Origin of the sequence: Azospirillum oryzae, assembly GCF_900177515.1 — a bacterium.
Classification (GTDB): domain Bacteria; phylum Pseudomonadota; class Alphaproteobacteria; order Azospirillales; family Azospirillaceae; genus Azospirillum; species Azospirillum oryzae_A.
Genome location: NZ_FXAK01000007.1, coordinates 542501 through 655211, shown reverse-complemented (window position 1 = coordinate 655211; position 112711 = coordinate 542501). Strand labels below are relative to the sequence as shown.

99 protein-coding genes, 5 tRNA genes, 2 rRNA genes, 1 pseudogene and 1 riboswitch (2 of these 108 cut by a window edge) are annotated in these 112711 nt (G+C 67.8%); of the genes and pseudogenes, 37 read left to right on the top strand and 70 right to left on the bottom strand.

What is annotated here, in order from left to right:
* The 21 genes from rplB to B9N97_RS15450 all read right to left on the bottom strand — a co-directional run.
* Nucleotides 1–705, bottom strand: partial view of a 50S ribosomal protein L2 gene (rplB, locus tag B9N97_RS15550; protein WP_012973208.1) — the 5' portion only. The gene continues 123 nt to the left of window position 1, outside the view; only the first 705 of its 828 coding nucleotides appear in the window; its start codon is at nt 703–705; the stop codon falls past the left edge of the window.
* 16 nt (nt 706–721) lie between these two features.
* The gene (locus B9N97_RS15545; protein WP_012973207.1) at nt 722–1039 is read right to left on the bottom strand and encodes a 50S ribosomal protein L23; all 318 of its coding nucleotides are present in this window, start codon (nt 1037–1039) and stop codon (nt 722–724) included.
* Nucleotides 1036–1656 carry a 50S ribosomal protein L4 gene (rplD, locus tag B9N97_RS15540; protein WP_063633868.1) on the bottom strand — a complete coding sequence of 207 codons (621 nt, stop codon included), beginning with the start codon at nt 1654–1656 and terminating at the stop codon, nt 1036–1038. The genes B9N97_RS15545 and rplD overlap by 4 nt, the downstream gene beginning before the upstream one ends.
* A 5-nt stretch (nt 1657–1661) precedes the next feature.
* A complete protein-coding gene (gene rplC, locus B9N97_RS15535; protein ID WP_044549480.1) occupies nt 1662–2372 on the bottom strand; it encodes a 50S ribosomal protein L3 in 711 nt (236 codons plus the stop codon).
* A gap of 60 nt (nt 2373–2432) precedes the next feature.
* Nucleotides 2433–2741 (bottom strand): 30S ribosomal protein S10, encoded by a 309-nt coding sequence (gene rpsJ / locus B9N97_RS15530; RefSeq protein ID WP_012973204.1) that lies wholly within the window; start codon nt 2739–2741, stop codon nt 2433–2435.
* Nucleotides 2742–3276: 535 nt separating this feature from the next.
* Nucleotides 3277–4467 (bottom strand): elongation factor Tu, encoded by a 1191-nt coding sequence (tuf, locus tag B9N97_RS15525; protein WP_085088099.1) that lies wholly within the window; start codon nt 4465–4467, stop codon nt 3277–3279.
* A 38-nt stretch (nt 4468–4505) separates the two neighbouring features.
* Nucleotides 4506–6578 carry an elongation factor G gene (fusA, locus tag B9N97_RS15520; protein WP_085088116.1) on the bottom strand — a complete coding sequence of 691 codons (2073 nt, stop codon included), beginning with the start codon at nt 6576–6578 and terminating at the stop codon, nt 4506–4508.
* 27 nt (nt 6579–6605) lie between these two features.
* Nucleotides 6606–7076: a 30S ribosomal protein S7 gene (rpsG, locus tag B9N97_RS15515; protein WP_012973202.1), complete on the bottom strand. Its 471-nt coding sequence runs from the start codon at nt 7074–7076 to the stop codon at nt 6606–6608.
* A 12-nt stretch (nt 7077–7088) separates the two neighbouring features.
* Nucleotides 7089–7460 carry a 30S ribosomal protein S12 gene (gene rpsL / locus B9N97_RS15510; RefSeq protein ID WP_012973201.1) on the bottom strand — a complete coding sequence of 124 codons (372 nt, stop codon included), beginning with the start codon at nt 7458–7460 and terminating at the stop codon, nt 7089–7091.
* 324 nt (nt 7461–7784) lie between these two features.
* Nucleotides 7785–11957: a DNA-directed RNA polymerase subunit beta' gene (gene rpoC / locus B9N97_RS15505; protein WP_085088113.1), complete on the bottom strand. Its 4173-nt coding sequence runs from the start codon at nt 11955–11957 to the stop codon at nt 7785–7787.
* A 100-nt stretch (nt 11958–12057) separates the two neighbouring features.
* Entirely contained in the window at nt 12058–16251 is a 4194-nt protein-coding gene (gene rpoB, locus B9N97_RS15500) for a DNA-directed RNA polymerase subunit beta (RefSeq protein ID WP_085088110.1), read from the bottom strand.
* Between the two features lie 248 nt (nt 16252–16499).
* Nucleotides 16500–16877, bottom strand: coding sequence for a 50S ribosomal protein L7/L12 (gene rplL, locus B9N97_RS15495; RefSeq protein ID WP_014246882.1), 378 nt, complete (start codon nt 16875–16877; stop codon nt 16500–16502).
* Between the two features lie 55 nt (nt 16878–16932).
* On the bottom strand, nt 16933–17451 hold the full coding sequence (rplJ, locus tag B9N97_RS15490) for a 50S ribosomal protein L10 (protein ID WP_085088107.1): 519 nt from the start codon (nt 17449–17451) through the stop codon (nt 16933–16935).
* A gap of 309 nt (nt 17452–17760) precedes the next feature.
* Nucleotides 17761–18468: a 50S ribosomal protein L1 gene (gene rplA, locus B9N97_RS15485; RefSeq protein WP_085088105.1), complete on the bottom strand. Its 708-nt coding sequence runs from the start codon at nt 18466–18468 to the stop codon at nt 17761–17763.
* Nucleotides 18469–18472: 4 nt separating this feature from the next.
* Complete coding sequence (rplK, locus tag B9N97_RS15480; RefSeq protein WP_085088102.1) at nt 18473–18907, bottom strand: 50S ribosomal protein L11; 435 nt, start codon at nt 18905–18907, stop codon at nt 18473–18475.
* Nucleotides 18908–19067: 160 nt separating this feature from the next.
* Entirely contained in the window at nt 19068–19598 is a 531-nt protein-coding gene (gene nusG, locus B9N97_RS15475) for a transcription termination/antitermination protein NusG (protein ID WP_014246877.1), read from the bottom strand.
* Nucleotides 19599–19601: 3 nt separating this feature from the next.
* On the bottom strand, nt 19602–19799 hold the full coding sequence (secE, locus tag B9N97_RS15470; RefSeq protein ID WP_014246876.1) for a preprotein translocase subunit SecE: 198 nt from the start codon (nt 19797–19799) through the stop codon (nt 19602–19604).
* A 72-nt stretch (nt 19800–19871) separates the two neighbouring features.
* Nucleotides 19872–19947, bottom strand: a tRNA-Trp gene (locus B9N97_RS15465).
* Nucleotides 19948–20139: 192 nt separating this feature from the next.
* Nucleotides 20140–21330, bottom strand: coding sequence for an elongation factor Tu (gene tuf / locus B9N97_RS15460; RefSeq protein WP_085088099.1), 1191 nt, complete (start codon nt 21328–21330; stop codon nt 20140–20142).
* An 80-nt stretch (nt 21331–21410) separates the two neighbouring features.
* Nucleotides 21411–21484 (bottom strand) — tRNA-Gly (locus B9N97_RS15455).
* 65 nt (nt 21485–21549) lie between these two features.
* Nucleotides 21550–21635 (bottom strand) — tRNA-Tyr (locus B9N97_RS15450).
* 141 nt (nt 21636–21776) lie between these two features.
* Here B9N97_RS15450 and rlmB point away from each other — a divergent pair.
* The 4 genes and pseudogenes from rlmB to B9N97_RS15435 all read left to right on the top strand — a co-directional run bounded on the left by rlmB (nt 21777) and on the right by B9N97_RS15435 (nt 23982).
* On the top strand, nt 21777–22676 hold the full coding sequence (gene rlmB / locus B9N97_RS15445) for a 23S rRNA (guanosine(2251)-2'-O)-methyltransferase RlmB (RefSeq protein WP_085088097.1): 900 nt from the start codon (nt 21777–21779) through the stop codon (nt 22674–22676).
* An 83-nt stretch (nt 22677–22759) separates the two neighbouring features.
* Nucleotides 22760–22835 (top strand) — tRNA-Thr (locus tag B9N97_RS15440).
* 446 nt (nt 22836–23281) lie between these two features.
* Nucleotides 23282–23618: pseudogene (locus B9N97_RS36310) on the top strand (integrase core domain-containing protein); the annotation flags it as partial.
* Between the two features lie 169 nt (nt 23619–23787).
* Nucleotides 23788–23982 carry a hypothetical protein gene (locus B9N97_RS15435; protein WP_167393295.1) on the top strand — a complete coding sequence of 65 codons (195 nt, stop codon included), beginning with the start codon at nt 23788–23790 and terminating at the stop codon, nt 23980–23982.
* Nucleotides 23983–24086: 104 nt separating this feature from the next.
* Here B9N97_RS15435 and B9N97_RS15430 read toward each other — a convergent pair whose 3' ends face one another.
* The gene (locus B9N97_RS15430; RefSeq protein ID WP_244560731.1) at nt 24087–24668 is read right to left on the bottom strand and encodes a polysaccharide biosynthesis/export family protein; all 582 of its coding nucleotides are present in this window, start codon (nt 24666–24668) and stop codon (nt 24087–24089) included.
* A 372-nt stretch (nt 24669–25040) separates the two neighbouring features.
* Nucleotides 25041–26309 (bottom strand): outer membrane beta-barrel protein, encoded by a 1269-nt coding sequence (locus B9N97_RS15425; protein ID WP_085088090.1) that lies wholly within the window; start codon nt 26307–26309, stop codon nt 25041–25043.
* Nucleotides 26310–26726: 417 nt separating this feature from the next.
* On the opposite strand from B9N97_RS15425, the gene B9N97_RS35650 reads away from it, so the two are divergent.
* The 6 genes from B9N97_RS35650 to B9N97_RS15400 all read left to right on the top strand — a co-directional run bounded on the left by B9N97_RS35650 (nt 26727) and on the right by B9N97_RS15400 (nt 32475).
* Nucleotides 26727–26900: a hypothetical protein gene (locus B9N97_RS35650; RefSeq protein ID WP_167393314.1), complete on the top strand. Its 174-nt coding sequence runs from the start codon at nt 26727–26729 to the stop codon at nt 26898–26900.
* 368 nt (nt 26901–27268) lie between these two features.
* Nucleotides 27269–27709, top strand: a complete 441-nt coding sequence (locus B9N97_RS15420; protein WP_085088087.1) for a MarR family winged helix-turn-helix transcriptional regulator — start codon at nt 27269–27271, stop codon at nt 27707–27709.
* Between the two features lie 169 nt (nt 27710–27878).
* Nucleotides 27879–29150 carry an ABC transporter substrate-binding protein gene (locus B9N97_RS15415; protein ID WP_085088084.1) on the top strand — a complete coding sequence of 424 codons (1272 nt, stop codon included), beginning with the start codon at nt 27879–27881 and terminating at the stop codon, nt 29148–29150.
* 27 nt (nt 29151–29177) lie between these two features.
* Nucleotides 29178–31010, top strand: a complete 1833-nt coding sequence (locus B9N97_RS15410; protein WP_085088081.1) for an ABC transporter permease — start codon at nt 29178–29180, stop codon at nt 31008–31010.
* A complete protein-coding gene (locus B9N97_RS15405; protein WP_432264192.1) occupies nt 31007–31765 on the top strand; it encodes an ABC transporter ATP-binding protein in 759 nt (252 codons plus the stop codon). Before B9N97_RS15410 ends, B9N97_RS15405 begins: the two co-directional genes overlap by 4 nt.
* Complete coding sequence (locus B9N97_RS15400; RefSeq protein WP_085088078.1) at nt 31762–32475, top strand: ABC transporter ATP-binding protein; 714 nt, start codon at nt 31762–31764, stop codon at nt 32473–32475. The genes B9N97_RS15405 and B9N97_RS15400 overlap by 4 nt, the downstream gene beginning before the upstream one ends.
* Nucleotides 32476–32495: 20 nt before the next feature.
* Here B9N97_RS15400 and B9N97_RS15395 read toward each other — a convergent pair whose 3' ends face one another.
* The 7 genes from B9N97_RS15395 to B9N97_RS15365 all read right to left on the bottom strand — a co-directional run bounded on the left by B9N97_RS15395 (nt 32496) and on the right by B9N97_RS15365 (nt 38514).
* Complete coding sequence (locus tag B9N97_RS15395; protein ID WP_085088075.1) at nt 32496–33521, bottom strand: ABC transporter substrate-binding protein; 1026 nt, start codon at nt 33519–33521, stop codon at nt 32496–32498.
* Nucleotides 33522–33572: 51 nt separating this feature from the next.
* Nucleotides 33573–34400 carry an ABC transporter permease gene (locus B9N97_RS15390; RefSeq protein WP_085088073.1) on the bottom strand — a complete coding sequence of 276 codons (828 nt, stop codon included), beginning with the start codon at nt 34398–34400 and terminating at the stop codon, nt 33573–33575.
* On the bottom strand, nt 34393–35166 hold the full coding sequence (locus B9N97_RS15385) for an ABC transporter ATP-binding protein (protein ID WP_085088069.1): 774 nt from the start codon (nt 35164–35166) through the stop codon (nt 34393–34395). Before B9N97_RS15385 ends, B9N97_RS15390 begins: the two co-directional genes overlap by 8 nt.
* Nucleotides 35167–35343: 177 nt before the next feature.
* On the bottom strand, nt 35344–35676 hold the full coding sequence (locus B9N97_RS15380) for a hypothetical protein (protein ID WP_085088066.1): 333 nt from the start codon (nt 35674–35676) through the stop codon (nt 35344–35346).
* Nucleotides 35677–35736: 60 nt separating this feature from the next.
* Nucleotides 35737–36885 (bottom strand): ABC transporter permease, encoded by a 1149-nt coding sequence (locus B9N97_RS15375; RefSeq protein ID WP_143266727.1) that lies wholly within the window; start codon nt 36883–36885, stop codon nt 35737–35739.
* Nucleotides 36882–37745 (bottom strand): ABC transporter permease, encoded by an 864-nt coding sequence (locus tag B9N97_RS15370; RefSeq protein ID WP_085088064.1) that lies wholly within the window; start codon nt 37743–37745, stop codon nt 36882–36884. Before B9N97_RS15370 ends, B9N97_RS15375 begins: the two co-directional genes overlap by 4 nt.
* Nucleotides 37738–38514, bottom strand: a complete 777-nt coding sequence (locus tag B9N97_RS15365; protein WP_208621225.1) for an ABC transporter ATP-binding protein — start codon at nt 38512–38514, stop codon at nt 37738–37740. The genes B9N97_RS15370 and B9N97_RS15365 overlap by 8 nt, the downstream gene beginning before the upstream one ends.
* 647 nt (nt 38515–39161) lie before the next feature.
* Between B9N97_RS15365 and B9N97_RS15360 the strand changes: the two genes are divergently transcribed.
* Nucleotides 39162–39791, top strand: coding sequence for a hypothetical protein (locus tag B9N97_RS15360; RefSeq protein WP_085088061.1), 630 nt, complete (start codon nt 39162–39164; stop codon nt 39789–39791).
* A gap of 24 nt (nt 39792–39815) precedes the next feature.
* Here B9N97_RS15360 and B9N97_RS15355 read toward each other — a convergent pair whose 3' ends face one another.
* A complete protein-coding gene (locus B9N97_RS15355) occupies nt 39816–40079 on the bottom strand; it encodes a DUF3126 family protein (protein WP_085088058.1) in 264 nt (87 codons plus the stop codon).
* A gap of 293 nt (nt 40080–40372) precedes the next feature.
* On the opposite strand from B9N97_RS15355, the gene B9N97_RS15350 reads away from it, so the two are divergent.
* A complete protein-coding gene (locus B9N97_RS15350) occupies nt 40373–42073 on the top strand; it encodes a caspase family protein (RefSeq protein WP_085088055.1) in 1701 nt (566 codons plus the stop codon).
* A gap of 29 nt (nt 42074–42102) precedes the next feature.
* Here B9N97_RS15350 and B9N97_RS15345 read toward each other — a convergent pair whose 3' ends face one another.
* Nucleotides 42103–44580, bottom strand: a complete 2478-nt coding sequence (locus B9N97_RS15345) for an ankyrin repeat domain-containing protein (protein WP_085090593.1) — start codon at nt 44578–44580, stop codon at nt 42103–42105.
* Between the two features lie 218 nt (nt 44581–44798).
* Between B9N97_RS15345 and B9N97_RS15340 the strand changes: the two genes are divergently transcribed.
* The 5 genes from B9N97_RS15340 (at nt 44799) to B9N97_RS15325 (ending at nt 48117) form a co-directional block, all read left to right on the top strand.
* Nucleotides 44799–45704 carry an ROK family protein gene (locus B9N97_RS15340; RefSeq protein ID WP_085088052.1) on the top strand — a complete coding sequence of 302 codons (906 nt, stop codon included), beginning with the start codon at nt 44799–44801 and terminating at the stop codon, nt 45702–45704.
* 94 nt (nt 45705–45798) lie between these two features.
* A complete protein-coding gene (locus B9N97_RS15335) occupies nt 45799–46122 on the top strand; it encodes a hypothetical protein (RefSeq protein WP_085088049.1) in 324 nt (107 codons plus the stop codon).
* A gap of 140 nt (nt 46123–46262) precedes the next feature.
* Complete coding sequence (locus B9N97_RS35010; protein ID WP_143266725.1) at nt 46263–46709, top strand: hypothetical protein; 447 nt, start codon at nt 46263–46265, stop codon at nt 46707–46709.
* A 282-nt stretch (nt 46710–46991) separates the two neighbouring features.
* The gene (otsB, locus tag B9N97_RS15330; protein ID WP_085088047.1) at nt 46992–47780 is read left to right on the top strand and encodes a trehalose-phosphatase; all 789 of its coding nucleotides are present in this window, start codon (nt 46992–46994) and stop codon (nt 47778–47780) included.
* Between the two features lie 100 nt (nt 47781–47880).
* Nucleotides 47881–48117 (top strand): hypothetical protein, encoded by a 237-nt coding sequence (locus tag B9N97_RS15325; protein WP_085088044.1) that lies wholly within the window; start codon nt 47881–47883, stop codon nt 48115–48117.
* 15 nt (nt 48118–48132) lie between these two features.
* Here the strand turns inward: B9N97_RS15325 and B9N97_RS15320 are convergent, their stop codons facing one another.
* Both B9N97_RS15320 and prfB read right to left on the bottom strand, forming a co-directional pair.
* Nucleotides 48133–48444, bottom strand: a complete 312-nt coding sequence (locus B9N97_RS15320; protein ID WP_244560730.1) for a peptidoglycan-binding domain-containing protein — start codon at nt 48442–48444, stop codon at nt 48133–48135.
* Between the two features lie 127 nt (nt 48445–48571).
* Nucleotides 48572–49703, bottom strand: a protein-coding gene (gene prfB / locus B9N97_RS15315; protein WP_143266723.1) for a peptide chain release factor 2 whose coding sequence is annotated in 2 segments (ribosomal slippage) — nt 48572–49633 and nt 49635–49703 — 1131 coding nt in all. Because the reading frame shifts where the segments join, the coding sequence is not laid out codon by codon here.
* A gap of 359 nt (nt 49704–50062) precedes the next feature.
* On the opposite strand from prfB, the gene B9N97_RS15310 reads away from it, so the two are divergent.
* Together B9N97_RS15310 and B9N97_RS15305 are read left to right on the top strand one after the other, a co-directional pair.
* Nucleotides 50063–51499 (top strand): MBOAT family O-acyltransferase, encoded by a 1437-nt coding sequence (locus B9N97_RS15310; RefSeq protein WP_085088039.1) that lies wholly within the window; start codon nt 50063–50065, stop codon nt 51497–51499.
* Nucleotides 51500–51518: 19 nt separating this feature from the next.
* Nucleotides 51519–52574: an SGNH/GDSL hydrolase family protein gene (locus tag B9N97_RS15305; protein ID WP_085088036.1), complete on the top strand. Its 1056-nt coding sequence runs from the start codon at nt 51519–51521 to the stop codon at nt 52572–52574.
* A gap of 71 nt (nt 52575–52645) precedes the next feature.
* Here the strand turns inward: B9N97_RS15305 and B9N97_RS15300 are convergent, their stop codons facing one another.
* Together B9N97_RS15300 and B9N97_RS15295 are read right to left on the bottom strand one after the other, a co-directional pair.
* The gene (locus B9N97_RS15300; RefSeq protein ID WP_085088034.1) at nt 52646–55183 is read right to left on the bottom strand and encodes a penicillin-binding protein 1A; all 2538 of its coding nucleotides are present in this window, start codon (nt 55181–55183) and stop codon (nt 52646–52648) included.
* Nucleotides 55184–55409: 226 nt separating this feature from the next.
* Nucleotides 55410–56897: an N-acetylmuramoyl-L-alanine amidase gene (locus B9N97_RS15295; protein WP_085088032.1), complete on the bottom strand. Its 1488-nt coding sequence runs from the start codon at nt 56895–56897 to the stop codon at nt 55410–55412.
* A 688-nt stretch (nt 56898–57585) separates the two neighbouring features.
* On the opposite strand from B9N97_RS15295, the gene B9N97_RS15290 reads away from it, so the two are divergent.
* Together B9N97_RS15290 and greB are read left to right on the top strand one after the other, a co-directional pair.
* Nucleotides 57586–60603, top strand: a complete 3018-nt coding sequence (locus tag B9N97_RS15290) for an Rne/Rng family ribonuclease (RefSeq protein WP_085088029.1) — start codon at nt 57586–57588, stop codon at nt 60601–60603.
* Between the two features lie 102 nt (nt 60604–60705).
* Entirely contained in the window at nt 60706–61257 is a 552-nt protein-coding gene (greB, locus tag B9N97_RS15285; RefSeq protein ID WP_085088026.1) for a transcription elongation factor GreB, read from the top strand.
* Nucleotides 61258–61424: 167 nt separating this feature from the next.
* Here greB and thiC read toward each other — a convergent pair whose 3' ends face one another.
* From thiC to ffh, 15 genes are all read right to left on the bottom strand, one after another.
* Complete coding sequence (gene thiC / locus B9N97_RS15280; RefSeq protein ID WP_085088023.1) at nt 61425–63152, bottom strand: phosphomethylpyrimidine synthase ThiC; 1728 nt, start codon at nt 63150–63152, stop codon at nt 61425–61427.
* A 120-nt stretch (nt 63153–63272) separates the two neighbouring features.
* A riboswitch (TPP riboswitch) is annotated at nt 63273–63406 on the bottom strand.
* 76 nt (nt 63407–63482) lie between these two features.
* Nucleotides 63483–64469: a magnesium transporter CorA family protein gene (locus tag B9N97_RS15275; RefSeq protein WP_085088021.1), complete on the bottom strand. Its 987-nt coding sequence runs from the start codon at nt 64467–64469 to the stop codon at nt 63483–63485.
* Nucleotides 64470–64500: 31 nt separating this feature from the next.
* Entirely contained in the window at nt 64501–64788 is a 288-nt protein-coding gene (locus B9N97_RS15270) for a hypothetical protein (RefSeq protein WP_085088018.1), read from the bottom strand.
* A 19-nt stretch (nt 64789–64807) separates the two neighbouring features.
* On the bottom strand, nt 64808–65707 hold the full coding sequence (argB, locus tag B9N97_RS15265; protein ID WP_085088015.1) for an acetylglutamate kinase: 900 nt from the start codon (nt 65705–65707) through the stop codon (nt 64808–64810).
* A gap of 75 nt (nt 65708–65782) precedes the next feature.
* A complete protein-coding gene (locus B9N97_RS15260) occupies nt 65783–67078 on the bottom strand; it encodes a cation:proton antiporter domain-containing protein (protein WP_085088013.1) in 1296 nt (431 codons plus the stop codon).
* A gap of 13 nt (nt 67079–67091) precedes the next feature.
* The gene (gene yihA / locus B9N97_RS15255) at nt 67092–67775 is read right to left on the bottom strand and encodes a ribosome biogenesis GTP-binding protein YihA/YsxC (RefSeq protein ID WP_208621224.1); all 684 of its coding nucleotides are present in this window, start codon (nt 67773–67775) and stop codon (nt 67092–67094) included.
* Between the two features lie 110 nt (nt 67776–67885).
* Entirely contained in the window at nt 67886–69613 is a 1728-nt protein-coding gene (gene yidC, locus B9N97_RS15250) for a membrane protein insertase YidC (protein WP_085088011.1), read from the bottom strand.
* A gap of 55 nt (nt 69614–69668) precedes the next feature.
* Nucleotides 69669–69998 carry a membrane protein insertion efficiency factor YidD gene (yidD, locus tag B9N97_RS15245; protein ID WP_085088008.1) on the bottom strand — a complete coding sequence of 110 codons (330 nt, stop codon included), beginning with the start codon at nt 69996–69998 and terminating at the stop codon, nt 69669–69671.
* A gap of 14 nt (nt 69999–70012) precedes the next feature.
* A complete protein-coding gene (rnpA, locus tag B9N97_RS15240) occupies nt 70013–70366 on the bottom strand; it encodes a ribonuclease P protein component (protein ID WP_348520094.1) in 354 nt (117 codons plus the stop codon).
* A gap of 41 nt (nt 70367–70407) precedes the next feature.
* The gene (gene rpmH, locus B9N97_RS15235) at nt 70408–70542 is read right to left on the bottom strand and encodes a 50S ribosomal protein L34 (RefSeq protein ID WP_012973146.1); all 135 of its coding nucleotides are present in this window, start codon (nt 70540–70542) and stop codon (nt 70408–70410) included.
* A gap of 101 nt (nt 70543–70643) precedes the next feature.
* The gene (gene rplS, locus B9N97_RS15230; protein WP_012973145.1) at nt 70644–71039 is read right to left on the bottom strand and encodes a 50S ribosomal protein L19; all 396 of its coding nucleotides are present in this window, start codon (nt 71037–71039) and stop codon (nt 70644–70646) included.
* Nucleotides 71040–71080: 41 nt separating this feature from the next.
* Nucleotides 71081–71827: a tRNA (guanosine(37)-N1)-methyltransferase TrmD gene (gene trmD / locus B9N97_RS15225; RefSeq protein WP_244560914.1), complete on the bottom strand. Its 747-nt coding sequence runs from the start codon at nt 71825–71827 to the stop codon at nt 71081–71083.
* A gap of 59 nt (nt 71828–71886) precedes the next feature.
* Nucleotides 71887–72465 (bottom strand): ribosome maturation factor RimM, encoded by a 579-nt coding sequence (rimM, locus tag B9N97_RS15220; RefSeq protein WP_085087999.1) that lies wholly within the window; start codon nt 72463–72465, stop codon nt 71887–71889.
* A 48-nt stretch (nt 72466–72513) separates the two neighbouring features.
* Nucleotides 72514–72867 carry a 30S ribosomal protein S16 gene (gene rpsP / locus B9N97_RS15215; RefSeq protein ID WP_085087996.1) on the bottom strand — a complete coding sequence of 118 codons (354 nt, stop codon included), beginning with the start codon at nt 72865–72867 and terminating at the stop codon, nt 72514–72516.
* 61 nt (nt 72868–72928) lie between these two features.
* Nucleotides 72929–74314 (bottom strand): signal recognition particle protein, encoded by a 1386-nt coding sequence (ffh, locus tag B9N97_RS15210; RefSeq protein ID WP_085087993.1) that lies wholly within the window; start codon nt 74312–74314, stop codon nt 72929–72931.
* 333 nt (nt 74315–74647) lie between these two features.
* On the opposite strand from ffh, the gene B9N97_RS36760 reads away from it, so the two are divergent.
* On the top strand, nt 74648–76000 hold the full coding sequence (locus B9N97_RS36760; RefSeq protein ID WP_085090590.1) for a pentapeptide repeat-containing protein: 1353 nt from the start codon (nt 74648–74650) through the stop codon (nt 75998–76000).
* Nucleotides 76001–76013: 13 nt separating this feature from the next.
* Here B9N97_RS36760 and B9N97_RS15200 read toward each other — a convergent pair whose 3' ends face one another.
* From B9N97_RS15200 to B9N97_RS15185, 4 genes are all read right to left on the bottom strand, one after another.
* Entirely contained in the window at nt 76014–76658 is a 645-nt protein-coding gene (locus tag B9N97_RS15200; RefSeq protein ID WP_085090589.1) for a hypothetical protein, read from the bottom strand.
* Nucleotides 76659–76777: 119 nt separating this feature from the next.
* Nucleotides 76778–77410 (bottom strand): hypothetical protein, encoded by a 633-nt coding sequence (locus tag B9N97_RS15195; protein ID WP_085087991.1) that lies wholly within the window; start codon nt 77408–77410, stop codon nt 76778–76780.
* Between the two features lie 31 nt (nt 77411–77441).
* Complete coding sequence (locus B9N97_RS15190) at nt 77442–78770, bottom strand: DUF2336 domain-containing protein (protein WP_085087988.1); 1329 nt, start codon at nt 78768–78770, stop codon at nt 77442–77444.
* Entirely contained in the window at nt 78767–80488 is a 1722-nt protein-coding gene (locus B9N97_RS15185) for a sensor domain-containing diguanylate cyclase (protein ID WP_085087985.1), read from the bottom strand. The genes B9N97_RS15190 and B9N97_RS15185 overlap by 4 nt, the downstream gene beginning before the upstream one ends.
* A gap of 268 nt (nt 80489–80756) precedes the next feature.
* Here B9N97_RS15185 and B9N97_RS15180 point away from each other — a divergent pair, with 268 nt between their 5' ends.
* The 6 genes from B9N97_RS15180 to B9N97_RS15155 all read left to right on the top strand — a co-directional run bounded on the left by B9N97_RS15180 (nt 80757) and on the right by B9N97_RS15155 (nt 84867).
* The gene (locus tag B9N97_RS15180) at nt 80757–81488 is read left to right on the top strand and encodes a pyrimidine 5'-nucleotidase (RefSeq protein WP_085087982.1); all 732 of its coding nucleotides are present in this window, start codon (nt 80757–80759) and stop codon (nt 81486–81488) included.
* A 108-nt stretch (nt 81489–81596) separates the two neighbouring features.
* Nucleotides 81597–82439 carry a 2,3,4,5-tetrahydropyridine-2,6-dicarboxylate N-succinyltransferase gene (dapD, locus tag B9N97_RS15175; RefSeq protein ID WP_085087980.1) on the top strand — a complete coding sequence of 281 codons (843 nt, stop codon included), beginning with the start codon at nt 81597–81599 and terminating at the stop codon, nt 82437–82439.
* A gap of 84 nt (nt 82440–82523) precedes the next feature.
* Nucleotides 82524–82778, top strand: coding sequence for a type II toxin-antitoxin system HicA family toxin (locus B9N97_RS15170; RefSeq protein WP_085087977.1), 255 nt, complete (start codon nt 82524–82526; stop codon nt 82776–82778).
* Complete coding sequence (locus B9N97_RS15165) at nt 82775–83101, top strand: type II toxin-antitoxin system HicB family antitoxin (RefSeq protein WP_244560729.1); 327 nt, start codon at nt 82775–82777, stop codon at nt 83099–83101. Before B9N97_RS15170 ends, B9N97_RS15165 begins: the two co-directional genes overlap by 4 nt.
* Nucleotides 83102–83126: 25 nt before the next feature.
* Nucleotides 83127–84275: a succinyl-diaminopimelate desuccinylase gene (dapE, locus tag B9N97_RS15160; RefSeq protein WP_085087971.1), complete on the top strand. Its 1149-nt coding sequence runs from the start codon at nt 83127–83129 to the stop codon at nt 84273–84275.
* Nucleotides 84276–84297: 22 nt separating this feature from the next.
* Nucleotides 84298–84867, top strand: a complete 570-nt coding sequence (locus tag B9N97_RS15155) for a hypothetical protein (protein ID WP_085090588.1) — start codon at nt 84298–84300, stop codon at nt 84865–84867.
* Nucleotides 84868–84917: 50 nt separating this feature from the next.
* Here B9N97_RS15155 and cobT read toward each other — a convergent pair whose 3' ends face one another.
* Nucleotides 84918–85943, bottom strand: a complete 1026-nt coding sequence (cobT, locus tag B9N97_RS15150) for a nicotinate-nucleotide--dimethylbenzimidazole phosphoribosyltransferase (RefSeq protein WP_085087968.1) — start codon at nt 85941–85943, stop codon at nt 84918–84920.
* Between the two features lie 91 nt (nt 85944–86034).
* A complete protein-coding gene (locus B9N97_RS15145; protein WP_085087965.1) occupies nt 86035–87081 on the bottom strand; it encodes a transglycosylase SLT domain-containing protein in 1047 nt (348 codons plus the stop codon).
* Between the two features lie 206 nt (nt 87082–87287).
* Here B9N97_RS15145 and B9N97_RS15140 point away from each other — a divergent pair, with 206 nt between their 5' ends.
* A complete protein-coding gene (locus B9N97_RS15140) occupies nt 87288–89084 on the top strand; it encodes an acyl-CoA dehydrogenase (RefSeq protein WP_085087963.1) in 1797 nt (598 codons plus the stop codon).
* 814 nt (nt 89085–89898) lie between these two features.
* Here B9N97_RS15140 and B9N97_RS15135 read toward each other — a convergent pair.
* The 9 genes from B9N97_RS15135 to ykgO all read right to left on the bottom strand — a co-directional run bounded on the left by B9N97_RS15135 (nt 89899) and on the right by ykgO (nt 101309).
* Nucleotides 89899–91215: a hydroxyacid-oxoacid transhydrogenase gene (locus tag B9N97_RS15135; protein ID WP_085087960.1), complete on the bottom strand. Its 1317-nt coding sequence runs from the start codon at nt 91213–91215 to the stop codon at nt 89899–89901.
* 82 nt (nt 91216–91297) lie between these two features.
* The gene (locus B9N97_RS15130) at nt 91298–94081 is read right to left on the bottom strand and encodes a DUF2339 domain-containing protein (protein ID WP_085087958.1); all 2784 of its coding nucleotides are present in this window, start codon (nt 94079–94081) and stop codon (nt 91298–91300) included.
* A gap of 138 nt (nt 94082–94219) precedes the next feature.
* Nucleotides 94220–94966 carry a DUF72 domain-containing protein gene (locus tag B9N97_RS15125; RefSeq protein ID WP_085087955.1) on the bottom strand — a complete coding sequence of 249 codons (747 nt, stop codon included), beginning with the start codon at nt 94964–94966 and terminating at the stop codon, nt 94220–94222.
* Complete coding sequence (locus tag B9N97_RS15120; RefSeq protein WP_085087953.1) at nt 94966–95943, bottom strand: cation diffusion facilitator family transporter; 978 nt, start codon at nt 95941–95943, stop codon at nt 94966–94968. The genes B9N97_RS15125 and B9N97_RS15120 overlap by 1 nt, the downstream gene beginning before the upstream one ends.
* A gap of 93 nt (nt 95944–96036) precedes the next feature.
* Nucleotides 96037–96744 (bottom strand): phosphatidylcholine synthase, encoded by a 708-nt coding sequence (gene pcsA, locus B9N97_RS15115; RefSeq protein ID WP_085087950.1) that lies wholly within the window; start codon nt 96742–96744, stop codon nt 96037–96039.
* Nucleotides 96745–96947: 203 nt separating this feature from the next.
* Nucleotides 96948–98273, bottom strand: a complete 1326-nt coding sequence (gene glcF, locus B9N97_RS15110) for a glycolate oxidase subunit GlcF (protein WP_085087947.1) — start codon at nt 98271–98273, stop codon at nt 96948–96950.
* A 17-nt stretch (nt 98274–98290) separates the two neighbouring features.
* Nucleotides 98291–99472 (bottom strand): glycolate oxidase subunit GlcE, encoded by a 1182-nt coding sequence (gene glcE, locus B9N97_RS15105; RefSeq protein ID WP_085087944.1) that lies wholly within the window; start codon nt 99470–99472, stop codon nt 98291–98293.
* 16 nt (nt 99473–99488) lie between these two features.
* Nucleotides 99489–100976 (bottom strand): FAD-linked oxidase C-terminal domain-containing protein, encoded by a 1488-nt coding sequence (locus B9N97_RS15100; protein WP_085087941.1) that lies wholly within the window; start codon nt 100974–100976, stop codon nt 99489–99491.
* Nucleotides 100977–101183: 207 nt separating this feature from the next.
* Nucleotides 101184–101309: a type B 50S ribosomal protein L36 gene (gene ykgO, locus B9N97_RS15095; protein ID WP_012973122.1), complete on the bottom strand. Its 126-nt coding sequence runs from the start codon at nt 101307–101309 to the stop codon at nt 101184–101186.
* 685 nt (nt 101310–101994) lie between these two features.
* On the opposite strand from ykgO, the gene B9N97_RS15090 reads away from it, so the two are divergent.
* The 8 genes from B9N97_RS15090 to tyrS all read left to right on the top strand — a co-directional run bounded on the left by B9N97_RS15090 (nt 101995) and on the right by tyrS (nt 109376).
* Nucleotides 101995–102963, top strand: coding sequence for a tripartite tricarboxylate transporter substrate binding protein (locus tag B9N97_RS15090; RefSeq protein ID WP_085087938.1), 969 nt, complete (start codon nt 101995–101997; stop codon nt 102961–102963).
* Nucleotides 102964–103060: 97 nt separating this feature from the next.
* The gene (locus B9N97_RS15085; protein WP_085087935.1) at nt 103061–103762 is read left to right on the top strand and encodes a response regulator transcription factor; all 702 of its coding nucleotides are present in this window, start codon (nt 103061–103063) and stop codon (nt 103760–103762) included.
* On the top strand, nt 103759–105183 hold the full coding sequence (locus B9N97_RS15080) for a sensor histidine kinase (RefSeq protein WP_085087932.1): 1425 nt from the start codon (nt 103759–103761) through the stop codon (nt 105181–105183). Before B9N97_RS15085 ends, B9N97_RS15080 begins: the two co-directional genes overlap by 4 nt.
* A 106-nt stretch (nt 105184–105289) precedes the next feature.
* Complete coding sequence (locus B9N97_RS15075) at nt 105290–105508, top strand: hypothetical protein (RefSeq protein WP_085087930.1); 219 nt, start codon at nt 105290–105292, stop codon at nt 105506–105508.
* 42 nt (nt 105509–105550) lie between these two features.
* Complete coding sequence (locus B9N97_RS15070) at nt 105551–106111, top strand: cytochrome b (RefSeq protein ID WP_085087927.1); 561 nt, start codon at nt 105551–105553, stop codon at nt 106109–106111.
* A gap of 105 nt (nt 106112–106216) precedes the next feature.
* Nucleotides 106217–107137: a RadC family protein gene (gene radC / locus B9N97_RS15065; RefSeq protein ID WP_085087925.1), complete on the top strand. Its 921-nt coding sequence runs from the start codon at nt 106217–106219 to the stop codon at nt 107135–107137.
* Nucleotides 107138–107253: 116 nt separating this feature from the next.
* The gene (locus B9N97_RS15060; RefSeq protein WP_085087922.1) at nt 107254–107913 is read left to right on the top strand and encodes a YcbK family protein; all 660 of its coding nucleotides are present in this window, start codon (nt 107254–107256) and stop codon (nt 107911–107913) included.
* A gap of 215 nt (nt 107914–108128) precedes the next feature.
* Complete coding sequence (gene tyrS / locus B9N97_RS15055; protein WP_085087919.1) at nt 108129–109376, top strand: tyrosine--tRNA ligase; 1248 nt, start codon at nt 108129–108131, stop codon at nt 109374–109376.
* 15 nt (nt 109377–109391) lie between these two features.
* Here tyrS and B9N97_RS15050 read toward each other — a convergent pair whose 3' ends face one another.
* The 4 genes from B9N97_RS15050 to B9N97_RS15035 form a co-directional block, all read right to left on the bottom strand.
* Nucleotides 109392–110342: an MBL fold metallo-hydrolase gene (locus tag B9N97_RS15050; protein WP_085087916.1), complete on the bottom strand. Its 951-nt coding sequence runs from the start codon at nt 110340–110342 to the stop codon at nt 109392–109394.
* A gap of 195 nt (nt 110343–110537) precedes the next feature.
* Nucleotides 110538–110614: transfer RNA gene (locus tag B9N97_RS15045), tRNA-Met, on the bottom strand.
* 77 nt (nt 110615–110691) lie between these two features.
* Nucleotides 110692–110807 (bottom strand): 5S ribosomal RNA (rrf, locus tag B9N97_RS15040).
* Between the two features lie 145 nt (nt 110808–110952).
* Nucleotides 110953–112711 (bottom strand): 23S ribosomal RNA (locus B9N97_RS15035); it runs 986 nt beyond the window's last position.

Below are 112711 nucleotides of genomic sequence, written 5' to 3'. Positions count from 1 at the left end.
ACCACCACCGTGCGGGTGGTCGATCGGGTTCATGGCGACGCCACGGACCGACGGACGCTTGCCCAGCCAGCGGTTGCGACCGGCCTTGCCAAGGTTGGTGTTCATCTGGTCCGGGTTGGACACGGCACCCAGGGTGGCCATGCACTCGCCACGAACCATGCGCAGTTCGCCAGACGGCAGCTTCAGCTGGGCGTAGCCACCGTCGCGGCCGACCAGCTGCAGGTAGGTGCCGGCGGAACGAGCCACCTGACCACCCTTGCCGGCCTTCAGCTCGACGTTGTGCACGATCGAACCGACCGGGATGTTCTTCAGCGGCATCGCGTTGCCGGGCTTCACGTCGACACGCTCGCCGGAGATCACGGTGTCGCCGACCTTCAGGCGCTGCGGCGCCAGGATGTAAGACAGCGTCCCATCCTGGTACTTGATCAGCGCGATGAAGGCCGTGCGGTTCGGATCATATTCCAGCCGCTCGACGGTGGCCGGAACGTCGAACTTGCGACGCTTGAAGTCCACCAGACGGTAGGTGCGCTTGTGTCCGCCACCCATCCGGCGCGCGGTGATGCGGCCGGTGTTGTTGCGTCCACCAGACTTGGTCAGGCCCTCGGTGAGGGTCTTGACCGGCTTGCCCTTCCACAGCTCCGAGCGGTCAACGATGACCAGCTGGCGGAGCGACGGCGTAATCGGGCGGTATTGCTTCAGAGCCATCGGATCACACTCCCGCTCAGATGCCCGTGGTCACGTCGATCTTGTTACCCTCGGCGAGGGTGACGACGGCCTTCTTGAAGTCCGAGCGACGGCCGATGGTGCCGCGGAACCGCTTGGTCTTGCCCTTGGAAACCAGGGTGTTGACCGCGGTCACCTTGACGTTGAAGAGACCTTCAACGGCGGCCTTGATCTCCGGCTTGGAGGCCGTGAGCGGCACGCGGAACGTGACCTGGTTGTGCTCCGACACCAACGTCGACTTCTCGGTGATGACGGGAGCGAGGATCAGGTCGTACATCCGCTCCTGGCTCACCGCAGGTTTCGACTGCTTGCTCATTTCAGGCGAGCCTCCAGTTGCTCGACCGCGTTGCGGGTCAGGACCAGCGTATCGCGGCGGAGAATGTCGTAGACGTTCGCACCCTGCTCCGGCAGCACGTCGATCAGCGGGATGTTGCGCGAAGCCTTGGCGAAGTTCTCGTCCAGGTTCGAGCCATCGATGATCAGCGCCGAAGTCAGGCCGAGGGTGGCGAGACGGGCCGCCAGTTCCTTGGTCTTGTGCGTCTCGGCGGCCGCAGCCTCCAGGACGATCAGCTTGCCCTCGGCGGCCTTGGCCGACAGGGCGGTCTTGAGCGCCAGCTTGCGGACCTTCTTGGTCAGCTCATGGGCGTGCGAGCGCACGACCGGGCCGAAGATGGTCGCACCGCCGCGGAACTGCGGCGAACGGATGGAGCCCTGACGAGCGCGACCGGTGCCCTTCTGCGAGTAGGGCTTCTTGGTCGTGCCGCTGATCTCGCTGATGCCCTTGGTCTTGTGGTTACCGGAGCGGCGCTTGGCCAGCTGCCAGTTGACCATGCGGGCCAGCAGGTCGGTGCGGGTCGGCAGGCCGAACACGGCGTCCGACAGCTCGATCTCGCCGACGGCTTCGTTGTTCAGGTTCTTGATCGTGGCCTTCATGGCGCTCACTCCTGCGTCTCGGCCGGGGCTTCCGCCGCCGGAGCAGACTTGATGCCGGCCGGGAAGGGCAGGCCTTCCGGAGCCTTCTTCTTGACGGCGTCACGGATGCGCAGCCAACCGCCCTCGGCGCCGGGGACGGCACCCTTGAGCATGATCAGACCACGGGCTTCGTCGACGGCGACGACCTGCAGGTTCAGCACCGTGACCCGCTCGTCACCGAGATGACCGGCCATCTTCTTGTTCTTGAAGACCTTGCCGGGGTCCTGACGGTTACCCGTCGAACCGTGCGAACGGTGCGACACCGACACGCCGTGCGTGGCGCGCAGACCACCGAAGTTCCAGCGCTTCATCGCACCGGCAAAGCCCTTGCCGATGGAGGTGCCGGTGACGTCGACGTACTGGCCGGCGACGAAGTGGGCGGCCGACAGCTCGGCACCGACCTCGATCAGGGCATCGGCATCGACGCGGAACTCGACCAGCTTGCGCTTCGGTTCCACGCGCGCCTTGGCGAAATGCCCACGCTCAGGCTTGTTGACGTTCTTGACCTTGATGGCGCCCGCGCCGAGCTGGACGGCGGTGTAGCCATCCTTTTCCTCGGTGCGAACGGCGACGACCTGGCAGCTGTCGACTTTCAGCACAGTGACCGGAACATGCTGGCCGTCGTCCGTGAAGACGCGGGTCATGCCGACCTTCTGCGCGATCAAACCGGATCGCATTGTTCTTTATCTCCTGACCAGGGACATCCGCTTACCGGAGAGGTCCCTTACCAACCAAAATCAGAGCTTGATCTCGACGTCGACGCCGGCGGCGAGGTCGAGCTTCATCAGGGCATCCACGGTCTGCGGCGTCGGATCGACGATGTCGAGCAGGCGCTTGTGGGTGCGGATCTCGAACTGCTCGCGCGACTTCTTGTCGATGTGCGGCGAGCGGTTCACGGTGAACTTTTCGATGTGCGTCGGCAGGGGGATCGGGCCCCGCACGCGCGCGCCGGTCCGCTTGGCGGTGTTGACGATCTCGCTGGTCGACTGGTCGAGCACGCGATGATCGAACGCCTTCAGACGGATGCGGATGTTCTGGCTGTCCATGTCCAAACGTCCCTTGCACCTTCTAGCGATGACGCGGACGCGTCACCGGAACTCCACGAGCTGCTTTGGGGCTTCGCCGACAGCGCAAGGCCGCGCGCCGAACCTCCTAAGCGGGGCCGGCGGGCGACACTGTGACCGATGCGACGAGCCGATACGAAAAAGAACATCCCCTGCGGCGGATGCCCGGAGGGGATGTTCCGTTCAGCAGACGGCGCGCCCCAGGGAGGCGCGCCGTGCCGTTCGTCTCGGGCTGCGTCTAGGCCGAAGCTGCCTACCACCAACCCAAAATCCAGAGGGCGTAATCTCTAGGCGTTCAGCGCCCGCGTGTCAATCCTGAATCTCCCCCCAAGCGGAGGAAGCTGGATCGACAGGCGGACGGACCCGAATGCCGACGCCCGATGGCTAGAACCGGGCGGGCCGCCCACCCTGCTTGCGCGGAGAAGAGGGCCCGTCTCTTACAACCGGCGACAGGATGGTTCCCCGCCGCCCTACCCTTCCCTCCGGCGATCCCCTTTCGGCGACCGCCGGATGGTCATCACTCGACGATCTTGGCAACGACGCCGGCGCCGACGGTGCGGCCGCCTTCGCGGATGGCGAAGCGCAGGCCTTCGTCCATGGCGATCGGGGCGATCAGGGCCACGTCCATGGCGACGTTGTCGCCCGGCATCACCATCTCGACGCCTTCCGGCAGCGAGACCATGCCCGTCACGTCCGTCGTACGGAAGTAGAACTGCGGACGGTAGTTGGTGAAGAACGGGGTGTGACGGCCGCCCTCTTCCTTCGTCAGGATGTAGGCTTCGGCCTTGAACTTGGTGTGCGGGGTGATCGAACCCGGCTTGGCCAGAACCTGGCCGCGCTCGACGTCCTCGCGCTTGGTGCCGCGCAGCAGCGCGCCGATGTTGTCGCCGGCCTCACCCGAGTCGAGCAGCTTGCGGAACATCTCGACGCCGGTCACCGTCGTCTTCACCGTCGCCTTCAGGCCGACGATCTCGACTTCGTCACCGACCTTCACGATGCCGCGCTCGACACGGCCGGTCACCACGGTGCCGCGGCCCGAGATCGAGAACACGTCTTCGATCGGCATCAGGAACGGACGGTCCTTCGGACGCTCCGGCTGCGGGATATACTCGTCCACCGTCTTCATCAGAGCCAGGACGGCGTCGCGGCCGATCTCCGGCTGACGGTCTTCCAGGGCGCACAGGGCCGAGCCCTTGGTGATCGGAATGTCGTCGCCCGGGAACTGGTAGGACGACAGCAGCTCGCGAACTTCCAGCTCGACCAGCTCCAGCAGTTCCGGATCGTCGACCATGTCGACCTTGTTCAGGAACACCACCAGCGCCGGAACGCCGACCTGGCGGGCCAGCAGGATGTGCTCGCGGGTCTGCGGCATCGGGCCGTCGGCGGCCGACACGACCAGGATCGCGCCGTCCATCTGGGCGGCGCCCGTGATCATGTTCTTCACGTAGTCGGCGTGGCCGGGGCAGTCGACGTGCGCATAGTGGCGGTTGGTCGTCTCGTACTCGACGTGGGCGGTCGAGATCGTGATGCCGCGCGCCTTCTCTTCCGGCGCCTTGTCGATCTGGTCGTAAGCGGTGAAGGTGGCGCCGCCGGACTCCGCCAGCACCTTCGTGATCGCCGCCGTCAGCGACGTCTTGCCGTGGTCGACGTGGCCGATCGTGCCAACGTTGCAGTGCGGCTTGTTCCGCTCGAACTTTGCCTTCGCCATGGGGTGGTCTCTCCGTTTCTCAATCGTTCCAGCGGTCTTCAGGCCACCTTGGCGCGGACACCGTCCGCGATGGCCTGTGGCACCGGCTCATAATGGTCGAACTGCATGCTGTACTGCGCGCGGCCCTGACTCATGGAGCGCAGGGAGTTCACATAGCCGAACATGGCCGCCAAGGGAACCAGTCCCGTGACGATTCGCGCGTTGCCGCGCTGGTCCATGCCGGTGATTTGTCCGCGGCGACCGTTCAGGTCACCGATGACGTCGCCCATATAGTCGTCCGGCGTGATGATTTCGACCCGCATCAGCGGTTCCAACAGCGCCGGAGCGGCTTTTGTCATTGCCTCGCGGAAGGCGGTCCGCGCCGCCAGTTCGAAGGCGAGCGGCGAGGAGTCGACGTCATGCGCCTCACCGCCGGTCAGGGTCGCCTTGACGTCCACCACCGGATAGCCGGCGACGACGCCGCTGTCCTTCGCTGCCTCCAGCCCCTTCTGCACACCGGCGACGAATTCGCGCGGCAAGCCGGCCGCCCGGTTCTCGAAGACGAAGCCGGCGCCACGGTCGAGCGCCTCGAGCTTCAGCGTCACACGCGCGAACTGGGCGCGGTCGCCGGTCTGCCGGGCATGGACATGGTCGATCTCGGCCGAGCGCAACACCGTCTCGCGGTAGGCGACCTTGGGGGCGCCGACACCGGCATCGACGCGGAACTCGCGCTTCATGCGGTCGACGATGATGTCGAGATGCAACTCGCCCATGCCGCGGATGACGGTCTGGCCGCTTTCGCGGTCGACCGAGACTTGCAGCGAGGGATCCTCGTGGCCCAACCGGTTCAGCGCCGCCGCCATCCTATCGTGGTCGGCGTCGCTGCGCGGCTCGACGACGATCTCGATCACTGGCTCCGGAACGTCCAGGCGCTCCAGCACGATGGGCTTGGCGGGGTCGCAGAGCGTGTCGCCGGTGGCGGTGTGTTCCAGACCGGCGAAAGCGACGATGTCGCCCGTGTGGGCGCGTTCGATGTCTTCGCGGCTGTTGGCGTGCATCAGCAGCATGCGGCCGATCTTCTCGCGCTCGCCCTTGACGGGATTCAGCAGCGAATCACCCACGCCGACGGTACCGGAATAGATGCGGCAGAAGGTGAGCGTCCCGACATAGGGATCGTTCATCACCTTGAAGGCGAGACCTGAGAAGGGCGCGCTGTCGTTGGCCGCGCGCTCCTCCGAACGGTCGCCGCCGACGGCATGACCCGTCACCGCGCCGATGTCGTTCGGCGCCGGCAGGTAATGGACGACCGCGTCGAGCATCGGCTGGATGCCCTTGTTGCGGAAGGCCGATCCGCAGAGCACCGGGACGACGGCGTTGGAAATCGTACCCTTGCGGATCAGCGCGCGCAGGGCTTCGGGCGCCGGCTCCTCGCCGCGCTCCAGATAGGCGGCCATCGCCGCCTCGTCGAGATCGAGCACGGCCTCAAGCAGCGCCTGACGGGCGCTTGCGGCGGATTCGGCAAGATCATCGGGAATGTCGGTATGTTCGAATTCGGCGCCGAGCGTCTCAGCCTTCCAGATCGTGGCGCGCATGGCGACCAGATCGACGATCCCGGAAAAGCCGGCCTCAACGCCGATGGGAAGCTGAAGGACCAGCGGCTTGACACCCAGCCGGTCGGCCATCATGGCGACGCAGCCGTCGAAGTCCGCGCCGACGCGGTCCATCTTGTTGACGAAGGCCATGCGCGGCACGCCGTACTTGTCGGCCTGCCGCCACACGGTTTCCGTCTGGGGCTCGACACCTGCAACCGCGTCGAAGATGGCAACGGCGCCATCCAGGACACGCAATGACCGCTCGACCTCGATGGTGAAATCCACGTGGCCGGGCGTGTCGATGATGTTGATGCGGTGATCGCGCCAGAAACAGGTCGTCGCCGCCGAGGTAATGGTGATGCCCCGTTCCTGCTCCTGCTCCATCCAGTCCATGACGGCGGTGCCGTCATTGACCTCGCCCATGCGATAGGACTTGCCGGTGTAGAACAGGATGCGCTCGGTCGTCGTCGTCTTGCCGGCATCGATGTGAGCCATGATGCCGATGTTGCGGTAACGATCGAGGGCGTGCGAACGGGGCATGCAAAATCACCAGGACAGGCGTGAACCTTACCAGCGGTAGTGCGAGAACGCCTTGTTGGCTTCCGCCATGCGGTGCGTGTCTTCGCGCTTCTTCACGGCGGTGCCGCGCTGGCTGGCAGCATCGAGCAGCTCACCCGACAGACGCTCGGTCATGGTGTTTTCCGAGCGGGCGCGGGCGGCGCTGATCAGCCAACGGATGGCGAGAGCCTGGGCGCGGTCCGAACGGACCTCGACCGGAACCTGGTAGGTCGCACCACCGACGCGGCGGCTGCGGACTTCCAGGTGCGGCTTCACGTTGGCGAGGGCGTCGTGGAAGACCTGAACGGGGTCGTTCTTGGTCTTGACCTCGATACGGCCCAGGGCGCCGTAGACGATGCCTTCGGCGGCCGACTTCTTGCCGTCCAGCATCAGGCAGTTCATGAACTTCGTCAGGACGCGGTCGCCGTACTTGGCGTCCGGCAGGACTTCACGCTTCTCGGCGCGATGACGACGGGACATCGTGAGTTCTCCTTACTTCGGACGCTTCGCGCCGTACTTCGAACGGCGCTGCTTACGATCCTTGACGCCCTGGGTATCCAGCGTGCCGCGAATGATGTGATAGCGAACGCCGGGAAGATCCTTCACACGACCGCCGCGGATCATGACCACCGAGTGTTCCTGGAGGTTGTGGCCCTCACCAGGGATGTAGCTCGTCACCTCGAAGCCGTTCGTCAGACGAACGCGGGCGACCTTACGGAGCGCCGAGTTCGGCTTCTTCGGGGTGGTGGTGTAGACGCGAGTGCAGACGCCACGCTTCTGCGGGCAGGCCTCCATCGCGGGAACCTTGTTGCGCGCGGCCAACGGCTCGCGCGGCTTACGGATCAACTGGTTGATCGTCGGCATATCTGCCCTTCATCCCTTCAAGATCACTCGGCCGGACGAGCCGGACGAAGCAAAAGCCCGCCTGCGAAACGTCGCCGTTCCGAGCGGGCTGAATGAGCGAAAGCCGATCGGAGGACTCCGATCGGCGGGATCGGTGGATTCAAGCGGACGCACGGAGAGCCCCGGCGTCCATTGAAGTTCGCGGACTTTAGGGAAAGGCCGCAGGAGAGTCAAGGACGGTCTTTCACCTTCGGGACCCACCTCCTGATGTGCGGAGGCGCCGAAAGAGAAAGGGCGCGTCCCTTGCGGAACGCGCCCCCTCCCCTACTCAAACGCCGTGAAGGATCAGGCCGCAGAGCTTTCCTCGCCCGGGGTCGGCAGGGCCGGAGTTTCCTCCGGAGCGCCGGCCTCCAGGGCCGCTTCGCGGTCACGCTCGGCGGCGATCAGCTTCAGGCGGTTCACCACGGAGCCCGTGCCGGCCGGGATCAGGCGGCCGACGATGACGTTCTCCTTCAGACCCTCCAGGTTGTCGACCTTGCCGCCGACGGCCGCTTCCGTGAGGACGCGGGTGGTTTCCTGGAACGACGCGGCCGAGATGAAGGAGCGCGTCTGCAGGCTGGCCTTGGTGATGCCCTGGAGAACCGGGTGGCCGTGGGCCGGCTGCAGGCCTTCCGCCACGGTCTTCTCGTTCTCCTCGTCGAACTCCTGACGGTCGACCTGCTCGCCCACCAGGAAGGTGGTCTCGCCGGCGTCGGTGATCTCGACCTTCTGCAGCATCTGGCGAACGATCACCTCGATGTGCTTGTCGTTGATCTTCACGCCCTGCAGTCGATAGACGTCCTGGATCTCGTTGATCAGGTAGTCGGCCAAGGCCTCCACACCCATTACCGCCAGAATGTCGTGCGGCACCGGGTTGCCGTCCATCAGCAGATCGCCGCGCTCGACATAGTCACCCTCCTGCACGGAGATGTGCTTGCCCTTCGGGATCAGATACTCCTTCTCGTCGCCGGTCTCGTCGTTGCGGACGACGATGCGGCGCTTGGTCTTGTAGTCCTTACCGAATTCGACGCGGCCGCTCATCTCCGAGATGATGGCGAAGTCCTTCGGACGACGCGCCTCGAACAGCTCGGCCACGCGCGGCAGACCACCGGTGATGTCGCGGGTCTTCGACGACTCGCGCGGAATACGCGCCAGCACGTCGCCGGCCCGGACCTCGGCTCCGTTCTCCACCGACAGGATGGCGTCCACCGACATGAAGTAGCGGGCTTCCAGACCGTTCGGCAGGGTGATTAGCTCGCCCCGCTCGTCCACCAGCGCAATGCGCGGCTTCAGATCGGCACCGCGCGGCTGCTGGCGCCAGTCGACCACCACCTTGGAGCTGATGCCCGTTGCCTCGTCCATCACCTCGCGCATGGAGATGCCTTCCACGAGGTCGATGTAGCGGGCGGTACCTGCACGCTCGGTGATGATCGGCAGGGTGTAGGGGTCCCACTCGGCCAGCTTGGCGCCGCGCTCGACCTTCACACCCTCGTCCGCCAGCAGCTTGGCACCGTACGGCACGCGGTGACGCGCCCGTTCGCGGCCCTGCTCGTCGAGCAGGACGACTTCGGTGCTGCGGCCCATGACGACCGGGATGTTGGCCGAGTTCATGACGACGTTGCGGTTGACGATCCGCACCGTCGCGTCGAACGCCGCCTCGATCTGGCTCTGCTCCGCACCGCGCTGCGCCGCGCCACCGATGTGGAAGGTGCGCATCGTCAGCTGGGTGCCCGGCTCGCCGATCGACTGCGCCGCGATGACGCCGACCGCCTCGCCGGTGTTGACCAGCGTGCCGCGGGCCAGATCACGGCCGTAGCACTTGGCGCAGACGCCGTCGCGGGTCTCGCAGGTCAGTACCGAACGGATCTTGACCGAGTCGATGCCCGAGCGTTCGATGCGGTCAACCGTCGGCTCGTCGATCAGGCCGCCGTCCTCGACGATCAGCTCGCCGTTCAGCGGGTCGATCACGTCGCCGACCACGGTGCGGCCGAGGATGCGGTCGCCCAGCGGGCTGATGACCTCGCCGCCGTCGATCACCGCCTTCACGGTGATGCCGCGTTCGGTGCCGCAATCATGCTCGACGATGATGGCGTCCTGCGCCACGTCGACCAGACGGCGGGTCAGGTAACCGGAGTTCGCCGTCTTCAAGGCGGTGTCGGCCAGACCCTTGCGGGCGCCGTGGGTGGAGTTGAAGTACTCCAGCACGGTCAGGCCTTCCTTGAAGTTCGAGATGATCGGCGTCTCGATGATCTCGCCCGACGGCTTGGCCATCAGGCCGCGCATGCCGGCCAGCTGACGGATCTGCGCGGCGGAACCACGCGCACCGGAGTGGGCCATCATGTACACCGAGTTGACCGGCTTGCCGGCTTCGGTGGTCGAGATCGCCTTCATCATCTCGGAGGCGACCTTTTCGGTGCATTCCGACCAGACGTCGACGACCTTGTTGTACTTCTCGCCCTGGGTGATCAGGCCGTCGAGATACTGCTGCTCGAACTCCTTCACCCGCTCCTTCGACTCGTTGACCAGCTTCTCCTTGGCGGCGGGGATGACCATGTCGTCCTTGCCGAAGGAGATGCCGGCGCGGCAGGCGTGGCCGAAGCCGAGCTTCATCAGGCGATCGGCGAAGATCACCGTCTCCTTCTGCCCGCAATGGCGGTAGACGGCGTCGATGACGTTGCCGACGTCCTTCTTGGTCAGGACGCGGTTGATCAGCGAGAACGGCACCTTCGGGTGACGCGGCAGCAGCTCCGACAGGAGCATGCGGCCCGGCGTCGTCTCGACGATGCTGATCAGCTCGTTGCCCTCGTCGTCCACACCGACGTAGCGCGCCTTGATCTTCGCATGGATCGACAGGACCTTGGCGTTCAGCGCCTGCTCGATTTCCGAGACGTTGGCGAACACCATGCCCTCGCCCTTCTCACCGGGGCGATCCATGGAGATGTAGTAGATGCCGAGGACGATGTCTTGGCTCGGCACGATGATCGGCTTGCCGTTGGCGGGCGACAGGATGTTGTTGGTCGACATCATCAGGACGCGCGCTTCCAACTGGGCCTCGAGGCTCAGCGGGACGTGCACGGCCATCTGGTCGCCGTCGAAGTCGGCATTGAAGGCGGTGCAGACCAGCGGGTGCAGCTGAATCGCCTTGCCTTCGATCAGCGTCGGCTCGAAGGCCTGGATGCCGAGACGGTGCAGCGTCGGTGCGCGGTTCAGCATCACCGGATGCTCGCGGATGACCTCTTCCAGGATGTCCCACACCTCGGGACGCTCCTTTTCCACCATCCGCTTGGCGGCCTTGATGGTGGAGGCGAGGCCGTACAGCTCCAGCTTGGCGTAGATGAAGGGCTTGAACAGCTCCAGCGCCATCTTCTTCGGCAGGCCGCACTGGTGCAGCTTCAGCTCCGGACCGACGACGATGACCGAACGGCCCGAGTAGTCGACGCGCTTGCCGAGCAGGTTCTGACGGAAGCGGCCCTGCTTGCCCTTCAGCATGTCGGACAGCGACTTCAGCGGACGCTTGTTGGCGCCGGTGATGACGCGGCCACGGCGGCCGTTGTCGAACAGAGCGTCGACGGCCTCCTGCAGCATGCGCTTCTCGTTGCGGACGATGATGTCCGGCGCCTTCAGCTCGATCAGCCGCTTCAGACGGTTGTTGCGGTTGATGACGCGGCGGTACAGGTCGTTCAGGTCGGACGTGGCGAAACGGCCGCCGTCCAGCGGGACCAGCGGACGCAGCTCGGGCGGGATCACCGGAATGACTTCCAGGATCATCCACTCCGGACGCGACTGCGAGGCCAGGAAGGCGTCGATCAGCTTCAGGCGCTTGACCAGCTTCTTGCGCTTGGCTTCGGAGTTGGTGTCGCGCAGATCCTCACGGCAGCGCTTCTTCTCCTCGTCGAGGTCGAGCGCGGACAGCATGATGCGCAGCGCTTCGGCACCGATCGACGCGGTGAAGGCGTCCTCGCCATACTCGTCCTGGGCGTTCAGGTACTCTTCCTCGTTCAGCAGCGAATGCAGCTTCAGCGGGGTGAGGCCCGGCTCGATGACGACGTAGTTTTCGAAATAGAGGATGCGCTCCAGATCCTTGAGCGTCATGTCGAGCAGCAGGCCGATGCGGCTCGGCAGCGACTTCAGGAACCAGATGTGCGCGACGGGGGACGCCAGTTCGATATGGCCCATGCGCTCGCGCCGGACCTTCGACAGCGTGACCTCGACGCCGCACTTCTCGCAGATGATGCCGCGATACTTCATGCGCTTGTACTTGCCGCACAAGCACTCGTAATCCTTGATCGGGCCGAAGATGCGGGCGCAGAACAGGCCGTCGCGCTCCGGCTTGAAGGTGCGGTAGTTGATGGTTTCCGGCTTCTTGATCTCGCCGTAGGACCAGGACCGGATCCGCTCGGGGCTCGCGATCTGGATGCGGATCTGATCGAAGCTCTGCGGCCCCTGGACCTGGCCGAAAATGTTCATCAACTCATTCATGACCGTCTCCCGCTGGCATCGCCGCGTTGTCGGTTAAGGGCAGTGCATGACCCCGGACCGGTGCTCGCACCGTTCCGGGGTTTGGTCACGTCAAATCGGCTCAGTAGGACCGCTGGTTCAGTTCGACGTTCAGGCCGAGCGAGCGAAGCTCCTTGACCAGCACGTTGAACGATTCCGGAATGCCAGCCTCGAAGTTGTCGTCGCCGCGGACGATGGCCTCGTAGACCTTGGTGCGGCCGGACACGTCGTCCGACTTCACCGTCAGCATTTCCTGCAGCGTGTAGGCGGCGCCGTAGGCTTCGAGCGCCCAGACCTCCATCTCACCGAAGCGCTGACCGCCGAACTGGGCCTTGCCGCCCAGCGGCTGCTGCGTGACCAGCGAGTAGGGGCCGATCGACCGGGCGTGGATCTTGTCGTCCACCAGGTGGTGCAGCTTCAGCATGTAGATGTAGCCGACGGTGACCTTGCGATCGAAGGTCTCGCCGGTGCGGCCGTCGATCAGCGTCGACTGGCCCGACCGGTCGAATCCGGCACGCTCCAGATGGACGCAGATGTCCTCCTCGCGGGCGCCGTCGAAGACCGGCGTCGCGAAGGGCACGCCCTTGCGCAGGTTGCCGCCCAGCTCCAGCAGCTCGCCGTCGGTCATGTCGGCGATGTCCTCGTTGTAGGTCACCTCGCCGTACGCCGACTTCAGCGTGCTGCGCAGGGCCTCCAGCTGGGGAGCGCCTTCCGCCTTCTGGCGGATCGCCAGACGGTACTGGTCGACCGCGCGGCCGATCTGCCGGCCGAGACCCGAAGCCGCCCAACCGAGGTGGGTTTCCAGGATCTGACCGACATTCATGCGCGACGGCACGCCGAGCGGGTTCAGCACCAGATCGACCGGGGTGCCGTCCTCGAGGTACGGCATGTCCTCCTGCGGGATGATCCGCGAGACGACACCCTTGTTGCCGTGACGGCCGGCCATCTTGTCGCCCGGCTGCAGCTTGCGCTTCACCGCGACGAAGACCTTGACCATCTTCATGACGCCCGGCGGCAGCTCGTCACCGCGCTGCAGCTTGTCGACCTTGTTCTCGAAGCGGTCCTGCAGGGCCTTGATCGAGTCGTCGAAGACCTTGCCCAGGTTCTCGACGGTCTCCATCACCTGCTCGTCGGCGATGGCGATCTGGCGCCACAGGCCCTTCGACAGGCCGGCCAGAACCTCCTCGGTCAGGACCGTGCCACCCTTCATGCCCTTCGGGCCGGACTGCGCGGTCTGGCCGAGCAGCACTTCCTTCAGGCGGGTGTAGAAGCTGCGCTCCAGGATGCCGCGCTCGTCGTCGCGGTCCTTGGCCAGCTTCTCGATCTCGGCGCGTTCGATCGCCAGGGCGCGCTCGTCCTTGTCGACGCCGCGGCGGCTGAACACGCGGACCTCGACGATGGTGCCGACGACGCCCGGCGGCAGGCGCAGCGAGGTGTCGCGGACGTCCGAAGCCTTCTCGCCGAAGATGGCGCGCAGCAGCTTCTCTTCCGGCGTCATCGGGCTTTCGCCCTTCGGCGTCACCTTGCCGACCAGGATGTCGCCCGGACGGACTTCGGCGCCGATATAGACGATGCCGGCCTCGTCGAGGTTCTTCAGAGCTTCCTCACCCACGTTCGGAATGTCGCGGGTGATTTCCTCCTGGCCCAGCTTGGTGTCGCGGGCCATGACCTCGAATTCCTCGATGTGGATCGAGGTGAAGACGTCGTCCTTGACGATGCGCTCGTTGATGAGGATCGAGTCCTCGAAGTTGTAGCCGTTCCACGGCATGAACGCGACGAGCACGTTGCGGCCGAGCGCCAGCTCGCCCAGGTCGGTCGACGGACCGTCGGCCACGATGTCACCGGCGTTGACCCGGTCGCCCACCTTCACCAGCGGACGCTGGGTGATGCAGGTGTTCTGGTTGGAACGCTGGAACTTCAGAAGGTTGTAGATGTCGACGCCCGGCGCCGTGCTGTCCGAGCTGTCGGTGGCGCGGACGACGATGCGGGTGGCGTCGACCTGGTCGACGACGCCCGAGCGCTTGGCGACGATGGTCACACCGCTGTCGCGGGCGACGGTCGCCTCCATGCCCGTGCCGACCAGCGGCGCATCCGCCTTCACCAGCGGCACCGCCTGGCGCTGCATGTTCGAGCCCATCAGCGCGCGGTTGGCGTCGTCGTTCTCCAGGAACGGGATCAGCGCCGCGGCGACGGACACCAGCTGCTTCGGCGACACGTCGATCAGGTCGATCGCTTCCGGCCGGAACATCAGGTATTCACCGCCCTGGCGGCAGGACACCAGATCGGCGGCGAAGCTGTTGTCGGGGTTCAGCTCGGCGTTGGCCTGGGCGACGACGTAGCGGCCCTCCTCCATCGCCGACAGATAGACCACCTCGTTGGTGACCTTGCCGTCGATGACCTTGCGGTAGGGGCTCTCGATGAAGCCGTACTGGTTCACGCGGGCGTAGGTCGCCAGCGAGTTGATCAGGCCGATGTTCGGGCCTTCCGGCGTCTCAATCGGGCAGATACGGCCATAGTGCGTCGGGTGCACGTCGCGCACCTCGAAGCCGGCGCGCTCGCGGGTCAGACCGCCCGGGCCGAGAGCCGAGAGACGACGCTTATGCGTGATCTCGGACAGCGGGTTGGTCTGGTCCATGAACTGCGACAGCTGCGACGAACCGAAGAACTCGCGCACGGCTGCCGCGGCCGGCTTGGCGTTGATCAGGTCGTGCGGCATCACCGTGTCGATCTCGACCGAGCTCATGCGCTCGCGGATCGCACGTTCCATGCGCAGCAGGCCGACGCGGTACTGGTTCTCCATCAGCTCGCCGACCGAGCGGACGCGGCGATTGCCGAGATGGTCGATGTCGTCGATCTCGCCGCGGCCGTCCTTCAGGTTCACCAGAACCTTCAGGATCTCCAGGATGTCCTCCTTGCGGAGAACGCGCATCTGGTCGTCGGTCTGGAAGTTCAGGCGTGCGTTCATCTTCACGCGGCCGACGGCCGACAGGTCGTAGCGCTCGCTGTCGAAGAACAGGCCCGAGAACAGCGCCTCGGCCGATTCCAGGGTCGGCGGCTCGCCCGGACGCATGACGCGGTAGATGTCGATCAGCGCGTCTTCACGGCTGGCGTTGCGGTCCGCATTCATGGTGTTGCGGATGTAGGCGCCGACATTCAGATGGTCGATCGCCAGCACCGGCAGTTCGTCGACGCCGGTCTTCTCCAGCTTGTCGAGGTCGCTCGCCGACAGCTCGTCACCGGCTTCGAACAGGACTTCGCCCGTGCGCTCGTTGATGATGTCGACGGCGAGGTAGCGGCCGGTCAGCTCCTCGGTGGAGACCTGCTGCTCGGTCAGGCCGGCCTCGACCAGCTTCTTGATGACGCGCGGGGTCATCTTGGTGCCGGCCTCGGCGACGACGGCGCCGGTGGCGGCATCGACCAGGTCGGACGCCAGCTTGACGCCCTTCATGCGCTCGGCGCTGAACGGGGTCTTCCAGCCGCCGGCGGAGCGGGTGTAGGTGATGGTGTCGTAGAAGTAGTTGAGGATCTCTTCTTTCGACATGCCCTGCGCCTCGTAGGGCAGCAGGTCCTTGCGGTTCGCCTTGCGCTCGGCGCGCAGCGCCTCGGTCTCCGCGCCGTCCAGAGCGAACAGCAGCGTGGTGGCCGGCAGCTTGCGGCGGCGGTCGATGCGGACGTAGACGAGATCCTTGGCGTCGAACTCGAAATCCAGCCAGGAACCGCGATAGGGGATGACGCGCGCGGCGAACAGATACTTGCCCGACGCGTGGGTCTTGCCCTTGTCATGGTCGAAGAAGACACCCGGGCTGCGGTGCATCTGGGAGACGATGACGCGCTCGGTGCCGTTGATGATGAAGGTGCCGTTGGCCGTCATCAGGGGCATGTCGCCCATGTAGACGTCCTGCTCCTTGATGTCGCGGATCGAACGGAGGCCGGTGTCCTCCTCGACGTCGAACACGGACAGTCGCAGGGTAACCTTCAGCGGAGCCGCGAAGGTCATGCCGCGCTGCTGGCATTCCTCGACGTCGTACTTCGGCTGCTCAAGCTCGTACTTGACGAAATCCAGCACCGCGCGGTCGGAGAAGTCCTTGATCGGGAAGACCGACTTGAAGACTTCCTGCAGGCCCAGGTTCGCCCGCTTTTCCGGGGCGATGTCCATTTGCAGGAAGTGATCGTAGGAGCTGCGCTGCACCTCGATGAGGTTGGGCATCTGGGTGACTTCCGGGATGCGCCCGAAGCTCTTCCGAACACGTTTACGACCCGTAAAGGATTTGGCCATGGATGTCCCCAAACGTCTGTACGTGATGCGCGTTATACCGACCGTTCAACCGACCGCAGGATCAAGCCGACTGGTATCGACCGGTCCCGTGGGCGCCCGCGCGGGCCATCCCCATGATGGGGACGGAAAGAGCCGGGCCGGGCAAGCCCGGTCCGGCGGAAGGCAGAAAACGCCGTGCGGCGGCAGGTTCCCTGGGGAACCGGCCGCCGTCCGGCGTGGAACTGTATGATCCGTAACGCAACAAGGTCTTACTTAATATCGACCTTGGCGCCGGCCTCTTCAAGCTGCTTCTTGATCTTGGCGGCCTCGTCCTTCGTGGCGCCTTCCTTGACCGGCTTCGGAGCGCCCTCGACCAGGTCCTTGGCTTCCTTCAGGCCCAGGCCGGTGATCGCGCGGACTTCCTTAATCACGTTGATCTTCTTGTCGCCGGCATCGGCGAGGATCACCGTGAACTCGGTCTGCTCTTCGGCCGGAGCGGCAGCGGCAGCGGCCGGGCCGGCGGCGGCAACGGCCACCGGAGCGGCGGCGGAGACGCCCCACTTCTCTTCGAGGAGCTTGGACAGCTCGGCGGCTTCCAGGACGGTCAGGGCCGACAGATCGTCGACGAGCTTCTGCAGATCAGCCATTTTACTACTCCAACGACTTGGATTCTGGGTTCAGATAAAACTGTGACAGAGCGGCTCAGGCCGCCTCGTCCTTCTTCGCGTAGGCCGCCAGCACGCGGGCGACCTGGCCGCCCGGAGCCTGGAGGACACCGGCGATGCGGGTCGCCGGGGTCTGGATCATGCCCACGAGCTTCGCGCGCAGTTCGTCCAGCGACGGCAGGGTCGCCAGGGCCTTGACGCCTTCGGCGTCGAGAACCTGGTTGCCGAGGCCGGCGCCGATGATCTGGAGCTTGTCGTTCGCCTTCGAGAACTCGGCAACGACCTTGGCGGCCGCAACCGGATCCTTCGAATAGGCGATCGCCGTCGGGCCCTTGAAGAGACCGTCCAGACCCTCGAACTGCGTGCCCTGAAGGGCGCGGCGGGCGAGCCGGTTCTTCGTCACCTTGAAGCCGGCACCCGCGGCCCGCACCTTCGCACGCAGATCGGTGACTTCCTTCACCGTCAGACCCAGATGATGGGTGACCACCACCAGGCCCGTCTCCGCGAGCTTCGACTGCAGGTCCGCGATCGTCGCTTCTTTTTGTGTACGATCCACGGATCGCCTCCTTGCACAGAGGTGTACATGGACCCACGACCCCGAAGGGCCGGAGGTCCGGCGAACCTGTCCCAGAAGTTCAAGCCGTTCCTGAACCGGATCGCGCTGCCGGAGGCGGCGGAGCCGGAGGGGTAAACGGGTTCAACTCCTGTCTGCGCGGGTGGATTTTAAGCCCTCCCCTTCCCTTGCGGTTCGGGTCGGACACCAGCGGTCTCGGACAGGGGTGGGCGGGTGCCCTTGGGGTTCCCCCCGCGGACGGTCCGCCCGGACGCCGCCACTGCCCGAGGACAGCGGCGGCGAAACGGGTCATCAGGCGGCGGCCGGAGCCGACACGCTGGTGAGGTCGAGCTTCAGGCCCGGGCCCATGGTCGACGACAGCGAGACCTTGAGCACATACTGGCCCTTGGCGCCGGTCGGCTTGGCACGGGTGATGGCATCGACGAAGGCGCGGATGTTCTGGACCAGCGCCTCTTCCGAGAAGCTGACCTTGCCGACGCCGGCGTGGACGATACCGGTCTTCTCCGCACGGAACTCCACCGCGCCGGCCTTGGCGGCCTTCACGGCGCCGGCGACGTCGGGGGTCACGGTGCCCAGCTTCGGGTTCGGCATCAGGCCGCGCGGGCCAAGGACCTTACCGAGCTTGCCGACCACGCCCATCATGTCGGGCGAGGCGATGCAGCGGTCGAAGTTGATGTTGCCGGCCAGGATCTGTTCGGCGAGGTCGTCGCCGCCGACCACGTCGGCGCCGGCGGCCAGAGCCTCATCGACCTTGGCGCCGCGGGCGAACACCGCCACGCGGACGGTCTTGCCGGTGCCGTTCGGCAGGTTCACGACGCCGCGGACCATCTGGTCGGCGTGGCGCGGATCGATGCCGAGGTTCATCGCGATTTCGATGGTCTCGTCGAACTTGGCCTTGGCGGCACCCTTCACCAGGGTGACGGCCTCTTCCAGCGAGTAGAAGTTGTCGCGGTTGACGCTCTTGTAGGCGTCGGTCAGACGCTTGCCCAGCTTCGCCATAGGATCAGCCCTCCACCACTTCGAGGCCCATCGAGCGGGCGGAACCGGCGATCATGGTCGCAGCGGCTTCGACGTCGTGCGCGTTCAGGTCGGCCATCTTCTTCTGGGCGATCTCGCGGATCTGCGAGGTCGTGACCTGGCCGACGAAACCGCCCTTGCCGGGGGTCGTCGAACCCTTGTCCTTGCCCGAAGCCTTCTTGAGGAAGTAGCTGACCGGCGGGGTCTTGGTCACGAAGGTGAAGGTGCGGTCGCCGTAGGCGGTGATGACCACGGGAATCGGCATGCCGACTTCCAGGTCCGCCGTCTTGGCGTTGAACGCCTTGCAGAACTCCATGATGTTCAGGCCGCGCTGACCGAGCGCCGGACCGATGGGCGGCGACGGGTTCGCCTTGCCGGCCGGAACCTGCAGCTTGATGTAACCGACGATTTTCTTCGCCATCTCACAACCTCCTGGGACGACGCCTCACGCCTGGGACCGGATGGTCCGGCGCGGCGTCGCGGGGTTTTGCGGTTCGGCCATGGCGAGCCTCCCGCAACAGAATGGAGCCACCGATGCAAGCACCGGCAGCTCCGACACGAAAAACTGTGGAACCTTGCGCTTAGATCTTTTCGACCTGCGTGTATTCCAGCTCGACCGGCGTGGAGCGACCGAAGATCGACACCGCCACCTTGAGGCGGGACTTCTCTTCGTCGACTTCCTCGACGACACCATTGAACGAGGTGAAGGGACCGTCGCTCACTCGCACCTGTTCGCCCACCTCGAAGGTGATCGACGGCTTGGGGCGCTCAAAGCCTTCCTGCACCTGATGGATGATCCGTTCGGCCTCGCGCTGGGAAATCGGCTGCGGCTTGCCGCCACCGCCCAGGAAGTCCGTGACCTTCGGTGTGTTCTTCACCAGCGACCAGGATTCGTCGGTCAGGTCCATCTTGACGAGGACGTAGCCGGGGAAGAACTTGCGTTCCGTGTTGATCTTGGAACCCCGGCGCACTTCGACCACTTCTTCGGTCGGGACCAGGATTTCCTCGAACTTGTCTTCCAGACCCTTCTGAGCCGCCTTTTCGCGGATGGCCTGGGCGACCTTCTTTTCGAAACCCGAATAAACGTGCACGACGTACCAGCGCGCGGCCATGTCTTAGCCTCCCAGCCCAAGGATCAAGCGAACGGCAACCGCCAGCACCTGATCGACGACGAGGAAGAACAGGGCGGCGAGCACGACCATGACGAAAACCATGGCGGTCGTGATGCCGGTTTCCTTGCGGGTCGGCCAGGTGACCCTGGCTACCTCGCGGCGGACCTCGCGCGCGAATTCTGCGGGATTGACTTTAGCCATCGTGCGAACCGTGCGAGCTCCGGAGCGACTATGAAGGGCGCCGCTTTTACCCTAACCGTTATTGGGACGGGATGGCAGGAGTGGAGGGGCTCGAACCCCCAACCCCCGGTTTTGGAGACCGGTGCTCTACCAATTGAGCTACACTCCTATCTCCGTCCGGCCACACCTTTCGGCGTGGGACGCCGCTTAAAGCATTCTTTCGGCGGCGGTGTCAAGGCCTTTCAGCCCGACTTTCGGAATAACTTTTTAGAACGGCTTTCCGGAAGCCCAACCGTACTCTGCAGCCAGATAAAACTCCCCCGCCGAACCGTGGCCCGGCGGGGGAGGCAGGCTTATAGCATCACTCGACGATCTTGGCAACGACACCGGCGCCGACGGTGCGGCCGCCTTCGCGGATGGCGAAGCGCAGGCCTTCGTCCATGGCGATCGGGGCGATCAGAGCCACGTCCATGGCGACGTTGTCGCCCGGCATCACCATCTCGACGCCTTCCGGCAGCGAGACCATGCCCGTCACGTCCGTCGTACGGAAGTAGAACTGCGGACGGTAGTTGGTGAAGAACGGGGTGTGACGGCCGCCCTCTTCCTTCGTCAGGATGTAGGCTTCGGCCTTGAACTTGGTGTGCGGGGTGATCGAACCCGGCTTGGCCAGAACCTGGCCGCGCTCGACGTCCTCGCGCTTGGTGCCGCGCAGCAGCGCGCCGATGTTGTCGCCGGCCTCACCCGAGTCGAGCAGCTTGCGGAACATCTCGACGCCGGTCACCGTCGTCTTCACCGTGGCCTTCAGGCCGACGATCTCGACTTCGTCACCGACCTTCACGATGCCGCGCTCGACACGGCCGGTCACCACGGTGCCGCGGCCCGAGATCGAGAACACGTCTTCGATCGGCATCAGGAACGGACGGTCCTTCGGACGCTCCGGCTGCGGGATGTACTCGTCCACCGTCTTCATCAGAGCCAGAACGGCGTCGCGGCCGATCTCCGGCTGACGGTCTTCCAGGGCGCACAGGGCCGAGCCCTTGGTGATCGGAATGTCGTCGCCCGGGAACTGGTAGGACGACAGCAGCTCGCGAACTTCCAGCTCGACCAGCTCCAGCAGCTCCGGATCGTCGACCATGTCGACCTTGTTCAGGAACACGACCAGAGCCGGAACGCCGACCTGGCGGGCCAGCAGGATGTGCTCGCGGGTCTGCGGCATCGGGCCGTCGGCGGCCGACACGACCAGGATCGCGCCGTCCATCTGGGCGGCGCCCGTGATCATGTTCTTCACGTAGTCGGCGTGGCCGGGGCAGTCGACGTGCGCGTAGTGGCGGTTGGTCGTCTCGTACTCGACGTGGGCGGTCGAGATCGTGATGCCGCGCGCCTTCTCTTCCGGCGCCTTGTCGATCTGGTCGTAAGCGGTGAAGGTGGCGCCGCCGGACTCCGCCAGCACCTTCGTGATCGCCGCCGTCAGCGACGTCTTGCCGTGGTCGACGTGGCCGATCGTGCCAACGTTGCAGTGCGGCTTGTTCCGCTCAAACTTTGCCTTCGCCATCGCTTTGGTCTTTCGTTCCCGACGTTCCGGACGCACACAATGGCCCGGCCGAGATCCGTTTTCCGTGGCGCACGCGGGATTGGAGCGGGTGAGGGGAATCGAACCCCCGTCGTAAGCTTGGAAGGCTTCTGCTCTACCATTGAGCTACACCCGCCTGAGCCATCCCGCCGGCGCGACCGTCCGGGGCAAACGCGATCACGGACAAGCCGTGGAATGTAGTGGTGGAAGGGGCTGGATTCGAACCAGCGTACGCTAACGCGGGCAGATTTACAGTCTGCTGCCTTTAACCACTCGGCCACCCTTCCAATCCGCGGCTTGGCTGTGCCCGCCGCGGAGTTCGGCAATATGCGAATTTTTCAGACCTTGTCAACACGGGTTAAGCGGTTCACACCAGAAAAAATTCGGCCGCAGTCCGCTGCGGCCCCCTCCCCTTCTTCGTGGGTATCATGACGCGCTCCAGACATCCCGGCTCCGCCCCCGCTTCCAGCCGCTCTTCCGACCGTGCCGCCGACCGCACCCCCGACCGGGGCGGCGAGCGTTCCGGTGCGAAGGCACAGCACGGGTCGTCACCGCGGCCGGCGAAGGGCGGTCGTCCGCCGGCCGCGCGCGGCGTCCTTCTCTATGGTCTGCACCCGGTCGCCGCCGCCTGGACCAACCCGGAGCGGCGCATTCACCGGCTGCTGGCGACCGATTCGGGCCGGGCGGCGTTGGAGCCGGCCTTCGCGGCGGCCCGCGCTCTGGGGCTGCAACGGCCGGAGGCCTCGCCGGTCGACCGGATGGAGCTCGAGCGGATGCTGCCGCCGGGCGCCGTCCACCAGGGCATCGTGGTCGACGCCTCTCCCTTGCCGGAACTGGGCATCGAGGATTTGTGCAACGAGCTGGAGCCGGAGAAATCGGCGGTCATCGTTGCCCTCGACCAGGTGACGGATCCGCACAATGTCGGCGCCATCCTGCGGTCCGCCGCCGCCTTCGGCGCCCGCGCCGTGGTGGTGACCGAACGCCACGCCCCGGAAACCACGGGCGTGCTGGCAAAGAGTGCATCGGGCGCGCTGGAGGCGGTGCCGCTGGTCCGCGTCACCAACCTTGCCCGCGCGCTGACCGACCTGCAGCAGAACGGCTTCTGGTCGGTCGGACTTGCCGAATCGGGGCAGTCAACTCTGGCCAAGCTGGACCTGACCGGCAAGACGGTTCTGGTGATGGGGGCGGAGGGCAGCGGCCTGCGCCGGCTGACCATGGAGCGCTGCGACGCCATCGCGCGCCTTCCCACCGGCGGTCCGGTGGGCAGCCTCAACGTTTCCAATGCCGCCGCGGTGGCTTTGTACGAGGTCGCCCGCCTGCGCGAGTGACGGGGAAGCGGTTCCGGTGCGGTCAAGTGCTTGTTTGCACGGAAAAGGGACGCTAAGGTGTGCCTCCGCCAAGCGACGGGCGCGCCGGATTAGCTCAGCTGGTAGAGCAGCTGATTTGTAATCAGAAGGTCACGGGTTCGATTCCTGTATCCGGCACCAGTTTCGTTAATCGACACAAGGGCTTAGCGACGGCGCACCTTGCAGCGCTAAGCCCTTCGTCTCTCCAGGTAACGTCGAGGTAACAGTCGCGTCAACGGCTGATCGGGGCATTAACAGCCCCCTGTCCGGGTGGACACGACCTTTCAAGGCGACGCAGAAGGTTCCGGACCTGGGCTGGTCCCCAAACAGCCGCCCATGGGCGTGGACACATGTCGCCGATCCAGTTCGCGGCCGATGGCGCGGAGGCTCCGCGATCCGGAAGCCATGATATCCGACACGAGGGCGCGCAGGTCGTCGGCCCGTTTGTCGGCCAACTCACGCATCCGTCGAGACCCGCAGGTTGGGGGCTGAGCGCGCAAGCTGGCTCCCCGGTTTGGACCAGCGAGCCTCACCCCCCTGTCTCGCGCGGCCCGCAGAGCGGCCTTGGTGCGCTCACTGATTGAACCGCCCAATACTGTTCGGATGAATACCAGAAGATGTTGCAGGAGAACGCAATATTGGTTTCGATGAGCGGGCGCGGGAACCGCTACGATAACGCGATGGTGGAGACTATCTTCAAGCCCTTGAAGTCAGAGCTGGTGTGGCGCACGATCTTTACTTCGCGGCGGCAGGCCTAAATCGCCATTGGCTGCTACATCGACGGCTTCTATAATCCAATCCGGCGACACTCCTCACTCGGCTTCAAAAGCCCCTGTGTCTTTGAGGTCGCTGCGTAGAATCGACACACTGGCTCTCCACTTGCTCCGGGCAAGTCCACGCACCAGGTCTCCCCTACGCCCGTAAGGATAAACCAACAGCAACTCACCACGGAACCCTTGGACGGCCGCACGGTTGGAGGAGGCATCACGATGCCCCCGATACCAGCTTGTGCGAAAGGCCGACCATGACCAAGCCCCAGCGTCCCGAGTCGGGCGGTGATACGCCCACCACTCCCAGCGCGGAGGCCCATCGGATGCGCGCGGACATTGACCGCGGGCTGACCGGCGACAAGGTTCCGGCCACCGATCCCGCCGCCGCTCCGCTCGGCACCGACGACGAGGCGGCCGGCACCACGCCGCCGCACGGCATGTCGCGCGATCCCATCGTCCCTAAAGATCAGCGCATCCCGCCGGGCCAGAAGAAGGGCGGCGATACGCTGGACACCTGACCGCCCGATGGCGGGCCGCCCGGAACAGCGAAAAGCCCGGCCGGGGATCCCGGTCGGGCTTTTCTCTGTCAGGCGTCCGGCAATCGGCCCTTGGAAGCCTGGGCTCAGAAATAGCGCTCCGGCACGCGGACCACGTCGTCCGGCATCACCGAGGTGGTGATCGGAGCCTTGCGGATTTCCTTCTTGGGATCGGCGCCGCGGGTGATCAGGACGTAATCCTCCTTGGCGCGGTAGGTATAGCCGCCGGCCATCGCCACGGCCGACAGGGCGGTCATGCCGTTGACATACTGGTACTGGCCGGGGTTGCGCACCTCACCCAGGATGAAGAAGGGCCGGTGGTTCAGCACCTCGACGCTGACCTTCGGGTCCTTCACATAGCCGGCGGCCAGACGGGTGGTGATTTCCTTTTCAAGGTCGCGGGTGCTGCGGTCCTTGGCCGAGACCTCGCCGATCAGCGGCATGGCGACCTTGCCGGTGCCGTCCACGCGGAACTCGCCGGACAGCTGTTCCTCACCGAACACGATGACGCGCAAGGCGTCGCCCGGGCCGAGATTGTATTCGCCGATCTGACCGGCGCCGGCGGTCTCCATCGGCGCGTCGTTGCCGGCACAGCCGACCATGGCAACGGCGAGCGCGGCCAACCCGATCCCCTGGCCCAGCGCACGGAACATATGACGTCGATTCATCCCTAAACCCTTTCCCTGGCTGGTGGATGCCTGCCGCAGCGCCGGCCCGGTCCTGATCGCCGGTCCGGTAGGCCCGGACGGATGGAACGGCTCCCTGGAACCACCCATTCGCCGGCCGCCTTGCAGCGGCGCCCTTTGGTCACGCACCTGAATTCGGGTGGAGACTAGCAACTCGCAAGCGCTTGGGAAAAAGTGGAGAGGAATTACCGCCTTCGGATCCCCCCAATACATCGCTGCCGGCCATAAAAGCAGGCATAAGAAAAGGGCGCCCGTCATAGGACGGACGCCCTGCCCTGTTCAGCAAAACCTTTAGGACCTTTGGCCGGGACTTTCCCGGACGGCCGATCCGGATTCGGCGGATTACAGGCTGGATTACATCTGGGCGCCGAGTCGCAGGTAGATCAGGTTGTCGCTGTACTCGGCCGCGCTCAGGTTGGAGTTGCGCTTTTCATAGGTGTAGCCGCTGGTCAGATACAGATAGCGGTTCATCTGATAGGTGCCGCCGATGCTGGCCGTATAGACCTTGTCGTTGCGGTCGTTGCCGTTGAAGTCGTCCTGGCGGTACTGCAGCCGGGCGTTCAGCACCAGCGAGCGCAGCAGCTCGTGGTCGACGCCCAGGGCGAACAGGGTGCGGGTGTAGCTGGAGGCGGTGCCGAAGCCAGGGCTGGCCGAGGTCTCGCGCACCTGCCGGCTGGCGGTGGCGCTGATGCCGGTCAGCTGGGTGACCGCCCAGTTCAGGCGTCCGCCGAAGGACAGGCCGCTGAAGTCCTCAAGCCGCGAGTCCTTGTAGTCGCGAACGAGGTAGCCGGCGAACAGCTCGCCGGTGATCAGGCCGGTCAGCTCGCTGGCGACGCCGCCCACCACCTCGTACCCGTCCGAATCGCGGTCGAGCCCGAAGGCGTCGCGGTTGTTCTTGTGGCGGGTCCAGGAATAGGTGCCCTGGACGAAGGCCTCGTAGCCCTCGATGAACTCATAGCCGACGCGGCCGACCGTCGCATATTCCCAGCGGTCGCGGTCACCCTGGCGGGCGACGCCGCCGCCGATCAGGTCGACGTCGTCATAGGAGATGTACTGGGCCGACCCCGACACGCGGGCACGCACACGGTTGAAGCGCTGGGTATAGCCGGCCTCGCCGCCGCTGGTAAAATACTTCACCGGCTCGGCATAGCCCTGCAGGCTGTTGATGTCGCCTCGGCCTTCGTGGTTGCGGCGGTGGAACAGCCGGGCGTCCAGCGCACCGCCCTTGTTCACGTCGTAACGGCCGTCGGCCTGCGCGGCATAGTCCGTGTAGTTCTCGCCGGAATGGTCGCTGTAGCGGCCGGTATCGGCGGAGGCGGAGAAGTTCAGCGCATGGGCCGCGAAGTCGGACTTGATGTCGATCCGCGGACGGACGGTCCAGATGACGTCGTCCTCGTGGTTGTCGCGGGTGGCGTAGACGTTGGTCTCATAGGTGGCGCCGGCTTCCACCCGCGGCAGGAACAGGAAGGAGCCGGCGCGGACGCCAAGCTGCTCCAGCTCCGGCCGGCGGCGCTCCAGCACGGTTTCGCCACGCTGCAGGTCGTCCTGGGCGGCGGCGGGAAGCGACGTCAGCCCGGTCGAGGCGAGAGCGAGGGCGAGGAGGGAAAGGGTGCTGGTCTTCATGGAGTCACCGCGCTTGGCTGGGTTCGGTCGGCTCTGGGTTCGGTCGGCTCGTCGGGCCGGGGGCCGGCCCCTTGGTGGGATACGGCCGGTCACCGCCTTCCGGCGGGAACCGATGCGGACGCATCCTCGGCAAAGACACAACAATCCGTGCTCCTTCCGCAACAGTGAAGCCCGGCCGCCGCCGCTTTTGCCGGGTCCTGTGGTGTGGCCGCAACAAAAGGTCGGCAATGGGACAAGGCCGGCGGCGGCAATGATTCGCTTGATTCCAGTCTCTTTTTCAAATGGTCCTAAGATGAAGGTCATAGCCAGGGGCCGGCAGAACTGGCGATGCTCCCCCGCCCCTGCCCTGCCCCTACTTGGAACCGTCCGCCCCGCACCGGGTTGTTCATGACGATTCCTGACCAGGAAAGGTGCCGCATGACACGCCGACTCGACACGCCGCCGCCTCCGCCCTCGACCAAGCGCCCGCCCGACGCCACCACCCCACCCTACACGCCGGGCGGGGTGACGCCCCCCGATGGCGAGGGCGCGGCCAGTCCTGCCGAGAAGACCGCTCCGCCCGACAGCTATCCGCCCAAGCGGAAACCCTGACGAAGAACAGGCGGTGAGAAGCGGCGGCGGCCGAAGCGTATCGTGACGACAGCATCATGATTCAGCGGTCTGGACAGCCCGAATTGCGGCAGAAGCGGCGCTTGCCTTGTTTTCGAACTTGCGCTGCTTCTTTTGTTGCGCCGCCGATGACGTTTGCATTCCTGTGGCTCTATGACGCATCTGCGAAGGTTGCACTGCGGCCATTGTGTTTTCTACCCTTTCCATGAGGAACGCATAATGGACGCAACAGGTGGCGACGGGCGGCAAACGCCGGGCCACCTCTGCCCACGCAGCCGGGAGCGGCGGTCCGTGCCCGCCCCAGCCTTCGCCCCGGATCGAAGGCGGGCGCGAACCACGGGCCCGTTGCCATGGACGACTTCGGACGACTGCCTCCCGACGACTACCAGTTGGCCGGCCAGGTTCACCACCGCCTCCGCCGCGCCCATCAGCGCGCGTCGGCGATCTTCATCGACCTGATCGGCGATTCGCTGCTGACCCCCACCCAATGGGCGGCGCTTGCCACCCTGCATGCCGAGGGTCCGCTGTCGCAGAACCAGCTCGGCCGGCTGACCTACATGGATCCGGCGACCACGCAAGGCGTGATCCTGCGGCTGGTGGAGCGCAATCTGGTCGAACGCCAGCCCGACCCGCAGGACCGCCGCCGCACCAGCGTCCGGCTGACGCGGATCGGCCAGGCGCTGGTCGTAGACCTGACGGCCAACGCCGCCGCCGCCCACGAACGCACGCTGGAACCGCTGTCGGAGGAAGAGCGGGTCCAGTTCATGGCCCTGCTGGCCCGCCTGATGTAGGCGGCATCGCCTGACGGTTTGGGAAAGGCCGGTTTGAGAAAGGCCGAACGGGAAAACCCCCCCGATCAGGCGGTGACTTTTGCGCGGGGTTTGCTATGAACGCGGTGTGTTGCGTCGCACCGCGACCCGGACACGCCGCTGGTCTCTCACGAACCGGGGTCCCCGCAGGATGAAGCACCGCCACCCGATCGCCTCGCCGACGGCGAAGTCCCGCCTTTCGGCCGCTCTGTTCGCTGCCATCTCCGTCGCAGCGCTCGCCACCGGTCCCGCCGCGGCCCAATCCGCGAAGGAGCCGGTGAAATTTTCCGGCGCGCCGGTTCGGGTGGGCGAGATCAACAGCTACACCGGGCTGCCCGCCTTCACCATCCCCTATCGCCAGGGCTGGCAATTGGCGCTGGAGGAGATCAACGCCCAGGGCGGCGTGATCGGCTGCTGCGAACTGCAGGTCGTCTCGCGAGACGACGCCGGCAAGCCCGACGACGCGGTGCGCGTCGCGCAGGAGCTGGTGACGAACGAGGCGGTGGACGTGCTGGCCGGCACCTATTTCTCCCACATCGGGCTGGCCGTCGCCGATTTCGCCGCGCGCAACAAGATGCCTTTCGTCGCGGCAGAACCGCTGACCGACGCGATCACCTGGGCCAAGGGCAACCGCTACACCTTCCGCCTGCGCCCCAGCACCTACATGCAGGCGGCCATGCTGGTGGAGGAGGCGGCGAAGCTGCCGGCCAAGCGCTGGGCCACCGTCGCGCCCAACTACGAATACGGCCAGTCGGCGGTGGCGTGGTTCAAGCAGCTGCTGAAGGAAAAGCGCCCGGACGTGGAGTTCGTGGCCGAGCAGTGGCCGGCACAGGGCAAGCTGGAGGCCGGCCCGACCGTTCAGGCTCTGGCCGCCGCCAAGCCCGACGCGATCTTCAACGTCACCTTCGGCGCCGATCTCGCCAAGTTCGTGCGCGAAGGCGAGGGGCGCGGCCTGTTCCGCAACCGCAAGGTCGTCAGCCTGCTGACCGGCGAGCCGGAATATCTGGAGCCGATGAAGGACGAGGCGCCGGAGGGCTGGATCGTCACCGGCTATCCCTGGGAGCAGATCGACACGCCCGCCCACAAGGCCTTCGTCGCCGCCTACACCGCGCGCTTCAAGGAATCGCCCAAGGCGGGTTCCATCGTCGGCTACACCACCATGAAGGCGGTCGCCGCCGCCATCACCAAGGCCAGATCCGCCAATGCGGAGCCGATCGTCGATGCGCTGGCCGGCCTGACCATCGACAGCCCGGTCGGCCCGGTGACCTTCCGCGCGTCCGACCATCAGGCCACCATGGGCACCTATGTCGGCACCACCACCGTCAAGGACGGCCGCGGCACCATGAAGGACTGGCACTACGCCGACGGCGCCAACTACCTGCCGCCCGACGACGTGGCGCGCAAGATGCGGCCGGCGGAGTAAGGCGCCGGGCTTCCGGCGCTCCACCCCATGTCCTTCCTCCTCGTCCAGGCCCTCAGCGGGCTCGCGACCGCGGCGACGCTGTTCCTGGTGTCGTCGGGGCTGACCATCGTGTTCGGCGTGACGCGGATCGTGAATTTCGCGCACGGGTCCTTCTACATGGTCGGCGCCTATGCCGGCTGGTCGCTGATCGAGCGGTTCGGCGGCACGCCGGCCGGCTTCTGGGGATCGGTCGCCGCCGCCGCGCTGGCGATGGGCGTTCTCGGCGCCGCGATGGAGATCGGGCTGCTGCGCCGGCTCTACCGCTCGCCGGAGCTGTTCCAGCTGCTGGGCACCTTCGGCGTCGTGCTGGTGGTGCAGGACCTGACCGCCTGGGCTTGGGGGCCGGAGGATCTCCTGGGTCGCCGGGCGCCGGGGCTGAAGGGCTCCATCGACATCCTCGACCAGCCCTTCCCGCTCTACGACCTCGTGCTGATCGGGCTTGGGCCGCTGGTGCTTGGATTGCTGTGGCTGCTGTTCAACCGCACCCGCTGGGGCACGCTGGTGCGGGCGGCGACGCAGGACCGCGAGATGACCAGCGCGCTGGGCGTCGATCCGACACGGCTGTTCACCGGCGTGCTGTTCCTGGGCTGCGCGCTGGCCGGGCTGGGCGGCGCCCTGCAGGTCCCGCGCGAGGCGGTGACCCTGCAGATGGACGTGGCCATCGTTGTGGAAGCCTTCGTCGTCGTCGTGGTCGGCGGCATGGGCAGCCTGACCGGCGCCTTCCTCGCCTCGCTGCTGATCGGGCAGCTGCAGGCCTTCGGCATCCTGGTCTTCCCGCAGATCACGCTGGTGATCGTCTTCCTGTTCATGGCGGTGGTGCTGGTGCTGCGCCCGCATGGCCTGCTCGGCCGGGCGGAGGAGGTGCCGCCGACCGCACCCGCCACGGTGACCGTGCCGCTGTCGGCCGGACGCCATGCCGGGGTTTGGGCGCTGGCCCTGCTGGCGGTGATGGCGGCGGCGCCGCTGGTCGCCGGCGATTACGCGCTGATCCTGCTGACCGAGGTGGTGATCCTCGCCCTGTTCGCCGCCAGTCTGCATCTGCTGATCGGGCTGGGCGGGCTGGTCTCCTTCGGCCATGCCGCGTGGTTCGGGATGGGCGCCTACGGCTCGGCCCTGCTGGTCAAGCATTTGGACGCGCCGATGCCGCTGGCGCTCGCCGGTGCACCGGTTCTGGCCGGGCTGGGGGCGCTGGTGGCGGGCTGGTTCTGCGTGCGGCGGTCGGGGCTGTATTTCGCCATGCTGACGCTGGCCTTCGCGCAGATCGTCTGGTCGATCGCCTTCCAATGGTATGCGGTGACCGGTGGCGACAACGGCATCCTCGGTGTCTGGCCGTCGGCCTGGGCCGCGGGCAAGGCAGCCTATTACTGGTTGACGCTGGCGCTGTGCGGCGGCGCGCTGTGGCTGCTGCGCCGGGCCGCTTTCGCCCCATTCGGCTATGCGTTGCGGGCCGGCCGCGACTCAGGGCTCCGTGCCGAGTCGGTGGGCATTGACGTGCGCCGCTTCCAGTGGATGGCCTTCGTACTGGCCGGCACGGCGGCCGGTCTGGCCGGCGGCCTCTACGCCTTCGCCAAGGGCAGCGTCTTCCCCACCCTGCTGGCGGTGCCGCAGTCGGTCGATGCGCTGGTGATGGTGCTGATGGGCGGCATCCAGACCATCGCCGGACCGCTGGCCGGTGCCGCGGTCTTCCACCTTCTCGAATCGGAGGTGATGAGCATGACCGACTGGTGGCGGCTGGTGCTGGGCCTGATCATCATCGCGCTGGTGCTGGTCTTCCCCAAGGGCATCGTCGGCTTCCTGTCCGGCTTCAGGAGGCGGGCATGAGCGAGTTGCCCATGAGTGAGTTGGTGGTGCGCGACCTGCAACGCTCTTTCGGCGGGGTGCAGGCGGTGGGCGGCGTGTCCTTCACCCTGCGATCCGGCGACCTGCTGGCGCTGATCGGCCCGAATGGCGCGGGCAAGAGCACCTGCTTCAACCTGCTGAACGGACAGCTGCGGCCCGACTCGGGCTCGGTCAGGCTGGACGGCACGGAACTGGTCGGCCTGCCGCCTCGGCGCATCTGGGCGCTGGGCGTCGGCCGCACCTTCCAGATCACCGCGACCTTCGCCTCGATGACGGTGGCGGAGAATGTGCAGATGGTGCTGCTGTCGCGTGCGCGCCGGCTGTTCGGCCTGTGGCGCCCGGCCGCCGCCCAGTTCCGCGAGCCGGCGCTGGCCCTGCTGGACCGCGTCGGCATGGCAGCGCAAGCCGACCGTCCCTGCGGGGTGCTGGCCTATGGCGACGTGAAGCGGGTCGAGCTGGCGATGGCACTGGCCAGCGAGCCGGCCGTGCTGCTGATGGACGAGCCGACTGCCGGCATGGCCCCGGCCGAACGGCTTGCCCTGATGGCGCTGACGGCGGAGCTGGTGCGCGAGCGCGGCCTCGCCGTGCTGTTCACAGAGCATGACATGGATGCCGTCTTCGGCCACGCCACCCGCGTGCTGGTGCTCGACCGTGGCCGGCTGATCGCGGAAGGCTCGCCGGAGCAGGTGCGTGCCGATCCCCGCGTGCAATCCGTCTATCTGGGAGGCGAGGCGTGAGCGAGGCTCTGCTGACGGTGGACGGTCTCCAGGCGTGGTATGGCCGCGCCCACATCCTCGACGGCATCGCCCTGACCGTCGGGCGTGGCGAGGTGGTGGCGCTGATGGGCCGCAACGGCGCCGGCAAGACCACCACGCTGAAGGCGATCATGGGGCTGGTGGAACGCCGCGCCGCGACCCTGCGCTTCGACGGCCGCGACCTGTCCGCCCTGCCCGCCCACCGCATCGCCCGGCTCGGCGTCGGCTATGTGCCGGAGGATCGCCGCATCTTCGCCGACCTGACGGTTGAGGAGAATCTGGAGGTCGGCCGCCAGCCACCCCGCCCGGGTGCCCCCGCCTGGACGCCGGAGAAGCTGTTCACCCTGTTCCCCAACCTTGCGGAGATGCGCGGCCGCCGCGGCACCCGGATGAGCGGCGGCGAGCAGCAGATGCTGACGCTGGCCCGCACGCTGATGGGCAACCCGTCGCTGCTTCTGCTTGACGAACCGTCGGAAGGGCTGGCGCCGCTGATCGTGAAGCAGATGGCCGACGCGGTGCGGCGCCTGAAGGCAGAGGGGCTGTCGGTGTTGCTGTCCGAACAGAGCCTGTCCTTCGCCTCGGCCGTTGCCGACCGCGCCTGCGTCATCGAAACCGGCCGCCTGCGCTGGACCGGTTCGATGGCGGAGCTGATGGCCGATGACGGGGTGAGGGCGGCGTACCTGGCGGTGTGACCGCCCCCTTCCCCTCATCCTCACTCCCCGGCGACGCTGAGATCCATCACCGACTTCGGGTCCAGCGACTTGTCGACCTGACCTTCCGACTGCCAGAACTTCACCTGATTGACCACGTCGTCCACCAGCAGGCGGGCCTGCGGGTCGACATAGGGCAGGCCGGCGGCGACGATCTCCGGCTTCTGCTTGGTGGCGTCGGCGATGATGCCCAGCAGCTCGTCATAGCCGGGGCCCTTCACCAGAGCGCCCGAAGCGTCCTTGCCGTTGAAGGCGGCATGGTATTCGGCCAGCGCCGTCTTGTAGGCGCGGACGAACTTCTCCACCAGCGGGCGGCGGTCCTTCATCGTCTTCGGCGCGGTAAACAGGGCGCCGAGCTGCCAGGGCGTCTCGTCGCCGACCCAGCCCAGGATCTTGCCGGCGCCGTCGCTCGCCAGTTGCCGCGACACGGTGGACGGCGCGATGATGGCGTCGACCTGCCCGCCCTTGAAAGCCGCGACCATCTTCGGCACGTCCTGCAGCGGCACCATGGTCACATCCTTGACCGTGAACCCATGCTTATGCGCCAGCAGCCCGATCATGTAGTGGAAGGTCGAACCGACGGTGGTGATGGCGATCCGCTTGCCCTTCAGGTCGGCCGGCGTCTTCAGCCCGGCGTCATAGGCGGCGTTGGTCGCCATATAGGCGCTCAAGGGGAAACCCGGCTCGTCGCGGCTCTGCGCGGCGATGATGGTGACGGCTCCCTTGGAGGCGAGGTTGTAGAAGCCGGCGGTCAGGCCGGTGACGCCGAAATCAACGTCACCAGAGGCCACCGCGACCGGCACCTGCTGGGCCGAGGTGAACATCTTCACATCGACGTCCAGCCCTTCCTTCTCGAAATAGCCCTTGGCCTTGGCGATGAAGATCGGACCGGAGGAGGACAGCGCCAGCGCACCGACCGTCGCCTTCTCCAGCGGCTGCGCCAGCGCGGCGGACATCAGGGTGCCGGCGGCGAAGGCAGCGCCGGCTGTGGCGATCAGGGCGCGCCGGGTGAGGCGGGCGAGAGTCATGGACGGAAATCCTCCCGATGGATGGTTCAGGTTTCTTGTGAAGAGGTCCGGTCAGCGCCAGTTCAGCAGGCGCCGTTCGAGCTGCGACAGCACCGTACCGATGGCGAGCCCCAGCAGCGACAGCACCAGCACGCCGGCCAGCAGCGTGTCGGTCTGCATCAGGTTGCCGGCCATCAGCACGAAGGCGCCGATGCCGTACTCCGCCCCGATCATCTCGGCCGCCACCACCAGGATCAGCGCGATCGACGCGGTGATGCGGAAGCCGGCCAGGATGCCGGGCAAAGCCCCCGGCAACACGATGGAACGCAGGATCGATCCCCAGGGCAGGCCGAAGCTCTGCGCCATGCGGATCAGGTTGCGCGGCACCTGGTCGATGGCGCTGTAGGTGGCGATGACGGTGGGGAAGAAGACGCCGAAGCCGATGGTGGCGAATTTCGACGGCTCGCCGATGCCGAACCACAGGATGAACAGCGGCAGCAGCGCGATCTTCGGGATCGGGAAGAAGGCCGACACCAGCGGCACCCCCACCGCACGGGCGGTGGAGAAGATGCCCATGGCGAAGCCGACCAGCATGCCGCCCGCCGTGCCCATCACCCAGCCGACGGCGATCCGCGCCAGCGACGCCTTCAGGTTCAGCCAGAGCGAGCCGTCCGTCACCATGCCGGCCAGCGCGTGGGCGACGGCGCTCGGCGGCGGCAGGAACAGCGGGCTGGCGAGGCCGAGGCGGCTCGCCCCCTCCCACAGCCCGATCAGCACGGCGAAGGCGCCGAGCGCCGCCCAGGGATGGCGTTTTACCGTAAAACCGCCGCCGCGGAAGCGGACGGGCTGGCCCGCGGTGGATGCGGTGGGCGTGACGGTCGGGTTCAGGCTGTCAGGCACGGGCGATCTCCCGGTCGGCCATCTGGGCTTCGGCCTTCATCAGGTGCCACAGCCTGCCGCGTACTTCGGCCAGATGGGCCTGGGCCGACGGCTCCTGCCGACGCTCCCGCGGCACCTCGATGGTGACCAGTTCGCGGATGCGGCCGGGGCGGCGGCTCAGCACACAGACACGGTCGGCCAGCCGCAGCGCCTCGTCCAGATTGTGGGTGACGTAGAGCGCGGTGGTCTTTTCCCGCCGCCACAGCTCCAGGAAATCGTCCATCAGCAGCTCTCGAGTCTGGGCGTCCAGCGCCGACAGCGGTTCGTCCAGCAACAGCATCGCCGGGCGTACCGCCAGCGCGCGGGCGATGCCGACGCGCTGGCGCATGCCGCCGGACAACTGCTTGGGCAGGGCGTTGCGGAACTCCGACAAACCCATCCGGCGCAGGCCGCTGTCGACGCGCTCGCGACGCTCGGCGGCGGAGAGCTTGTGATGCTCCAGCACCAGGGCGATGTTGTCTTCCACCGTGCGCCAGGGCAGCAGGGCGAAGTCCTGGAAGATGAAGGTGATCGGGTTCAGGCAGCCGTCCGGCACCTCCCCCTCCACCCGGATGCTGCCGGAGGTCGGGGCGACGATGCCGCCGGCGATGCCGAGCAGCGTCGATTTTCCGCAGCCGCTGGGGCCGATCACGGCCAGGATTTCGCCCTCCGCCAGCGTCAGGTCGATGCCGTCCAGGACGGTCAGATCGTCATAGCGGTGGGTCAGATCGGAAACGAGAAGCCTCATCGCGCCCTTATCAAGCCTGAACCTCTTGTCGGGTGGGTCCGACTGTTCGTTGGGCCTGCCACTATAGCGCGGCGTTCCGGCGACGGAGAGGGGAAAGGCTTCCCGCATTCCAGCCATACGGCAGTATGGCAGTGGCCGGAAGGCGTCAAGGCGCTGTCGGCTTCGCGACAGGATTCGTCAGGCGATGCCGCTGAGGGGACCGGAGCCGGCCGGCAGTTCCAATGCCCGCAAGGCGGCGGCACAACGGCCGACCGCAGCCTCCGCCAGACCATGGCGCTCGCTCAAACCCGCTTCGTCCAATTCGTCGGGGGTCATCGCCTGCAACAGGACGCGCAAAGTTCGGACGTAGGTGCGCAGAAGCGTGGCTTCCTCGGCATGGTTGCCCAGCAATCCCACCTGACCGGCGGCATGCAAGGCGGCAAGCTCGCCGTCCAGCGACACCGCGGCCATCTCGATGGCCTGCAGAGCCCGCGTCAGGCGGACATGCTTCAGAACGACGACGACGGCCATGTCCACCTCCCCTGCCCGCTGGAACAGCGAAGGTGAAAGCAACGGCCGTGCCAGAACTGCTCAGCGCCGCCGCATCGACGGGTGCCAAGCCGTCGTCGCCCGCTCCAGCAGTGCCAGCGCGCCATAGAGGCCGGAGCCGGTCAGCGCCGCCACCGCGATGGTCGCCCATACGATGTCCAGGTTCATCCGCGCCACTTCGGTGGAGATGCGGAAGCCCATGCCGACCACCGGCGTGCCGAAGAATTCGGCGACGATGGCGCCGATCAGCGCCAGGGTGGAGTTGATCTTCAACCCGTTGAACAGGAAGGGCAACGCGTTCGGCAGCCGCAGCTTCACCAGCGTCCGGCCATAGCCGGCGGCATAGCTGCGCATCAGGTCGAGTTGGATGCGCTCCGAATTGCCGAGGCCGGCCAGCGTGTTGATCAGCATCGGGAAGAAGGTCATGACGACGATGACCGCCGCCTTCGACTGCCAGTCGAAGCCGAACCACATCACCATGATCGGCGCGATGCCAACGACGGGAATGGCACTGGCGAGATTGCCGAGCGGCAGCAATCCGCGGGCAAGAAAGGGCACGCGGTCGGCAAGGATTGCCACGAGGAAGCCGGCGCCGCAGCCCATCACATAGCCGCGCAGCACGGAGGTCAGCACCGTCTGGCGGAAATCATCCCACAGCACCGGCGCGTTGGCCGCCAGCGCCGCGGCGATGCGGCTGGGCGGCGGCAGCAGGATGGCCGGCACCTGGAAACCGCGCACCAGCACCTCCCACCCCACCAGCAGGCCGAGCCCGAACAGACCGGGCACGACGACGGAGCGGATCCCGCCCGGCACCCCGGCCAGCACCCCCATCACCCGCCACAGCAGCAAGGTCGCCGCCACCAGGAACAGCCACAGCCCCCAGCCGGCCGACAGGTCCAATCCCTCTTTCAGCAGGTGGAACGGCAGGAGCCAGGCCAGCGCCACACCGGCCAGCTCGGCCCAGGCGCCCCAGACCCGCTTCGGCGCCGACCGGCCGGCAATCACCGCCAGCACCACGCCGATCAGGAACAGCGGCGCCATGGTTCCACCAAGCCAGCCGACAGGCGCGCCATTCAGCGAACCCAACGGCAGGACCAGCGCCACCAGCGCCGGCAGGGCCACGGCGACCAGCCCCCAATCGGCGGCGCTGCGCAGGCTGGTGCGGTAGGGGTTCGTCGCGGCCTCGCTCATCGCGCCCCCGCCCGGCCCAGCAGAACCAGTTCCAGCCCGCGCACCACGGCGATCAGCGCCACCGACAGGAGCGACGCCATGATCAGCGCCGCCCAGATCTGCACCGTCTGCCCATAATAGGACCCCGACAGCAGCCGCGCCCCCAACCCGGCCTGCCCGCCGGTCGGCAACTCGCCGACGATGGCGCCGACCACGCTGATAGCGACCGACACCTTCAGGCTGGCGAACAGGAAGGGCATGGAGGCCGGAAGCCGCAACGACCAGAAGGCACGCATCCCGCCCGCCGAATAGGTCCGCATCAGATCGAGCCACAGCGGATCGGCGGAGCGCAGTCCCTTCACCATGCCCACCGTGATCGGGAAAAAGCATAGATACATGCAGATCACCGCCTTCGGCAGCAGACCGGTCAGCCCGATGTTGCCGAGAATGACGACGATCATGGGGGCGATGGCCAGGATCGGGATGGTCTGCGACGCGATCACCCAGGGCAGCAGGCTGGCCTCCAGCGTGCGGGTGTAGACGATGCCGGCGGCCAGCAGGATACCCAGAACCAGCCCCATCGCCAGCCCGGTCAGTGCCGCCTCCGTCGTCACCCAGGTGTGGAACAGCAGGTTGCGCGGGCTGGTCGGCGCATAGCCGGTCAGGGAATTCCACAGCTCCACCACCACCTGACCGGGGGTGGGCAGGATCGGCCGCTTCATCGCATAGGCCTGGGCCAGCACGTCAGCGAAGGCCGTGGGCTTGCCGGCGCGGGCCAGCGTCTCCGCCGCCTGCGGCCAGTTCAGCCACGCCGCCCCGACATACCACGCCGCCAGCAGGAGCAGCGTCATCACCGTCACGGGAAGCGCACTCTTAGTCATCGTAGCTGTGCCCTTCCTTCAGCCCCTCGCGCACGCGGTGGGCGATGGCGGCGAATTCCGGCGACTCGCGGATGTCCAGCGTGCGCTCGCGCGGCAGCGAATCGCAGTCGATGACGTCGAGGATGCGTCCGGGACGCGGGCTCATCACCACGATGCGAGTGGAGAGGAACACCGCCTCGGCGATGGAATGGGTGACGAAGACGCAGGTCTTGCCGGTCGCCCGCCACAGCTGGGTCAGATGCAGGTTCAGATGGTCGCGGGTGATCTCGTCCAGCGCGCCGAACGGCTCGTCCATCAGCAGCAGGTCGGGCTGCAGGGCCAGCGCGCGGGCGATGGAGACGCGCTGCTGCATACCGCCGGAGAGCTGCCAAGGGAACTTGCGCTCGAACCCCGACAGACCGACGCGCTCCAGCTGTTCGCGGGCGCGCTGCCGACGTTCGGCCTTGGGGAGCCCCATGATCTCCAGCGGCAGCATGACGTTGCGCTCCACCGTCCGCCAGGGATAGAGCGCGGGAGCCTGGAAGACATAGCCGTAGAGCCGTTTCAGTCGCGCCTGTTCCGGCGTCATGCCTTCGATGGCGATATGGCCGGAGGTCGGGCGTTCCAGATCGGCGATCACCCGCAGCAACGTGGTCTTGCCGCAGCCGCTGGGACCGATCAGCGACACGAAATCGCCCCGGGCGATGGTCAGGTCGACCTCGCTGAGCGCCGTGACCGGCTTGTCCGCCGTGGGATAGACCAGCGAAAGCTTGCGCGCCTCGACAACCACCGGCGATGCGGCCGGTGATATAGCCGGGCCCGAGCCTTGCCGGGCAGCGGTCGCCTCCCGGACATCTTGCGGATTTGGGAAGGTCACGGGCGGCGGTTCCTCACAGCGGATCGGCCAGAAATCAACCTCTCTGCAAGCTATCACCGCCCCGGTTACGGCACCAGGGTTGCAGAAGCCCGATCATTCTGAGCGGGAGGCCAGAACACAGCCAAACGACAAATTTCAAAGGATGCGCAATTGGCATGCAGTCGCATGCTCTGTATTCTCGCGTCGCCGGACATGCATCGTGCGCGGACGGCAACCGAAAGGAGGTGACGCGAGTGAGAAAATTCCTGAAGTGGCTTGGCCGCTTCTGGTTCAAGCTGAAGTTCGAGTTCGAAGCGGGCTTCAACACGGACCAGGACAGGTAAAGCCAAACATGGTGGGGCCGGGAAACCGGTCCCGCCATTCAGGAAGCGGCTCGCGTCACCTCCTGACCCCGGAGATTACCACGCCCCCCGCCATTTTCAAGGCACGGGCGAAGGGCGCTCCCGCCCGACAAGCCCCACGGGTGCGGGCCGTCAACCGAAGGGGACTGGGCGAAAGAACTGGACGGGCGGCACCTTGCCGGAACAGGATCACCCCCCTTCCCCGCAAACCCTCAAGACATGCCCGCCACCAAGCCGCCACCCAGCCTAGAGATCACGCGCGAGGATGGCGCGGCCGGTGCCGTGTTCGTGGCGACGCCGGTTCTGACTCCGGTGATCCGCACGCGCTATCTGCTGATCGCGGGGCTTTTGGCGACCGGCTTCATCGCAGGAGCAGGGCTGGCGCCGGAGGAACTGGCCGGCATGCTGCAATGGCTGGCGGTCTTCTGCGCGGTTCCGGTGCTGCTGCTGTGGGTGGTGATGCTGACCGAGACGGTCCAGTGCCGTGCCGTGCGGCTGGGCGTGACCGCGCGCGGCCTGACGGTGGACGGTTCACGCATCCATCCGCACGAGTCGATCCGCGATCTGGCGCTCTACCCGATGGTGGGTGGAAAGCCGCTGTTCGTCGCCTGGATCGACCCGGCGCACGATTACGGCCACAAGGCCGAGATGACCCTCGTCGCCGGCAATGTCGCGCCGAACGATGCGGTGAAGGCGGAACTGAAGGCGGCGGGGAGCCGCAACGTGCGGCTGGTCATGCACCGGCGCGGCGGCCACAAGGCGATCGTGCTGGTGCGCGGACTGACCCTGTCGGGCGGGCAGACCCTGCTGGCCGCCCTGGCGGCGGAGCTTCGCGCTCACAGCCGCTAGGGCGTCGCAATACAAAACCAGGAATCAGCGGCGCGGGATAGCCGGCGGCTCCGGCAGGTCCTCTTCCAGGATGACGACGTTCAGGGCATAGGACACCTCGCCCTCGTCCTCGTCACGGTTCAGCGTGCCGAAGAACTCGCCATCCACCGTCACTTCGGCCGACTGGCCGGCCTTGGCCGGCGGCTCGATCACGATCTTCGGATTGCCCAGCGTCTTGCGCAGGTACATCTGCACGCGGGCGATTTCGGTGTCGGACATCCGGACGACGGACGGCTTGGCGGGCGGCATGGCGAACCTCGTTGTCTGCGAAGGAGCGTCATATAGGCGGCTTCGCCGCGAAGGGAAAGCGATACCTCGCCGGATCGGCCCCTTCCCGCCAGGGACACGGCGCCTGCTCCCGCTCCGCCCATCGTCCACGCGGGGTAACGCCGGCACAGTCAGCCGCCCCGAATGAGCGGGGTTACCGAATGGTGGAAAAGGCTATGCTCCCGGCGGCGGTACGCAACCCGGCAACGGGCGGCGCATAGGATCATGCCCGTGCCGGAGGCTGCCGCGCAGACGAAGGATGGAACGCCGTGACGATGACCGCGACCCCGACCGCAAGCCATGCCACCCGCCACAGAACAGGAGGGTGGAGGCGCCGCCTTGAGGCGACCGTCCTCACGGCTGCGCTGCTGGCCGCCCTGCCCTTCGGCGGCGCGCTGGCGGACACCGGAAAGCGCGTGGCGCTGGTCATCGACAATGGCCGCTATACGGCGCTCGACAGCCGGTCGGACCAGGCCGCCGCCAACGCCTCGACCATGGCGTCGGCCTTGCGCAATGCCGGTTTTTCGGTGACGCGGGCGGACAATGTCGGTCGGGTCGCCATGGAATCGGCGCTGGAGCGCTTCCGCGAGGCGCTGTCCGGTGCCGACCTCGGCTTCGTCTATTACACCGGCCTCGCCGTCGGGCTGGGGGAGCGGGAGTTCCTGCTGCCGGCCGACGCCGCGCCCACGGGTGCGGAGGACCTGCCGCGCACCGCCCTCGACCTCGACACCCTGTTGAGCGACCTGCGCGACAGCGGACGCAAGGCGGTGGTGGTGATCGACCCCAGCGTCGCCGAGGCACTCGCCCAGCGGGTCGGCGGCGGCGCGCTGGGCACGCCGATGGAGGCGGACGGCCTGTTCGTCGTCTATGCTCACCGTCCGGGCGTGCCGCCGGTCCCGCCCAAGTCGGGCAAGGGGGCCGATCCCTTCACCGCCGCGCTGGCACGCGAGATGGTCAAGCCCGGCGTGCCCTTCCGCGATTCGCTTGCCGAGGTGGCGCGGGCTGTCGCCGAACGCAGCGACGGCCGGCAACTGCCCTGGCTGCAGGACCGGCTGGGCAGCAATCTGGTGCTGGTGCCGGCCGTGGCATCGGCGCCCGCCAAGCCGCCGGCCACCCCGCCGGCCGCATCCGCCACATCTCCGGCAAAGGAACCGCCGGTCAAGGAACCGCCCGCGGTGACCACCCCCAGCCTTCCGCCCGGCGAATACGAGATGGCGAAGTCGAGCACCCTGTTCGACAGGCCGGCCGTCGGTGCGCGCGGCGTCGCTCAACTGTCGGCCGGCAGCGTGGTGACGGTGTTGGAGGCCGTCCCGGAAGGAAGCTGGCTGCGGGTGCGCGATCCGGCCGGGCGGACCGGCTACCTCACCGCCGGCGTGCTGGCCGCCCGCTGGACCGACCCGACACCGTTCGCCGCCCGCGCCCGCGGCCCGGTGGAGGCCGGCCCCTCCTTCGGCGATCCCGGCATGGAGCAAGGGGTGGAGCCGCCCGCCGCCGGCAGCTCCGACCCGATCCGGACGGAGCAGCAGCGCAGCTTCCCGACCGCCCCGCCCGGCACCGGCTTCACCGTTCCGGACAGCCCGGCGGTCGAGGCGGAGCAGCAGGCGATGCGCGCGCTCGGCGATGCCCGCACCGCGGCGGAACGGGCGCGCAGCCGTCCCGACAGCCGATACTGGAGCTACGGCTTTTCCGGCGGCGACCGTTACGAAGGAAGCTGGGCGCAGCCGTCCTCCGGTTCGGGGCTCGGCCGGCCGATCCGCCAGGGGGCGGGTGTCTACCACTTCGCCAACGGCCAGACCTATGAAGGAGAATGGTCGGGCGACCTGATGTCAGGCTTTGGGGTGATGACCTTCACCGACGGCAGCCGGTTCTCCGGGCGCTTCCGCGACGGCCAGCCGGACGGGCCGGGCGTCTTCCACTACGCCAACGGCGGACAGAGCGCCGGCCTGTGGCGCGGCTCCGTCCGCCTCGACCAGTAAGACCCGGTAAGACCGCAGCCGGGCGGCGATCAGCGCGGCTTCAGCGCCTCCACCACCTGCACATGGCCCTGCAGCGCGCCCAGCGTCAGGGCGGAGTTGCCGTTGGCGTCCATGCGGTAGGGGTTGGCGCCGCTGTCGAGCAGCAGCTTGGCCACCGCCTCGTGCCCGTTGTTGGCGGCGTACATCAGCGCCGACCAGCCATAGGCGGTGGTGCGGTCGACCATCACCCCGTGCTGGATCAGCGTGCGCGCCACATCCTGATGGCCGCGGGCGGCGGCGGCCATCAGCGCGGTCTTGCCGTCGCTGTTGGTGGTGTCGAGATCGGCGCCGCCGTCGGCCAGCGCGCGGACCACCGCATCATGCCCGCCCCAGGCGGCGTACATCACCGCGGTGGCACCATCGGAGGTGCGCAGATCGGTGCGGGCGTGACGGTCCAGCAGCACCCGCACCGCGTCGGTCAGCCCCTGTTCGGCGGCGATCATCAGCAGGGTCTTGCCATTCTCCAGCCGGGTATCCGGGCTGGCCCCGGCCTGCAGCGTGCGCGACAGCTCCGCCGGGTTGCGCAGCAGGGCCAGCACCGACTCGCGGTCGCCCAGACCCGGAGTCGCCTTCACCGGTGCCGCGGAGCTTCCGCCGCCGGTTCCGGATGCGGTGCCGGTGGAAGGGCCGTTGGAGGGACCGGTATAGGCACGCTGCTCGGCCGCCGCGCGGATGCGCTCGGCCAGATCGGGGCTGGCGGGCGCGATCATCTGCGCCCGCTCGTAGAAGCGCTTGGTCTCCGACCAGTCGCCGTCGCGCTCCGCCAGCATCGCCCAGCGGCGATAGGTATCCTCCATCGTGGTCAGCAGTTCCGCCACCTCGGGCGCCGACGGCGCGATCTGGCGGATGCGCTGCACCGTCTCGAAGGCGTTGTCGCCGGGCGGGGTGGTCAGGCGCTTGCCGGCGATCTGGCGGCGGGCCTGATCGACCATGCTGCGCACGCGCTGGGCGGTGTCGGCGTCGGGAAAGGCGGCCTGCGGCACGGCAGGAACGGCGGGCGTGGCCGACGGGTCCTCCAGCGGCGGCAGCGACGCCACACCCGGCGCGGCTTCCGCATTGCCCGTCGAGGCGGAGGGCCTGGCGGCGGCAGATGGCTGTGACTGGGCCGGCGGCAGCGCTGCGGTCTCGACCGGTGCAGCCGCAGTGGCGGTCGCGGCGGGCGCCGCCGACTTCGTCACCGTCTGAGTGCCGCTCGCAGGCGGCGGCGCGCTCTGGGCCGTCTGGGCCGCCGTCTTCTGAGCATCGGTCGTGGCGGCGGGGCGTGGAGCGGGGGCCGTCGCGGCGGGTGGTGTCGGCGCCGGGGATGTTGCGGCGGGCGTCACAGGAACGGAAGCTGCCGGAACGGACGGAGCGGCGCCGGGCGCGGCGGTGCCGGTATCGGCGGCGGCATGCCGGCCGGCAGCCGGAGCCTCGCCGCCGGGCAGGCCCAGCACCGTCCGCTCGACAGCATCGCGCGCCCGGGTCCACCCCTCCTCCACCAACGCCAGCGCCCGGTCGGGGAAGGTGCCCGGCATCGCGGTGGCGATGGCGGCACCGGCGGCGCCCAGCAGCACCAGCGTGGTCAGCGCCGCTCCGGCATAGAGCCCGGTCCGCCGCGGCGCCCGCATCGCATGAGCTTGGCCGAAACCCGGATAGCTTCGGTCACGGTGGTCGGCGACCGGCCCCTCCGCACCGGCCATCGCGATGGGATCGCGGTCGCTCCATTCCTGATCGCCCGACCAGCGGTGATCCTGCGTCCGGTCTTCCGGCCGCTGCCCCACCGACCAGTCGTTCGCGGGCGGAACCGCCGCCGACTGGGGCGGCGGCGCCAGGATCGGCACCGGACGCGGCGCCGGCGATGGGGCGACATCCTGCGAGTCGTCGGCGAAGCCCCCGCCGGGCGACATCCGGTAGATCACGCCCATGTCGCGCAGCACATCCGTCAGCCCGGCCCGCGCCAAGGTGCCTTCCAACTCGGGCGTGCCGCAGAGAAGCACCTGCATGAAGCGGCCGGACGGCGTTTCCGCCCGCGTCAGCTCGACCAGATCGGTCAGCACCGGCGGCGCCAGCACGGCGGCGTTGTCCACCGCCAGCAGCCCGGACCCGGCAAGTTCCAGCCTTTCCTCCAGCGCGGCGATCAGGGCGTCGAAATCGACCTCGCCACCGTCCTGTCCGGCGGCCAGATCGGGCAGCGCGCCGGTACCGGCGGCGGAGACCAGATCCTCCAGCTCCGCGCCCAGTGACGCCGCGACCGGCAGCGCCATGGCGCCGTCGGCCTCGACATGCTCGACCAGTTGGCGGAACAGCGCGGGACGGCCCGACCCGGCATCGCCCACCAGCACCAGCAGCCTCTTGCGGGCCAGAAAGGCGAGAACCAGTCCATCACGAATCTCGGCCGCCGTGGCGCCGGCGGTTCCGGAAACGGGATCGTGGTGGCCCGGAGCGGCGCGCCGGGCGCGCGAGGAATGTTTCGGGGCAGAACGGTCCATGGACATCTCAAGACGCCGATCAGTAAAGGATGCGCTCATGAGACTCTAGTGATGCCCCCCGCAAGCCCCGACGGGGCAAAGGGCGGTTACCCCCTCTCTTCCGGGGTGGGTGGATTGACCCTTCCGGCACGAAAGCATCCCTGGCCCGCCGATCGGGGGAGCGGTATAGGGTTGCCCCCGAAAATCGGTCATCTTCCACCATCCGGACGGCGGCAGGCATGCGACTCGGAATCGATTTGGGCGGCACCAAGATCGCCGCCGTGGCGCTGGATCGCGACGGAACGGAACTCGCCCGCCACCGCCGCCCCACCCCGCGCGGTTACGACGCCACGCTGGATGCACTGGCCGAGACGGTGGCCGTTCTCAACCCGGCTGGAACGCGGGGTGTCGGCATCAGCCTTCCCGGCGTGGTCGATTCCGCCGCCGGACGCGTGCGCGCGGTGAACCTGCCCTGGCTGGAGGGCCGTCCCTTCGCCGACGACGCGGCCCGGCGGATCGGCCGGCCGGTGCGGATCGCCAACGATGCCAACTGCTTCACCCTGTCCGAGGCGACGGATGGGGCGGCGGCCAAGGGAAGGGGAACGGCCGATGCGCCGGTGGTGTTCGGCATCATTCTCGGCACCGGGGTTGGCGGCGGCATCGTCATCGACGGCCGCATCCTGCCCGGCGCCAACGGGCTGGCCGGCGAATGGGGCCATGCCCCGCTTCCCTGGCGCGAGGAGGCCGACGGCCCTCCGGTTCCCTGCGGCTGCGGCAAGTTGGGTTGCCTTGAGACCATGCTGTGCGGTGCCGGGCTGACGCGCCTGCACCGTCACCTGACCGGGGAGACGCTGGACCCGCCGGAGATCGCCACCCGCGCCCTGGCCGGCGATGCCGCCGCGGCCGGAACGCTGGCCCGCCATGCCGATGCGCTCGCCCGGGCGCTGGCCCCGGTGCTGAACCTGCTGGATCCGGACATGGTGGTCGTAGGCGGCGGCCTGTCCGCCCTGCCCGGCCTGTGCGAAGCGGTGACGCGGCGCTGGGGCGCCTGGACCCTGGCGTCCCAACCGCGCACCCGGATGGCGGTCGCCCGCCATGGCGCCGAAAGCGGGATGCGCGGCGCCGCCCGCCTGTGGCCGGACTGACCGTCACCATTTTCGCGACGGCTGCCGCAACCCACGGTCACGGAGTGGCACGGGACTTGCGCATTCTCCGGTCAGACCGAACGGGGGTACGCCCATGATGCGGAAAAAAGTGGGGACGCGGGCTGCGGGCAACAGCGTCCATTTGCATTTTGCAAACCGGAACGCGACGCGGGCCGGAAAACCGGCAGCACGTTTGCATTCTGCAAATGATCCTGGCGCAATTCAGGGCACCGGACGCCATCTGGAGCATGCCTGCGTCAGCCTGCAGAACGCGGCTGTCGAGTTGGAGACGGTTCTGGCAAGGCTGCCCGGCGACGAGCAGGCCGACCTGCACGAGGCGATCGGTTCGATCATGGAGACGCTGCAGTTGATTGCGTCGACCCATGCCCGGCTGGAGCCGCCGATCGCTGCCGACTGACCCACCGGTAAGCCGGCCGGCGGCAGGAATGACGACATGAAAAAGGGCGGCCACGAGGGCCGCCCTTTTCATTTGTCCGACGGCAGCGGCCTGCTCAATCGGTGATGGTCTGCCAGAAGAAGAAAGCGACGGCGAGGACCATGATGGCGATGTCCATGGGAACGACTCCTGTGGATGACGGCGAATGGGCGTTTCACGTCGATCTATACGACAGTTCGCCGGCCGGTGGCAGTGCTTCCGTTCCCCTGCGGCGGTTTTTCACCCCCGGAACCGGTCTGACGGCCGATCCGCACAAAAAATTCCGGTGGACGGACAGGGCCCATGGTCCGGACAACGCCCCGATCCGGAACGGCTCCGAGTCCGCCAAGACCGGTGGCCAAGCCCCGACAGCCGCACCCATCCAGCACAACTCTTTGCAAACAAAAGATTTTATCGATCAGTCGGACAGCCGATGCCAATCGCCGGCCATGTCCGGGCAGCGGCTCTCCCCCCTAAACTGCGGATTCCAGACGGAAAAATCGCAGCTCTATGACTTTTGTCAGGGGTTGCCTTCCCCGGGGGCTTTCTGGCAAGAAAAAGGCCGCTGAGATCAGCGGCCTTGAGTTTAGGGAGGAAACGCCCAAGAAGGGCGAAGCAGCAATCGCTTGCTGCACTGCAACAGTATCAGAACCCGGGGGTCCTTCAACCCCCAAAGCCGGCCCCTGCGTGGGGCCGCAGCTTTTGGCGGAATCTGTTGCGGATCGGCCACATCAAGCCCATCCCATCGTCGGGACTCCGGCCGTTTTCCCCTCCCGCCCGTTACTCACCTGCGGCGCGCCGGCTCCGGTCAGCCGCCGCATCCCGACAGGCAGCGGCGCGAGGAACCAGCATTGACCCACTTCCCCCCTTCCGCTTTCACGGAATTCGACGGCTTCACCGCGGCACTGGACGGACGCACGCCCGCGCTGTTTCTCGACTATGACGGAACGCTGGCCGCCATCGCGCCGCGCCCCGAACTGGCGGTGATGCCGGACGAGGCGCGTGCGGTGGTGCGGCGGCTGTCGGCCCTCTGCCCGGTCGCCTTCGTCAGCGGGCGCGATCTCGACGATCTGACGGCGATGGTGGCGGTGGACGGTCTGGTCTATGCCGGCAGCCACGGCTTTGACCTGCGCGGGCCTGGCCTGCGTCGGCAGGTTGGGGTGGAGTATGTTCCCGACCTCGACTCGGCCGAACAGCTTCTGCGCGACCGGCTCGGCGGAATCGCCGGCGCTCTGGTGGAGCGCAAGCGTTTCGCCATCGCCATCCACACCCGTCAGGTCGCCCCGTCCGACAAGCCGCAGGTCGGCGACGCCGTCCGCGCGGTGGCGGAGGCCCAGCCGCGCCTGCGCATGACCGGCGGCAAGGAACTGTTCGAGCTTCGCCCCAACCTGCCCTGGGACAAGGGCCGCGCCGTGGTCACCCTGCTGGAGACGCTGGGGCTGGAGGGCAACGGCACCCTGCCGATCTATCTCGGCGACGACGAGACGGACGAGGACGCCTTCCGCGCGCTGGCCGGCCGGGGAGTCGGTATCCGGGTGATGGAAAGTCCGGCGGAGACCGCAGCGACCTGGAGCCTGCAGGACCCGGCGGAGGCCACGGCGTTTCTGGCACGGCTGGCGGACTGGCTGGCGGAGGGGTGAGGTGGGGGTCTAACCTTGCGCAGGTCTAGCGCCCCCCATTCACCAACCCTAAACCCTCAGCCGCCTATCCTGCCCTTTCAACCAACCGGACAGAGCCGCCATGGACATCGGATCGGCCACCTCCGCCACGCCCTATCGGCCGCAGGCCAGCGCGCTCGACGGATTGCAGGATGCTCAGGCACGGACCGAGGCGGCGTCGGAGCAGATCGCGGCGGGCAACCTGGACCCGGCCGTGGTGCTGGACCTGACCTCCGCCCAGGTGGATTTCGCCGCGAACGCCAAGGTGCTGCAGGCGACGCAGGAGAACAGCCGCCGCCTGCTCGACATGCTGGCCTGAGATCCTGAACCCGGATCAGCGCGGCCTGTTCGGGCCGTAGATCTTCGGCTGGCTGAAGTTCAGATGGTCGAGCAGCCCCTGGCTGACGCAGCCGTCGACCGGCAGCTTCGCCGCCCGCTGGTAGGAACGGATCGCGGTGCGGGTGCGCGAGCCCATCTTGCCGTCCACCGGCCCGGCGTTGAAGCCATGCTCATTCAACGCCTCCTGCGCGCCGGAGATGAAGGCCAGACGCATCTCGTCCGGCAGATTGTCCGAGTCGCAGGCGGCAAAGGCCGGGGTCGCCAGGAACAGGGCGCCGCACAGGGCCGGAAGAAGAAGTCGCTTCATGGATCGGTCGCTCCGAATGATTGTGTCGGCTGCCTGTTGAAACAGCCGAGCTTCGCCTTCCATTCCAAAAATGCGCAGAATCGAAAAGGGCGGCCGCAAGCGACCGCCCTTCGCCATGTCCGACCCGTCAGCCGCCGGCGGCGTGCGCGTCGTCGCTCTGCCCCTTGATCCGGGAGGCGAGCGCCGCCTCCAGGAAGGGGTCAAGTGCACCGTCCAGCACCGCCTGGCTCTGCGAGGTCTCCACCTCCGTCCGCAGATCCTTCACCATCTGGTAGGGGTGCAGGACATAGGAACGAATCTGGTGGCCCCAGCCGATGTCGGTCTTGGTGGCTTCCAGCGCGGCGGCGGCATCCTCGCGGATCTTCAGCTCGCGTTCGTACAGGCGGGCGCGCAGCATGTCCCACGCCTTGGCGCGGTTCTTGTGCTGCGACCGCTCCTGCTGGCAGCTCACCACGATGTTCGTCGGGATGTGCGTGATGCGCACCGCCGAGTCGGTCTTGTTGATGTGCTGGCCGCCGGCGCCCGACGCCCGGTAGGTGTCGATGCGGCAATCCTTCTCGTTGATCTCGATGTCGATCTTGTCGTCGATCACCGGGGAAATCGAGACGGCGGCGAAGCTGGTCTGGCGCCGCGCCTGGCTGTCGAACGGGCTGATGCGCACCAGACGGTGCACGCCGGCCTCGGTCTTCAGCCAGCCATAGGCGTTGTGGCCCTTGATCTGCACGGTGGCCGACTTGATGCCGGCCTCTTCACCCGGCGTCTCGTCCAACCATTCCGTCTTGTAGCCGTGCTGCTCCGCCCAGCGGGTGTACATGCGCATCAGCATCAGCGCCCAGTCCTGGGCCTCCGTGCCGCCGGCGCCGGCATTCACCTCGACGAAGCAGTCGTTGGCATCGGCCTCGCCCGACAGCAGGCTTTCGATCTGCAGCTTGTTGGCGCGGTCGCGCAGGCTGTAGAGCTGGGCCTCGGCATCGGCGACGACGGTGGCGTCCCCTTCCGCCTCGCCCATCTCGATCAGTTCCAGGCTGTCGGACAGGTCGCGCTCCAGCGCGCGATAGCCGGAGACGGAAGCGTCCAGCTGGGTGCGCTCGCGCATGATGGTCTGGGCCCGCGTCGGGTCGTCCCAAAGCTTGGGATCCTCCGCGAGGTTGTTCAGTTCGTCGAGACGCCGCAGTGCATTGTCCCAGTCAAAGATGCCTCCTCAGCAGCGCCAGCGATTCTCTGATCTCGCCGGCGGCCGCTTCGATCTCGGCCCGCATGGCGGTGCCTCCTCGTCAGCCAGAGTTGAAAGGTTCGTCGGCTGCATATGTAGCCGCTCGTTCCCCGGCTTGCACCCCCTTAATGACCGCAAGCGGGCCGGCCGGGAGCCCGAAATGGGACGGCTTGCCACTTTCGTGTATGGCCCAGCTCCGGCTTGGAGGTCCTAACCGTTTGGGATCATCGGCCCGGCTCATTTCAGAGTACGTCCCAAATCCGGCCGCACAACCCTACCGCGGCGACCGGGAATTCCCGGAATCGAGGTTATGGTCGGCGTCGTTCCGCGCCTTTTTGCGCGTTTCCGCGCGAGCCCTTTCTTGCGCGGATGCATGGACGCACGACCACCTCTGCCGGGGGCACGATGAGCTTTACCAGCCTGAATTTCCTGCTGTTCATCACCGTGTTCAGCGCCGGCTTCATGGCGCTGGCCCGCACCCGCGCCTTCACGCCCTTCCTGCTGGTGGCGAGCTACGTCTTCTACGGCTATTGGGACTACCGGTTCTGCGGCCTGCTGGCGCTCAGCACCTTCATCGACTTCTATTGCGGGCTGAAGATCGCCGATTCCTCCGACCGCCAGACCAGGAAGTTCTATCTGTTCCTCAGCCTTGGCACCAACCTGGGCATGCTGTTCTTCTTCAAATACTACAACTTCTTCGCCGACAGCGCCGAGGTGGCCCTCGCCTCGCTGGGGATCGAGATCGGGCGGCGGACGCTCGACATCCTGCTGCCGGTCGGCATCTCCTTCTACACCTTCCAGAATCTCAGCTATGGCATCGACCTCTACACCGGCGAGTTGAAGCAGCCGGAACGCTCGCTGGTGCGCTATGCAAGCTTCGTCGCCTTTTTCCCGCAGCTGGTGGCCGGACCCATCGTGCGGGCGCGCGACCTGCTGCCGCAGATCCAGCAGCGCCCGCGGGACATCCCGTTCGAAGAGCGCTTCGCCGGGCTGGAAAAGGTGATCTGGGGCTATTTCCTGAAGATCGGGCTGGCCGACAACGCCGCGGTGGTGGTCGACGCCCGCTTCCACCAGCCGGAGTTCTTCAACGCGCTCCAGCATGTGATCGGGCTGATCTGCTTCTCGCTGCAGATCTACGGCGACTTCGCCGGCTATTCGCTGATCGCCATCGGGCTGGCGCAGATCTTCGGCTACACCATGTGCCAGAACTTCGCCCGGCCCTATTTCGCCACCGGCATGCGCGATTTCTGGCGGCGCTGGCACATCTCGCTGTCCACCTGGTTCCGCGACTACGTCTATGTGCCGATGGGCGGCAGCCGCACGCGCTGGCTGCGCATCCGCAACGTCGTCATCACCATGCTGATCTCCGGCCTGTGGCACGGCGCCAACTGGACCTTCGTCCTTTGGGGGGCGCTGCATGGCGGGCTGATGTTGGTCGAGGACGGCGCCCGCCGGCTGGCCGCCCTCAGCCCGGTGCGGCTCAGCGGTCCGGTGCTGGCCGCCGGGCGGCTGGTGATGGTCGGACTGGTCTTCGCGGTGGTGACGCTGACCTGGCTGCCTTTCAGGGCCGACAACTTGCACACGGTCTGGACCATCCTGGGCATCATCGCCGACGGCGATTTCGGGCTTCAGCAGGGCAACCAGCAGGCCAGTTCGCTTCTGCGCGTCGCCGTCACCGGGCTGATCGTGCTGATGGTCGACGCGATGATCGAGCGCGGCGCCGGCCGCCGCTACGCGGGCATGAATGTGGTGGCGCGGTCGATGGCCTGTTCCGCCCTGATCCTGGTGATGCTGCTGTTCGGCAGCTTCGCCAACCACGCCTTCATCTACTTCCAGTTCTGACCGGACGGAGCACCCTCCCATGTATCGCCTTCTGGCTTGCATCGTGCTGATCCTCGCCACCGTCACGGCGATGGACCGCGTCCTGGCGTCGGCGCTGGGCGGTCTGCTGCTGCGCTCCAGCGACCGCTTCATGGCGATCTACCGCCCCTTCGAACCGGAAGCCGAGATGCCGGGCGTCAAGCCGCCCGCCAATCCGCCCGCGGATGAGGGGCAGCAGCCGAGTCCCCTGCTGGTGAAGGCCGCCCTGAAAGCGGAGCCGCGTCCGGTCCGCGGGCCGGCCGACGTGCTGGTGCTCGGCAACTCGCGGGCCGACAACCATTTCCCCGTGTCGGCCCTGCAGGACATGACCTGCGGCCGGGCACTCAATCTGGGCATGGGCGGGGCGCCGACCGTGCTGTCGGCCCTGCTGTGGGAGGATTATGTCGAACGCCACGGCGCGCCGCGCCTGCTTGTGCTGGAGCCGACCGGCGTGGTCGACAACCCGCACGACCTCGCAGACCTGCCGCTGCTGGCCTATTATTCGCCGCGCATCGACGCCTTCATCCGACAGGAGAACCAGGAGCTGTGGATGGCCAACCACGCCTTCCACCTGATGACCTTCAACAACAACCAGACCATGCGGCTGGTCGGCGGCCTGCTGAAACCCGCCGCCGACCGCACCCTGGTGGGCGCCATCCCCGAACCGATGAAAATCCAGCTTGCCGCCGCGCCGGAAGAGGTGATGACCGCCGACGACGCCAACTGGCAGGCACTGGACCACATCATCCGCAGCGCCCAGGCACACGGCACCCGGGTGGCGGTTGTCATCACCCCCTATTTCCCGACCTATGCCGGCAAGCTGCGGAACTTCGACGCCTTCTTCGCCGAGCTGAAGAGCCGCCTGCCCGCCGGCGTCACCGTGATCGACGCCCGCCGCGCGGTGGACAAGGACGAGCTGTTCATGGACGCCCTGCACGTCAACGAGAATGGCGTGCGCGCGATGTTCGCCGCCCTGGAACCCGCCTTGCGCCCGCTCGGGACCTGCCCGGTGGACGCGCTGGCCTCGCTGTCGGCGGCGGGAAATACGACACACTGACCGCGACGGCATCGTTCCGTAGCGGCTACGAAGAAAGGGGCGCCCGCGCTGGGCGCCCCTCTTTGTTTGGCTCAGTAGAGCCCGCCGGTTCCCAGCGTCGCCGCTGCCGGCGGGGCCGGCACGCCCGGCTGTTGCGAACCGAATCCGCCGGTGGCGTTCGGATCGCCCATCATGGCGCCGGACGCCTGCGAGGAGCCGTCCAGCACCACCTGCGGCTGGTCGGGGTTCGGCTCGGTGCCCGGCAGGAAGGCTTCCCAGATCGCGCGGTTGTCGCCCGGCTGGGCCAGCTGGCCGTTGGCCGGGTTGACGCGGACGAGGCGCAGGCCGGGCGGAACGCGGAACGGCGTCGCCGGCTTGTCCTTCAGCGCCACCTGCATGACCTCCTTGAACACCGGCACCGCGGCGGAACCGCCGGTCTCATGGCCGCCCAGCGAGCGCGGCTGGTCGAAGCCGATATAGGTGCCGACCACCAGATCGGGCGAGAAGCCCATGAACCAGGCGTCGTGGCTGTCGTTGGTGGTGCCGGTCTTGCCGGCCAGCGGCTTGCCCAGCGAGCGCAGCGCCGCCGCGGTGCCGCGCTGGACCACGCCTTCCAGGATCGAGACGATCTGGTAGGTGGTGCGCGGGTCGTTCACCTGCTCGCGGGTATCGGGCACTGCCGGCACCGCCATCCCGTCCTTCCAGGCGACGTTGTTGCAGCCCTCGCACGGGCGGTTGTCGTGGCGGAAGATGGTCTTGCCGTTGCGGTCCTGCACACGGTCGATGAAGGTCGGCACCACCCGCTTGCCGCCATTGTCCAGCATGGCGTAGGCGGTGGCGAGCCGCAGCACCGTCGTCTCGCCGGCACCCAGCGACATCGGCAGGTAGGGCTGCAGGTTGTCGACGATGCCGAACTTCTCGACCAGCGCCTTGACCTTGTCCATGCCGATCTGCTGGGCGAGCCGGACGGTCATGACGTTGCGCGACTTCTCGATGCCGACGCGCAGCGGGGTCGGGCCGTAGAACTCATGGCTGTAGTTCTCCGGCCGCCAGACCGGCTGCCCGCCGCCGGGGTCAAAGGAGAAGGGCGCGTCCATCACCAGCGACGACGGGGTGAAGCCCTGGTTCAGGGCCGTCAGATAGACGAAGGGCTTGAAGGACGAACCGGGCTGGCGCAGAGCCTGGGTGGCGCGGTTGAACACGCTCATGGCGGGGGAGAAGCCGCCGACCATCGCCAGCACGCGCCCGGTGTGCGGATCGAGCGCCACGAGGCCGCCCTGCACCTGCGGGATCTGGCGCAGGGCGTAGCTGTTGGGCGGCGGCTCCTTGGGCGCCGACTTGTCGGACTTCTTGGCCGGCTTCTCGTCCTCGTCCTTCGACGGTCCGCTCAGCGGTTCCACCAGCAGTACATCGCCCAGCTTGGCGACGTCGGACGGCTTGCGGATCGCCGGGCCGGAGACGTCGCCATCCTTGGAGGCGCGGGCCCAGCGCAGTTCGGACAGCGGGATGCGGCCGCGGCTGCCGTCGGCAAGCCCGATGTCCAGCCCGTCCGACTGGTCGTCCTTCAGCACCACCGCCATCTTCCAGCCTTCCGACCCGGCAGGCGGCGGCATGGCGGCCAGCTTCTTCGGCCAGTTGTCGAAATTCTCCATCTTGGCCACCGGGCCGCGCCAGCCATGGCGGCGGTCGTAGGCGATCAGCCCGTCGCGCAGCGCCTTGGTCGCGGTCGCCTGCAGCGTCGGGTCCATCGAGGCGCGCACCGACAGCCCGCCCTCATACAGCGCCTGCTCGCCGTAGAGCTTCACCAGCTCGCGCCGGACCTCCTCGGAGAAATACTCGGCGGTCACCACCTCCTGCTCGTCACGCTTGCGGGTGACCAGGGGGCGTCCTTGCGCGGCCTTCGCCTCCTCCGGCGTGATGTAGCCGTCCTCCGCCATGCGGCCGATCACCCAGTTGCGGCGGGCCATGGCGGCGTCGTGCTGGCGGTCCGGATTGTAGTTGGAGGGCGCCTTGGGCAGCGCGGCCAGGAAGGCGACCTCCTCGATGCTCAGCTCGTCCAGTGCCTTGTTGAAATAGTTCAGCGCCGCCGCCGCCACGCCGTAGGAGCGGTTCCCAAGGAAGATCTCGTTCAGGTAAAGCTCCAGGATGCGGTCCTTGGTGAAGGTCCGCTCGATGCGGACTGCCAGGATCGCCTCCTTGATCTTGCGGGCGAAGGAGACCTCGTTGGTCAGCAGCATGTTCTTGGCGACCTGCTGCGTGATCGTGCTGGCGCCGACCGGACGGCGGTCGCGGCCGAAATTCTCGATGTTGGTCAGGATCGCACGCAGGATGCCGATCGGATCGACGCCCTGGTGGCCGTAGAAATTCTTGTCCTCGGCCGCCATGAACGCGTTCATGACCATGCGCGGCATGGCGTCGATCGGCACGAAGATACGCCGCTCCGACGCGAATTCCGCCATCAGGCGCCCGTCGCCGGCATAGATGCGCGTGGTCACCGGCGGCTCGTAATTGGCCAGCTTGGTGTAGTCGGGCAGGTCGTGGTCGTAATGCTCGAACAGGAAGACCAGCCCCCCGGCGCCGGCAAGAGCCAGCATCACGAAGGCCATCAGCAAGGACAGAAGAAGGCGCATGACCGATCCCGCAAGAAACGACGAACGACGCGCCCGGACGCCGGTTCCGATGGATCCGGATCGCAGGTGCGCCTGACAGGGCGGCGCATCCTACACCGCCGCGGTGCGAAGTGCCGCCCCCGTTCCCGTCATGTCAGGAAAATGTGACACGCAGAGGGCGCCCGCAAGAACGCACCAGCGCAAAGGGGTATTCGGGCAGTCAGTATTCCGGCGGTCCCGCCCCGCTTCAGCTCCGCTGCGTGCCGTGCAGCCAGCGGAAATAGGCGTCGATGCTGCGGGCCAGCCCCTTGCCCAGACGCTCGCGATGGCCGGTGGAGGTCAGCAGCTTGATGTCACGCTGGTTCGACAGGTATCCCATCTCGATCAGCGCCGACGGCACGTCCGGCGCGGTCAGCACGGCGAAGCCGGCCTGCCGGTGCGGCCGGTTGGGGATCAGCGGCACGTCGCGTCCGAGATTCTGCAGCGCCAGTGTGGCGAAGCGCTTGGAATGGTTCATCGCGTCACGCTGGGCCAGATCGATCAGGATGTTGGCGACCAGCTTGTTCTCGCCCGACAGGTCGAGCCCGACCAGGGCGTCGGCCCGGTTCTCCTTGGCGGCCAGCATCTCCGCCTCGCGGTCGGACGCCTTGTCGGACAGGGTGTAGATCGACATGCCGCGCACGTCGCCGCTGCTGATGCTGTCGGCATGCAGCGAGATGAACAGGTCGGCGCCGGCCTCCCGCCCGATGGCGACGCGGTCGCGCAGGCGGATGAACACGTCGCTGTCGCGGGTCAGCTTCACCCGGTAGCGGCCGGTCGCCTCCAGCTGGCGCTTCACCTCCCTGGCGGTGGCGAGCGTGATGTCCTTCTCATAGATGCCGCCGACGCCGATGGCGCCGGGATCCTGGCCGCCATGGCCGGGGTCGAGCACGATCAGCGGCTTCTCCGCCACCGTCGGCGGCTTGTTGTCCGGCAGCGGCGGGGCTACGGGCAGCGCGGCCGGGATCAATTGGGCCGGCGGGATCGGCGGCAGCGGCGCGAAGGGCGGCGGGGCGGTGACGGCGGGTGTCGACTCGGCGGCAGCCGGCGGCGGGGACGGAACAGCCATCGCCGAGGCGACGATCGAACTCATCGTCAGCGGAGTCGTCGATCCGAATTCGCCGGCGTCACCGCGTCCGGCCGTGGCGGCGGCAAGCTGCCGGAACTCCGCCGGGGTGGTCTTCTCGAGGTCGAGCACGAGGCGCGGCTGGTGGCCGTCCCGCGCCGGGATCATATAACCCTCGCGCAGCCGGGCCGGGCCGACCGTCTCGAAGGTCAGGCGCGTGCCGCGCGGGCCACCCGCCGCATGCCGGTAGCGCGCGACCACCCCCTTGCCCTCCACCGGCAGCGAGCCGCCGGGCCAGATCAGGTCGGGCAGATCGATGATGACGCGGTAGGGATCGGCGGCCATCGACACGGTGAAGGACACCGCGTCGCTCAGCTCCAGCACGAAGCGGGTCTTGTCCGGATGGATGCCGAGCCGGGCATCGACCACCGCCGTGCGCGGCGGCGCCGACGGAAGGGCCGCGGTGGTCTGCGCCCTCGCGATGCCGGCCGTCCCGAAACCGATCAGCGCCAGCATCAGCAGCGCCGGCAGCACCGCGCCAAGAATGCGGATCGCCAGCCGATGCGACGAAACGGCGGCGGATGACCGGCAAACGGGCGCGGCGGCGGAAAGGCTGGGCGGCCGTGGCATCAAGTCTCCTCGGCGGCAATGGGGCGGCGGAAAGGCCGCGGAACGGGCAACGGACGCTCAGCTATAGCCTAGCCAATTCAACGCTCTCAACGCGGATCGTCAGGGGCTGAGTCAATTCCGGCCGGGGGTGCCGTTCCTGCAACAGTGAGCATGAGCGTGGCGGCGGACGCGTGCGGACAGGTTGCCCCGGTGGAAGCGCGCGCCGCCGCTTCCCCGCGACGAACTTGTTCGCCGAATCGGCGCATTTCCGCGTTGTGCAAGAGGGATCGCTTGTCTATGGTATCTTTGCGACAGACCGCAATTCGCCAGATTCGGGTCGGACTCCCAAGGTGAGCGCCGATTCGCTGATGCCGGGACCAACCGTCCCTGGATCAGTCGATCGCCGGTCACGGGGCCGACCAAGGGGCTGCGGCGTCGCCCCCGACACCGCCTGTCCGGCCATCCGCGCCGGAGGGACGTCGCGGGGTGGCGCGTTCGGATTGGCGGTGAGAGGACGAAACCTCGAAGCTGGCTGTGGCCGCAAGGCGGCAGCCCGGCGCGTGTCGACCGGGCCGTCCTGGCTGCTCTCGTCAGCGCCGTTCGGCGGTTCCGGTCCGTCGTGCCGTATGCTTCGCCCACAACAGACGCTGCGTCCAGGCGGCCCGACCGGTCGCGCGGGTTCCCTGGGTCGCGCCGTTGAGGACCGTATATGGCCAAGCGCATGCTGGTGGACGCCACGCACCCGGAAGAAACCCGGGTCGCCGTGGTCAATGGGAACCGGCTGGAAGAACTCGACTTCGAGATCGCCAGCCGCAAGCAGCTGAAGGGCAACATCTACCTGGCGAAGGTGACGCGGGTCGAGCCTTCGCTTCAGGCGGCCTTCGTGGAATATGGCGGGAACCGCCACGGCTTCCTCGCCTTCTCGGAAATCCATCCCGACTATTACCGCATTCCCATCGCCGACCGCGAGGCGCTGCTGGCCGAGGAGCGCCGCCTGGAAGAGCAGGCGGAAGCCCGGGCCGAGGCCGCCGCCGACGGCGCCGTGATGGGCGAGCCGATCCGCCCCGAGCAGATCGTCGAGGAATGGTCGCCGATGCCCTCCCCCATCGCGCCCGAGGCGTCCGACGAGGATGCCGGCGACGAGGACGGTGAGGACGCCGACTCCGGCGAGGAGCAGGCCGCCCCGTCCGCTGCCGCCCCCGACACGCTGGGCGGCGACGAGGACGAGGAGGCGGAGACCCAGCGCCGCCGCTCCCGTCCGCTGCGCTCCTACAAGATCCAGGAAGTGGTGAAGCGCCGGCAGGTCATGCTGGTGCAGGTGACGAAGGAAGAGCGCGGCAACAAGGGTGCGGCGCTGACCACCTACCTGTCGCTGCCCGGCCGCTACTGCGTCCTGATGCCCAACACCGGCCGCGGCGGCGGGATTTCCCGCAAGATCACCAACCCGGCCGACCGCAAGCGCCTGAAGGAAATCCTGTCGGATCTCGACATTCCGGACGGCATGGCGGTCATCCTGCGCACCGCCGGACTGGAGCGCTCCAAGCCCGAGATCAAGCGCGACCTGGAATATCTCCTGCGCCTGTGGGACGACATCCGCGAACAGACGCTGAAGTCGTCGGCGCCCTGCCTCATCTATGAAGAGGCGAACCTGATCAAGCGGTCGATCCGCGATCTCTACTCCAACGACATCGACGAGATCTGGGTCGAGGGCGAGGCCGGCTTCCGCACGGCGCGCGAGTTCATGGACATGCTGATGCCGGGCCATTCCCAGCGCGTCCAGCTGTACCGCGACAGCCAGATCCCGCTGTTCCACCGCTATCAGGTGGAAACGCAGATCGACGCCATCCACAGCCCGGTGGTGCAGCTGCGCTCCGGCGGCTACATCGTCATCAACCCGACCGAGGCGCTGGTCTCCATCGACGTCAACTCCGGCAAGTCGACCCGCGAGCGCAACATCGAGGAAACCGCCTACAAGACCAACCTGGAGGCCGCCGACGAGGTTGCGCGCCAGCTGCGTCTGCGCGATCTCGCCGGCCTGATCGTCATCGACTTCATCGACATGGAGGAGCCGCGGAACAACGCCGCCGTCGAGCGCCGCATGAAGGAGGCGATGAAGAACGACCGGGCGCGCATTCAGCTCGGCCGCATCTCCGCCTTCGGCCTGCTGGAGCTGTCGCGCCAGCGTCTGCGCCCGTCGCTGCTGGAGACCAACTTCGAGCGTTGCCCGCACTGCTCGGGCACCGGCGTCGTCCGTTCGGTCGAATCCGCCTCGCTGCACGTCCTGCGCGCCATCGAGGAAGAGGGCATCCGCAAGCGGTCGGCGGAGATCACCATCTACGTCCCGACCTCGATCGCGCTCTACATCCTCAACCAGAAGCGCGGTGAGCTGGCCAAGATCGAAGAGCGTCACGCCTTCAGCGTCATGGTCCAGGCCGACGATACGCTGATCGCCCCGGACCACCGTCTGGAGCGCAACAAGGCCCGCCTGCCCGACGAGGAAGGCCCGCTGGTCAGCGCCGACCGCGTGATGGCGGAGACCGACCGCGCGCTGGCCGCCGAGCCCGTCGAAACGGTGGAGGAGACGGAAGCCGAGGTCGAAGCCGCCCAGGTCGAAGAGACCGCCGAGCGTGCCGAGACCAACGGCGATGGCAACGGCGAGGACCGCCGCCGCCGTCGTCGGCGCCGTCGCGGCCGTGGCCGTGACCGCGAGGACGGCCGGGTCGAAGGCGACACCGCCGAGGGCGAAGGCGAGTCGGACGAAGCCGGTCAGGAGACCGAGGAAGCCGCTCTGCCGGTTGCCGCCGAGGCGATCCCCGGCGCCGCCATCTCCGAGCCCGCCGCTACCGCTACCGACATCGACTCGGCTGATGCCGAAGGCGACGAGGACGACGAGGAAGGCGAGGACGAAACCGGCGCCGACGCCGGCGAGCGCAACGGCGAAGGCCGCAAGAAGCGCCGCCGCGGCAAGCGCGGTGGTCGCCGCCGGTCGCGCCGCGAGGGTGCGGAAGGCCTGGAGGGCGGCGAGGACGCCGTCTCCGAGCAGCCCGCCGCTCCGGTCGAGGCCGCTCCGGCTCAGGCGACTCCGATCCCGGTCGAGGCGAGCGACCTCGACTGGATCCTGGCCGGCGACACCGCCCCGGCGGCTGAGGAAGCCCCGGTTCCGGTGCCCGCCACCGAGCCGCCGGTGACCGCCCCGGCCCCGGCCGAAGCCGTCGCTGCCAAGGCTCCGGCGAAGAAGGCGTCGCGCAAGCGCAAGGCCGCCGCCGAGGCTCCGGCCGAGGCTGCTCCCGTGGCCGCTCCGGCCGCCGCCGAAGCGCCGGCCAAGGGCCGCAAGCGCAAGGCCGCCGCTGTGGTCGAGGCGCCGGCCGAAGCCGCGCCGGCCAAGAAGGCGTCGCGCAAGCGCAAGGCTGCCGCCGAAGCTCCGGTGGAGGCTGTTCCCGTGGCCGCTCCGGCCGCTGCCGAAGCGCCGGCCAAGGGCCGCAAGCGCAAGGCCGCTGCCGCCGCCGAAGCCCCGGCGGAGGTCGCGACCGACAAGGCTCCGGCCAAGAAGGCGTCGCGCAAGCGCAAGGCCGCTGCCGAGGCTCCGGCGGAGGCCGCTCCGGCCGCCGCGGCGCCGGCTCCGGTGGCTCAGCCCGCTCCGGCCGCCGCTCCCGCCAACGAGCCGGCTCCCGCCGGTGACGAGGACGAGGCGAACGCCAAGCCGCGCCGCGGCTGGTGGAAGCGGTAAGCCCAACGGCCCAACCGGGACCTCTAGAACGGGAAAAGGCGCCGCAAGGCGCCTTTTCCTTTTCCCGGACGTTATCACCCCTGCCACAGGACAGGTCGGACCATGAGCAAGGCCTTCACCCGCGAGAACGACACGCCAGACGAGGACGATCTCGACGAACCGGCACCGCTGCCGCAGGGCTTCAAGAACTACATGACCCCGCCCGGCTTCCAGCGCATGCAGGAGGAACTGCGCCACCTGTTGCGGGTGGAGCGGCCGAAGGTGGTGGAGGTGGTGTCCTGGGCCGCCGGCAACGGCGACCGGTCGGAGAATGGCGACTATCTCTATGGCAAGAAGCGCCTGCGCGAGATCGACCGCCGCATCCGTTTCCTGAACAAGCGGCTGGAATCGGCGGTGGTGGTCAATCCGCAGGACCAGAAGAACCGCCAACAGATCTTCTTCGGCGCCACCGTGACCTATGCCCGCGAGGACGGGTCGGAGAACACCATCACCATCGTCGGCGCCGACGAGGTCGATCCCGACCGCGGCCATGTCAGCTGGATCTCCCCCATCGCCCGCGCCCTGCTGAAGGCACGAGAGGGCGATCTGGTCGACGTGCGCACGCCGGCGGGGATGGAGCAGGTCGAGGTGCTGGAGATCAGGTACGCGGGGTGAGGGGTGGTTGTGGCGCGGTGCCCCCTCCCCATCCCTCCCCCGCCCTCGGCCGGCCGAAGGCCGGTCCGATCGCGGGAGAGGGGGCAGGAGCTTTGCTAGAGTTCGGCGGAGTTCCCTCTCCCGCGAGAGCGGGGGAGGGTTAGGGAGGGGGCATCACTGCCGAAACCTCACTCCGCCGCGGGCTGGTAGATCTCCCCGCCCGACTCACGGAATTTCTGCGACATCTCGGCCATGCCGGACTCCGCGGCATCGCGGATTTCCTGCGTGATCTTCATCGAACAGAATTTCGGCCCGCACATCGAACAGAAATGCGCGGTCTTGGCGCCTTCCGCCGGCAGGGTCTCGTCGTGGTAGGCCATCGCCGTGTCGGGGTCGAGCGACAGGGCGAACTGGTCGCGCCAGCGGAAGGAGAAGCGGGCACGCGACATGGCGTCGTCGCGCAACCGGGCAGCCGGGTGCCCCTTGGCGAGGTCGGCGGCATGGGCGGCGATCTTGTAGGCGATGACGCCGGCCTTCACGTCGTCGCGGTCGGGCAGGCCCAGATGTTCCTTCGGCGTGACGTAGCAGAGCATCGCCGTGCCGAACCAGCCGATCATCGCCGCACCGATGGCGCTGGTGATGTGGTCGTAACCCGGCGCGATGTCGGTCACCAACGGCCCGAGCGTGTAGAAGGGCGCCTCGCCGCACAGCGCCAGCTGCTTCTCTACATTGTGCTTGATCTTGTGCATCGGCACATGGCCCGGCCCCTCGATCATCACCTGCACGTCGCGCGCCCAGGCGATCTTGGTCAGCTCGCCCAGGGTTTCCAGTTCGGCAAACTGCGCGGCGTCGTTGGCGTCGGCCTGGCTGCCCGGCCGCAGGCCGTCGCCCATCGACAGCGCCACGTCATAGGCGCGGCAAATCTCGACGATGTCGGCGAAATGGTCGTAGAGGAAATTCTCGCGATGATGCGCCAGGCACCATTTGGCGATGATCGAGCCGCCACGCGAGACGATGCCGGTCACCCGCTTGGCGGTCAGCGGGATGTGGGCCAGCCGCAGGCCGGCATGGATGGTGAAGTAGTCGACGCCCTGCTCCGCCTGCTCGATCAGCGTGTCGCGGAACAGCTCCCAGGTCAGGTCCTCGGCCTTGCCCTTCACCTTCTCCAGCGCCTGATAGATCGGCACGGTGCCGATCGGAACCGGGGAGTTGCGCAGGATCCACTCGCGGGTCTGGTGGATGTCGGCGCCGGTGGACAGGTCCATCACGGTGTCGGCCCCCCAGCGGATCGACCAGACCATCTTCTCCACCTCCTCCTCGATCGAGGAGGTCACGGCGGAGTTGCCGATGTTGGCGTTGATCTTGGTCAGGAAGTTGCGGCCGATGATCATCGGCTCCGACTCGGGATGGTTGACGTTGGACGGGATGATCGCCCGCCCGCGCGCCACCTCGTCACGGACGAATTCTGGTGTGATGAAGTCGGGGATCTCGGCACCGAAATCCTCGCCGTCGCGGGCCGCCTCCAGCGCCGCGGCACGGCCGAGATTCTCGCGGACGGCGATGTATTCCATCTCCGCGGTGACGATGCCGGCCCGCGCGTAGGCCATCTGGGTCACCGCGCCGCCGCCCTTGGCGCGCAGCACGCCGCTGTCGGTGGTCTCTACATCGCCACGGGCGAGGATCCAGTCGCGGCGGTGCTTGGCCAAGCCGGCCCGCACGTCGATGGCAACCGACTCGTCGGTGTAGGGGCCGGAGGCGTCATAGACGGTCAGCGGCGGCTCGCCGCCCGACAGCGCGATCTCGCGCATGGCGACGCGCAGATCGGGAAAGCGCGTGCCGGGCACATGGATTTTCCGCGACGACGGCAGCGGGCCGGTCGAAATGCGGATGGCGTTCTCGTTGAAGTCCTTGGGCATTGGGTTTCTCCGTCGGAGTTGGGCGGACAAACCCGGGACTGCGGACGGAGGTGCGGTATCTTCGTGCGGGCCATGCGCCCCAAAGATGTGGGGCCGATACGGCCGGACGGGGCGTGGCCGGCCCGTCACGAGGTCCCTCCCTTCGCCGGTATGACCCGGATCAGGTTCGAAGGGTCACCACGCTGCCGGCGACGCTTGGCGCCGTCCGGCCGTTGGTATCTCAGCCCCCTGTCGGGACCCCCCTGGAATGCGCCCATCCTGCCGACGGAAGACGCGGCTGTCAAAAGGAAAGCGCCGCGGACGATCCGCCTGCCCTATTGTGGAAACGCGCTACATCCAGCGTTTCGACCGCACATAGACCACCGGCAGCAACGCCGACAGCAGCATCAGCCCCAGGGCGCTGACATAGCCGAAGGGCGAATCGCTGCCGGGCATGTCGGTGAAGTTCATGCCGCCGATGCTGGCGACCAGGGTCGGCGGATAGAGCAGAACGGTCAACACCGACACGATCTTGACGATCTCGTTCTGCTCGACGTTGATCTGTCCCAACGCCGTATCCAGCGCCAACGCGACCTTGCCGGCCAGGAAACGGGCATACTGGTCGAGCCCGCGCAGGTCCTGCAGCGTGGTCTTGGCCCAGCGCCGCGTCGCCTTGCCGGAATTCCAGCCGTCGCCGCGCGCCAGGAAATCGGTCATGCGGGTGAGGCTCGCCAGACTGACCCGCGCCTTGCCGATCAGATGGCCGGCATGGCCGATGCGCTTCAGCGTCTGGGCATCGTCCAGCGTCTCGCCGCGCGAGCGCAGCTTGCGCCCGCGGAAATAGCGACGGTTCAGCGCATCCAACTCCACCCCCGTCCGCCGCAGCACGACGGAGGTGCGGTCGATCATCCCATCCACCAGCGCAGCGAGAACCAGTTCGCCCCGGGCAGCGGAGATCTCGCCATGGGTGGCGCGGCGGCGGAAGGCCAGCAGCGCCTGCGGATCGATGTCGTGGATGGTCACCAGCCGCCGCCCGGCCAGCACGAAGCTGACGGTGGCGATGCGCGGCTCGTCGGTGTCGGCCCAGACCAGTGCGGTGACGGTCATGGTCAATGCACCGCCGGCCACGCGCAGACGGCTCGATTCCTCGATCTCCGCCATCTGCTCGCGGGTGGGCAGGCCGGTGCCGATCAGCGCCTCCGCCCGCGCCAGTTCACCCGGCGTCGGGTTGATCAGGTCCAGCCACACGGCGGTCTCGGGCAGGGGCGCCGCCTCGTCCGAAGCCACCTCCCTGGCCCAGCGCAGCAGACCGCCGTCATTGACGAAGACATGCAGCAAGGCTGTGCTCCTTGCGTGGTGCCGGACAGCGTTACGTCATCCGGCCGCCGCGCCGCGGCTTCACGGGCGGCGGCGTCTTTTCCCCATCATCGAGGTCCAGCGCCGCGCCCTCGGCCTTCAGCGCCTGCTCCAGCTTGCGGCGGAAGGCGCCGCCATCCCGCTTGGCGTCGAGGAAATGGCCGACCGCCTCCTTCGCCGCGTCGCTGTCATAGGGAACCTTGCCCAACGCCGCCAGCCGGGCGCGCTCCACCAGCTTCGGGTCCATCTTTTCGCGGATGGCCTTCATCTGGCGGAGCAGGTCCTTGCGCAGGTCGCTCATCGGTCCCCCGTTTGCGGAGTCAGGCCTTGCCGATCAGGGTGCCGGCGCCGCCTTCGGTGAAGATCTCCAGCAGCAGCGCATGCGGCACGCGGCCATCCAGGATAACAGCGGCGTCGACGCCCTGCTCCACCGCGCCGATGCAGGTCTCGATCTTCGGGATCATGCCGCCCGAGGCGGTGCCGTCGGCGATGGCCTTGTGGGCATCGGCCAGCGACATCTTCTCGATCAGCTTCTTCTCCTTGTCGAGCACGCCGGCGACATCGGTCAGCAGGAAGAAGCGCGCCGCCTTCACCGCCGCCGCGACCGCACCGGCCGCCGTGTCGGCGTTGATGTTATAGGTGTCGCCGTTCACGTCGAAACCGACCGGCGCGATCACCGGGATGATGTCCGACTTGGCGAGGGCCTGCAGGATCTCCGGGTTCACCTTGTAAGGCTCGCCGACGAAGCCCAGGTCCAGCACCCGCTCGATGTTGCTGTCAGGGTCGCGCTGCACGCGCTCGAGCCGGCGGGCGGTGATCAGGTTGCTGTCCTTGCCGGACAGGCCGACGGCCCGGCCGCCGGCGCTGTTGATGGCGGCGACGATCTGCTTGTTGATGGAGCCGGCCAGCACCATCTCGACCACCTCGACCGTCTCCTTGTCGGTGACGCGCAGGCCGTCGATGAAGCTGGACTTGATCTTCAGACGCTCCAGCATCTGGCCGATCTGCGGCCCGCCGCCGTGGACGACCACCGGGTTGATGCCAACCTGCTTCAGCAGGACGATGTCGCGCGCGAACAGCTCCGCCAGGCCGGCGTCGCCCATGGCATGGCCGCCGTACTTGATGACGAAGGTGCTCCCGGCATAACGGCGCATGTAGGGCAGCGCTTCGGACAGGGTACGGGCCTTGGCGAGCCACTCGTCACGGGTGGGAGTCTGCACGGGAGGATGCCCTTTGTCGGGGTGGACGGTTGGGCTTCTTTAACGGAAAGGCCGGCCGGTTGCCTAGGGGGCAATTTAACGGTCACATACCCGGCGGCGCCGGCCACCCGCCGTCGCAATCGCCGCACTGCCTGGCGAACGCCACACTCCGGCCAGCCGGGTCATCGGCTGAGTCAGCGCGGTGACTGTCACCGCCATCAGCACCATCGCCGAGAAACAGGGACCGGACAGCACGCCGGCTTCCAGGAGGACGGTCAGCACGATGACCTCCATCAGCCCCTTGCACGGCATCAGGGTGCCGAGGCGGAGCGCGTCGGGCCAGGACTCCCCGGTCCAGCGGGCAGGCAGCGTGGTGCCGGCCATCTTGCCGGTGAGCGTCGCGAGACTGGCAAGCGCGAACACCGTCCATTGCGCCGGGTCGTCCAGCGTCAGATTCACCTTCAGCCCGGTCAGCGTGAAGAAGAAGGGCAGCAGGATCAGCGTGGCGAAATGCTCCAGCCGGTCGAGGATCGCCGCCGCATAGCGGCGCGGCATGGCGCTGCCGGCGATGAAGGCGCCGAGGATGTAGTGCAGCCCGATCAGTTCGGTCACCGCGGCCGAGGCCAGCAGAGCGGCACAGGTAACCACCACCGCGGTATCGCCCATCCGCCCGTCCGGCGCCACCCGCTCCAGCAGGCGGTCGAGCAGCGGACGCACGACAAGGACCGTCGCCCCGACATAGGCGAACCCGAGCAGCCCCACCCGGGCCACCGCCCAGACATCGCCACCGTCCGCCATGGACCATGCCAGGACCGCAGTGATCAGCAGCCACAGCAGCGCGTCGTTCACTGCGGCATAGCCCAGCGCCAGACGCCCGACCCGGTCGCCCAGCAAATCCATTTCGCGCAGGATGGCGCCCAGCACCGGCAGGGCGGTGACGCCGACGCAGATGCCGAAGCCGGCGGCGAACAGACCGGGAGTGGCGTGCGTTCCGGTCATCTCAGGAAAGGCGCCGGCCAGCCACCAACCTAAGGCTCCGCCCAGCAGGGTCGGCACCAGCATGCTGGACAGCGCCACGGTGGCGAAGGCCCCGCCCCGGCCGCGGAACTCGGCGGGGTCGAGGTGCAGGCCGGTGAGAAAGGCGAAGAAAACGACGGCCATCAGGGCCAGACCGGACAGCGGCGCCAGTGCGGCGGGCGCGAAAAGCACGCCCCACAAATCCGGCACCAGCCGGCCGAGCAGCGACGGCCCCAGCGCCACCCCGAACAGGATCTGGATGACCACCATCGGGGCGATGTGACGGCCGCCGCCGAGCCGCCACAGCAGGAACGGCCCCGCGATCAGCAGCAGGGCCTGCATCAGGAACAGCAGCGCGGGAGAGATGCCACCCATCGCCGCCGGCCTTTTATTCGGCGGCCAGGGCCAGTGCGGCGAGGCTGGCGCGCAGTTCGGCGATGCCGGTGCCCTTTTCCGAACTGGTAACGTGGATATCCGGGAAGGCGGCCGGGTGCTTCTTCAGCCCCGCCTGGGTGTCGCGGCGCACCTTGTCCAGTTCCGCCGGCTTCACCTTGTCAGCCTTGGTCAGCACGACGACATAGGGCACCGCCGTGCGGTCCAGCATCTCCATGATCTCGTGGTCGTTCGGCTTCAGCCCATGGCGCGAGTCGATCAGCACCAGTGCCCGGCGCAGCGTGACGCGGCCGCGCAGGAAGCGGCGGACCATGTCGTTCCACGCCTCCACCTTCTCCTTCGACTCCTTGGCATAGCCGTAGCCGGGCATGTCCACCAGCTTCAGCCGGTTGCCGAGGTTGAAGAAGTTGAGCTGCTGCGTGCGGCCCGGCGTGTTGGAGGTGCGGGCCAGCGTCTTGCGCCCGGTCAGCGCGTTGACGAGGCTCGACTTACCGACGTTCGACCGTCCGGCGAAGGCGACCTCCGGCAGGTCGGCCTCCGGCAGTTGGTTCAGCGCGTTGGCGCCCCAGACGAAGTCGCACTCCTTGGCGAACAGCAGCCGCCCGGCCTCCAGCGCGGCCTCGTCGAAGCCGGAAACGATGCTGGGGGTGTTGGGGGTCGGCGTGTCAGGGGTGGTCATGGCGGGCGCTCTCATTGGGATCGGCTAAAAAACATACCGCCGGCAAAGGCCCGTCAAGGGTCTTTGCCGGCGGCAGGTCTAAAGGACGGACAGCGGTCGGGTCCGGTGGATCAGACCTTCACGCCCATGCGCTTCATGATGGTCCACTGCTGCAGGACCGACAGTGTGTTGTTCCAGGCCCAGTAGATCACCAGACCGGCCGGGAAGCCGGCGAGCATGAAGGTGAAGACGATGGGCAGGAACTGGAACACCTTCTGCTGGACCGGGTCCGGCGGGGCCGGGTTCATCTTCTGCTGGAACCACATGGTCACGCCCATGATCAGCGGCCACAGGCCGAGATGCAGCAGGTGCGGCGGGTCCCAAGGAATGACACCGAACAGCGTGAACAGGTTGGTCGGATCGGGCGCGGAGAGATCGTGGATCCAGCCGAAGAACGGCGCATGCCGCATTTCGATGGTCACGAACAGCACCTTGTAGAGCGAGAAGAAGACCGGGATCTGGATCAGGATCGGCAGGCAGCCGGACACCGGGGAAACCTTCTCGCGCTTGTACAGCGCCATCAGTTCCTGGTTCATGCGCGCCTGATCGTCGCTGAACTTCTCGCGCAGCTCCTGCATCTTGGGTTGCAGCGCCTTCATCTTGCTCATCGCCTGATAGGACTTGTTGGCGAGCGGAAAGAAGACGGCCTTGACGCAGACGGTCAGCACCAGGATGGCGATGCCGAAGTTGCCGAGGACGCGGCCCAGGAAATCAAGAGCGTAGAAGAACGGCTTGGTCAGGAAATAGAACCAGCCGAAATCGATCGCGAGATCGAAATTCTTGATGTTCAGCTTTTCGGAGTAGCTGTCGAGCAGCTTCACCTGCTTGGCGCCGGCGAACAGGCGGCCGGTGTTCTCGACCGACGCACCCGGCGCGACGGTGACCGGGGCACCCATCGTGTCGGTCTGGTAGCGGTCGGAATTGGCGACCTGATTGTAGAGGAAGCGCGCGGTGACCTTCTCGTTCGGGTCGGGCACCAGCGACACCAGCCAGTACTTGTCGGTGATGCCGATCCAGCCGCCGTTGGTTTCCTTGGAGATGCTGCCGGCCTTGCGGACGTCGTCGTACTTCTCTTCGGTCAGCGAGCCGTTGAAGACGCCGAGCGGCCCTTCATGCAGGATGTAGTAGCCCGAGGTCTGCGGCGTACCGGTGCGCGACACCAGGCTGTAGGGCAGCAGCGTGACCGGGTTGGCGCCGGTGTTGCGCACGGTCTGCGTCACCGTGAACATGAAGTCCGGGTCGACGGCGATCTTGCGCTCGAACACCAGGCCCTGGCCGTTGTCCCAGGTCAGGGTCAGCGGCTTTTCGGGGGTGAGCGCGGTGCCGTCGGCGGTCCAGCGGGTGGTCGCGGTCGGGGTGGCGATGCCGGCGCCCTGCGGCACCCAGCCGAACTCGGCATAATAGGCGGCGGGCGTGCCAGCCGGGGCCAGCAGCACGATCTCCGGGCTCTTGGGGTCCGGCGTCTCGTGGTACTGGGCCAGCGTCAGGTCGTCGATGCGGCCGCCGACGAGATTGACGGAGCCATGCAGGGCCGGCGTGTCGATCTTCACGCGGGTGCCGGCCGCCATCTGCTCGGCGAGCAGTTCGGGGCGCTCCTTCGCGACCTCTGCCGTGGCGGGGGGCTGCTGGGCGGGCACGCCGGGGGCCGGCACCGGCACCGACTGCTCCGTCTGGGCGGCCTGCTGGGCGGCGAGTTGCTTCTGCTGCTCCACCCGCGGCTTCTCGTAGAAATACTGGAAGCCCAGAAGGATGGCGATCGACAGGGCAATCGCGATGATGAGGTTGCGTTGGTCGGTCATGGCGTCCCGGTTGCCGTGGGGCCTTTGAAAGAAGGGCGGCGTGTGCGCGGCCTTGTTACGGGTTTTCGCCGGGCTGGGCAACCGCCGCATGCCCTTTTTCCCGCGGGCCGCAGCGATGGGACGCCTGCGGCGCCCCTTGCGGCACGGGATCGGGCACGGGATCCCAGCCGGACCCGCCCCAGGGATGGCAACGCCCGAGCCGGCGCACCGTCAGCCATCCCCCCCGGATGGCGCCGTGCTTTTCCAGCGATTCGATGGCGTAGCAGGAGCAGGTCGGCTGGAAACGGCAATGCCAGCCCACGAAGGGCGACAAGGTCCAGCGATAGAGATAAACGAGCGCGCGGAGCAGGTGCGCGAGCGGGCTGAGGCCGGCGATGCGAAACATGACGTCGCGGCCTCCTACCCTTCCGCCTCGCGCCAGAGGCCGAGGCGCTTCAGCCCGGCGGTCAGGTCGCCGAGCAGGTCGGTCCACGGCCGCTCGGCCGTGTCGCCGCGGGCGACCAGGACGAAGTCGTGGCCGGGAGCCGCATGAACGGTCAAAATCTGCCGCGCGGCCTCACGCAAACGGCGGCGGGCGCGATTGCGCACCACCGCGTTGCCGACCTTGCGGCTCGCCGTCAAACCGAAACGGATCGGCGGACCGCCGTCGGCGGGCCGCTGCTTGTCGTCGTGCCGGCGCACCTGGAGGATCAGGCCGGGAGCCACATGCTTGCGCCGTGTCCCGGCCACGGCCAGAAATTCCGGCCGCCGCATCAGGCGCCCGACCCTACGGTCCGGCGCCGCCATCGCGGGGATCAGGCGCTCAGAACCTTGCGGCCGCGGGCGCGGCGGCGGGCGATCACCTTGCGGCCGCCGACGGTGGCCATACGGGCGCGGAAGCCATGACGACGCTTACGCACGATTTTGGACGGCTGGAACGTGCGCTTCATGGCGCCTACTCCTTAAGCTTTTCTGATGGTGACGGGAAGAAGACGCCCGGCCGGATGGCCGGGCGCCGAACCTATGAACCTGAAACGAACCGGAAGGCGCCTTACTCGGCAGCCCGGCGGCCGTTGACCATGCCGCGGCCGGTGGTGCGCTCGGCGATGCGGGCGGCCTTGCCGCGCAGATCGCGCAGATAGTACAGCTTGGCGCGACGGACGGCGCCCTTGCGGACCAGCTCGATCGAGTCGATACGCGGGGAGTACAGCGGGAACACGCGCTCCACGCCCTCGCCGTAGCTGATCTTGCGAACGGTGAAGGAGCTGTTCAGGCCGGCGTTCTTGCGGGCGATCACGACGCCCTCATAGGCCTGGACACGCTCGCGCGTGCCTTCGACGACCTTCACGTTCACGCGGACGGTGTCGCCCGAGGAGAACTCCGGGATCGTCTTGCCACCGAGGGCCTTCTCGATCTGCTCCTGCTCGAGCTGCTGCAACAGGTTCATAGCACTACCCCTTTTCTATCGGTGCGCCTCGCGGCGGACCGTCACTCCGGTTTCGGGTCGCGCCGGCGAGCCTGCCGCCGACCCTTGTTCGTAACAGCTTCTGCCGGGCGGCTCGCCTGGTAGAGCGACCACAGGTCCGGCCGTCGGGCCTCCGTGATCCTCTCCGCCTCGGCCAGCCGCCAGGCCTTGACCTTTCCGTGGTGACCGGACAGCAGAACCTCCGGCACCGCGCGTTCCACACCCTGCCCGTCGGTCCAGACCGCCGGCCGGGTGTAGTGGGGGTATTCGAGCAACCCCCGTTCGAAACTCTCTTCGCCCGCCGTCTCCACGTTGCCCATGACGCCGGGGAGCAAGCGCACCACGGCATCCATCAGGCTGAGCGCGGCGAGTTCCCCGCCGGACAGCACGAAATCCCCGAGGCTGACCTCTTCGAGGCCGTGCGCATCGAGGACCCGCTGGTCCACCCCTTCGTACCGGCCGCAGAGCAGCGTCACCACCGGGGTGGCGGCCAACTCCTTGACCAGTTCCTGGTTCAGCACCCGTCCGCGAGGCGACAGATAGATCGCCCGGCCGCGTCCCGGTGCCCCCACAGGTCCCGCCGTCGCGGTCAGAGCCGCGTCCAGCACGTCGGGCCGCATGACCATGCCGGCCCCTCCGCCAAAGGGGGTGTCGTCGACGGAGCGGTGTTTATCGCGCGCAAACGAGCGAATGTCCACCGATTCCAGTGCCCAGACTCCATTTTCCAACGCCTTGCCGGCCAGCGAGTGGCCGAGCGGTCCCGGAAACATTTCCGGGAACAGCGTCAGAACCTTGGCCGTCCAGACCCGCGGACCGTCGGCGCCGTGATTCACGGCCCCTCCTCCCCGCTCTGGTCTCCGTCCTCTTTCCCTTCGACCTCTTCCTCGTCACCGGAGCCCTCGCGGGCTTCGATCACGGCAGGAAGATCGACGACGATGCGACCGCCCCGGACATCGACCACCGGCACGCAGGCCTTGGAGAAGGGAAGCATCTCCAACGGTCCGCCGGCGGTCCTGACCTCCAGCACGTCGCCCGCGCCGAAGTCGTAGATCGCCTTCACCGTGCCGTAGACGGTCCCGTCGGCGAGTTCCGCACGCAGGCCGATCAGGTCGGCATGGTAGAACTCGTCCTCGTCCTCCGTCGCCGGCAGGGCGCCGCGGTCCACGTAGAGCCGCACCCCTGCCAGGGCCTGGGCCTGTTCGCGGCTGGTCACCCCGTCGACCTTGGCCAGGAAGTTGTCCTTGACCATGCCCTGGAGCATCACCGTGAAGCGGCGGGCGCCGTTTTCGTCCGACAGCGGGCCATAGGCCGTGATGTCGGCGGGCTCGGCGGTGAAGCTGCGCAGCTTCACCAGCCCCCGCACGCCGTGCGATCCCGCGAACTGGCCGACACAGATTTTGGCGGTCATCGAAGGAGCACCCGGCACGTCGTCACGACCTCAACCCTGACCTCAAGCTCAGCCCTCGGCGGCAGCCGCGGCGGCGGCCTCGGCCTTCAGACGCTCCTGCGCCTTGGCCTTCGGAGCCGACTTCTTCGGAGTCTCGCGGACGGCGGGCTTCTCGACCAGGCCGGCATTGGCCAGGAAGAGGACCACGCGGTCCGTCGGCTGGGCGCCGACCGACAGCCAATGCTTGGCGCGCTCGGCGTTCAGGATGATGCGCTGCTCGTGCTCGCGCGGCAGCATCGGGTTGTAGGTGCCGATCTTCTCGATGAAGCGGCCGTCACGCGGGCTGCGGGCGTCCGCGATGACGATCGAGTAGAACGGACGCTTCTTCGCACCACCGCGAGCCAGACGAATCTTCAGAGCCATTGGTCGAAACTTTCTCTTCTCAAGTCAAACAGGTATCAGGTGATTTCGAAAGGCGGTCAGGTCAGCCGAAAGGCCCCTTCCCACCGAAGCCGCCGAGTCCCTTCGGCAGCAGGTTTCCGAGGCCGCCGCGCAGCATCCCCTTCTTCCCAAGCTTCTGCACCTGCTTCATCATTCCGCGCATGGTCTCGAACTGCTTCAGCAGCTTGTTGACCTCCTGCACCGAGGTGCCGGAACCGGCGGCGATGCGCTTGCGGCGCGAAGCCTTGATGATGTCGGGGTTCTTGCGTTCCGCCTTGGTCATCGAGGAGATGATCGCCTCCTGGCGCTTGATCATCCCGTCGTCGACGTTGGCGTCCTTCAACTGGTCCTTGATCTTGCCGATGCCCGGCAACATCCCCATCAGGCCGGACATGCCGCCCATCTTGCGGAGCTGCTTCAGCTGCATCGCCATGTCGTCGAGGTCGAAGCCCTGGCCCTTCTCCATCTTGCGGGCGAGCTTTTCGGCCTCGTCCTTGTCGATGGTCTCTACGGCCTTCTCCACCAGCGACACCACGTCGCCCATGCCGAGGATACGGCCGGCGATGCGGTCGGGGTGGAAGGACTCCAGCGCGTCGATCTTTTCGCCGACGCCCAGCAGCTTGATCGGCTTGCCGGTGATCTGGCGCATCGACAGGGCGGCACCGCCGCGTGCGTCGCCGTCGATACGGGTCAGCACGATGCCGGTGATGCCGACCTTGTCGTTGAAATTGGTGGCGACGGTGACGGCGTCCTGGCCGGTCATCGCATCGGCGACCAGCAGCGTTTCCGCCGGCTTGGTCGCGTCGCGGACGGCCGCGACCTCCGCCATCAGCTCCTCGTCGATGGCGAGGCGGCCGGCGGTGTCGAGCATGACGACGTCATAGCCTTCGAGACGGCCGGTCTCGATGGCGCGTTTGGCGATGGCGACCGGGTCCTGGCCCGGCACGATCGGCAGCGTGGCGACACCGGTCTGCTCGCCCAGAACCTTCAGCTGTTCCTGCGCGGCCGGACGGCGGACGTCCAGCGAGGCCATCAGGACCTTCTTGCGCTCCTTCGTCTTCAGACGGAGCGCGATCTTGGCGGTGCTGGTGGTCTTGCCCGAGCCCTGCAGGCCGACCATCAGGATCGGCACCGGGGCGGCCGCGTTCAGGTTGATGTCGGCGCCTTCGCCCAGCATCTCCACGAGGTTGTCGTGGACGATCTTGATGACCTGCTGGCCGGGGGTGACGGACTTCAGCACCTCCTGCCCGACGGCGCGCTCCTTCACCTGGGCGACGAACTGCTTGACGACGGGCAGCGCGACGTCGGCCTCCAGCATCGCCACGCGAACTTCGCGCAGTGCTGCGGAGACGTCCTCCTCGGTCAGCGCGCCACGGCGGCGCAGCTTGTCGAAGATGTCGCCCAGGCGTCCGGTCAGGCCTTCGAACATGCGTTACTCGTTCCCCAGTTCCGGGTCCAGCGTCAGAGCCGCCACCCGCACAAGCACGAAAGCGCCAGTGCGCGAAATTCGCGGACTGGCGGAGATACCCGGCATGGGGCCGGGGTACCCGGTCTATCGACTTGGCGGAAGACAGGTCGGCGGACCATAGAGAAGCCGGGACCGCGAGTCAACCATTGCCGGCGGCTTCTGATCTCCCGCCGAAGGTCGGCCTTGCCGGGGCGTGGTTATCGGTCGCAACCTTGTCACAGTCCGCCGACTCTTAACCAAATTTTGGCGACTCTTTCGGATTATGGGTTACCAAATAGAGAAGGTATGCCGGCGATGTCGTCCGCCCAGGGCTTCGGGTCCAACAGTCCGCGAACCAAGCTGACCCAGAGCCAGCTCAACGCGATCCTGTTGCGGCACCAGGCATTCCGTAAAAGCCAGCCCGGCGGCGTGCGCGCCAACCTGAAGATGCGCGACCTGTCGCATCTCGACCTGTCCGGCATCGACCTGTCGGACGCCGACCTGTCCGGCGCCAAGCTGTTCAGCGCGCGGCTGACCGGCGCCAACCTGTGCAACGCCAACCTCTATGCCGCCGACCTGCGGCTCGCCAATCTGGAGAAGGCGGACCTGCGCCGGGCCGACCTGCGCGGCGCCTGCCTGCGCGGCGCGGTGCTGAGCGAGGCGACGCTGGTGGAGGTCGATCTGCGCGACGGCACGCTGCTGCATTACGACGCCAGCGGCGAGATGTACGCGCACGAGTATGAGGATTCGGTCCTCACGTCGGAACTGACGGCGGCGACCATCCGCGGCGCCGACCTGTCGCGGGCCAAGATCGCCAACGCCTTCGTCATGCAGACCGACCTGACCGACGCCGTCCTGCGCGGCACCAAGTTCATGCGTGCCAACCTGACCGGCTCCAACCTGACCGGTTGCGACCTGACCGACGCCGACCTGACGGAGGCCAACCTGTCGGGCGCCCGTTTGTCGGGAGCGGTGATGACCGGCTGCGCCATCAACCGCACCAATTTCAGCGGCGCCACCCTGATCGGCGCCATCCTCGACGCCGCCCAGATGCGCTCGCCCAACCTGCAGGCGGCTGTGCTGGCCAAGACGCTGGAGAACCCGGAAGACGACCTGCGCGAGATGCTGATGGAGCATCTGACCTGGATCGACAGCGGCGGCAAGGCCGGCAAGCGTGCCGACCTGTCGGCGCTGGACCTGTCGGGCCGTAAGCTGGACGGCATCAACCTGTCGGCGGCGATCCTGCAATGCATCGCGCTGCGCGGCGCCAACCTGTCGGGTGCGTCAATGGCGATAGCCGACCTGTCGCTGGCCGATATGCGCAAGGCCAACCTGTCGAAGGCCGACCTGCGCGGCGTGAATTTCGAGCGCGCCACCCTGACCGGCGCCGACCTGACCGGGGCGCAGCTCGGCCCCGTCCATATCCAGACGATGAGCGGCCATATCTGGCGCGCCAATCTGCAGCGCGCCCGGCTGGGCATGGCGCTGCTGTGCAAGGCCGACCTGCGCAAGGCCAACCTTGCCGGCGCCAATCTGGCCGGGGCGGACCTGACCGGGGCCGACCTCAGCGAAGCCGACCTGACCGGCGCCGACCTGACCGGGGCGGTGCTGGACGGCACCACGATGGATCAGGCGATCGTCGAGGAAGCGATCGGGCTGGCCGGCTGAAGCCGGCTCCAGCTCACACGGGGGTCCTGCCCCGCTTCGCCAGCCAGTCGCCGGAGCTGTAGACGCTGCGGACATGGTGGACCAGCAGGTTGCGGGCGTCGATCAGCTGGCCCATCCGTTCGCGGCAGGCGACGATGCCGGTGTCGGGGTGATAGACCGGCGCCAGTTCGCGGAAACGCCGCCGCACCTGATCCTCGTCGAAACACCATTCATTGACAAAGCCGAACAACTGCGCCGCGTCGCGCACTTCGGTGATCCGGCCGTCGAGCGGCTGGAAGGACAGGCGCTGCAGCGCATGGGCCAGCGTCTTGTTGCGGTAGCCGAGCGTCTCCACCGCGGCCTCAAGCCGGCTCACGTCTTCGGCCGACAGGATGCGGGCGCCCGGATCGGCGAGCGCCAGGGCGGCGGCCAGCGCCCTGCGGATCGCGGCGTCGCCGACCGCTACCCCCTCCACCTCCAGCACCGCTTCCCCGCCCGAGTCGCGCAGTCCGGGATCGGCCGCCCCCTCCGGCGCCAGCAGCAGGGCAGCCGTCACGAGCGCCGGTACCCCGACCCCGCGCAGGGCGGCAAGCTCCAGCACCGCGGCGCGAAAATGCGCGCCGCAGGGCACGGTTCGGCCGTGGGCCGGCAAGGGACTGGACTCTTCCGGTGCGGTCATCGTCGGCGCCAACACTTGGTGGAAGCGGGCGCGAGTCTACGCAAACTCTTGAATCGCCGCAATTGCGCGGATGGGCGCGGCCAAAAGGATTTGAGCCGGACGGATTATCGCACCTGGGCTCAGTGCGTTCTCATCGCCCCCGGCTTGGCCGGCAGACGGTTGAGCAGTTCATCGATATAGGCGGTCTCGTCCTTCCCCGACATGGCGGCGAAGCCCTTCAACATCTGGCTACCGAAGGAGAAGACGCTGGACAGGTCGATGCGCCAGGCCCCGCCCTCTCGTACGAAGTCGGCCGGAACCAGCGCCGGCCGGTTGTCGACCATCAGCAGGCCCGATGCCCGGTCGCCCTTGACCCGCACCGGCCCCAGGGAGCTGCGGGAGATGACGTTGGGGCCGAGCCAGCCCGCCTTCAGCGCATGGTTGGCGATGTCGCCGACCGACATGCGGCGCAGTTCGGACGGGCCGAGATAGCGGCGCAGGCCCATGGCGCCGAAGCGTTCCGCCGGTTCCAGCCGCTGCAGCGGCGCGTCGCCGGGCTGGCGGGCGGCGTCCCGCACCGATTCCAGCGATTTGACCGAGTTGCGGGTGAGCAGCGAAATCACCGCCGATCCCCGCTTTTCGGCCAGCGCATTGCGGGCGGCATCGAAGGTCGCGGCGACCGCGCGCTCTTCCGGCGTTTCGCGCGGTGGCGCGGTGAAGCCGGTGGATGCGGCGATCAGGATGACGAAGAAGGCGAGGAAAGCGACACGCATGCCAGGGAAAACCTGAAAACGGTTGGAAACGTCACGCCTTCTCCTCGACGCCGAAGAATTCGAGCTGCCAGCGCATCTCTTCATCGGTCATTGGATAATGCGTGCCGTCGCGAGCATTAAGCGCCGTTTTTGGCGGAATCTGGGCGAGCCGCAACTGGACCTGTCGGGCAAAGCGCATGGTCAGCCCGGCGCGCCACACCAGCGCGGTCACCGCGCGCGGCGCATGGGTGGCGACGATGCGGTCGACCACCGGCAGCGGAATCTGCGACAGCTCCGCCAGCGCCGCCATGACGAAGCCGCGGTCGCCCTCCACCATGGAACCCTCGATCAGCTTCTCGGTCAGCTTGCCTTCCTTGTTCAGGCGCGCCGCCTTGTCGCTGGGCCGTTCCACCGGCTTCTCCGGCCCGGCGGTACCGCCCACCGCCTCCTCGCCGAAATCGACCGGGCCGAGCGGCTGGCCGGGCGCGGTGCCGGCGGCCGTCTGCCCCACCCGCTGGCGCACCGCCTCCACCAGACCGCGCGCCGCCTCCGGATCGAGGTCGTCGCGGTCCTGCAGAACCTTCAGCAGACTGTCGGCGACGAAGCTGGCCAGCCGCGCCACCGCGCGCGCCGGCAGCCGCGGACGGCGGACCAGCGGCGAATGCCAGGGCTCGTGCTGCGGCGCCTGATCGAGGATGCGGTCGAGCGTCTCTTCGCGGATCTGGGCCGACGGGTTGCCGAGCAGCGCCGTCACCGCCGCCTCGTCGTCCGAGCGCGCGATGGCGTCGGCGACGGAGGCGGAGACGTTTTGCCGGCTGGCGATGGCGGTCATCGCGCCCCGCACCGGCCCCTTCATGATGATGTCGGTCAGATCCTCTTCGGTGAGGATCGGCGAATGCTGCAGGACCGGCGCGCAGACCGACAGTTCGACGTCGCGGGCCAGCCGGTTGATGACGCCGTGCGGGGCATTGGGCAGGTCCTTCAGCGCCTCGGCCAGGATGCCGCGCACCTCGGTCGCCTGGTCGCGGGCCAGCGTTTCCAGGCATTCCACCGTCAGCCGTTCGATCTGCGTCGCCTGATCGGCCGACAGTTCCGGCAGCAGGCGGGCGATCTTCTGCGCCACCGCCTGCCGCACCATGACCTCGCGGTCCTTGGCCAGCAGCAGGTCGGCCTGCCGCGGCGTGCCGGCATTGGTGGCGATGGCGCGCCGCACCTCGGCCGCGGCGTCGGCGGCGAGGAAATACAGCAGTTCCGGCCGGGTCTTGGGATGCTCGGCGACCTTCCGGCGAACCGCCGGATCCTCGCTCTGCACCATCCGCTTGGCGGATTCGTAATCGGCGGGGTCGAGCGTCTCGGGACGCGGAGAGGCAGGCGGGGTCACGGGGCGGGCTCCGCGGCGGAAACGTCGGTCGAAGAGGCCTGGAAGACCGGCGCCAGGGCGTAATGCCCCTTGCCGCTCTTCTTGGCGTCGTACATGGCGGCATCGGCGCGGTCGGTCAATTCGCGCACCGTCTCGCCGCGGCCGGGGGTGTGGACGGCGATGCCGATCGACAGGCCCAGCGGCTTCTCCGGGCTTGCCGACAGGTGGGCAAGGTCACGCATGCCGTTCAGCAGACGATCGGCGACGATCCGCGCCTTCTCCTCGTCGGTGCGGCCCAGCCACAGAACGAACTCGTCGCCGCCCAGCCGTCCCGGCAGATCGCCCGGCCGCACCCCGGTGGTCAGCAGCGTGCCGATGGCCTTCAGCACCGTGTCGCCCTGCTGGTGGCCGTGCAGGTCGTTGACCGCCTTGAAATTGTCTAGGTCGACATAGAGCAGGGCCGACGGCCCGCTGTCCAGCCGGGAGATCGACTCCTCCAGCCGTTCGAAGAAGGTGCGGCGGTTGAACAGGCCGGTCAGCCCGTCGCGTTCCGACAAACGGCGCAGCCGCTCCTGATAGGCAAGATGGGCGTGGGCGATGCCGATATGGTCGGCCACGCCGGACATCAGCTGGCGGTCGTCGTCGTCCCACGGCTCCGAATCGCCGGTGCGCCAGACCAGCAGCGCGCCGTTCACCGCCTGCCGGTATTCGGTCCGCTCGCCGATCAGCTGCACGTCGCCCAGCCGGTCGGTCACCAGACCCTCGCCATTGGCGATGCGGTCGAGCAGCGTGGTCCCGACCTCCGGCAACTCCGCGCCGAACTCCGCCACCAGCGACAGGGCGACGCGACCGCCGCCCGGGGCGCCGGCGCTGCCGCCCCCCTCCTCCGCCCGGTAGATGCGGCAGCCGTCGGCGCTGAGCGCCCGCGCCGTCTCCGTTGCGGCCACCACCAGCGCTTCCGCGGCGTCGAGCCGGTCGCGCAAGGTGTGGACGATGTGGCCGAGCAGCCGTTCGCGATAGCGGATGCGCGCCAGCTCGTTGGAGCGCAGCACCTGTTCGGTCACGTCGCGGCAGACGCCGCGGGCGCCGATCCAGTCGCCCTGCGGCCCGAACAGCGGCAGGGCGGAGGCGACGATGCAGGCCGGCGTGCCGTCGGCGCTCTTCAGCCAAAGCTCCGTCTGGTCGACCGCGCGGCGGCAGTCGAAGGGCATCGGCAGGTCTTCCGCGTCCTCCAGCGCCAGGCTGCGCGGGTCGCGGCCGATCAGCGCATCCGCCGGATAGCCGAGAGCGCCCTTGTGGCTGACGAAGACGAAGGTGCCGTCCGGCCCGGTTTCCCAGGCGAAGTCGGAGGAGACCTCCACCAGATCCTTGTAGCGCCGCCGCGATTCGGTCAGCGTGTGGCGCAGCTGCCGTTCCAGCGTGTCGTCGCGGCCCAGCAGCAGGAAGCCGCCGTCTGGCAGCGGCACGCCGGCCCATTCGACGATCATGATCCCGCGCAGGGATTCCACCGGTACCGAGCGCAGCCCCGGCGCCACGCTGGACGCCGACAGCCAATTGCGCAGTTCCGGCAGCCAGCGTGGGTCGCTGTCCATCATGTCTTCCGCCTCGGCATTGGCCTCGGCGACGGCCAGCGCCGAATCCAGCCGCAGCGCCGGGCCGGGATACAGCGCGACCAGCGTCACGTGGCCGGTCGGACCGGCGGTCGGGGCGGAGGTACCGGTGGTCAGAAGAAGGTCCACGGCGATCCCAGATCGGCGGGCCACGCGGCGGACGGGCCACGGGGCGGGCGGGGCGAAAACCTTAGGCTGCAAACCGTTATAAGGTCCAGCCCATGTTACCCCTTTAGGGGTTAATCTTCAATCAACCAACGATGCGGGGGACCCCCATGGCGGCGGCGCGACCCAGGGGACGGGCAAGGGACGGCCATGGGACGGCCACGGGACGGGGCGGCGCTGCGACCATGTGAAGCGACTTGCGGCGGGCCGCCGACGGTCCCATTCTTGGGGGATGACCGTCCCGACCTCCCCCGCCGCTCCGGCGCCCGACTCCGTCACCGGATCCGCCGGCAATCCCCTCGCCGCGCTGCGCGACCGCGCCGTGTGGATCTTCGACCTCGACAACACGCTCTACCCGGCGTCCTGCAACCTGTTCGCCCAGGTCGACCGCCGGATCAACGAGTTCATCGCCGCCCATTTCAACATCGGCATGGACGAGGCGCGGGTGCGGCAGAAGCATTTCTTCCGCGAATACGGCACCACGCTGCGCGGCCTGATGATGGAGCATGACGTCGATCCGGTGGCATACATGGACTATGTCCACGACATCGACGTGACCGGCGTCCAGCCTTCCGCCCTGCTGGCCGATGCGCTCGGCCGCCTGCCCGGCCGCAAGATCATCTACACCAACGGCTCGGTTCGCCATGCCGAGAATGTCGCCGGCCGGCTGGGCATCCTCGACCGGTTCGAAGCGGTGTTCGACATCGCCGCCGGCGGTTTCGTGCCGAAGCCCGATCCCCGCCCCTACGCCACGCTGGTGGAGCGCCACGGCGTCGACCCGGCCGACGCCTGCATGGTGGAGGACATCGCCCGCAACCTCGCCCCCGCCCACGCGCTGGGCATGACCACCGTCTGGGTCCGCGGCGAGAAGGAATACGAGAAGGCCGGGGTCGGCGCCGGCATCCACATCGACCACACCGTGGACGATCTGCCCTCCTGGCTGGCCGCGGTGGCCGGGCTCTAGAGCTTTGTCGCAAACCGGCCAATCCCGGCCGCGGGTACGGTTGACAGCGGGCGCAATGCGGCTCCATGGTGCCGTCCCTTGGACAATCGACAGCAGAACGACCGCGCCATGAGCCACGCCAGCCTGCAAGCCACCATCGACGCCGCCTGGGAAAACCGCGCCGATCTCACCACCGCCACCACCGGCCCCGTCCGCGACGCCGTGAACGCGGCGCTGGATGCGCTCGACGCCGGCGACCTGCGCGTCGCGGAGAAGACCGCCGATGGCTGGAAGGTCAACCAGTGGCTGAAGAAGGCAGTGCTGCTGTCCTTCCGCCTGAACGCCAACGAGATGATCCCCGGCGGTCCTGGCGGTTCGTCCTGGTTCGACAAGGTGCCGCCGAAGTTCGAAGGTTGGACCGAAGGCCAGTTCCAGAACGCCGGCTTCCGCGCCCTGCCCGGCGCCATCGCCCGCAAATCGTCCTACGTCGCCCCCGGCGTCATCCTGATGCCCAGCTTCGTCAATGTCGGCGCCTATGTCGACAGCGGCACCATGGTCGACACCTGGGTCACCGTCGGCTCCTGCGCCCAGATCGGCAAGAACGTCCACCTGTCGGGCGGCGTCGGCATCGGCGGCGTGCTGGAGCCGCTGCAGGCCGACCCGGTCATCATCGAGGACAACTGCTTCATCGGCGCGCGCTCGGAGATCGTCGAGGGCGTGATCGTCGAGGAAGGCGCGGTCATCTCCATGGGCTGCTACATCGGCGCCTCGACCAAGATCATCGACCGCCACACCGGCGAGGTCTTCATGGGCCGCGTCCCGGCCTATTCGGTCGTCGTCCCCGGCTCGCTGCCCGGCAAGCCGCTGCCCGACGGCACCCCGGGCCCGAGCCTGTACTGCTGCGTCATCATCAAGCGCGTCGACGAAAAGACCCGCTCGAAGACGGCGATCAACGACCTGCTGCGGGATTGATCGGACAGCGGCAGACAGCTGGGGCGATAGCGCAGGCCGCTATCGCCCTTGCCTTTCCGGCGCCTCCCGCAATACCATCGCCGCATGAACAAGGCCCATCGCGCGACGATTGCCGCCATTTTCGCGCGGCCGACATCCGCTTCGATCCGCTGGGCGGACATCGAGGCGCTGGTGATCGCGCTGGACGGAGTCGTCGAGGAGCGTGCCGGCAGTCGGGTCTGGATCGAGGTCCGCGACCGCGGCGCGGTCTTCCACCGCCCCCATCCCCGGCCGGAGGCCAAGAAGGGTGCGGTGGACGCGGTGCGCAAGCTGCTGATCAACGCGGGGATCACGCCATGACGATGGAATACAAGGGCTATGTGTCCGGTCCCATCGACTTCGATCCGGAGGACGGGACCTTCTCCGGCACGGTTGCCGGCCTGTCGGACGTCATCCACTTCGAAGGCGGCAGCGCTCAGGATCTGTGGGACAGCTTCCGTGGCAGCATTGACGAATATCTGGCGATCTGCGCCGAGAAAGGCCGCACGCCCGACAAGCCCTTCAGCGGCAAGATGCTGGTGCGCGCCACGCCGGAACTTCACCGGAAGGCAGCCTTGCGCGCCGCCGCAGAAGGCATCAGCCTGAGCCAATGGGTCGCCCGCCAGATCGACGCGGCCCCCTGACCGACGAAGACCAACCGGACAGCCCATGACCATCGACGCCGTCGCCCTCGCCCAGGACCTGATCCGCTGCCCCAGCATCACGCCGCGCGACGACGGGGCGCTCGGGGTGCTGGAGGCGGCGCTGACGCCGATGGGCTTCACCTGCCACCGTCTGCGCTTCCAGCAGGAGGGGACGGAGCCGGTGGAGAACCTCTATGCCCGGCTCGGCACGGAGGGGCCCAACTTCTGCTTCGCCGGCCACACCGACGTGGTGCCGCCGGGCGACAAGGGCTGGACTGTCGATCCCTTCGCCGGCGAGGTGATGGGCGGACGGCTGTTCGGCCGCGGCGCGGTCGACATGAAGGGCGCCATCGCCGCCTTCGTCGCCGCCGTGTCGCGCCGGCTGCAGGACGGGCCGCCCGCCGGCTCGATCAGCCTGCTGATCACCGGCGACGAGGAAGGGGTTGCCATCAACGGCACCCGCAAGGTGCTGGACTGGCTGGCCGAGCGCGGCGAGCGCATCGACGCCTGCGTGGTGGGGGAGCCGACCAACCCCAAGGCGCTGGGCGACATGATCAAGATCGGCCGGCGCGGCAGCCTGAGCGGCTTCCTGACCGTGTTCGGCGCGCAGGGTCACGTCGCCTATCCGCATCTGGCCGACAACCCGCTGCCGCGGCTGGTCCGCATGCTGGCCGCCATCACCGAGCATCCGATGGACGAGGGCACGGCGCATTTCCAGCCCTCCACCCTGGCGCTGACCACCATCGACGTCGGCAACAAGGCGACCAACGTCATCCCGGCGCAGGGCAAGGCGACCTTCAACATCCGCTTCAACGACGCCCACACCCCAGCCGGCATCGAGGCGTGGCTGCGCCGCACCTTCGACGCCGTCGGCGGCGCCTATGAGCTGGAGGTCTATTGCTCCGGCGACAGCTTCGTCACCCCGCCCGGCCCGCTGACCGAACTGGTGGCGGAGGCGGTTGAGGGGGTGACAGGGCGCCGGCCGGAATATTCGACCACCGGCGGCACGTCGGATGCGCGCTTCATCAAGAATGTCTGCCCGGTGGTGGAGTTCGGGCTGGTCGGCCAGACCATGCACAAGGTGGACGAATATTGTTCGGTGGAGGATCTGCGACAGCTGACCGCCATCTACGAGTCGATCCTGAAGGGCGTGTTCTCGCGCCTTGCCGGGTGAGAAGCCTGACCGGGACGCCAAGATGCCGCTGACCACCCCCGCCATCCTGTCCGCCCTGACCGGCGCGTGGCGGCTGGCCCGCTTCGACCGGACGGGGATGGAGTTCTTCGACCGCACACCGGACGGCGCGCTGAACTCCTTCTATGCGGCGCTGGTGGTTCTCCCCGCTTACGCGCTGCTGCTGGCGATCCGACTGTGGGACCAGCTGGACGGCACGCCGATCCTGCAGCTGGTGACGGTGGAGGGCATCGCCTACGTCGTCAGCTGGACCGCCTTCCCGCTCGCCCTGTTCCGCATCGCGTCGCTGCTGGGCAAGGAGCAGCTCTATCCCGGCGCGCTGACCGCCTACAATTGGTCGGCTGTGGTGCAGATGGTGATCTACCTGCCGACCATCGTGCTGTCCGCCACCGGCCTGCTGCCGTCGGGCGTGTCCGAAGCGCTGGTCTTCGGCGTGATGATGGCGTTGCTGACCTACCAGTGGTTCGTCCTGCGCACCGCCCTGTCGGTCTCGGGTCTGGCGGCGGCGGCCCTGGTGATGCTGGACCTGTTCCTGTCGGCGGCGATCAGCGATCTGGCCGACGGGATGCTGTGATCGGGATGCTGTGAGGGCAAAAGTCGCCCCCACGGCACCCCCTCTGCCCATCACCCCTGCGTGCTGACGCCAGCTTCGGCGAAGGTCGCCATGCCGGCGTGGCAGGCGACGGCGGACTTGACGATGTTGATCGCCAGCGCCGCGCCGGAGCCCTCGCCCAGGCGCATGCCGAGATCGAGCAGCGGCTCCTTGCCGATGGCCTGCATCAGGCGGGTGTGGCCCGGCTCGACCGAGCGGTGGGCGACCATGCAGTGGTCGAGCGCGCGGCGGTCGGCCTTGTAGAGCACGGCGGCGGCGGCGGTGCAGGCGAAGCCGTCGAGCAGGACCGGAACGCGGGCGACTCGGGCGGCCAGGATGGCGCCGGCGATGGCGGCGAACTCGTAGCCGCCCAGGCAGCGCAGCGCCTCGAACGGGTCGTCCTTGGCCTGCGGGTTGGCGGCGACGCCGGCCTCCACCGCGGCGATCTTGCGGGCGAGCCCTTCATCGTCCACCCCGGTGCCGCGGCCGGTCCAGTCGGCCGCCTCGCCGCCGAACAGCGCGAGGCAGAGCGCCGCCGCCGAGGTCGAGTTGCCGATGCCCATCTCGCCCAGCGACAGCAGCTGGACGCCCATCTCCACCGCCATCATGCCGTAGGCCATGGTGCGGCAGCATTCCTCCTCGCCCATGGCCGGACCCTGGGTGAAGTCGGCCGTCGGGTTGTCCAGGTCCAGCTCGTAGACGCGGAGGTCGGCGTCGGCCACCTCGCAGAGCTGGTTGACCGCGGCGCCGCCGTTCTGGAAGTTGGCGACCATCTGCACCGTCACCTCGGCCGGATAGGCCGAGACGCCGCGGGCGGCCACGCCGTGGTTGCCGGCGAAGACGGCGACGCGCGGGCGGCGAACCTCGGCCGGGTGCTGGCCCTGCCAGGTCGCCATCCACTGCGCGATCTCCTCCAACCGGCCGAGCGAGCCCGCCGGCTTGGTCAGCTGCCGTTCGCGCTGGAGGGCCGCGGTGCCGGCCTCCAGGTCGGGGCCGGGCAGGTTGCGCACGAGCGCGCGGATTTCCTCGAAGGTGACGGCGGGCTGCTGGTTGCTCATGATCGGTCCTGAGGGGTGAGCGCCAAAAACGGCGCGACCTTGCACCCATCCGGCCGTCAAGTCAAAGCGCCAGAGTAGGGCATTTTGCCCCTCACGCCGCCTTTGCGACCGCGTTGGTTCCGGCGGCCCCCGCGGTGGCCGAGGCGACCGGCGTCGCCGATTCGGACCCGACGATGCGACCCAACCCCAGCCCGAAGCCCATGGCGACGCCGTTGCCCGCCGTCTGGTCGGTGCGCACCGGCTCGTCACGCATGCGGCGGTGCTCCTTGTCGCGCAGGCGGGCCGGACGGCCGCTGACGCTGTCGACCTCGTCCGGGGTCTCCAGCGCGTTCAGCGCCAGCACCTGATAGATCGACAGCGGCGTGCCGTTCAGCGACTTGGCCGGCGCCATCGGCACCTGGGTGGTGAAGCCGTCGGGCATGTCCTGCTTGCGCACCGCGTCGTTCGCCACCTGGGCCGGGGCGAAGTTGGCCAGCGGATTCTCCGAGAATTTGGCAGCGAAGCGGTCGTAGATCTCCTTCAGCGACTTCGCCTTGCCGGTGGCCTTGTCGTAGAAGACGTTCTTGTTGGCCGCAGCCGCATCGGGGAAGACGTCGCGGGCGGTGCGGCCAGGGTTCTCCTGCATCGCGTTCAGGAACTTCGACGCGCCGCCGGCCCCCAGGAAATGGGCCATGTACAGCTCGGTCGAGCCGATCTTGCCGTCCACCGTCTCCTCCAGATACTCCTTGTTGTCGCGGGTGTATTCGGCGGCCATCAGGGCCGACGCGGTCGGGTCCTTGCGCAGTTCCAGGATCTCCTTCTTCATCGCCGGATCGGCGACATAGGGCCGGCCGTCGCCGCGGGTCTGGATGGCGTTGGCGTATTTGCCATAGCCATGGTCGGCGCCATGCTCCTTCATCGTCTGCAGCCAAGTGCTGTCGATGAACTGGTAGAGCCCCGTCGCGGACGAGGAGGAGGACTTTATGTCCGTGCGATACCCGCTCTCCACGGCAGCTTTTTCCATGAGGTAGGAAAAATCGACCCCCGTCTTCGCGCTGGCATTGCGCACGGCGGCCTCCACATTGTCCGGGCCGCGCTTGGCGCCGGCGGCCTGGGTGGCTGCGTTGCTGAGGTTGCCGAGGGCGGAAGCGTAGGTCATGGGTCGATCCCCGTGTGATGGCCCCGATGGGAGGCAGCCACTCCTATGCAGACGCCGTGCCAGTCGTGTGGAGGCTTGATGACGCCGTGGGGCGGGCCTAGCCTTGTCAGGACGCGGCATCCCGCCCTCTCGCCAAGCGCCATCCGATGCTGTATGTTAACGTATAGGTAAACCAAACAATCCTTCCCTGGGAGAACCGCCCCGCCATGACCTACACCGCTCCGGTCGACGATCTGCGCTTCGTCCTGAACGAGGTGGTGGGCCTCGACGCCATCGCCGCCCTGCCCCATTGCGACAGCGCCGCCCCCGATCTGGTCGACGCCATCCTGGAGGAGGCCGGCAAATTCGCCTCCGGCGTGCTCGCCCCGCTGAACCGGGTGGGCGACAAGGAAGGGGCGAAGCTGGAGAACGGCGTCGTCCGCACCGCCACCGGCTGGAAGGAGGCCTATGGCCAGTTCACCGAGGCCGGCTGGAACAGCTTGCCCTTCGAGCCGGAGTATGGCGGGCAGGGCCTGCCCTGGACCGTGGCCTTCGCGGTGAACGAGATGTGGCAGGCCGCCAACCTGTCCTTCGGCCTTTGCCCGCTGCTGACCCAGGGCGCGGTGGACCTGCTGACCGAGCATGCGAGCGCCGAGCAGAAGGCGGTCTATCTGTCGAAGATGATCTCCGGCGAATGGACCGGGACGATGAACCTGACCGAACCGCAGGCGGGCAGCGACCTCGCCGCGGTGCGGACCAAGGCGGTGCGTGCCGACGACGGCAGCTATCGCATCACCGGCCAGAAGATCTTCATCACCTATGGCGAACATGACCTGACGGAGAACATCGTCCATCTGGTGCTGGCCCGCCTGCCCGACGCCCCGGCCGGCATCAAGGGCATCAGCCTGTTCATCGTGCCGAAGTTCCTGCCCAAGCCCGACGGCACGCCCGGCCAGCGCAACGACCTGCGCTGCGCCAGCCTGGAGCACAAGCTGGGCATCATGGCCAGCCCGACCGCGGTGATGGCCTATGGCGACGATGAGGGCGCCATCGGCTATCTCGTCGGCGAGGAGAACCGCGGCATCGAATACATGTTCACGATGATGAACAATGCCCGGCTCGGTGTCGGCATCCAGGGCGTGGCGATCGCCGAGCGCGCCTATCAGCAGGCCCGCGATTACGCGAAGACCCGCGTGCAGAGCAAGGATCTGGCCGATCCCAAGGGCTCCGGCGTCGCCATCATCAAGCATCCCGACGTGCGCCGCATGCTGCTGGACATGCGCGCCAAGACCGAGGCCGCCCGCGCGCTGGCGCTTTATGCCGGCACGCAGCTGGACATCTCCCGCCACCACGAGAACCCGGCGGTGCGCGCCGCTGCGACCGCGCGGGTCGATGTGCTGACCCCCATCGTCAAGGCATGGTCGACCGACATCGGCTGCGAGGTGGCGTCCACCGGCGTGCAGATCCACGGCGGCATGGGCTTCATCGAGGAGACCGGCGCCGCCCAGCATTACCGCGACGCCCGCATCACCCCGATCTACGAGGGCACCAACGGCATCCACGGCAACGACCTGACCTTCCGCAAGACCGGCCGCGACAAGGGCGCGGCGGCCAGGGCCTTCGTCGCCGACATGCGGGCAACGGTGGAGGAGCTGGGTGCGGCCCCCGGCGACGACCTCGCGGTGATCCGCACCGAACTGTCGGCCGGTCTGGACGCGCTTGACCGGGCCATCGACTGGATGGTCTCCACCCAGGCGGAGGGCGACCTGCAGGGTGCTGCCGCCGGTGCGGTGGCGTACCTGAAGCTGTGGGGCACGGTGGCCGGCGGCTGGATGCTGGCACGCTCGGCGATGAAGGCGATGGAGGGCATGCGCCAGCCGGGGGCAAACGCCTCCTTCCTGGAGACCAAGCTGATCGTCGCGCGCTTCTACGCCGAGCAGGTGCTGGCGACCGCCCCCGCCCTGCTGCCGACCATCGCCAGCGCCCGCAACACGGTGATGGCGCTGAGCGAGGAGCAGTTCTGAGGTCCGGCCCAAGGCCCCTTTTTCCGGTGGGGAGAGGGGCCGGGTGCGGAGGTGGATGGAACGTTTGAAACACCGTGAAACGGTTTTCCGGGGGCTGTTCAACTGTTCCACGCCGCTTGTGCTGCGACGGACAGAAGCGGTGAACGGGTTGGAAAGCCGGTTGACGGGGGACATGGGGACTCCGCGCGGACATAGGGTATAATTCCTATATCGGGCAGGTGTCCGGGGCAATGGTCAGCGGGAAAATCGCCCAGTGCCCTCTCCCGCCCCGGGAGAGGGAGGGGACCCGCGCCGAAGGCGTGGGGAGGGTGAGGGGTGCATCAGTACGAATTTGGTACAAGAAGAATGATCCCAGCTATGATTGCACCTATCCCAGCATAAAAAGCCAAGCTTGCGAATTGGTTTGTTGAGTGCATGCCTATAAACCAAAGCTGAGCGCAGTCGCCGGTCCCGGCTTTTAAAAGACAGGCCAACCCAATGTCTTTTGCATTGCGTCCAATGAAGCCTCCAAGCTCGTTTACCCACCACAGATACGTGGCGTAAGACAGAGCGGCACCCCCAATCATTAGTGCAATAGGCATCTGAGCATCCTTAAATGTAGATAGCAAACCGGAAGTTGAAATTGGTCATTACATTATGTTGATTGAGCATCCGCTGATGGTCAAGCTTAGGAAATTAAATAGAATTAAATTACTTAAGAGCACTAAAGAGTTTGGGGTCAAATGCAGCCTCTTGGGTCACCCCTCACCCTTCCCACCGCTTCGCGGCGGGCCCCTTCCCTCTCCCGGGGCGGGAGAGGGCACTTCGTTCCCCCTCACCAGTAACGCATCGCGTCCGCATACAGCCCGCGCAGATCGTCCTCCGACACCGGGCGCGGCGCGATGGTCAGCAGGCGTTGCTGGGCGGCGGCTCCCTTGACCAGACCCGGAATGTCGACTTCGCCGTAGCCCAGCGCCGACAGCCCGTTCGGCAGGCCGGTCGCCCGCATCATCGAAATCAGCCGCGTCGCCAGCAACTCGCCGCCATCCTCCGGCGACGCGCCGCGCGTGTCGGCGCCCAGCGCCTCGGCGGCGCGCAGATGGGCCTCGGGAGCGGCCGGGCCGGTGAAGCGGAAGGCGGCGGGGGCGTTCAGGACCACCGAGATGCCGTGCGGAACCATCGGGTCCACCGTCTCGTAGCCGGTGGCGGTGAAGCTGTGGTTCATCCCCGCCACCGAATAGGACATGGCGTGCGGGATGTGGACGCCGGCATTGCCGAAAGCCAGACCGGCCAGCGTCGCCGCGAACATCAGGGCGTCGCGGGCCTCGGCGCAGTCGGGGTCGTTGACCGCCCGTTCCAGCCATTGCCCGCCCAGCCGGATCGCCTGCAGGCTGCCGATGTCCGACCACGGGTTGGCACCCTGGTAGGGCGGACGGGCGGTCGGCGACTCCGGTTTCGGGCGGGAACGGAAGGGGCGCGCGGTGTGGCTCTCGATGGCGTGGGTCAGCACGTCGAAGCCGGTGGCGGCGATGGCGCCGGGCGGCAGGCTGTCGATAGTGCGCGGATCGACGACGGCAAGGCTCGGCCGCAGGAAGCGCGAGGAGATGCCGGTCTTCACCTGCTTTTCCACATGGTCGAAGATGGCGACGCCGGTGGTCTCGCTGCCGGTGCCGCAGGTGGTCGGACAGGCGATGTGCGGCTTGACCGGGCCGGGGACCGGGATGCCCTCCCCCAGCGGCTTGTTGACGTAGGCGAGGAAGTCGGCCGGATAGGTGGCGTAGAGGTTCGCCGCCTTGGCGGTGTCGATCACCGATCCGCCGCCGATCGAGACATAGCCGTCGAAGCCGCCGTCCCGCGCGAAATCGGCGGCGTCGAGGAAGGAGGCGCTGGTCGGCTCCACCCGGCAGCGGTCATAGACCACCGGATCGACGCCGGCCCGCTTCAGCGACTCCAGCGCCATGGCGAAGGGTTCGGTTGCGGCAACCCGCGGGTCGGTGAACAGGACCACCCGCGTCATGCCCAGCGACAGCGCGTCGCCGCCCAGCTCGGCCAGCATGCCGGGGCCGAACTTCATCCGCGCCGCCTCGACGGTGAAGCCCTCCTCGCCGTCGGGCAGGATGGGATAGGCGTTGCCGTGCGTGTCGCTTGCCATGGGCGCTGCTCCTCCGGTTGCACGGGCCGGGTTTGTCCCCGGCCCATCCTTTCCCGTATGGGAGCGTCCCGCGCCCGGCCTGTCAATGAGTCCGTTGGTCCAACAGACCGTCCGCGGGCAGATCGTCGGTTGGCGGAAGCGGCGGTTCCGGCTCCGATGACGGACCGGTGGGCGGCGCACCGCCGGGCGGCGGGCGCAGCAGCCGCTGATAGAGCCAGCCGGTGCCGACCAGACAGAGGCCGAGGCCGAGGAAGGAGGCGACGCGGTACATCCCCTCCAGGTCGGACATGTCGCTGAGGAACACCTTGGCGACCACCGCCAGCACCAGGACCAGCCCGGCATGGCGCATCCAGCCCCAGCCGAAGCGGATGCCCACCACCAGCATCGCCACCGCGAACAGCAGGAAGCCGGCGGAGTAGCTGTACCATTCGGCGTCCGAAACCCCGTAGCCGGCCAGGACCGGCCCCTGGAAGGCGCGGCGGATCTCCAGCGCCAGATTGGTGGCGATCAGCAGCAGCGGCAGCACCGGCGCGGCGCTGCGCAGGGCACGCGACGGCGGCGGGTCGTACCACAGATAGACCAGCCCCAGCACGGCCGGCGCGCCATAGGCCAGCAGCAGCCGGTTCACCACCGGCCAGGTGCCGACCCATTCGAAATTCCACAGCGGGTTCAACGCGGTCAGATGCAGGAAAACGGCGTTGAAGGCGGCCAGCAGCACCAGCAGGCGCCGGCCCCATACCGCGACGGGCCGGGCGCTCCACCGCCGGTCGGCCGCCAGCAGCAGGGCGAGGCCAAGCCACGACAGGGTGTGCAGCGACACCTCCGCCAGGGTCGACGGCGCCTCCTCCAGGCTGCCGGACATCCAGCGGTGGATGCCCAGCGACAGCATCAGGGTGGTGAAGATCAGGGCGCCGGCCTCCAGCACCATCACCACCAGATCGTCACCCTTTCCATCCGGCGCAGTTCGCATCCAGCGCGCCGCCGCCAGGAAACCCAGCGCCGGCAGGCCATAGCCGTAGGCGATCCAGCCATAGCCTTCGTAATCCAGCACATACGGATTGACCGCCAGCCGCACCAGCACGGCGACCGCCACCAGCAGGGTGACGCCGCGCAGTTCGCGCAGGGTCAGCTGCCGCTCCAGCCATGCCAGCACCGGCACCTGCATCGCCAGCGCGACCGTCAGCCACGCCTCCTGCAGGACCATGGTGGCACCCAGCGCGATGGCGCCGGTGGCCCCGGCGGCGAAGGCGGCCAGCCCCAGCGAGGCGCCCGGCCGGTGGCGGTGGCGGGCCAGCGGCGTGGTGGCGCCGACCAGCAGGGCGGCCAGCGCCAGCGCCGCGGCCGGCCAGCCGATGGCGGTCTCCGGCGGCGCCACCACGGCATAGGCCAGCGTCAGCAGGGCCAGCGGCACCAGCGCCGACAGCGACGCCCACAGGGCCGCCCGCCGCGCGTCCCACAGGGCGATGAAGCCGCCGATGCCGAACAGCGCGGCGAATCCACCCGCAACCCACAGGAAATGCGCGACCGCCGCCGGATAGCCGGCCGGATCGACGACGATCAGCGGCTGGCCGTCAGCATTCAGCGGCGGCGGGCTGGCGGGGACATAGGGCAGGCTCCAGGGCGCCAGGGACAGCAGCACGGTCAGCGCGGCGATCCAGGCGACGCCGGCGATCCGCTCCGTCCGCCGGCCGGCGACCATCGCCAGCAGGGCGAACAGGCCGAGCGCGATCAGCGACACCGAGCCGTGGTCGTCGATCCAGGTCACGGCGGCGACCAGCAGGCCGAACAGCCGCATCGCCATCATCGCCAGCCGGTCGGCCGGGTGGCGCCGCTTCCGCCGGATCCAGTCGGGCAAGGCGCGGCGCCAGCCGGTGGCGGGAGCGGGCTCGGGCGGCGTCTGGTCAAGCACGCCCAGCACCGCCGGAACCAGGAACAGCGCGGAGGTCAGCAGCAGGTAGATGCCGGTCGGCAGCGCGTCGCCGCTGCGCCAGGGATCGATCAGCCAGAGCAGCGGCCACAGCGCGGCACCGGTCAGCGCCCCCCAGCCGAGCCAGCGCCAGCCGCGATACAGCACCACCGCCATTCCCGCCCCGTTCAGCGCCAGCAGATAGGCGAACAGGCCCCAGGCGTCGGGATTGTCCGTCGACACCAGCAGGGGAGAGACATAGCCGGCCAGCAGCCCCAGCGCCGCGATCAACGGCCCCTGCAGCAGCGACAGCCCGATGCCGATCAGCGACAGGGCGGCCAGCAGCGCGAAGGCGACCAGCGGCGCGAACAGGCCGAACAGGGCGAAGCCGCCATAGACGCTGATGAAGGCGGTGAACAGGCCGGCGGCGGTCAGGGCCGGCGGCACGTAATCCGGCTGCAGGGCGGCGACGGCGCGCTGCATCGGCCGGCGGCGCAGCCACTCGCCCCCCACCATCAGCGCGAAGCCGGCGAGCAGGCCCAGCGCGACACGCACGCCCGGCCCGAGCCAGCCGTGATCGACCGACAGCTTGATAAAGAAGGCCGCCGCCAGCGCCATGGTGCCGCCGCCGAGCCAGATCAGCCAACGCGAGGCCAGCGATTCCTCCAGCTCGCGCCAGCCCGACCGCGCCGGGGCCGGTGCGGCGGGCGGCGGGGGGGCCGGCTCTTCCGCCTCCGACGCGAAGACCGGTTCGCCGACCTCCTCCTCGGGAAGCGCTTCGACCTCGGGGGCGACCTCTTCGGCGGCTGGGGCCTCGGCAGTTGAGAGCGGCAAGGCCCCGGCCAATGCCCTGTCCAATCGGCCGCGCAGTTTGGCGATTTCCGCCTCCTGCGCCTTCAACCGCCGGTCCAGCCGGTGGGTGATGAAGCCGAAGATCAGCAGTAGAACGACGAACTCCATGACCGCACCGCCTGCACGACGTTGCCCCTTGATCGGGGGCGTTTTGCCGCAGCATAGCCTTGCAACAAAGCACTGTCTCGGTCGTGCTAGAGGGTCATCCCAATGGAGAGTCCGCCTATAACCGGGAGTTTCCCGGCGTCAGGCGGCGGGCGGTTCCATTCCCAGCCGTGCCATGGTCGCCAGCGCGTCGTCCACCGCGTGGAAGTCGGCGGTGTTGTCGAAGACGCACCAGACCGGCCGCAGCGCCGCCTCCGCCGACAGCCGCTCGGCCAGCGCGTCCAGCACCGCCGGCTCGTAGGCGGAGCGGTAGATCACCGGCGAACCGTGCAGCCGCCAATAGCGTAGCCCGTCCCAGCCGCCCGGCTCGCCGGCCCCCGGGACCGGGGCGGGATCGGCGGCGACGCGGGCGACCCTGTGGGCGGCCAGCAGCGCCTCGCCGGCGTCGGTGAACCAGGAGGCGTGGCGCGGCTCGCACACCACGTCGCCATCGAAGCGGGCGCGCAGCAGGGCGAAGAAATCCTCCGCCACCCCGCGGTCGAAGCGCAGGCTGGGCGGCAACTGCACCAGCAGCGGACCGAAGCGGTCGCCCAGCATCCCCGCCTCCGCCAGGAAGCGGTCCAGCGCCGTCTCGACGCCGGCCAGCCGGGCCTCGTGGCTGATCGCCTTGGGCAGCTTCACCGCGAAGCGGAATCCCAGCGGGGTGGAGGCCGCCCAGCGCGCCCAGGTCTCCGGCTTGTGCGGGCGGTAGAAGCTGCTGTTCACCTCGGTCATCGGCATGACGCGGGCGGTGCGTTCCAGATGGGTGCCCTCGACCGGGAAGGCCGGGGCCGAGAGCCTGGGGATGCTCCAGCCGGCGGTGCCGATGCGGATCGGGTGCGCCGCCATCACTCGGCGGGAAGCCCCTGCCCCCCTTGGACCATCGGGGCGGTTCCATCACCCTCCTGACGGCCGCGGCGGGCGCGCAGCGACTCGGCCTCGACGAAGATGCGGCGGATGATCGGGTATTGGCTGCGGATGCGGCTTTCCAGGGTGCAGACGGCGTCCTCCACCTCGCGGGCGTTCAGGCTGTCCTGGAACTCCACCGACAGGTTCAGCAGCACGTCGTCGGGGCCCATATGCATGGTCAGCACGTCGAGCGGGCGCTTCACCCGCGCCTCCTCGCCGACGATGCGGCGGATGCCGTCGACGATGCGGCGGTCAGCCGACTCGCCGATCAGCAGCCCCTTCGACTCGTAGGCCAGCAGCGCCGCGACGATCGCCAGCACGACGCCGATGGCGATGGACGCATAGGCGTCGTAGATGGGATTGCCGGTCACCTCGCCCAGATACAGGCCGATGCCGGCGATCAACAGGCCGATCAGCGCCGCGGTGTCCTCCAGCAGGACGACGAAGACCGACGGGTTCTTCGAGCGGTGGAGCGCCGACAGGATGCCGACGCCGCTCTGGGTGCGGCGGAACTCGCGCAATGCGACGAACCAGGAAAAGCCTTCGAACAGCACGGCGAAGCCCAGCACGGCGAAATTCACCCAGGGGCTTTCCACCGGCTCCGGATGGGACAGGGCGTGCCAGCCGTCATAGACGGACAGGCCGGCGCCGATGCCGAACAGCAGCACGGCGACCACGAAGGACCAGAAATAGACCTCGCGCCCATGGCCGAAGGGATGCTGCGGCGTCGGCGGACGGCGGGCGCGGCGGATGCCGTAGAGCAGCAGAAGCTGGTTGCCGCTGTCGACGACGGAGTGGATGGCCTCGCTGAACATGGCGGCGCTGCCGGTCATCGCGCTGGCGACGAACTTGGTCAGCGCGATCATCAGGTTGCCGCCGAGCGCTGCGAGCACGACCTTGGTGGAGCCTTCGGCCAAAACGGGAACCCTTCGCTGGAGCGGATGCCGGACTGCGCAAGTGCAACGTCCGCCGGCCGTCCCGGTTCCCCCGAAACTCCCTTCAGGCCTTCATCAGGGACCGCGCAGGGTCCGCCAGGCGCAGACCGCGGCGTAATAGACGGAGGTCGCCAGCCAAAGGCCGAACAGCCAGCCCGGCCGCGCCGGCCAGATCACCACCAGCGCGATGCAGCAGAGCAGCCAGACCGTGGTCACCGCGATGTTCAGCGGCATCAACGCCTTGACGCGGAAGGGATGCAGGAACTTGACCGTGGTGAAGGTCAGCAGCCCCAGCAGCACCACCACCGCCGCATTGAACCAGGGGCTGAGATCGAGCAGCCAGAAATAGAGCGCCACCACGTTCCAGATCGCCGGGAAGCCGACGAAATAATTGTCGCCGCTCTTCATCCCGACATTGGCGAAGCAATAGAGCGCGGTCAGCAGGATCCAGGCGGCCAGCGCGATGCTGATCAGCCCCTCCGGCAGCAGGCCGAAGCGGTGCATGAACACCGCCGGCACCACGACATAGGTCAAATAGTCGATCACGAGGTCGAGCGCCGAGCCGTCGATGCCCGGCAGCACCTGCTTGACCGAGACGCGGCGGGCCAGCGTGCCGTCGACGCCGTCGACGACCAGCGCGATGCCCAGCCACATCAGGCACAGCTTGGCGTCACCCGCCGCCGCCGCCAGCAGGCCGAGCAGCCCCAGCACGGCGCCGCTGGCCGTGAAGATGTGAACGCCCCAGGCCGACAGGCGTTGGGTGATTCCGTAAGCGGCGCTCATCGGGACGTTTTCCGTGGGTGGCAAGGACAAGGTGATGACCTGAAGGGGGCGGGGGCTGGGAGGATGGGCGGAGAAGCGGGCGGATTTTCTGACACAGATGAACGCAGATAAACACAGAATTGTGGGGGTACGAAACCCCCCGGCACCGCCTACGCCACCGCCTCCCCCTGCCCCACCCCTGGCCCCGCCCCTTGCTCCACCCCTCAGGCCGCCCGCGCCCCGCCCTGGCGGAAGGCGGCGCGGCCGGCCAGCGCGTCGGGCAGCGGGCCGCCGGTCGCCCAGTCCAGCAACTCCACCGTATGGACCACCGGCAGGCCGGTGCCCGACGCAATCTGCGTGATGCAGCCGAGATTGCCGGCCGCCACCGCCTGGGCCTGCGTGCTTTCGATCGCTGCGACCTTGCGGTCGCGCAGTTCCCCCGCCAGTTCGGGCTGCAGCATGTTGTAGGTGCCGGCCGACCCGCAGCAGAGATGCGCGTCGGGAATCTCCTTCACCAGGAATCCGGCGGCGCGCAGCAGGGCACGCGGCGGCTCCTTGATGCGCTGGCCGTGCTGCATCGAACAGGCGGAGTGGTAGGCGACCGCTTGGCCCGTCTCCACCACCGGCCGGGCCAAGCCGATCTCGTCCATCAGTTCGGTGACGTCCTTCGCGAGATCGGCCACCCGCGCCGCCTTGGCGGCATAGGCGGAGTCCTCGCGGAACATATGGCCGTAATCCTTGACGCTGGTGCCGCAGCCGGACGCGTTGATGACGATGGCGTCCAGCCCTTCGCCGTCGATCTCCCTGGTCCAGGCGTCGATGGTCTTCTTCGCGGCGGCATGGGCGAGGTCCTCCTTGCCCATGTGGTGCGTCAAGGCGCCGCAGCAGTCGGCACCCTTCGACACCACGACCTCCACCCCGTGGCGGGTCAGCAGGCGGATGGTCGCCTCGTTGATCTGCGGCGCCAGCACCTGCTGGGCGCAGCCGATCAGCAGGGCCACCCGCTTCTTGCGCGGCCCCTGTGCCGGATGCGTGCCCGGCCGGTCGCTGTAGCTCGGCGCCGGGACGCTGGACGGGGTCAGCGACATCATGGCGGACAGGCGCTTGGGCAGCAGGACGCGGAAGGGCCGGCCGAGCGACGCGCCCAGCAGGGCCATCCGGAACAGCCGCGGATTCGGCAGCACCCGCGCGATCAGGTCGCGCACCGCGCGGTCGGCCGCCGGGCGGGTATGGGTCGCCTCGATATGGGTGCGGGCGTGATCGACCAGATGCATGTAGTGGACGCCCGACGGGCAGGTCGTCATGCAGGACAGGCAGGACAGGCAGCGGTCGATGTGCTTGACCGTGCTGTCGGGCGGCGGACCGCCTTTCTCCAGCATGTCCTTGATCTGGTAGATGCGGCCCCGCGGACTGTCCAACTCGTCACCCAGGATGGTGTAGGTCGGGCAGGTCGCGGTGCAGAAGCCGCAATGCACGCATTTGCGCAGGATCTGGTCCGAGTCGCGGATCGCGGCATCGGCCAGTTGGGCCAGCGAGAAGTTCGTTTGCATCGAGATCGGTCTTCCCGTTACAGCCCCGCATACATGCGGCCGGGGTTGAGGATGCCCTTGGGGTCGAAGCTTTCCTTGACCCGGCGGCTGAGCGCCATCAGCGGCTCGGGCAAGGGCTGGAACACATCGGTCGCCGCGCGCACCGCCTCCGGCGCCCGCACCAGCGTGGCATGGCCGCCGGCGGAGAGGGCGGCGCGGATCGCCGTGCCCGAGTCGGGCGGCGCCGCCAGCCAGACCAGCCCGCCGCCCCAGTCATAGAAGACCTCGACGTCGAGCGTGCGGCGGATGGCCTCGACCGTGGACGGGCCGGCGGAGGGAGGGACGGAGAGTTTCCAGAGGTGGGTGTCACCACCGGCGCCCTCCCCCAACCCCGCCCCATCCCGAACCTCACGCCAGAGCGCCAGCGACCCGTCGCGGCCCAGCACGGCGTCGGCCCGCAGTTCTTCGCGCAGCATGGTGACGCGCGCGGCGACCGAGGGGCCGAAGCCCTCCAGACGCACCAGCGTCACCGCCCCGCCCGCTCCCGCCACCTCGAACACAGCCGACCGCGCGGCGGCCGCCGCCGGCAGATGGGCGGCGCCCGACACCTCGTAGGGGCTGCGCAGCGCGCGGTCGAGCATCGCCACCGCCGCCGCGTCGTCCAGACCGAACAGCAGCAGGGTCGCGGTGTCCTCCGGGGCCGGCAGCACCTTGACCGTGATCTCGGTGAGCGCGGTCAGCGTGCCGAAGGAGCCGGCCATCAGCTTCGGCACATCATAGCCGGTGACGTTCTTCACAACCTTGCCGCCGCCCTTGTAGGCCTCGGCCCGGCCGCTGACCCCGGCGATCCCCAGCGTGTGGTCGCGGGCCGATCCCGCCGAGATGCGGCGCGGCCCGGCCAGACCGCTGGCGACCAGCCCGCCGAGAGTCCCCCCTTCGGGCGGCTCGAAGGCCAGATGCTGCCCGCGGTCCGCCAGCATGGCGCGGATGCTGTCCATCGGCGTGCCGGCCAGCGCGGTCAGCACCAGCTCCTCCGGCTCATAGGCGATGACGCCGGACAGGCCCGACAGGTCGAGCGCGTGGCCGGCCTGCACCGGGCGGCCCAACCCGCGGCGGCTGCCGCTGCCCAGGATTTCCAACGGCTCGCCGGCCGACAGCGCCCAGCGCACCGCGTCGGTCACCTGCGCGGCGGTCTCCGGCTTCAAGGTGGTGATGGTCATGGCGGTGGGCTGCCCCTCAGAAGCGCGGGATGTCGGGGAAGCGCAGTTCCCCCTGGTGGACGTGCAGCCGGCCAAGCTCGGCACAGCGGTGCAGCGTCGGGAAGACCTTGCCGGGGTTCAGCAGGCCGTCGGGGTCGAAGGCGCATTTCAGCCGCTGCTGCTGCTGCAGATCGGCCTCGTCGAACTGGTCGGTCATCAGGTCGCGCTTCTCCACCCCCACCCCATGCTCGCCGGTCAGCACGCCGCCGACCTCGACGCACAGGCGCAGGATGTCGTTGCCGAACTCCTCCGCCGCCTCCAGCTCGCCCGGCTTGTTGGCATCGTAGAGGATCAGCGGGTGCAAATTGCCGTCGCCGGCATGGAAGACGTTGGCGACGCGCAGGCCGCAGCGGTCGGACATCTCCTGCATCCGTTGCAGCACCAGCGGCAGCGCCTTGCGCGGAATGGTGCCGTCCATGCAGTAGTAGTCCGGGCTGATCCGCCCCACCGCCGGGAAGGCGGCCTTGCGCCCGGCCCAGAAGGCCAGCCGCTCCTCCTCGCTCTTCGACACGCGGGCATAACAGGCGCCCTTGTCGCGGGCGATGGCCTCGACCCGGTCGATCAGGTGGTCGACCTCCGCCGCCGGGCCGTCCAGCTCGACGATCAGCAGCGCCTCGACATCCAGCGGATAGCCGGCATGGACGAAGGCCTCCGCCGCGTGGATGGCGGGGCGGTCCATCATCTCCATACCGCCGGGGATGATGCCGGCCGCGATGATGGCGGCCACGCAGTCGCCGCCCTGCTCGCTGGTCGGAAAGCCCAGCAGCACCGCGCGGGCGGTCGCCGGCTTCTTCAGGATGCGCACCGTGACCTCGGTCACCACGCCCAGCAGCCCTTCCGACCCGGTGATGATTCCCATCAGGTCGTAGCCGCCGGCGTCCAGATGCTTGCCGCCCAGCCGGATGACGGTGCCGTCCATCAGCACCATCTCCAGCCCCAGCACATTGTTGGTGGTCAGCCCGTATTTCAGGCAGTGCACGCCGCCGGAATTCTCGGCGATGTTGCCGCCGATGGTGCAGGCGATCTGGCTGGACGGGTCGGGGGCGTAATAGAAGCCCTCATGCGCCACGGCGTTGGAAATGCCGAGGTTGGTCACCCCCGGCTGCACGGTGACGCAGCGGTTGGCATAGTCGATGTCGAGGATGCGCTTGAACTTGCCCATCCCCAGCAGCACGCCGTCGGCCAGCGGCAGCGCCCCGCCGGACAACGAGGTGCCGGCCCCGCGCGGCACAACCTTCACCCCCATCGCCTTGCAGGCCTTCAGGACCTGCGACACCTGCTCCACCGTGCTGGGCAGAACGGCGACCATCGGCAGCTGGCGGAAGGCGGTCAGGCCGTCGCACTCATAGGCGCGCAGCTCGTTCTCGTCGACGATGACGCCCTCGCCCGGAACGATGGCGCGCAGCGCCTCCACGATCTCCCGGCGGCGGGCAATCACCCCGCTGTCCGGCACCGGCATCTTCATGGCGGGCGGTCCTTATCCCGTTGCGGCGAACTCGTCCGCCACACGTACCATCCGCCGCGATCCTAATACAAGACGATGCAGTTCCCGATACCGAAGCCCCAAAACGCAAGAGCCGCACCCGAAGGCGCGGCTCTTGCGTAAACACCCGATGACGGAGAGGCTGGGCGCGATGCCCGGCCTCGCAGTCGATCGACCCTTGCGGATCGATCAGCCCTGGCGGGCCTTGAAACGGGGGTTCTGCTTGTTGATGACGTAGACGCGGCCCTTGCGGCGGATCACGCGGCAGGCCTTATGGCGCGTCTTCATCGACTTCAGGGAGTTGACGATTTTCATGATGCTGTTCCTGAACGCTCGGCGGCTCGATTGAAGGCGCGCACCATAGTGCGGTGCCCACCAACTGTCAACGCCTGGGAATGGGCCGGAATGCCGTCCTTTTCCGTCGGTCCGCCGCCGCCCGTTCCGCCCCCCTTCCGCCGCCCGCGGCCCATCCGGCGCGACGACCGCGAGTACCGGTGAATGCATCGCATATCACGGACCGATAAAGATTTCATTGCCTTCGCGAATAAAGGGAAAAACCCCGGCCGCAAGACGCCAAAGCATATTGGGCGGCCGCAACTCCGCGTTAAGGGCCGCCGGCGACCGGGCGGCGGAAGACGACTGTCCGCCGACGATTCTCGACTTCAGGCGGCAGGTAACAGGAAAGCAAAATATTCGGACTTCACCGGCATATCCGCAGTACATATTTGGAAAACCCTGTCCCTGCCATCAATCATACCCGAACTTCTGCGGTGTATTGACGCGATGACGCCAAACCATATGCTTCAGCATTGAAGGATTGTTCTTGCTGAATTAGGAACAATCCCAGATATTCCGCGGCAGCCGGACCGTCGCCGTGCGCGATTACAGCGAACCCGCCGGAATGGCTGCCGTTTTGTGCCGAATCGGCCCGGATGCCACCCCTTGCCCTCGGCAAGCCGCCTCCGGCCCGCCCGCGCGGCGCATCGTCGAAGGGGGGACCATGACGTTCTGGAAAGCTCTGACCCTGGCATCCGTGGCCGGCGCCCTGTTCCTGTCGGCGACGCATGCCCGGGCGGCCTATCCGGAGAGGCCGGTTACGATGATCGTCGCATTCGGCACGGGCGGCGGCACCGACCTGCTGGTCCGTGCGCTGGCGCCCATCCTTGAAAGGCATCTGGGCAACGGCGCCCGGATCGAGGTGGTGAACAGGCCCGGCGCCGGCGGCGAGATCGGCTTCGCCGCCATCGCCGACGCAACCCCCGACGGCTACACCATCGGCGCCATCAACTCGCCCAACGTCAACGCCATCCCGATCGAGCGTCAGGCCCGCTATTCGCTGGACCGGCTCGACCCGCTCTACAATCTGGTGGACGATCCCGGCGCCTTCGCCGTTCATCAGGACAGCCCGTTCCATTCGCTGGCCGACGTCGCCGCCTTTGCCAGGGTCAACCCCGACAGCATGACGGTCGGCACCACCGGCATCGGGTCCGACGACCATCTGGCGATGCTGATGTTCCAGCGTCAGGCCGGCGTGACCTTCACCCATGTGCCCTTCCAGGGCTCCGCCGCCAACGAGGCGGCGCTGGTCAACAAGAAGATCATGCTGAGCGCCGTGAATGTCGGCGAGGCGATGGAGTACAAGAAGAAGGACCGGATCCGCATCCTGGGCGTGATGACCGAGCGGCGGCAGCCGCAGGTGCCGGACATTCCCACCTTCACGGAGCAGGGATTCCCCACGCTGATGTCGTCGCTGCGCGGCATCGCCGCCCCGCGGGGCCTGCCGCCCGACGTGCGGGCGAAGCTGATCGACGCGCTGGCCGGCGCCACCAGGGATCCGGCCTTCCAGGCCAGGATGACGGAGCTGTATCAGCCTCTCCGCCTGCTGCCTCCCGACCAGTACGCCGCCGAACTGGCCCGATCGACCAAGGCCCTGCGCGACCTGTGGGCCACCGCGCCCTGGCTGAGGTGAAGCCCGCCCTGCCCCCATCCCGCCTTGCTTGCAGTCGCCGGACAAAAGGCGGAGAGTCGCGGCCACCGCACCCCGCCCACGGCTCCGGACCTTTCCCTTGCGGCTTCTGCTGATCGAAGACAACCGCCGGCTGGCGTCCCTGACCGCCGAGGGGCTGCGCAAGGCCGGATTCGCCGTCGACCTCGTCCACAGCGCGGAGGATGCGTCGGACGCTCTGGCGGTCGCCGGGTTCGACGCCGTCCTGCTCGACCTCGGCCTGCCCGATGCCGACGGGCTGACGCTGCTGTCGGCGCTGCGGGCGCGGGCCGACACCACCCCGGTGCTGATCCTGACCGCCCGCGACGGGGTGGACGACCGGGTCCGGGGCCTGAACCTGGGGGCCGACGACTATCTGCTGAAGCCCTTCGCGCTGGAAGAGCTGGTGGCCCGCATCCGCGCCCTGCTGCGCCGGCCGGGGGCGGCGCTGGGCATGGTGCTGCAGCAGGGGAACGTCGCCTTCGATTCGGCCGCCCGGCTGGCAACCGTCGCCGGCCGGCCGCTCGACCTCAGCCGGCGCGAGTTGGACGCGCTGGAACTGCTGCTGCGCCGCGCTGGCCGGGTGGTGTCGAAGGCGGCGCTGGAAAACGGTCTCTACGGCTTCGGCGACGAGGTCGGGTCGAACGCGGTCGAGGTGCTGATCCATCGGCTGCGCAAGCGGCTGCAGGCCGCCGGCGCGACGGCCGGCGTCCAGACCCTGCGCGGCATCGGCTACATCCTGACCGAAACCCCGGCGGAGGCCGGTGGCGAGAACGGCGAATGAGCGCCGGCGCGAAGGAGCACCGCCCGCCGTCCCTGCTGGCGGCCATCGCGCGCTGGCTGGTGCTGGTCACGCTGCTGGCGGTCGCCACCACGGCGCTGCTGCTCTATGTCGAGTTCAAGGGCACCCACGACCGCATGCGCCAAAGGACCCTGTCCGGCGTCGCCCGCGTGATCGAGAAGGCGGTCCGCGGGCCCGATGAGAGGCTGAACACCGAACTGCCCGAGTCGGTGCGCGCGATGCTGCGGGTGAATGCCGCCTCCTTCGCCGTGGTCGACGGGGATGGCCGGCTGCTGCTCGGCTCCGACGGGGTGGACGGCCCGCTCGACCCCGGCGCGACGGACCGGCCGCACAGCGTCTTCCGCGTGCCGGCACAGACTGGGGAACCGCCGCTCTACGGCCTCAGCCACCGCATCACCGTCGGCGGCCGGCCCTATTGGATCCAGGTGGCCTCCGGAGAGGAGGAACTGCACATCGAATGGCTGCTGGAGGAGTTCGTCGAGCATTTCGGCTGGATCTGGCTGCCCTTCGCCCTGGTGCTGATCCTGGTCAACCTCGTCATCATCCATCGCGGCCTGCGCCCCCTGCGCCGCGCCTCGGCCCGCGCCGCCGCCATCGGGCCGGACAGCGTGTCGGAACGGCTGCCGGAACAGGGCATGCCGCGCGAGGTCCTGCCGCTGGTCCGTGCGGTCAACCAGGCGCTGGACCGTCTGGAGGCCGGATACGAGGCCCAGCGCGGCTTCATCGCCGACGCCGCGCACGAGCTGCGCACGCCGCTGGCGGTGCTGGACGCCCATCTGGCGCTGATCGGCAGCCCCGGCGCCCCGATTCGCGAGGATGTCGCCGGCATGGCCCGGCTGGTCGACCAGCTTCTCGATCTGGCCCGGCTGGACGCCCTGCGCATCGCCCCCGACGAGACGGTCGATCTGGCCGGACTGGCGGTGGAGGTCTCGGCCCATCTCGCCCCGCTGGCGCTCGGGCAGGGGCGCCTGATCGAGGTGGTCGGCGACGACCGGCCGCGGCCGGTGCGCGGCGCCCATGATCCGCTCTTCCGCGCCCTGCGCAATCTGGTGGAAAACGCCGTCTGCCATGCCCCGGCCGGCAGCACGGTCAGCGTGGAGCTGGCGGTTTCGGCCGCCGGTGCGCCGGTGCTGCGGGTGATCGACCGCGGCCCCGGCATTCCGCCGGACATGCGCGCCCATGTGTTCGAACGCTTCTGGCAGGGTGGCCGCGACCGCACCGACGGCTCCAAGGGTGCCGGGTTGGGCCTGTCCATCGTCGCCCGCACCATGGCGGCGCATGGCGGCAGCGTCTCGGTCGAGGACACTCCCGGCGGCGGCGCCAGCTTCACCCTGCACTTTCCGCCTATGCAGCGGCGAACCGACGCAGGACGGCCGATCCCCGCTGTCTCCGGCGCCCCGTAAGCCACATGTAAGCTTGGCAGGATAGACCGGTGGGGATTGTCCCTCCTCGGGCCGCGCCGGCGTGACCGGCCCCGGCCCCCAACCGCTCCTGCCAGGATGACCGCCGATGCTGTCCGCCACCTCCTCCGCCTCCCTGCCGTCGATGCCGTCGCCGCTGCAGAGCCGCCCGGCAACCCCGCCGGCCCCCACCGGGATCGACAGCGACGGCGACCGGGACAACGACACCCGCGAGAGCGCCGCCGCCCAGGCCGCCGAGTCGCGCGGGTCCGCCCCCGGCCTGCCGGCCGACCCCAACCGCGGCCGTACCCTGAACATCACCGCCTGAACGGAGGCGTGCTTCGGCCGCCTTTCCACCGGAGTCCGTCCGATGCCCAACACCTACAGCGCAACCCAGAAAACCCTGCACTGGCTGATCGCCCTTCTGATCGTCGGCGTCTATCTGCTGACCTACGGCGAGGGCTTCTATGAACGCGGGGATCCGATGCGCGCCACGATCTGGTGGCTCCACATCTCCTTCGGCCTGTTGCTGCTGGGGCTGGTGCTGGTGCGGATCGGGTTGCGTTTCACCCGCGGCACGCCCGAGCTTCCGCCGGAGATGACGCCGGTCGAACGCGGCGCCTCCCAGGCCGTCCATCTCGGGCTCTATCTCCTGATGCTGGGCATCCCGCTGGTCGGGGTGGTGCTGACCTGGCTGCGTGGCGACACGCTGTCCTTCTTCGGCCTGTTCACCATCCCCTCCCCCGTCGAGGCCGACCGCACGCTCGGCCGCTCGGTGAAGGAAATCCACGAGCTTGGCGCCAACCTGATCCTGGCGCTTGCCGCTTTGCATGCGGCAGCGGCGCTGTGGCACCACTTCGTCCGCCGCGACGGCGTCCTGGCCCGCATGCTGCCCGGCCGTGGCAACGAACAGCCCGGCCTCGCCGACTGAACCAGAGGCGCCGAAAGGCTTTCTCTACCCGCGCGAGCGCAACCCCTGTGCGCTCGCGCGATCAGACGCTATAGTCGTCTCCATACAGATGCATGGCGATGACCGATGGCAGGACGCAGGACGGCAGGACAGGCTTCGGGTGGGAGCGGCCGGAAGGCTCGCGGAACGGCGGGCAAGGACGGCGGTGCGCAGATGGACGACGCCGGCGGGAGCGCCGGCCTCCTGCCCTTCCCCGACCTGCTGTCGTCCCAGATCGATGCCGCCACCGATACCGCCACCACCGGACCCCTGCCCGCCGACCCGGACGGCGGGACGGAGGACGGGGCGGAGGACGGCGATCCCCATTACCTCGACCACCGCAACCGCCTGCGCCGCCGCTTCCTCGACCGCGGCGCCGACGCGCTGGAGGATTACGAGCTGCTGGAGATGGTGCTGTTCGCCGCCAGCCCGCGGCGCGACGTGAAACCACTGGCCAAGCTGCTGATCCGGACCTTCGGCGACCTGTGGGGGGTGGTCAACGCCCCGCCCGAACGGCTGCGCGGCCTGAAGGCGGAGGGCGTGTCGCTCGGCACCGACAACGCCGTCGCCACCGTGCGCATCGTCGGGGCGGCGGCCCTGCGCGCCCTGCAGCAGCGGGTGATCGACCGGCCGGTGCTCGCCTCCTGGCAGGCGCTGATCGACTATTGCGCCGCCGCCATGGCGCACGAGCCGACGGAGCAGTTCCGGCTGCTGTTCCTCGACCGCAAGAACAAGCTGATCGCCGACGAGGTGCAGCAGCGCGGCACCATCGACCACACCCCCGTCTACCCGCGCGAGGTGGTGAAGCGGGCGCTGGAGCTGTCGGCCGCCGCCGTGATCCTGGTGCACAACCACCCTTCCGGCGACCCCACCCCCAGCCGCGCCGACGTCGAGATGACCAAGGAGATCGTCCGCGCCGGCAACGCCGTCGGGCTCGTCGTCCACGACCATCTGGTGATCGGCAAGGGCGGCCGGCACACCAGCTTCAAGGCGCAGCGCCTGCTTTGAAGGCCCGGCACTCCTGCCTGCCATGCAGCCGCGCCATGCGCCGACACTTTGCATTTGCGAATCGGTCGCCATTTTGTTGACCTGACGGTGCCCTGCCGAAGGAATCGACCGACCGCATGTCCTCTTCGCCCTTATCCCTGAAGCGCCGCAGCCTGTTGATCGGGTGCGGCGCGCTGGTTCTGATGTCCGACCGTGCGCTGGCCGCCCCCGCCGCGCCGCGCCGTCTCAGCCTGAAGAACCAGAACACCGGCGAGAGTTTCGACGGTCCCTATCGCGACGCCTCCGGCCCGCTGCCCGACGCGATGGCCGATCTCGCCAAATTCCTGCGTGACCACCACGCCAACAAGGAAGGGCCGGTCGACGTCGGCACGCTCGACTTCCTGGCCGACATCCTGGAGGCGGTGGGCCAGTCCAAGGCGACCATCCTGTCGGCCTTCCGCACGCCGGAAACCAACGCCATGCTGGCCGCCCGCAGCCTGGGGGTGGCGGAACACAGCCAGCATCTGCTGGGCCGCGCCCTGGACGTCACCCTGCCGTCGCGCCTACCCGACGCGCACCGCAGCGCGCTGGACCTGAAACGCGGCGGCGTCGGCTGGTATCCGCGCTCGCATTTCCTGCACATCGACACCGGGCCGCTGCGCAGCTGGGAAATGTTCGGCCGGAACCTGGACGGGCTGTTCGCCCCCGGCGCCCGCAGCCCCCGCCTGCGCAGCGTATCGCAGCGCATGCAACTGCACCGCGCGCTGGCCCGCCGCCAGATGCTCGGGCGGAAATGAAGGATACGGGGTGGATCTTTCCGGCATGCCGGTGTAGGGAAGGCGCCATGATCGACCACATCGCCCTCACTGCCCCGATGTATTATCCGCCGCTCGCATAGCGCGGCGTCGATCGGTCATACCCGAAACCATGCCGTCGCAAGTCCGGCGGCCATGGTTCTCTCCCCATACAGAGACAGTCTCCGGACGGCCCGGCCAACCGTAGAGACGTCCCGATGCCGACCAACTCCAGTGCCGCCGATTTCCTGCGCATCCTGCGCGACCGCGGTTTCCTCCACCAATGCAGCGACCCGGCCGACGATTTGGCGGGCCTCGCCGCCGCGGCGCCGGGCGGGGTGCTGACCGCCTATGTCGGCTTCGACGCCACGGCGGCCAGCCTGCATGTCGGGCATCTGCTGTCGATCATGGCGCTACGCTGGCTGCAGCGCACCGGCAACCGCGCCATCGTCCTGATCGGCGGCGGCACCACCAGGATCGGCGATCCCAGTTTCCGCGACACCACGCGCCCGATGCTGGACGACGCGCAGATCGCCGCCAATGCCGCCGGGCTGCGCAGCGTGTTCGGCCAGTATTTGACGTTCGGCGACGGTCCGACCGACGCCATCATGGTGGACAACGCCGACTGGCTGGACGGGCTGGATTACGTGCCCTTCCTGCTCGACGTCGGCCGCCATTTCACCATCAACCGCATGCTGAGCTTCGAGTCGGTGCGCCAGCGGATGGAGCGCGAACAGCCACTGACCTTCCTGGAATTCAACTACATGATCCTCCAGGCCTATGATTTCCTGGAGCTGTCGCGGCGCCACGGCTGCCTGCTGCAGATGGGCGGGTCGGACCAGTGGGGCAACATCGTCAACGGCATCGAGCTGGCCCGCCGGGTCGACCGGCGCGAGCTGTTCGGCCTGACCACGCCGCTGCTGACCACCGCGTCGGGCACCAAGATGGGCAAGACCGCCGGCGGTGCGGTCTGGTTGAACGCGGATGCGCTGCGCCCCTTCGATTTCTGGCAGTTCTGGCGCAACACCGAGGATGCCGATGTCGGCCGCTTCCTGCGCCTGTTCACCGAACTGCCGCTGGACGAGATCGCCCGGCTGGAGCGGCTGGAAGGCGCCGAGATCAACGAGGCGAAGATCATCCTGGCGACGGAGGCCACCCGCCTGTGTCATGGCGCCGTGGAGGCCGAACGGGCGGCGTCCGCCGCCGGCAGCCCCTTCGCCCCCGGCGGCGACGGTCTGCCGGAGATCACGTTGCGGCGTCAGGTGGGGAGCGACGGCGTTCCGCTGGTCGATGCGCTGGTGGCGGCCGGCCTGTCGGCCTCCAAAGGCGCGGCGCGCCGCCTGATCCGCGACGGCGGCGCCCGTCTGGACGGTCAGCCGGTGACGGACGAGGCGGCGACGCTCAGCGCACCGGCCGTTCTGTCGGCCGGCCGCAAGCGCCATATCCGCCTGATCGTCACCGCCTGATGGGAAACGGTGGCGTCAGCCCTCCAGCTGGCGCCACATCTCCATATCGCGCTCGGCGGTCCAGATGCGGGGATCGACGTGGCCGGTCGCCTCGTCATAGGCGCGGGTGACGTTGAAGGGCATGCAATGGTCGAAGATCACCCAATGGCTGAACTTCGGCTTCAACGCGGCGTAGGTGTCCTTGTAGATGGCCCGCAGGTCCTTGCCCTCGGCGACGCCTTGCTTGACCAGTTCGAACAGCTCGCTGGTGAAGGCGCGGGTGCCGCGCAGCCCCTCCTGCACCTGCTCCGCCGTGGTCAGGGCGGCACCGCGGCCGGGTACCAGTTTCTCGGGCTTCAGCGCGGCGATGGCGTCGAGTGTCGCCGGCCAGTTGGTGAAATAGGCGTCTCCGCAATAGGGGGTGGCGCCATATTCGACGAGGTCGCCGGAGAACAGGATCTTCTGCTGCGGCAGCCACACTACCGTGTCACCCTTGCTGTGGCCACGGCCGAGTTGCAGCAACTGTACCTCCAGCGAGCCCAGCCACATCGTCATCTTGCCGCTGAAGGTGATGGTCGGCCAGGTGAGGCCGGGGACCGATTCGACGGCGCGGAACAGGCGGGGAAAGCGGCCGATCTCGCTCGCCATGTCGGCCTCGCCGCGCTCGACGATCAGGTCGCGAGTGTCCTCGCTGGCGATGATCTGTTCCGGCGCATAGCCCGACGCGCCAAGAACGCGCACCGCATGGTAATGCGACAGCACGACATGGCGGATCGGCTTGTCGGTGACCTCGCGGATGCGGCGGATGACGTCCTGCGCCATCACCGGGGTCGCCTGGGTGTCGATCACCATCACCGCATCGTCGCCGATGACGATGCCGGTGTTGGGATCACCCTCCGCCGTATAGGCATAGGCGTTGTCCGACAGCTTGTCGAAACTGACGGTCTTTTCGTCCAGATCGGCATGCGAGGCGAAGTTCTTGGACATCCGTTTTCTCCACAGGCGCGGCCGACACCCCCAACCCTCCGGGTGGCGCGGCCGTCATTGATCGGTTGGGCCAACCATATCGTTTCACTTGAAACCATGCAATGCGTTTGCGCCCGGACGCTGCGGTCGGGGGAGAAGAGATCCCGGAACAGCAAAAAGCCCGCGCTCCGGATGGAGGCGGGCTTTTCGGTGATTTGGTTGCGGGGGCAGGATTTGAACCTGCGGCCTTCAGGTTATGAGCCTGACGAGCTACCGGGCTGCTCCACCCCGCGGATGTTCTTGATATGGGGTGACGGACTGTGACGATGCAAGCTTATGCTTTGGATTGAGCGTCTCTTGAGCCTGAGTGACCTGGCGGCGACCTACTCTCCCACGTCTTAAGACGCAGTACCATTGGCGCGGAGGCTTTTCACGGCCGAGTTCGGGATGGGATCGGGTGTTTGACACCTCGCCATGACCACCAGGTCACCAAGGCTCAAGACCGACGCCTCATCCGAAGCATGTGCTTGTTCAGTGCAAGTGAGGGAGGATGTATCGAACGGCTGTGCGTGCTGTCAAGCTTGCTGTTTTGAGCAGGCTTGCTGCTGCGCATGGCGCGGTTTGTGGGGGTGAGATCAAGCCGATCGAGCGATTAGTAAGGCTTAGCTTCAGACATTGCTGCCCGTCCACATGCCTCCTATCGACGTGATGGTCTGTCACGGCTCTCAAGGGAGCTCTGGTTTAGAGGTGGGTTTCCCGCTTAGATGCTTTCAGCGGTTATCCCGTCCATACTTAGCTACCCGGCCATGCCACTGGCGTGACAACCGGTGCACCAGAGGTATGTCCATCCCGGTCCTCTCGTACTAGGGACAGATCCTCGCAAAACTCCGACACCCACGGCAGATAGGGACCGAACTGTCTCACGACGTTCTAAACCCAGCTCACGTACCACTTTAATCGGCGAACAGCCGAACCCTTGGGACCTGCTCCAGCCCCAGGATGTGATGAGCCGACATCGAGGTGCCAAACGACTCCGTCGATATGGACTCTTGGGAGTCATCAGCCTGTTATCCCCGGCGTACCTTTTATCCGTTGAGCGATGGCCCGTCCACGTGGAGCCACCGGATCACTATGGCCGACTTTCGTCTCTGCTCGACTTGTCAGTCTTGCAGTCAGGCGGGCTTATGCCATTGCACTCGACGAGCGATTTCCGACCGCTCTGAGCCCACCATCGCGCGCCTCCGTTACACTTTGGGAGGCGACCGCCCCAGTCAAACTACCCGCCATGCAGGGTCCCGGACCCGGGTAACGGGCCACGGTTAGATGCCAGAGACTTCAAGGGTGGTATTTCAAGGATGGCTCCACACGAGCTGGCGCCCATGCTTCCAAGCCTCCCACCTATCCTACACATGAAGTCCCTAGCACCACTGCAAAGCTGTAGTAAAGGTGCACGGGGTCTTTCCGTCTGACCGCGGGAACTCCGCATCTTCACGGAGAGTTCAATTTCGCTGAGTTGGTGTTGGAGACAGCGGGGAAGTCGTTACGCCATTCGTGCAGGTCGGAACTTACCCGACAAGGAATTTCGCTACCTTAGGACCGTTATAGTTACGGCCGCCGTTTACCGGGGCTTCAATTCAAGGCTTGCACCTCTCCTCTTAACCTTCCGGCACCGGGCAGGCGTCAGACCCTATACGTCGCCTTGTGTGGCTTCGCAGAGCCCTGTGTTTTTAGTAAACAGTCGCTACCCCCTGGTCTGTGCCCCCCGCCATGGCTTGCGCCACAACGGGGCCCTCTTCTTCCGAAGTTACGAGGGCAATTTGCCGAGTTCCTTCAACACCATTCTCTCAAGCGCCTGGGTATACTCTACCAGTCCACCTGTGTCGGTTTGGGGTACGGTCTATAAGGCGGGGCTGTTTCCTGGAACCGGTCCACAGCACGATCAATCCGATAAGATCGTACACGCTTTCCGATCCGTCACCTCCGCCAGGCCCACGAATATTAACGTGGTTCCCATCGACTACGCCTTTCGGCCTCGCCTTAGGGGCCGGCTCACCCTGCGTGGATTAACCTTGCGCAGGAACCCTTGGACTTTCGGCGACAGTGTTTCTCACACTGTTTGTCGCTACTCATGTCAGCATTCTCACTTCCGATACCTCCAGGCGGCCTCACGGACACCCTTCGCAGGCTTACGGAACGCTCCGCTACCACGTGATCAAAGATCACATCCGCAGCTTCGGTACACGGCTTGAGCCCCGATACATTTTCGGCGCAGGCCGGCTTAACTAGACCAGTGAGCTATTACGCTTTCTTTAAAGGATGGCTGCTTCTAAGCCAACCTCCTGGTTGTCATGGCCTTCCCACATCCTTTCCCACTTAGCCGTGATTTGGGG

What these genes read in the sequence shown, in the direction of transcription:
- B9N97_RS15545 (WP_012973207.1), bottom strand. Translation starts at nt 1,039, where the DNA reads ATGAGCAAGCAGTCGAAACCTGCGGTGAGCCAGGAGCGGATGTACGAC.
- rplD (WP_063633868.1), bottom strand. Translation starts at nt 1,656, where the DNA reads ATGAAGGCCACGATCAAGAACCTGAACAACGAAGCCGTCGGCGAGATC.
- rplC (WP_044549480.1), bottom strand. Translation starts at nt 2,372, where the DNA reads ATGCGATCCGGTTTGATCGCGCAGAAGGTCGGCATGACCCGCGTCTTC.
- rpsJ (WP_012973204.1), bottom strand. Translation starts at nt 2,741, where the DNA reads ATGGACAGCCAGAACATCCGCATCCGTCTGAAGGCGTTCGATCATCGC.
- tuf (WP_085088099.1), bottom strand. Translation starts at nt 4,467, where the DNA reads ATGGCGAAGGCAAAGTTCGAGCGGAACAAGCCGCACTGCAACGTTGGC.
- fusA (WP_085088116.1), bottom strand. Translation starts at nt 6,578, where the DNA reads ATGCCCCGTTCGCACGCCCTCGATCGTTACCGCAACATCGGCATCATG.
- rpsG (WP_012973202.1), bottom strand. Translation starts at nt 7,076, where the DNA reads ATGTCCCGTCGTCATCGCGCCGAGAAGCGTGAAGTCCTGCCGGACGCC.
- rpsL (WP_012973201.1), bottom strand. Translation starts at nt 7,460, where the DNA reads ATGCCGACGATCAACCAGTTGATCCGTAAGCCGCGCGAGCCGTTGGCC.
- rpoC (WP_085088113.1), bottom strand. Translation starts at nt 11,957, where the DNA reads ATGAATGAGTTGATGAACATTTTCGGCCAGGTCCAGGGGCCGCAGAGC.
- rpoB (WP_085088110.1), bottom strand. Translation starts at nt 16,251, where the DNA reads ATGGCCAAATCCTTTACGGGTCGTAAACGTGTTCGGAAGAGCTTCGGG.
- rplL (WP_014246882.1), bottom strand. Translation starts at nt 16,877, where the DNA reads ATGGCTGATCTGCAGAAGCTCGTCGACGATCTGTCGGCCCTGACCGTC.
- rplA (WP_085088105.1), bottom strand. Translation starts at nt 18,468, where the DNA reads ATGGCGAAGCTGGGCAAGCGTCTGACCGACGCCTACAAGAGCGTCAAC.
- rplK (WP_085088102.1), bottom strand. Translation starts at nt 18,907, where the DNA reads ATGGCGAAGAAAATCGTCGGTTACATCAAGCTGCAGGTTCCGGCCGGC.
- nusG (WP_014246877.1), bottom strand. Translation starts at nt 19,598, where the DNA reads ATGGCCGCGCGCTGGTACGTCGTGCACGTTTATTCGGGTTTCGAAAAG.
- secE (WP_014246876.1), bottom strand. Translation starts at nt 19,799, where the DNA reads ATGGCTAAAGTCAATCCCGCAGAATTCGCGCGCGAGGTCCGCCGCGAG.
- tuf (WP_085088099.1), bottom strand. Translation starts at nt 21,330, where the DNA reads ATGGCGAAGGCAAAGTTTGAGCGGAACAAGCCGCACTGCAACGTTGGC.
- rlmB (WP_085088097.1), top strand. Translation starts at nt 21,777, where the DNA reads ATGACGCGCTCCAGACATCCCGGCTCCGCCCCCGCTTCCAGCCGCTCT.
- B9N97_RS15435 (WP_167393295.1), top strand. Translation starts at nt 23,788, where the DNA reads ATGCGCGCGGACATTGACCGCGGGCTGACCGGCGACAAGGTTCCGGCC.
- B9N97_RS15430 (WP_244560731.1), bottom strand. Translation starts at nt 24,668, where the DNA reads ATGAATCGACGTCATATGTTCCGTGCGCTGGGCCAGGGGATCGGGTTG.
- B9N97_RS15425 (WP_085088090.1), bottom strand. Translation starts at nt 26,309, where the DNA reads ATGAAGACCAGCACCCTTTCCCTCCTCGCCCTCGCTCTCGCCTCGACC.
- B9N97_RS35650 (WP_167393314.1), top strand. Translation starts at nt 26,727, where the DNA reads ATGACACGCCGACTCGACACGCCGCCGCCTCCGCCCTCGACCAAGCGC.
- B9N97_RS15420 (WP_085088087.1), top strand. Translation starts at nt 27,269, where the DNA reads ATGGACGACTTCGGACGACTGCCTCCCGACGACTACCAGTTGGCCGGC.
- B9N97_RS15415 (WP_085088084.1), top strand. Translation starts at nt 27,879, where the DNA reads ATGAAGCACCGCCACCCGATCGCCTCGCCGACGGCGAAGTCCCGCCTT.
- B9N97_RS15410 (WP_085088081.1), top strand. Translation starts at nt 29,178, where the DNA reads ATGTCCTTCCTCCTCGTCCAGGCCCTCAGCGGGCTCGCGACCGCGGCG.
- B9N97_RS15405 (WP_432264192.1), top strand. Translation starts at nt 31,007, where the DNA reads ATGAGCGAGTTGCCCATGAGTGAGTTGGTGGTGCGCGACCTGCAACGC.
- B9N97_RS15395 (WP_085088075.1), bottom strand. Translation starts at nt 33,521, where the DNA reads ATGACTCTCGCCCGCCTCACCCGGCGCGCCCTGATCGCCACAGCCGGC.
- B9N97_RS15385 (WP_085088069.1), bottom strand. Translation starts at nt 35,166, where the DNA reads ATGAGGCTTCTCGTTTCCGATCTGACCCACCGCTATGACGATCTGACC.
- B9N97_RS15380 (WP_085088066.1), bottom strand. Translation starts at nt 35,676, where the DNA reads ATGGCCGTCGTCGTCGTTCTGAAGCATGTCCGCCTGACGCGGGCTCTG.
- B9N97_RS15375 (WP_143266727.1), bottom strand. Translation starts at nt 36,885, where the DNA reads ATGAGCGAGGCCGCGACGAACCCCTACCGCACCAGCCTGCGCAGCGCC.
- B9N97_RS15370 (WP_085088064.1), bottom strand. Translation starts at nt 37,745, where the DNA reads ATGACTAAGAGTGCGCTTCCCGTGACGGTGATGACGCTGCTCCTGCTG.
- B9N97_RS15360 (WP_085088061.1), top strand. Translation starts at nt 39,162, where the DNA reads ATGCCCGCCACCAAGCCGCCACCCAGCCTAGAGATCACGCGCGAGGAT.
- B9N97_RS15355 (WP_085088058.1), bottom strand. Translation starts at nt 40,079, where the DNA reads ATGCCGCCCGCCAAGCCGTCCGTCGTCCGGATGTCCGACACCGAAATC.
- B9N97_RS15350 (WP_085088055.1), top strand. Translation starts at nt 40,373, where the DNA reads ATGACCGCGACCCCGACCGCAAGCCATGCCACCCGCCACAGAACAGGA.
- B9N97_RS15345 (WP_085090593.1), bottom strand. Translation starts at nt 44,580, where the DNA reads ATGGACCGTTCTGCCCCGAAACATTCCTCGCGCGCCCGGCGCGCCGCT.
- B9N97_RS15340 (WP_085088052.1), top strand. Translation starts at nt 44,799, where the DNA reads ATGCGACTCGGAATCGATTTGGGCGGCACCAAGATCGCCGCCGTGGCG.
- B9N97_RS15335 (WP_085088049.1), top strand. Translation starts at nt 45,799, where the DNA reads ATGATGCGGAAAAAAGTGGGGACGCGGGCTGCGGGCAACAGCGTCCAT.
- B9N97_RS35010 (WP_143266725.1), top strand. Translation starts at nt 46,263, where the DNA reads ATGATGGCGATGTCCATGGGAACGACTCCTGTGGATGACGGCGAATGG.
- B9N97_RS15325 (WP_085088044.1), top strand. Translation starts at nt 47,881, where the DNA reads ATGGACATCGGATCGGCCACCTCCGCCACGCCCTATCGGCCGCAGGCC.
- B9N97_RS15320 (WP_244560730.1), bottom strand. Translation starts at nt 48,444, where the DNA reads ATGAAGCGACTTCTTCTTCCGGCCCTGTGCGGCGCCCTGTTCCTGGCG.
- B9N97_RS15310 (WP_085088039.1), top strand. Translation starts at nt 50,063, where the DNA reads ATGAGCTTTACCAGCCTGAATTTCCTGCTGTTCATCACCGTGTTCAGC.
- B9N97_RS15305 (WP_085088036.1), top strand. Translation starts at nt 51,519, where the DNA reads ATGTATCGCCTTCTGGCTTGCATCGTGCTGATCCTCGCCACCGTCACG.
- B9N97_RS15300 (WP_085088034.1), bottom strand. Translation starts at nt 55,183, where the DNA reads ATGCGCCTTCTTCTGTCCTTGCTGATGGCCTTCGTGATGCTGGCTCTT.
- B9N97_RS15295 (WP_085088032.1), bottom strand. Translation starts at nt 56,897, where the DNA reads ATGCCACGGCCGCCCAGCCTTTCCGCCGCCGCGCCCGTTTGCCGGTCA.
- B9N97_RS15290 (WP_085088029.1), top strand. Translation starts at nt 57,586, where the DNA reads ATGGCCAAGCGCATGCTGGTGGACGCCACGCACCCGGAAGAAACCCGG.
- greB (WP_085088026.1), top strand. Translation starts at nt 60,706, where the DNA reads ATGAGCAAGGCCTTCACCCGCGAGAACGACACGCCAGACGAGGACGAT.
- thiC (WP_085088023.1), bottom strand. Translation starts at nt 63,152, where the DNA reads ATGCCCAAGGACTTCAACGAGAACGCCATCCGCATTTCGACCGGCCCG.
- B9N97_RS15270 (WP_085088018.1), bottom strand. Translation starts at nt 64,788, where the DNA reads ATGAGCGACCTGCGCAAGGACCTGCTCCGCCAGATGAAGGCCATCCGC.
- B9N97_RS15260 (WP_085088013.1), bottom strand. Translation starts at nt 67,078, where the DNA reads ATGGGTGGCATCTCTCCCGCGCTGCTGTTCCTGATGCAGGCCCTGCTG.
- yihA (WP_208621224.1), bottom strand. Translation starts at nt 67,775, where the DNA reads ATGACCACCCCTGACACGCCGACCCCCAACACCCCCAGCATCGTTTCC.
- yidC (WP_085088011.1), bottom strand. Translation starts at nt 69,613, where the DNA reads ATGACCGACCAACGCAACCTCATCATCGCGATTGCCCTGTCGATCGCC.
- yidD (WP_085088008.1), bottom strand. Translation starts at nt 69,998, where the DNA reads ATGTTTCGCATCGCCGGCCTCAGCCCGCTCGCGCACCTGCTCCGCGCG.
- rnpA (WP_348520094.1), bottom strand. Translation starts at nt 70,366, where the DNA reads ATGCGGCGGCCGGAATTTCTGGCCGTGGCCGGGACACGGCGCAAGCAT.
- rpmH (WP_012973146.1), bottom strand. Translation starts at nt 70,542, where the DNA reads ATGAAGCGCACGTTCCAGCCGTCCAAAATCGTGCGTAAGCGTCGTCAT.
- rplS (WP_012973145.1), bottom strand. Translation starts at nt 71,039, where the DNA reads ATGAACCTGTTGCAGCAGCTCGAGCAGGAGCAGATCGAGAAGGCCCTC.
- trmD (WP_244560914.1), bottom strand. Translation starts at nt 71,827, where the DNA reads ATGTTTCCGGGACCGCTCGGCCACTCGCTGGCCGGCAAGGCGTTGGAA.
- rimM (WP_085087999.1), bottom strand. Translation starts at nt 72,465, where the DNA reads ATGACCGCCAAAATCTGTGTCGGCCAGTTCGCGGGATCGCACGGCGTG.
- rpsP (WP_085087996.1), bottom strand. Translation starts at nt 72,867, where the DNA reads ATGGCTCTGAAGATTCGTCTGGCTCGCGGTGGTGCGAAGAAGCGTCCG.
- ffh (WP_085087993.1), bottom strand. Translation starts at nt 74,314, where the DNA reads ATGTTCGAAGGCCTGACCGGACGCCTGGGCGACATCTTCGACAAGCTG.
- B9N97_RS36760 (WP_085090590.1), top strand. Translation starts at nt 74,648, where the DNA reads ATGTCGTCCGCCCAGGGCTTCGGGTCCAACAGTCCGCGAACCAAGCTG.
- B9N97_RS15200 (WP_085090589.1), bottom strand. Translation starts at nt 76,658, where the DNA reads ATGACCGCACCGGAAGAGTCCAGTCCCTTGCCGGCCCACGGCCGAACC.
- B9N97_RS15195 (WP_085087991.1), bottom strand. Translation starts at nt 77,410, where the DNA reads ATGCGTGTCGCTTTCCTCGCCTTCTTCGTCATCCTGATCGCCGCATCC.
- B9N97_RS15180 (WP_085087982.1), top strand. Translation starts at nt 80,757, where the DNA reads ATGACCGTCCCGACCTCCCCCGCCGCTCCGGCGCCCGACTCCGTCACC.
- dapD (WP_085087980.1), top strand. Translation starts at nt 81,597, where the DNA reads ATGAGCCACGCCAGCCTGCAAGCCACCATCGACGCCGCCTGGGAAAAC.
- B9N97_RS15170 (WP_085087977.1), top strand. Translation starts at nt 82,524, where the DNA reads ATGAACAAGGCCCATCGCGCGACGATTGCCGCCATTTTCGCGCGGCCG.
- B9N97_RS15165 (WP_244560729.1), top strand. Translation starts at nt 82,775, where the DNA reads ATGACGATGGAATACAAGGGCTATGTGTCCGGTCCCATCGACTTCGAT.
- dapE (WP_085087971.1), top strand. Translation starts at nt 83,127, where the DNA reads ATGACCATCGACGCCGTCGCCCTCGCCCAGGACCTGATCCGCTGCCCC.
- B9N97_RS15155 (WP_085090588.1), top strand. Translation starts at nt 84,298, where the DNA reads ATGCCGCTGACCACCCCCGCCATCCTGTCCGCCCTGACCGGCGCGTGG.
- cobT (WP_085087968.1), bottom strand. Translation starts at nt 85,943, where the DNA reads ATGAGCAACCAGCAGCCCGCCGTCACCTTCGAGGAAATCCGCGCGCTC.
- B9N97_RS15145 (WP_085087965.1), bottom strand. Translation starts at nt 87,081, where the DNA reads ATGACCTACGCTTCCGCCCTCGGCAACCTCAGCAACGCAGCCACCCAG.
- B9N97_RS15140 (WP_085087963.1), top strand. Translation starts at nt 87,288, where the DNA reads ATGACCTACACCGCTCCGGTCGACGATCTGCGCTTCGTCCTGAACGAG.
- B9N97_RS15135 (WP_085087960.1), bottom strand. Translation starts at nt 91,215, where the DNA reads ATGGCAAGCGACACGCACGGCAACGCCTATCCCATCCTGCCCGACGGC.
- B9N97_RS15130 (WP_085087958.1), bottom strand. Translation starts at nt 94,081, where the DNA reads ATGGAGTTCGTCGTTCTACTGCTGATCTTCGGCTTCATCACCCACCGG.
- B9N97_RS15125 (WP_085087955.1), bottom strand. Translation starts at nt 94,966, where the DNA reads ATGGCGGCGCACCCGATCCGCATCGGCACCGCCGGCTGGAGCATCCCC.
- pcsA (WP_085087950.1), bottom strand. Translation starts at nt 96,744, where the DNA reads ATGAGCGCCGCTTACGGAATCACCCAACGCCTGTCGGCCTGGGGCGTT.
- glcF (WP_085087947.1), bottom strand. Translation starts at nt 98,273, where the DNA reads ATGCAAACGAACTTCTCGCTGGCCCAACTGGCCGATGCCGCGATCCGC.
- glcE (WP_085087944.1), bottom strand. Translation starts at nt 99,472, where the DNA reads ATGACCATCACCACCTTGAAGCCGGAGACCGCCGCGCAGGTGACCGAC.
- B9N97_RS15100 (WP_085087941.1), bottom strand. Translation starts at nt 100,976, where the DNA reads ATGAAGATGCCGGTGCCGGACAGCGGGGTGATTGCCCGCCGCCGGGAG.
- ykgO (WP_012973122.1), bottom strand. Translation starts at nt 101,309, where the DNA reads ATGAAAATCGTCAACTCCCTGAAGTCGATGAAGACGCGCCATAAGGCC.
- B9N97_RS15090 (WP_085087938.1), top strand. Translation starts at nt 101,995, where the DNA reads ATGACGTTCTGGAAAGCTCTGACCCTGGCATCCGTGGCCGGCGCCCTG.
- B9N97_RS15080 (WP_085087932.1), top strand. Translation starts at nt 103,759, where the DNA reads ATGAGCGCCGGCGCGAAGGAGCACCGCCCGCCGTCCCTGCTGGCGGCC.
- B9N97_RS15075 (WP_085087930.1), top strand. Translation starts at nt 105,290, where the DNA reads ATGCTGTCCGCCACCTCCTCCGCCTCCCTGCCGTCGATGCCGTCGCCG.
- B9N97_RS15070 (WP_085087927.1), top strand. Translation starts at nt 105,551, where the DNA reads ATGCCCAACACCTACAGCGCAACCCAGAAAACCCTGCACTGGCTGATC.
- radC (WP_085087925.1), top strand. Translation starts at nt 106,217, where the DNA reads ATGGCAGGACGCAGGACGGCAGGACAGGCTTCGGGTGGGAGCGGCCGG.
- B9N97_RS15060 (WP_085087922.1), top strand. Translation starts at nt 107,254, where the DNA reads ATGTCCTCTTCGCCCTTATCCCTGAAGCGCCGCAGCCTGTTGATCGGG.
- tyrS (WP_085087919.1), top strand. Translation starts at nt 108,129, where the DNA reads ATGCCGACCAACTCCAGTGCCGCCGATTTCCTGCGCATCCTGCGCGAC.
- B9N97_RS15050 (WP_085087916.1), bottom strand. Translation starts at nt 110,342, where the DNA reads ATGTCCAAGAACTTCGCCTCGCATGCCGATCTGGACGAAAAGACCGTC.